Genomic DNA, 115,343 nt, shown 5'->3' on the forward strand with positions numbered 1-115,343 from the left:
TGGTGCTGGTCGGCGATCCCGAGCAGCTCCAGGCGATCGAGGCGGGGGCGGCGTTCCGCTCGGTTGCCGAGCGACATGGCGGCGTCGAGATCACCGACATCCGCCGCCAGCGCGAGGACTGGCAGCGCGATGCCACGCGGTATCTCGCTACGGAGCGTACCGGCGAGGCGATCAGCCTGTATGAGCGCCACGACCGCATCCACAGTGTCGAGACGCGCGATGAGGCCCGCGCCGGACTGATCGAGCGTTGGGATCGCGACCGCGGCGATGCGCCAGGCGCGTCGCGCATCATCCTGACGCACACCAATGATGAGGTGCGCGCGCTGAACGTTGCCGCGCGTGAACGGCTGCGCGCCGGCGGCGAACTGGGTATCGACGTGACGGTCGCCACCGAGCGCGGCGAACGGGCGTTCGCCAGCGGCGACCGCGTCATGTTCCTGCGCAACGAGCGCAGCCTGGGGGCAAAGAACGGCACGCTCGGCCAAGTGCAGTCGGTCACGCCGACCAGCATCGCGGTGCTGCTCGACGACGGTCGCGCGGTTGCATTCGACGTGAAGGATTATGCCAGCATCGACCACGGCTATGCCGCGACGATCCACAAGGCGCAGGGGGTGACGGTCGACCGCGTGCATGTGCTGGCGACACCGGGGCTCGATCGGCACGCCGCCTATGTCGCGCTGTCGCGTCATCGCGACAGCGTTGACCTCCACTACGGTCGCGATGACTTCGCCGATCAGCAGGCGCTGACGCGCGTGCTGTCGCGCGAGCGCGGCAAGGACATGGCGTCGGACTATCCGCGCGTGTTCGCCGATCGCCGGCAGATCGAGCTGCCCCAACCGCCGCGCAATCGGTTTGCGAGCCTCAAGCTCAGGTCAGTAATTCCTCCGGAGCGGCAACCCGCGACCGTCGAACGCACCAATGCCCCAAGGCGCGATCCAATCCCGGCGCTGGCGCGTGAACCACAGCCAGACCTTTCGTCAGCGGTGACCCGGCATGGGCGCCTTGTGCGAGCGATGCTGTTCGCGCAGTCTCTGGGCGACAAACCCACTGCGGAGCAACGCGCCGAGCTCGTCGAGAGTCGCGCCCAGCTCGATAATGCCCAACCCGACGGCGCACGAAATTTGGAAGCAGCATTTGCGAACGATCGCGAGCTGATCACCGAAGCGTCCAAGGGGCAGACCCGCAACGCCATCCAGGCGATGCAGCTCGAAGCCGAGATGCAGACCAATCCCACCCTCCGCGCCGACGTGTTCGTTCGGCGCTGGCAGACGCTCGAGCGGCAACGACGGCTGCTATTGCGCGACCACGAAACCAATGCCGCCAACACGCTTGGCGACCGGATGATCGGCATGGCCAAAGGCCTCGAGCGCGATCCGCAGGTGGAGTCGCTGCTGCGTAACCGCCGCGTACAGCTGGGGTTGTCGGCCCACCCGGCCGAGAGCGTCGGCCGGGCGCTTGGCGAGATGATTGGTCGTGGGCGAAGCAGGGGGCTTGGGATTGGGATGTGAGGGGCGGAGGCTTGGCTTCCGCAACCTGCCGAATGTCTGGTCTTGGGACACTCCGGAACGTCTCCTTTCAGGGGGGTAGATTAGGATAGCAGACGGTGCGCACGCCAGAATGAAAGCGCCGGCATCACGCTGATCAGGACCGATACCGCCGAACAGAAATAGACGTTGTGCCCATCGTGGCTGGCCTTGTGCTAGGCCGTGGCAGGATCGACAGTCATACTGCAGGCCGAATAGGCTAATCCGCCGAGGCCTGATGATCCGAGCCATGTTGATGATTGTGCCCGTGCTCGGCCATTGGTCGTTTCCCTCGATCGTCCCACCTTGGACCGTTACGCCCGTGGCTCGCCGCCATCGCGCTCAATCGCTGCCGCGACTGGCGGCGTCCCCGGCGGGTCCGGGCGCCGTTGGCCTGCGGCGATGCTGCGACGACGACCGTCCCCGATGATAGGTCCGGTCCGGAGACGGTCGCCGGTGATCGTGCGGCGCTCGATGCGCTGCGGCGCGAGATCGCGCACCTGCCGGCAAAGCTGCGCGACGTGCTGGTGCTGCGGGCCACCGAAGGGCTCAGCCAGGCCGAGACCGCCGACGCGCTGGACATCACGGCCAAGGCGGTCGAGACCCGTTTGGCACGGGCACGGGCGCGGCTGACGCAAAAGTTCACGCCGGAATGAGGGATCACTCGATCGCCCGCGTATCTCCTGGTAGCAAGCTGCCATGCGCGGCCATCGACCGGGAGTTTCCATGAACCAGCCAATCGACCGTCGGCAGATGCTGCGCGGTGCCGCGCTCACGGCCAGCGGCGCTCCCTTGACGAGCTGGACGCCCGCCTGGCGCGCGCGATGTCGACCGGGATCGCGGCACCACTGCCGTCGATTTCTGGAGAGGTCATCGCGCTCGATCTTGCTTGGCGGATGGCGGCGATCGACGGGCGTCCGTTCCGCGTGATCGGCATCAACGGCACCACGCCGGGGCCGCTGATCCGGCTGCGCGAGGGACAGGACGTGCGGCTGCACGTGCACAACGCGCTCGATACGTCGAGCTCGATCCACTGGCGCGGGCTGCTGGTGTCGCCTCAATATGACGGCGTCCCTGGAGTCTCCTTTCCCGGCATCGATGCCGGGGCGACCTTTCTCTACGAATTCCCGATCCGACCGGCCGGCACCTAAAACTATTTCTTGCTGCGATCTCGAGCGGCAGGTCGAGGAGTAAATTATAACCTCTATCACGAAAGCCCCGACAATGTGACGCTGGCCGATGCATCAGGTGAGGCCGCCCGCATCGATCTCGAATCCCATTGCTTCTTCGCACGCCGCCCGAACCTCGGCAGGCTGGCCGGCGTGGAGGATGAACTTGGCGGTCACTGCGTTTGCGCCCAGCGACAGGCGGTTGGCGACGGGGAGCGTGACGCGATGGTTCATCGCCTCATCGGTAATCAGGCCCTTTGGCCGCTCCCCGGCGGCGACCGCGTCGAGTTCACGGAGGAATCGGTTGCGAACCATGACGATCCCTTTGTCACTTTGTCCAAGATTCTCGCGGCCGCGATCGGTGATGCGGCCTTGGCCGACCCAGCCGACGATATCCTGGTTAATGACGTGCGTGGTGATCCAACGCCCGGTTTCGGGATCGACGATCGGGCTTTTCCAACTCGGGATGTGATTTTGCCGATAGGGACGCCGATTCTCGGGCACTGCGGCATAGATCCAGCTGACGCTCAGCGTGTTTTCATTGTCGACCGGCACGCGCCATTCGAAGTGATTGCCGAGGAAGAAGCCGTTCGGCCACAGCAGCACGCGGCCCACCGTCCACAGCGGATCGCTCTCGTCGGTATCGTTGCGGATGCGCTTGTAAATGAACCCGTGCTCGAACTCGTCGAAGCCGAGCTTGATGTGCTGCGGGCCGAACGCTCCATTGGGATCGCGCATCCGTGCGCTCCAGTTCGAGTGCATCCACTCGAAATGGACGGGGTCGATCGAATTCTCCTGACACTGGAACCAGTTGCATGGCACGTCGGCGGTGACGACCTGAACGAAGCCGTCGGAACGTGAAAACGGCTCCCAGTCGGGCAGGCACGGCGGCTCACCCTCGCCGAGATAGGCGAACAGCAGGCCTGCCTTCTCTCGCACCGGATAGGATTTCAGCCGGATCTTGTCGCGATACTTGCTGTTTGGCAGCACGGTCTGCTCGTAGGGTTGTTCGAGGCAGCGGCCGCCCTGATCGTAAAGCCAGCCATGATAATTGCAGCGGATGCCGCATTTCTCGACGAAGCCATAAGCGAGATCGGCGCTACGATGCGCGCATTGCCGCTCAACCAGTCCGAAGGTGCCGCTCAGATCCTTGTAGAGCACGAGGTTTTCGCCGAACAGCCGGATCGGCTTGATCGACACCTGATCGAAATCGGCGGCGCCGGCAATCGGATGCCAATAGCGGCGCAGGTAATCGCCCATCGCCGAGCCGGGCTCGACGTCGGTCAGCAGGCGGTTTTTGGCTTTGTCTAGCATCACTGGCTCCCTGAAAGGCACGGCGTTGTCATCGGGCGGGATCGGCGCGAGACTGGAAACGATCGAGAAAGGCCATGTGCGGCTGCCGCCAACCCGCCCGCACGCGAATTTCGTTGCCGAATTCGACCATGGTCCCGGCGTCGTCATATTTAGGCCAGGGGAGTCCGGCGACGATCGGCTTGCCTGACTTCGCAAAGCTTGCCCAGGCGGCATGCATGGCGCCGGCCAACGCGACGTCGACCTGATCGTAACGATGATTGTCGTCGCCGCGCGGCGCCAGGTCGGCACGGTCGAATACATAGCCGACGTCCTCGCTATGGCGCGGGTCCGGCTTGCCGGGGCGCCGCCGGGTGAAGACATAGCGGAAGACGGGCAGGCCGGCGGCGGCGAACGCCCGGGCGAGCGCGGCGGTGCCGTAGGTGAACTGCGTGTCGCCGAACAACTGGCCGAGCGCGGGCCGGGCGTCGTTGTCATTCTCGACAGGGTAGAGCGCGGCGGCGTCGGGACCGGCATCGCCGAAGGTCGTTTCCAGCAATTCGGCAAAGGCGTCTTGCGTATCGATCGGCCATTTCGCGACCGCGGCGGAGCCTTCGTCGGTCATGCTGCCGACGATCAGCGGGACATGCGCGAAGCGGCCCGACAGGAAGGCGTCGCGATCGTCTTCGACGATAACATGGCCGTCGCGGATCGGGCGCAGCACGCGCGCACCGGTCAGGCTTCGCATCGCCGGTTCGAGCAGCTTCTGGCGATCAAGCAGGTCATCGACCGACAATTCGCGCAGGGCGGCGATGTCGTCGCCGAGCCGGCCGCCGGCCGCTTCGGCGTCCTGCAACGTCGCCAGCGGGCGGAAGGCGCCGGGGCTCTGCAAGATCGCCTGCGAGAACAGCCCTCGGGCGATCGGCGAGGTGAGCAGCAGGCTGATCGACGCAGCACCTGCCGAGACGCCGAACGCGGTGACGCGATCGGGATCGCCGCCGAACCGGGCGATATTATCCTGCACCCAGCGCAGCCCGGCAATCTGATCGAGCAGGCCGTAATTGCCCGAAAAATCATCCGGCGATTCGGCAGTGAGGCCGGGATGGGCGAGGAAGCCGAACAGGCCGACGCGATAGTTGAGCGTGACATGGATCACCCCGTCGCGCGCGAAACTGGTGCCGTCCGCGCGGTCCTCGGCGGCGCTGCCATAGACGAAGCTGCCGCCGAAGATCCACACCATCACCGGCAACGGCGCGTCGGGTTCGCCAACCGGGCGCCAGATGTTGAGCGTCAGGCAATCCTCGCTCTGCCCCGGCGCGCGCGAGCCGAGCTGGATGACCGAACGCTGCGGGCAATCGTCGCCGAACCTGGTGCAGTCGCGGATGCCCTCCCACGGCGCGACGGGCTGCGGCGGCCGCCAGCGCAACGGCCCGACCGGCGGCGCGGCGAACGGGATACCACGAAATACCTCGATCTCGCCGGCGCGTTCGCCGCGCACCGCGCCGCTCAGCGTTTCGATGATGGGGGCGGTTCGATCGGTCACGCGGCGGCTCCTGTGGCGCGGGGGGCGTAATCGGCGTCGCGGCAGAACAGCGCCATCACCAGCGCGGCGGTGATCGGCCCGGCGGCCATCACGACGAAGGCGAGCGCGAATGAGCCGGTCGCGGCGAACGTGCCGCCGATCGCCAGCGGCACCACCACGCCGCCCATCTGCTGCAACGCGTTGGTGGCGCCGGTGGCGGTGCCGGCGCCGCTGCGGCCGCCCGCCTCGGCGATCAGCGTCGCTAGCAGCGGCCCCCAGCTGAAGCCGAAAAAGCCCAGAAACGCCGCGACGATCTGATAGCCGAGCGGCGCAGTTAACTGGCCGAACAGCAGCAGGCCGGCGGCGTAGATGGCCAGCACGGCGACTATCAGCGGCTTGCGGCGGCTGATGCGATCGCTGAGCCATCCGGTCGCCGGTTTGGCGATGATCGCGGCAGCGCCGAACAGGGTCGTCGCGAGCCCCGCCTCGATCGGGCTCAACCCGCGGCCTCTGGTCATCAGCGCGGTCGCCCAGAAAGCGAAACCCCAGGTGCCCCAGGCGGCGCCGAAGCCGACCAGCGCCAGTCGCGCCAGCTCGCCCTGGCGCAGCACGATCAGCAGGTCGCCGGGGCGGCTGCGTGGCGGCGGCATCGCGTCGGGCGCCTCACGCAGCCCGATCAGGGCGAGGAGCCCCAGCGCGATCGTCGCCGCGCCAAGCAGTACGAACAGCGCCTGCCAGCTCATCGCGCCGAGCGCGCGCGGCAGCACCGCGTTGGCGACGATCACCCCGACCGGCAGCGCGGTCATCAACAGGCCGATCGCCTTCGCGCGCGAGGCGGGGCCGAACCAGACGGTCATCAGCTTGATCGTGGCGGCATAATCGGCGCCCGCCGCCAGCCCCATCAGCGCCTGGAGCGCGATGCCGCTCGCCACCCCGGCGGCAAGGCTGAACCCGGCGGTGAACACGCCAAGCATCGCCAGCGACGCCGCCAGCGCGAGACGCGCGCCGAAGCGATCGGCGGCCAGCCCGCCAATCACGTTCGACATGACATAGCCGGCGAAGAACGCGCTCGCGAAGCTGCCGAGCGACGACAGGGGAATGCCCGTCGGCGCATGGCCGCCCGCCGCGACGCTGGACCAGGCGAGCCGGTCGATGAACGACAGCAACAGCGCCAGCCATGCGATCGCGAGGATCGTCCAGCGGCTGGTGGCGGGGCGGTCGCTCATCGGTTCATCCCCACAACGCGAAGCCGAGCCCGGTGCCGGTGCCTGCGGGCGTCCGCACACCGGGCACATAGCCCGTCCAACTTACGTCGAGCGCCTCGAGCGCTCCGGCGACGCAGATCCAGTTGCGGATCTCCGAGCTGCCCGAATTGAGCTTGGCGCGCGGGATCGCGGTCAGCGCCGCTTTGTCCTTCGCGCGGATCGCGCGGAAGATTTCCTGATCGAACGCCTCGTCAACCAGGAAATGGCTCAGGCCGCCCGAGGCGACGATGCCGATGCGCATCTCTCCCGGCAGCGCCGTGACGGCTTCCGCAATCGCCTGCCCGACCGCGTAGCAGCGCGCCGGCGTCGGCTGGTTGGGCGGAAAATAGGCATTGAGGAAGACCGGCACGATCGGCACCGGCGCGTTGCGCAGCAACTGCGTGTGGATGAAGGCGATCGAGTGGCTCTCTCCCTTGCCCACGGACAGCTGCCGTGCGGCGGAGACGTCGAATTCGCGGTCGATCAGCGTCGCGATGATCTGCTCGGCGAGATCGCGCGCGACCGGGAAATCACGCGGTTCCACCGAATATTGGCGCTCCGACGCGCGCACCAGCCAGTCGGCGCGGCCCGGTGCCGCCTTGTAAGGTAGCGCGGCGATCGTCTCGCCGTGATAGACCAGCAGCGCCGGGTGGTTGTCGGGCAGATAGAGCTCGTTCTGATCGTCGCCAACGATGATCAGCGCATCAAGCTTCGCCGCCAGGATCGCGTCGGCAAGGTGTTCGACATGCTCGCGCGCCTCGGCATGCGCGGCGGCGAGCCGGGCGGGGGTGATGCGCGGCTCGAGCGCATCGCCATGCCGCGCGAGCTCGGCCTCATATGTTGTCGGCGCGCCGTCGAAATCGAGCAGCGGAATGCGCGGATCCCATTCGCGATAGCGCGGCAGGTCCGCGGGATCGACCAGTAGCATCGAGGTGTGCGACGTCGCCGCGCCGAGGACGAGTTGGGCCATGTTCAGGTGCTCGCTTTCGAACTGTGGGGGAGATTTTCGGAGGGGGCCGCGCCGTAGCCGCCACCGCCGGGTGTTTCGATCACGATCATGTCGCCGGGCGCCATGTCGATTTGCGCACGGCCTTCGAGGATCTGGACGGTCCCGTCGGCGCGCTCGACCCATTGCCGGCCCGGTGCCCCGTCGCCGCCGCCATCGAGCCCGAACGGCGCGTGCGTGCGGCGCGATGCGACGATCGTCGCAGTGACGGGCGCGAGCATGCGGACCTTGCGCACCACGCCGTCGCCACCGCGATGCGCGCCGTCTCCGCCCGATCCGTGCCGGACCGAGAATTGCTCGAGCCGCACCGGATAGCGCGCCTCCAGCACCTCGGGATCGGTGATCCGGGTGTTCGTCATGTGGCTGTGCACCGCCGAGGCGCCGTCGAAATCAGGGCCGGCGCCGGTGCCGCCGCAGATCGTCTCGTAATATTGGCAGTCGGCATTGCCGAACAGGAAATTGTTCATCGTGCCCTGCGCGGCGGCGCTGGCGCCGAGCGCGCCGAGCAGCGCGTTGGCGACCGCCTGGCTGATCTCGGTATTGCCCGCGACCACCGCGCTGCCCGGCGTCGGCGCCAGGAAGCTGCCGTCCGGAATGCGGATGTCGAGCGGCGCCAGGCACCCCTCGTTGAGCGGCAGGTCGCTGCCGACCAAGCAGCGGAAGACGTAGAGCACGACGGCTCGAGTGACGGCGGGCGGCGCATTGAAATTGCCGGGGCGCTGTTCGCTGGTGCCGACGAAATCGATCACCGCCCGGCGTGCTGCACGATCGACCGTCACCGCGACGCGAAGCACCGCGCCATCATCCATCACATACTCGAAGCTGCCGCCGCCGATCCGGTCGATCACGCCGCGGATGCTCTCCTCGGCATTGGCGAGGACATGGCCCATATAGCGCGAAACGAGCGGCCAGCCCTGCTCGGCGATCGTCGCCTTCAGTTCGGCGATGCCGGCTTCGTTGGCGGCGACCTGCGCCTTGATGTCGGCGACGTTGATGTCGGGGCTGCGCGCCGGATAGGCGGCGCCTGCCAGCAGCGCGCGGAACGCCTCCTCGCGGAATTCCTGCGCATCGAGCAGCAGGAAATCGTCGATGACGACGCCTTCCTCCTCCAGCGTGGTCGATCCCGGCGGGGTCGATCCCGGCGTGGTGCCGCCGATATCGGCATGATGGCCGCGATTGCCGACGAAGAAGCGGATCGTCTCGCCGGCCTCGTCGAACACCGGCGCGATCACCGTCACGTCGGGCAGGTGCGTCCCGCCGTTATAGGGATTGTTGAGCGCGACCATGTCGCCGGGACGCAGCGTCTTGCCGCGGCTGCGGATCACCGCGCGGACGCTTTCGCCCATCGCGCCGAGATGCACCGGCACGTGCGGCGCGTTGGCGATCAGCCGGCCCTCTGCATCGAACAGCGCGCAGGAGAAATCCAGCCGTTCCTTGATGTTGACGCTGGTCGAGGTGTGGCGCAGCACGGTGCCCATCTGCTCGGCGATCGCCATGAAGCGGTTGTTGAACAGCTCGAGCAGCACCGGGTCGGGGCGCGCGCCATCGTCCCCGCGCCGCGTGCCGCGCGGCGCGGTGCGGCGCAGGACGAGCTGGCCGCCGTCATCCATCGTCGCGCGCCAGCCGGGCTCGACCACGGTGGTCGCGGTCGCTTCGCGAATGATCGCCGGGCCGCTGACCGAATCACGGACGATCATCACGTCGCGATCATAGACGGGCGCGTCGTGGCGCTTGCTCCCGCTCCACAACGCCACGTCCTCGACCGGCGCCAGCGAGGCGCGGCGCGCGGCGGCGGTGCGCGGCGCGATCGGCTCGCCGGGGCGGATCGCTTCGGCAGCGACGCTCTCGACGATGATCGCGCGTCCGGGGGTTGCGAAACCGAAACGCTGGCGATGCTGCGCGTCGAACGCCGCGCGCATATCCGCGATCGTGCCGAGCGGTACGGTGAGGGCGGTATCGGTGCCGGCATAGCGCAGGTCGACCGTGGCGCGCACGACGACATCGCCGGCACCGATGACGGCGGCGCGCGCCGCGTCTGACAAGCCGGCGATCACACGCCCTGCTTCGACCAGCGTGTCGGCATCGAGCGGCCGTTCGATCGCCTGCTGGCGGATCGCGCTCTGATCGGCGAGCCCCATGCCGAAGGCGGACAGCACGCCGGCGAACGGGTGGATCAGGATCGTCTCCATGCCCAGCGCGTCGGCGACCTGACAGGCATGCTGCCCGCCGGCACCGCCGAAGCAGACCAGCGCGAAATCGGCCGCGTCATGCCCCTTTTCGAGGCTGACCTGCTTGATCGCTGCCGCCATGTTGGCGACGCCGACGCGCAGGAACCCCTCCGCGACGCCCTCGGCAGTCTGCGGCTGGCCGGTCGCGGCGGCGATCTCCCCGGCCAGCGCGGTGAAGCGGGTGCGAACGATGTCGCGATCGAGCGGCTGATCGCCGTCGGGGCCGAAGATCGCCGGAAAATGCTGCGGGTTGATCTTGCCGAGCAGCAAATTGGCATCGGTGATCGTCAGCGGGCCGCCGCGCCGGTAGCACGCCGGGCCGGGATTGGCGCCGGCGCTGTCCGGCCCGACGCGGAACCGCGCGCCGTCGAAATGCAGGATCGAGCCGCCGCCCGCCGCGACGGTGTTGATCGCCATCATCGGCACGCGCACGTCGACCCCGGCGATCGCCGCGTCGGCGGTGCGCTCGAACGCGCCGGCGTAGAGCGCGACGTCGGTCGACGTGCCGCCCATGTCGAAACCGATGATCCTGTCGAAACCGGCCGCTGCGGCGGTGCGCGCGGCGCCGACCACGCCACCCGCCGGACCCGACAGGATCGCGTCGCGCCCCTGAAACAGCGCGGCATCGGTGAGGCCGCCATTCGATTGCATGAAATAGAGCGGTGCGCCGTCGAGCTCGCCGGCGACCTGATCGACATAGCGGCGCAGGACGGGCGACAGATAGGCATCGAGCACCGTCGTCCCTGCGCGCGACACCAGGCCCATCAGCGCGCTCGCGTCATGGCTGGCGGTGACCTGCGCGAAGCCGGTCTCGCGCGCCAGCCGGGCCAGTGTCGCTTCCGCCCGCTTGTGTCGCCAGGCGTGTGCGAGTGCGATCGCCACCGCCTCGTATCCGTCGCGTCGATAGCGGGCGAGCATCGCGGCGACGGCGGCCTTGTCGATCGGCGACAATGTTGCGCCATCGACATCGACGCGGCCGCCCACCTCTTCGACCGCGGCATAGAGCGGTTCGGGCTTTTCGATCGCGAGGTCGAACAGCCGCGGCCGCGCCTGATGGCCGATCGTGAGCACATCGGTGAACCCCCGATCGACCAGCAGCAACGTTCGCGCGCCCCTCCGTTCGAGCAATGCGTTCGTCGCGACGGTGGTGCCCATCTTGATCGCATCGATCTCGGCGACCGGAATCGCGTCGTCAGCAGCGATGCCAAGCGCATGGCGGATGCCCGCCACTGCGGCATCGCGATACCGCTCTGGATTTTCGCTCAACAGTTTGTGCGTCGCGAAGGCCCCGCCGGGATCGCGCGCGACGATATCAGTGAACGTGCCGCCGCGATCGATCCAGAATTGCCAGCCCATATCGCCTCCGCGAAATGATTGAAGACGATTCGTCGATAAATTGTAATCGAAAAGTTGACAATACACTGATTTGTCTTTTTGTATGGCTTCAGGAGAATGCCCATGCCGGAACCCGTCGTTTCGTCCGCCCATCTCGCCGCCGGGGAATCGCCGGCTTTGAGCGAGTTCGAATTCGCGCTGACGCTGGCGGCCAACGCCTATCAGCGCTGGATCGTGCGCTGCGCCGCGGCGGCGGGCTCCTCGCTCTCTCCTCTTGAGGTGCTGGTGCTCCACACCGTGCGCCATCGGGATCGCGCGAAGCGGCTCGCCGATATCATGCTGGTGCTCGATATCGAGGATACGCATCTCGCGACCTACGCCGTGCGCAAGCTGACCGCCGCAGGGCTGGTCGACGCGACGCGAGCGGGCAAGGAGAAGCTGATCGGCGCAACCGCGGCGGGGCGCGCCTTCTGCGACCGTTATGCCGAAATCCGCGAGCGGTTGCTGGTCCATCCGCTGGTGAGCGACGGACCGGGTGACGACGGCATCTCGCAAGTCGCCGAACGCATGCGCTCGCTGTCGGGACAGTACAATCAGGCCGCGCGCGCGGCCGCCACGCTTTAGGGAATGCCGATGGCCGAGCCTCAGCAATCTTTCGATATCGTGATCGTCGGCGCCGGGCACGGCGGCGCGCAGGCGGCGATCGCACTGCGCCAGCGCGGCTTCGCCGGCAGCGTCGCGATGATCGGCGACGAACCCGACCTGCCTTACGAACGCCCGCCTCTGTCGAAGGATTATCTGGCCGGCGAGCGGCCCGTCGAGCGCCTGCTGATCCGCCAGCCGCATTTCTGGGAAGAGCGTAGCGTGACGCTGCTGCTCGGCCGACAGGTCGTGGCGGTTGCGGCGGACAAGCACGTTCTGACGCTCGCCGACGGCGGCATGGTCAGCTACGGCCAACTGATCTGGGCGACCGGCGGCGCGCCGCGACGGCTGGCCTGCGATGGTGGCGATCTGAGCGGGATGCACACGATCCGCGCCCGCGCCGATGTCGATCGACTGATGCGCGAGCTGAGGGAAGCCCACCGCGTCGTCGTGATCGGCGGCGGCTATATCGGCCTTGAGGCCGCGGCGGTGCTGAGCAAGACCGGCCGCGACGTGACGGTGATCGAGGCACAGGACCGCGTGCTCGCGCGCGTCGCCGGCGAACCGCTGTCGCGCTTCTACGAGGCCGAACATCGCGCGCGCGGCGTCGATCTGCGGCTGGGCTCCACGGTCGCCTGCACCGAGGGCTACGAGGGCCGCGTAACTGGCGTGCGGCTGGGCGACGGCAGCGTCGTCGCGGCCGACATCGTCATCGTCGGCATCGGCATCGTCCCCGCCGTCGAGCCGCTGATCGCGGCGGGGGCGGTCGGCGGCAACGGCGTCGCGGTCGACGATCATTGCCACACGTCGCTGCCCAACGTCTTCGCGATCGGCGATTGCGCGCTGCACGTCAATGCGTTCGCCGACGGCGCCGCGATCAGGCTCGAATCGGTGCAGAACGCGAACGACATGGCCGGCACCGTCGCCAGGGCGATCACCGGCGCGCCCGAGCCGTATCGCGCGGTGCCATGGTTCTGGTCCAACCAATATGATCTCAAGCTGCAGACGGTCGGCCTGTCGGCAGGCCATGACGCCGCCGTATTGCGCGGCGATCCGGCGCAGCGGTCGTTCAGCCTGATCTATCTGCGCGCCGGCAAGGTGATCGCGATCGACTGCGTCAACGCGGTCAAGGATTATGTCGCCGGCCGGGCGCTGGTCGAGCGCGGCATCGTCGCCACGGCGGCGCAACTCGCTGATACAGCGATCCCGCTCAAAACGCTGTCGGCCTGACGGAAAACCACCGTCGGCCCCGATATCGGGCCGACGGTGGAAGGCGGTGACGACATTCATGCGAGGGTTCGTCGTCACCGGTAGGTTCAGAACCGGAAACTCGCCTGCAACCCGATCGTGCGGGGGCGATAGGTCTGATAGATATATTGCGGCTCGTCGATCGCGTAGGACGTGCATTCGGTGTTGCGGCATGTGCCGCGCCCACCGGTGATCTTCGATAGCGTGTCCGTCGAATCGAACAGGTTCTGCACGTACAGCGCGAGATCGATCGGCCCGGTCATCGCCCCTAAGCGCAACGATGCGTAATGCGTGGCGTCCGCCCAGTATTTTTCGGGCGCATAGGATACCGTGCCCGGCCCGTTCGTCTCCTTATAGGCGCTGGCATATTGATAATCGCCGCGCAGGTAGATCTTCCAGTGATCGTCGATCGGCATCTCGTAGCGCGCCGAAACCGAGACGTTCCAGGGTGCGATCGGCATCGTATCGCCCTTGTTGGCGTACACGGCCTGGGTCGAGCCTGGCAGCGGCGTTGGGCCCAGCACCGTTTCGGTGAAATGCGCGTCGGTATAGCTTGCCGCCCCAGTCAGCGTCAGGCCGGCTGCCGGGCGCAGTTGAACCTGCAGATCGCCGCCGCGGCTGACCGCATGGCCGGCGTTGGTGATGAACTGCGCCGAGCAGCCCGGGAACGTCTGGAACAATTGCGGCCGATCCCAGTCGATATAGAAGGCGCTCGCCTGGATATGAGCCAGCCCGCCGAGCAGCCCCAGCTTGGCGCCGGCTTCATAGCTCCAGACCGAATCGGGATTGTAGGTCGTCGGCGCATCACCGCCGAGCGCGGCCAGCCCCGCAGCGCAGCTGTTCTGCGAAATCGTGGGATTGACGCCGCCGGCGCGGAAGCCCTTCGCCGCGTTGATATAGAGCAGATCGTCGGGCGTCAGCTGATAGGAAACGCCGAATTTGGGGGTGATGGGGGTGTTCTTCTGCTTGCCCGAGGTGAGGCCGCCATTTTCTTCTGTCGGCACGGCGAAACGGGCGAGCGCGCCGTACAGCGTCTGGTCGTATTCGAACGTCGTGCGGGAGACGCGCAAACCGGCGGTCAGCTTCAATCGCTCGGTCGGCTTGATGTAGAGTTCGCCGAATCCGGCGATTTCCTTGTCCGTCAGCTTCTGCGACCGATATTGTGCGAGATTGCCCTCCATCAGCGGCGCGCCATAGACCCCTTGCGTATCGGTGCCGCGCAGCACTTCCGACAGGGCATCGAGATCTTCGTAGATTCTCGACAGCGTACGAATCGTCGAATGACTGTAGTAGGCGCCGCCAGTGAAGCTGAACAACGAATCGGCGTCGCCCAGCGTCAGGCGCAGTTCTTCGGAATAGGCGTTACGGCGGTTGCCGAAATAGAACTGCCGGCGGAAATCGGGAAGTTCGGCAACGAATCCGATACCGCCTTGCAGGTTGCGCGCCTCGCCGCTGAAACCCGCTTCGTCGACCACGCCGTTGGTCGTGTCGTGGACGTAGGAGCTGATCGACTTCACCGATCCCCAGCCGAAATCGTAATCAACGATGACGCTGGGCACGTACAGTTTGGACGTCCTGGGCGAAAGATAGGGGTCGCCGGATTTATATAGCCCGAATTGATCGTAAGGACCGTAGGTATGCGACGGGTAGGTGAAGCTGCCTTTGGTATAGGCCGTGGTCGTCGACTGATCGACCTTCGCCCAATAGGTGTCGACGTCGTCCGAATGATCGTAGGAATAATAGAACGACGGCGTGATCGACAGCGAGTCGGTCAATTGCCCCTTCAGCGCCAGATGGAATTGGCCCTGCTTTCCCGAATTGGCGTTGGACTTGTATTTCTTGCTGGAATCCCAGACGTCGACATGGTCGATATAGCCGCCGATCGTCGTGATATAGGCGCTGGCACGGAATCCTAGCTTACCCTTGATGATCGGACCACCGACCGCGATCCCGGCCTCGGCGCTGGGATCGCCGTCCTTGGTGAACGACATGCCGAACCGGCCATAGCCACTATAATTGTACAGTCCCGGGGCAGGCGTGATTAAGCGTACCGTGCCGCCTTCCGACGAGCCACCATATAGCGTGCCCTGAGGCCCGCGCAGCACCTCGACGCGTTCGAGGTCGAATAATTGCGGGATCGGGCTGCCATTGCCCGAATAGGACAGCGCGTTGCGCTTTTGCAGCGCGACGTCGTCGAGATAGATGCCCGTCGTCGGCGATCCGGCAGCCGAATAGATGCCGCGGATGGTGATGTTGGGCGTCATGTCCGCGCCCGACGAGGTCAGTGTGAGAGCCGGCACGGTGCGCGCCAGATCGCCGATATCGGTGACACCCTGTTCGTCGAGCGACCGCTGCGTGACGGCGGTGAGACTGATCGGTACGCGATTGGCGATGTCACTGCGCTTGCTGGCGGTGACGACGATGTCCGACTGGCTATCGGCATCCGTTTCCTGTTGCTGCGTCTGCATCGGGGCGCCGGCCGCGGGGGCCTGCTGGGCGGTTGCAGCCGTCGCGGTGCCCAGCGCGCCGATCGCGACACCGAGAGATAGAGCGGTCTTGAGATGGGTCATCGGGTCTCCCCCTTCCAAAGGTCGATGGTTGGTCCTCGCTGCATGTCTGCCGCGTCACGTGCGCTGCGCGCGGTCTCATTGAATTGTGTTTGGAATGTTGCTCGCGAACAGCGCCTCCAGTGTCGGCGGCTGGTCGACGATGTGCTGCCGCGCGATCTGATCGAGCAACTGCGAAAGAATGTCTCGATTGCGCTCGACGCCATAGGGAAGCGGATCGCCGAGTTCGGCCATGGCCAGGCGGCTGATCCGGTCGGAAGGCGTCAAATCCGCTTCGTCTGCGTCTCGCAGCCAGTGGAGATAGGCCCGCTTCGCGGCCGCGAACATCGCGATCAGTTCCGGCACCAGCTCGGGTCGTTCGGCCACTAACGCCCCGCGTGTCACGATGACATGATTGATCGGGAAAAAGCCGTCACCGCGCAGCCGCGTGAGTGCCGCCCCGATCGGATCAGGGATCAACGGCACCAGTGGCGCTGCCGCGCCAAGTCCGACGGCGGCGTCGAGCAGGCCCGACGAAACGAGCGCGGCGAGATCGCCGCCGGGTGGCGCCGACACGACGTTCGCCGGCGGCTCATATTCTGCGACATGCTCATCGCCGGTCGTGACCCAGGTAATCCGATCGAGACCGACGCCATGCTCCTGTTGCAGAATGGCTCGTGCCCATACGCCCGTGGTCACGGTATAGCCGCGATTGACGCCGACGCGGCGCCGCTCGAGCGCGCGGGGATCGCCGACCGGTCCATCGGGACGGACCAGGATCGCACCGTGATGGAAGCCGCGAACCGGAAAAACCGGCAGCGCGATCAGATCCTTGCCGTGTGCGCGCGCGCAGACGAAGGTGGTCAATGCCATTTCGCACACGTCGAATGCGGCTTCCCGCACCATGCGGCGGAAAACCGGGGGAAGACGCGCGGCGGACGCGACGTCGATCTCCACGCCCGGCATCGCAACCGATCCATCGACGATGGCGCGCGTCGCCCCGCCAGTGCCCAGCGCGATGGACAGCGGGCGCTCGGGCATGGCGCTACACATAGCGCAGCCCTCGTTCACGCAACGCGGTCCGCATGCCATAAATGTCGAGACCGAGTTCGCCGGCGGCAAGGCGCGCGCGTTTCTCCTCCTCGGCCGCGAGGCGGTCGTTCGCCCTGTCGAGCACTACGGCCGCCATTTCCCGTGGCACTACGCAGACGCCGTCATCGTCGGCGATGATTGCGTCGCCAGGTCGTACCAGAGTACCGGCACACACGATCGGCACGTTGACCGAGCCAGGCGTCGCCTTGACGGTGCCTTGTGCGCTGATCGTCCGTGACCAGACGGGGAAATTCATCCGCGTGAGATCGCGAACATCGCGGACGCCCGCATCGATCACCAGCCCGGCACAGCCCCGCGCCTGCGCCGACGTCGCCAGCAAATCACCGAAATAACCGTCTTCGCAGGCGCTGGTCGGCGCCAGTACCAGTACATCACCGGCGGCCAACTGCTCGATCGCGACATGCGCCATCCAGTTATCGCCGGGGGGCGCGGAGATGGTGATCGCGGAGCCCGCGATTGCCGCACCGGAAAATACCGGCCGCAGATGGCGCGCCATCAGGCCGCTGCGTCCCTGCGCCTCATGGACCGTCGCGACTCCGGCCGCCGCCAAGGATGCCAACACGGCCATGGGAACGCGCTCGATATTGGTAACGACGGTGGGGCCAGCCACGGACAACTCCTCGCTCGATCGAGGAAAGCTGCAGCGATCCGCGACGGCATACCAGTTCGATTTGCGCTACGGCCATAAGCTGATGCTATAAGTCGACCAGATGACGCAGGTATTCGCCTTCAACCTCCGGCACCTCGACGCGGTTCTCGCGATCCGAAAACGCGGCAGCATCAGCGCCGCCTCCGATGACGCCAATCTTTCGCAGCCGGCGCTAACGCAGGCCCTCGCCAAGCTGGAGCGCCAGCTTGGCCATCGACTGTTCGATCGTCAGACGACAGGCGCGGTGCCGACGCCGGCGGGCACCCGCTTTCTCGAACGCGTGCAGCGGGCCATCGAATATCTGATCGACGGCGGCGGCCAGGTACGCCGTTCGATCAAGGCGCCAGCGCTGCCTCATTTCGAGCGCATGGTCTCGCTCGGCCAGCTTCGCGCGATCTCGACCGTGGCGCACGCCGGCAGCTACGTCGCCGCCGCCCGCGAGATCGGCGCGGCGCAGCCTTCGCTGCACCGTGCGGTGAAGGAACTCGAACTGGTACTCGGCGTGCCGCTGCTGGTACGGGCCGGCAGGACGATGCGCGCGACGACCGCCGCGCATCGGCTGGTGCGATCGATCCGGCTGGCGATCGCCGAACTCCAGGCCGGGCTGGATGCGCTCGCGGAGCTGTCGCAAGCCGGCGCGGGCACGGTGACGATCGGCACGCTGCCTTTGGCCCGCGCGGTCTTGCTGCCGCAGGCGCTCGCCAGATTCATGGCAAATCATCAGCACGCAACCGTGCGCATCGTCGAGGCGCCGTATGAGCAACTGCTCGTCGATGTGCTTGAAGGCAATATCGACCTGCTGATCGGCGCGCTGCGCGAAGACCAGCCGATCGATGGCGTTATCCAGCAGCGCCTGTTCGCCGAAGGCGTATCGATCGTCGCCGGGCGTCATCATCCGCTGGCGGGCGGTGGCACGCCGACGCTTGACGAACTGGCACGCCATCCCTGGGTGGTGGGCGCGCGGGGCGCGCCGACGCGCCGGCACTGGGAACACCTGTTTCCCGGCAATGATGGCCCGCGGCCGGTGACCCGAGTCGAATCGGCCTCGGCGATGCTGACGCGCGGGCTACTGCTGGCCGGCGACTGGCTGGCGATGATGTCGTCCGATCAATTCCATATCGAGCGGGAGGCCGGGCTGATCGTCGCGCTTGGCGATACGTTGCCGGGGACCAGTCGCTGGATCGGGATCACAACCCGGAGCGACTGGTGGCCTACCGACACGCAGGCGGCGTTTCTCGAAACACTGTCCGCCAGCGCTGCCGCCCGGTCTTCCGGAAACTGAATGGCCTCCCGGTACTTTTGATGCCTGCGGCTGGAGGATGCGTGGCTAGCACCGCCTGACCGTCGGCGATCCTTTGTTGATGCCGGCTTCGAAGGGGGCGGGCACGCATGATCATCGATTGCCACGGGCATTTCACCACCGCGCCCGATCTTCATGTCCTGTGGCGCGAAACGCAGAAGGCCGCGTCTGCGAGGGGCGGCGATACCGATCCGCCCTACCCGCAGATTTCCGACGACCTGATCCGCGAGGCGATCGAGCCCAACCAGCTTCGTCTTATCCAGGAGCGGGGCATCGACCTGACGTTGTTCAGTCCGCGCGCCTCGGCGATGGCACCGCATGTTGGCGATCTGGCCGTCAACATCGCGTGGAGCCGGCGCTGCAATGATCTGATCCGGCGCGTCGTCGCTCTTTATCCCGCTCATTTCGCCGGCATCTGCCAATTGCCGCAATCGACCGGCGCATCACTGGATGCCGCGATCACCGAACTGGATCGCTGCGTCAACGAACTCGGGTTCGTCGGCTGCAACCTCAACCCCGATCCGTCGGGAGGGCGCTACGATTCGCCGCCTCTGCACGATCGCTACTGGTATCCGCTTTACGAAAAGATGGTCGATCTCGACGTGCCGGCGATGATCCATGTTTCGGGATCATGCAACCCGGGCGTTCACGCGACCGGTGCCTATTACCTGTCGGCCGATACGATTGCATTTATGCAACTGTTGCAGGGAGACGTGTTTCGCGACTTCCCGGCGCTACGCCTGATCATCCCCCATGGCGGCGGCGCCGTTCCCTATCATTGGGGCCGTTTTCGTGGTCTGGCAGACATGCTCAACCGTCCACCGCTCGCGCAACACCTGATGCGCAACGTCTATTTCGACACCTGCGTCTACCACCAGGAAGGCGTGGATTTGCTGCTGGCGGTGATCGACACCAGCAACATACTCTTCGGTTCCGAGATGATAGGGGCCGTCCGGGGCATCGATCCAACGACGGGCCGCTATTTCGACGACACACGACATTATATCGAGCAATCTCGGCTGTCCGATGCAGCCAAGCAGGACATATTCGAAGGTAACGCGAGGAGGGTATTTCCAAGGTTAAGATTGGTTTCCTAGGGCTGTAACCATGTTACATATAGTTGCGACAGGTTTTTAACAGGCCGCCAGAAATGCGCCATGGCCCGCTGACGAAGGTAGTTTCGTCACCATTATGACAGGTGATTCCGCCGTCAAGACATGCTTTGATCCGGTGTAAGACAAGCAAATGCCTGCCGCACAGTGAACCCTTCCGAGATCAACATCGCTGCCAAGCGACAAGAAGTAGCTTTCTCACTTTGTGCACTACAATGGTCCGCCCCGGCCCGGTTGCGGTCCTTTTGACTGGTGAACGAACGGCAGTTTTTGAGGGTACGGGAATGGGCCGGGAACGGCCGCTTTGTTGGCGGCTGCGGTCGTGGCGTTGATGCTTTCTGAAGCCGGCGACTTTCGACCAGCTCATGATATTCAGTGTCGGTGATGCGAACGTCGGCTTTTTCTGAAACCCGCCATTCGAGTAGCGCAAATTGGCCGGTCGGCTTTGCGCCCCAACAGTGGTCATCCGCCGACCCGATCTCTGAACGCAAAAGCTGTCCATCGCCTCTGCCCCGGCTCGCGTTCAGCTTAACGACAGTAGATGCGTCATCAGCAACACAGTCGAGGAAACGACGAACGACGCCACCCCAATCCTGATCATCGAGGGCTGCTTCATTCGCTAAACCGCCGATCTGGGCAGGCGATGCCGTAATGCAGGAAGGCTCGGCAATATTGGTCGCGCATCACCTCATGCGCAGCTGACGCCGTCGGATTCGGCGCGGCGATCGCTAAAACGGCTTCCTGTTCGGCGCGACGGGCAAAATAAACGAAATCAGGGAAAAGCTGCACCATGGTTCATCTCCGGCGCCCTGTCGCCGACCAGAATAGACAGCGATGTTTCCCTGATATTTCGCGACGTCCGTCAGCGCTGTGCAGCACACGCTCTGCTGGAATTGCTGAAATTCAGGAGAAACATATGCGCTGTTTGCTGACATCAGTATAACAGCGGATGATTGGCGATGCCTGATCCCCATGCCCATGCCCACGGCCTTTCTTACGATCTCGAGGCGATGCGCTCGCTGATCGCGCGGCGGCGGGTGCTACGCCTGTTCGCCGGCACCGGCGCGGTGGCATTGCTTGGCGGATGCGGCGGCGATTCGGGTGCGAGCAGCGACGGCGACATCAGCGTCGTCGACACGTCGCCGACGCCCGCGCCGACCCCCACCGCGACAGCAACGCCCACGCCCACGCCGACTTCGTCGACGACGACGTGCATCGCCGATCCCGAGGAGACCGCCGGGCCTTATCCCGCCGACGGCACCAACACCGCGAGCGGATCGACCTCGAACGTGCTCACCATCAGCGGCATCGAGCGATCGGATATCCGCTCGAGCTTCATCAGCTCGACCACCGTCGCGTCGGGCACCAAGCTGACGATCACCCTCACGCTGGTCGATTCGAACGCGTCCTGCGCACCGTTGGCGGGCTATGCGCTCTACCTGTGGCATTGCGACAACGAAGGGCATTATTCGCTCTATTCGGCGCCGAGCGAAAGCTATCTGCGCGGTATTCAGGTGACCGACAGCAACGGCCAGGCGACCTTCGTCACCAACTTCCCCGCCTGTTATTCGGGGCGCTGGCCGCACATCCATTTCGAAGTCTATTCGAGCCTGTCGAATGCAACCAGCGGCCGCTATGCGCTGCTGACTTCGCAATTGTGCATGCCCGAGGCGATATGCGACACGGTCTATGCCGACAGCAGTCTCTATCCATCGAGCGCAACGAGGCTGGCGAGCATCACCCTTTCCAGCGACAACGTCTTCGGCGACAATACCGCCGCCCAGATCGCGCAGCAGACGCCGGCGGTCGGCGGCAGCGTGTCGAGCGGGCTGACGGCGAGCGCAACGATCGGCCTCGCTACCTGACGACGCGCCGGCGGGCGGCGCGAGGGGGACGACGGCAATGACGGCGAGTGATCGGGATCAACGGGAGGAAGCGGCGACGGCGCGACTGTTGATCGTCGACGACGATGCCTCGATCCGCCAGTTGCTGGCGCGCAGTCTCTCCGATCAGGGCTATCGCGTCGATACCGCGGCCGACGTGCCGGCGATGGAAGCGGCGCTGGCGGCGGGCACCGTCGATCTCGTCGTTCTCGACATCATGATGCCGGGCGAGGACGGGCTGTCGGCGTGTCGCCGCCTGGCGCGGCAGGACGGGCCGGCGATCGTCTTCCTGAGCGCGCTTGGCGAGGAGGGCGATCGCATCGCCGGGCTCGACAGCGGCGCTATCCACTATCTGCCCAAGCCGTGCAGCGCGCGCGAGATCGCGGCGACGGTGCAGGCGGCGCTGCGCCACCGGCATCTGGCGGCGCCGGTCGGGCGGCGCGCCTTCACCTTCGACGGCTGGACGATCGATCTCAGCGCGCATGAGCTGCGCGATCCCGAAGGCGTGCTGATCGACCTGACCGATGGCGAATTCGCGGTGCTGCGCGCGTTCGTCGAGCGGCCGCGCCGGGTGCTCGCTCGCGAGGCGCTGCTCGAGGCGGCGCGCGGGCCCGACAGCGACTCGTTTGATCGCGCGATAGACGTTCAGGTCAGCCGATTGCGCCGCAAGCTGCGCGCGCCGGGCAACGAGGTGATCCGCACCGTGCGCAACGAAGGCTATCTGTTCGTCCCCCGGGTCGAGCGACTGTGATCGGCCGGGTTCGCCGCTGGCGGTCGCGGCTGTTCGTGCGCGTGTTCGCGCTGATGCTGCTGACGTTGCTGGTCGTCCAGTTGCTCAACGGCGCGATCCTGTGGTTTCTGCCGCCGCCCGCGCCCCACCTCACGCCGCTGACGACGGTCGCCGCCGCGCTCGCCGGCAACGCGCCGGCATCGTTGCGCGTAGTGACGGGCAGCGCGATCGACGATCGCCGCGGCGATCCGCACGACGAGCGTGTGCGCGCGGCGCTGGCGCGATTGCTGTCGGTGCCCGAAGCCGCGGTGCGGCTGCGCAAATCGTCGCCGTCGCTGTTCGGCCCGGCCGAGGGCGGCGGCGGCCCTGGCGGCGCGTCGATGTTTCATCGCGGCCCGCCGCCCGACTTCAACGACGACGCGTTTTTGACCGGCGACTTCGCGGTGTCGGCGCGCATTGGCGGCGTGTGGCGGACGGTGACGCCCGCCGTCAGCAGCGCGGCGCCGTGGCGATCTCGCACGCTGATCTGGCTGCTCGTCGCGTTGCTGGTGGTCGCGCCGGTCGCCTGGCTGCTCGCGCGGCTGGTGACGCGGCCGATCGGCGCATTCGCGGCCGCCGCCGAGCGCCTCGGCCGCGATCCGCGCGCGCCGCCGCTGACGCTGACTGGCCCGTCCGAGATCGGCGACGCCGCCGCGGCGTTCAATGAGATGCAGGCGCGGCTCAACCGCTATGTCGAGGATCGCACGATGCTGATGGCCGCGATCGCGCATGACCTGCGCACGCCGCTGATGCGGCTCGGCCTGCGGCTCGAACAGGCGCCCGACGATCTGCGCGACGCCTGCGAGGGCGACGTGCGCGATATGGAGGCGATGATCGCCGCAGTGATGAGCTTCGTGCGCGACATGACGCGCTCCTCGCGCCACCAACGGCTCGATCTGCGCGCGCTCGCCGAGAGCGTGGTCGATAGCTTTGCCGATATGGGCGATTCCGTCGCGCTGGCGCCCGGCGATGCGGTAGTGCTCGACGGCGACCCGCCCGCGCTGAAGGCGATGCTCGCCAATCTGATCGGCAATGCGGTGAAATACGCCGGCAGCGCCGAGGTGACGCTCGGCCGGAAGGACGGCATGGCGCTGATCGATGTCGCCGATCGCGGGCCCGGCATCGCTCCACCCGATCTCGATCGCGCGTTCGAGCCGTTCTTCCGCGCCGAACGCTCGCGTAACCGCGACACCGGCGGGATCGGGCTTGGTCTCGCCAGCGTGCGGGCGGTGGCCCGCGCGCATGGCGGCGAGGCGACGCTCGTCAATCGCGCGGGCGGCGGCCTGCTGGCCACGGTGACGTTGCCGCTCGGCGCGACGGAAATCTCCGGGCAATAATCGGCCGGGACCAATGCCCCTCGATCATCCGAGGGAGTTTCGATGAAAAAAGTGCTGATCCCCTGTCTGCTGCTGGCGACCACCGGCTGCGCGGGCAACCATCCGCGGGGTTTCGACGGACCACCGCCGCCCGGCGGCAATGGCGGCCGACCGCTTGACGCGCGACTGTTCGTCAGCCCGATGGGAGAGCCTTTTCGTGGCGACGAAGACGGCCTTCGCCCGCAGGACGTCTGGTTTCGCGCCGCCGACCGCAACGGCGACGGCGCGATCACCGTCGATGAAATGGCCGCCGACGCCGATCGCTTCTTCGCGATACTCGATCGCAACCGGGACGGCGGGATCGATCCTGACGAGGTGGCCTATTACGAAAAGGTCCTGCTCCCCCAATCGGGCGGTGGAGATGGTCCGCCACGCGGCGGCCGCCCCGACGGCGAAGATCACGGTCATGGTCCGGGCCGGCGGCGGCCGCCGGGTGGCGGATTTGGTGGCGGAGGATCGCCGCCTGGCGGCGGCCAGCCACCCCGCGGAGGTGATGATCACGCATCGAAAGATGATCGCCCCGACTACAGCGCGATGGGTGCGTCGCGGTTCGGCTACCTAAGGCTGCCCGAGCCGGTCAGTGCCGCGGATACCGATTTCAATCGCACCATTACACAGCTGGAGTTCGAGGCGGCGGCGAGACAGCGTTTTGCGCTGCTCGATCGCAATCACGATGGCCGGATCGTGCCAGGCGAATTGCCGCATCTCCGATAGGCCGGACGCAACGAGGCCCGCGCACGAAGCGCGGGCCTCTCCCCCGATGTGGGGCTGAGCCTTGGGAGAGCTCGAGCTCAGCCGTGTTGAGGGGGCGGGGGCGCGCCTTCCGGCCCGTCGCCGGGCCCATCGGGGGCCGGACCGCGCTGCGCGCGCGGACCGGGGCCGAACATCGGATCGTGCGACAGCCGGAGGTAGGCTCCGAACCGATCCTTCTGCTCGGGATTCAAGCTGGCATAGAACGCCTTGAGCGCATCCACGCGCCCGTTCTCGTCGCCGGCGTGGCGCTGCATATCGGCCAGTCGCTCGTCGAAACTCTTTTCCGGCGGCGGCCCATCGATGTCGCCGCCCGGTCCGCCTTGCGGGTGACGCGGCAGGCCCTGCTGATCGGCATGATCCCCGGCCGGCGAGGGGGGCGATTCCGGCGTACGGTTCGCCGTCAGCCACGCCGCAAGCGATTGGCGTTGTCCGGCGTCAAGCGACAGCAGCATGGCCAGATCGTCGGCGCGACGCGCGATCGGGTCTTCATGCTGAGCCGTCGCGGGCGGGCGCGGCGGCTGCGCCGCAACTGCGGGAGCGGCGATGCCCAGTGCGAGGGCAATCGGCAATACGGATAATCTCATTGAAGGTTTCTCCTGGTCGGTTGACCAGAACAGGCTCGATCCCGCGGAAAGCCCAGCATCCCGGTCATGCGCCAGCGCCCGGTTTGCGGTGATTTCACCAGCAACTGGCCGCAGCTTCGACACCGGGCGTAGCGCTGGCCCGTCCTTGGGGACGCAAGCTCTATGTCGCGTCCCGGCACGTGTCGTCCGCGCTGACAATCGGCGATCCGTCGGGTCATGATCTGCTCCTTGCAGGCCATGCTACCGCGCCATGTTTCCGTGAGATTTCCCGAAAAGCCCTTTTGCGCTTTGCAATCGCTTTTCGAGCCCTGGCTTCAATTTTGGACGAGGGCTGGCGAGGGCGGCGCGGATCCCGAACCTGCTGTTCAGATCTCGCCCTGTTTCCTTTTCCCTGTCGAATTGGCCGTCGCGGGAATGATTCGGAAACAGATTGTCGCAACGGGAGCCCGCCGGTTGCAGTCACCCTTTGGTAAGGGCGGCCATCCGTGCCGTATTGCGTTCGATCGCGGACGACAGCCTCGACCGCGGCTCCAAGTCGCTCAGTGATGCTGGTCGGTTATCGCGCCGTCAAGCACACGGTAATAGAAGCCGATTTCGGTCCCTCCCCAGTGCCTCTCATGATTCCGTAATGGGGGTGCTTACAGACTTCGCTGAGTTACATTGTGATGTCTGCTTTGTTGGGTCTTTTCCTCCAAACCGGACAGGCAGCAACCGGCCCAGTTGCAGCCGATGTACGAAGGCGACCTAGCAGACGTGGGTTGTCTGCTTATGTCATGATCTGACGTTCAGCTCGGAAATCGGGGACCGCAGCTTCGTCCCAACGTCGGTCATTTTTTTGGGGCAGGCTATTGCCTGATCGAAGGCCCAATAAAGCCACCCCGGCTTTTCCGTACATTTTCCGTACGCAGCGAAGATATGCTCGCTAAGTGATTGATAAATGGTCGGGGAGAGAGGATTCGAACCTCCGGCCCCTGCCTCCCGAAGGCAGTGCTCTACCAGGCTGAGCTACTCCCCGACGGAGTATGACGGTGTCGGCAGCGGTCGCCGTTCCGTCAGCTTGGAGGCGCGCCTATACCCAGCCCGCGGGGGCCGCGCAAGCGTTGTGATGCGCCTGGCTCAACTTCCCTCGCGTGCGCCGAGCAGCGTTTCCACCGAGGTGAATTTCTCGCGCGGTGCGCCGGCGCGGGCGCGGCCGATCTCCGCTTTGTCGATCGCCTGCCAGTCGCGAAAGGTGACGACATCGACGTCGCGTGCCGCCAGCAGTGCGTCGAGCCCGGGCCGGCCCTGCTTCGCGCTTGCGGCGGGCAGATCTTCGGCCAGGTGCTCGGCGATCAGGAAGCCGTCGGGGCGGTTGGTGCCGATCGTGCCCGTCGGCCCGCGCCGCGCCCAGCCGACCGCATACAGGCCCGGCGCGATGCGGCCGTCGTCATTGGCGAAGCGCCCGGCGCGAGTGTCGAACGGCACGCCAGGGATCGGGGAGGTGCGATAGCCGATGCAACTGACCACCAGCCCGGCGGGCACGGCATAGGTGTCGCCGGTGCCTTCGGCGCGGCCGTCGGGGGTAAGGCGGGTGCGTTCGACGATCACCCGTTCGGCCCGCTCCGCGCCCTCGATCGCCACTGGCCGCGCGAAGAAATCGAACACGATTTCGATCGGTTTGTCCGCTGGCTGCTTGATGAAATCGCGCAGCAGCGAAACCGATTTGCGCTGCCCCGGTTCGAGCTCTGCATCGGCCTCGATCGGCGGAAAGTCGGCCGCGTCGACCAGCGGCACGGCGCGCGCCAGATGGCCGAGCTCGCCCAGTTCCTTGGGCGTCATCGCGATCTGGTGCGGTCCGCGCCGGCCGAGGAGGGTGACGCGGTTGATGGCGTGGCCGCGCAAGCCTTCCAGCGCATGCGCGACGATGTCCGAGCCGGCGAACTCGGCTTCGGTCTTGGCCAGAATCCGCGCGACGTCCAGCGCGACATTGCCGTTGCCGATGACGACCGCGCCGGGGCCGTCGAGCACCGGGGCCAGCGCTTCATGATCGGGATGGCCGTTATACCACCCGACGAACGCCGCCGAGCCGACCACGCCGGGCAGGTCCGCGCCGGGAATGTCGAGCGGCCGGTCGGCCGGCGCGCCGGTCGCCAGCACGACGGCGTCGTAAAGCGCGCGCAGTTCGTCGATCGACACCTGCTCGCCGATCGTGACATTGCCGACGAAGCGCACATTGTCGGTCAGCGCGACCGCCTCGTAGCGGCGCGAGACGTTCTTGATCGACTGGTGATCGGGCGCGACGCCGGATCGAATCAGCCCGAACGGCACCGGCAGCCGATCGATGATATCGACGCGGACATCCTCGCCGAACGTCTTCTGGCAGGCCTCCGCCGTGTAATAGCCGGCCGGCCCCGAGCCGACGATCGCCACGTGCCGCATATACCGGGCTCCTTGGTCAGGAGCCCGGTGTATCCGTCTGAAACCGCGGAGGGAAGGGGCGCTTTAGTGCGCTTCTGGTGCCGCCGCCGCCGCATCGGCCGGCAAGCCGCCGAGCTGAGTCACCAGCTTGGTGTAGGCATCGAGATAGGCGAGCACGATCACCTGGCCGATCTCGGTATTCTGATAGCCGCCGCCACCTGCCGCGGCGAGGCCGCCCCACCATCCCGAGCCGGCGCCACCGCCGAAGCCGATATCGGTCTTGCGGGCATAGCCTTCGGTCAGCGCCTGTTCCTCGGTTGTGCGGGCGTTGACGAGCGACAGCGTGACGTTGGCTTCCTTCTTCTTCAGGTTGATGCCGCCGGCCAGCGCGCCGATCACGCCGTGGCCGATCACACCGCCAAGCAGCCCGCCGAAGCCGCCGCCACCCGAATTGCGGTTGGCTGTAACGATGTCGGGCTGGATGAAATAATCAGCGGCACGGACTTGGCCGCGCCCGAGGTTGGAGCCGGCCTGCAGTTCACCCTGATCGGCGAGCGCGCGTTCCATGGCCCGGCTCTGCATCGAGCGGCCGCGATTGACGAGTGTGAAGCAGCCGGATTGCATGATGAAGACCTTGAGCACCGCTTCCGGGCTGCCGAGGTTGAGTTCGCGCCACCATTGGTTGTCGGGCTCGACGATCGCGATCGTGCCGAGGTTGCGCGTGCAATGCGGAATTTGCTGCTCGCCCTTTTCCTGCGCCTGATGGCCGGAAGATCCCCGGTCCTGGTGCTGAGCCGTGGCCGGCGTGGTAGCGAACGCAACACTTGCGGCGGCAACGGCGCCGACGATCAACTTACGCATTTCCCAATGATCCCCCGTTTATCTGCGGATGGTATACTCCACGTACTCGCCGGCAGAATTACACCGGCAACCTTCGGTTGCGAGCCGAAACTCAAATCCTCTTGGTCCCCGAATTTCGCTAACACAAGTTGGGATTTTGGCCTAGCCTCAAGTAGTCGGCGCATGGCTTTTGGCTTTGGCTGCGAACGCTGCTATCGGCCGCATTCGACCCTTCGGCAGACTGTATCGATCGTGACGACATCCCAGAAAAATATCCGTAATTTCAGCATTATTGCCCATATCGACCATGGCAAGTCGACGCTCGCCGATCGGCTGATTCAGGTGACCGGTGGGCTGACCGAGCGCGAGATGCAGGCGCAAGTGCTTGATAATATGGAGATCGAGCGCGAGCGGGGGATTACGATCAAGGCCCAGACCGTCCGCCTCAACTATATTGCGAGCGACGGGGAGACCTATGAGCTCAACCTGATGGATACGCCGGGCCATGTCGACTTCGCTTATGAGGTGTCACGCAGCCTGGCCGCGTGCGAGGGCGCGCTGCTGGTGGTCGATGCCGCACAGGGTGTGGAGGCGCAGACGCTCGCCAACGTCTATCAGTCGATCGAGCATGACCATGAGATCGTCCCCGTCATCAACAAGATCGATCTGCCGGCCGCCGATGTCGACAAGGTGAAGGCGGAGATCGAGGACATCATCGGCCTCGATGCGTCGGACGCGGTGCAGACCAGCGCCAAATCGGGGATCGGCATCGAGGACGTGCTGGAAGCGATCGTCAAGCGCATCCCCGCGCCGAAGGGCGACCGCGACGCGCCGCTGAAGGCGATGCTGGTCGACAGCTGGTACGACCCGTATCTGGGCGTCGTCATCCTGGTGCGGGTGATGGAAGGCACGCTGAAGAAGGGCCAGCAGATCAAGTTCATGCAGGCGGGCACCACCCATCTGATCGACCGTGTCGGCTGCTTCCGCCCCAAGATCGAGCAGTTGAGCGAATTGAGCGCCGGCGAGATCGGCTTCATCACCGCGCAGATCAAGGAAGTCGCGCAGACCGCGGTCGGCGACACGATCACCGACGCCAGGCGCCCCACCGACACGCCTTTGCCGGGCTTCAAGGAAGTCCAGCCGGTGGTGTTCTGCGGGCTGTTCCCGGTCGACGCCAACGACTTCGAGAAACTCCGCGAGAGCATTTCCAAGCTGCGGCTCAACGATGCGTCGTTCAGCTTCGAGATGGAAACCTCGGCAGCGCTCGGCTTCGGCTTCCGCTGCGGGTTCCTGGGGCTGCTCCACCTCGAGATCATTCAGGAGCGGCTGACGCGCGAATATGATCTCGACATCATCACCACCGCGCCGAGCGTGGTCTATCAGATCGAGCTGACCCATGGCGGCGGTCACATCGAGCTGCACAATCCAGCCGACATGCCCGATCCCAACAGGATCGAGTCGATCGCCGAGCCGTGGATCGAGGCGGTGATCTATTGCCCCGACGAATATCTCGGCTCGATTCTCAAGCTCTGCCAGGACCGGCGCGGCATCCAGAAGAACCTGACCTATGTCGCGGGCCGCGCGCAGGTGACGTACGAGCTGCCGCTGAACGAAGTGGTGTTCGATTTCTACGACCGGCTGAAGAGCATTTCGCGCGGCTATGCGAGCTTCGACTATCACCAGATCGGCTATCGCGAGGGCGATCTCGTCAAGATGTCGATCCTGGTGAATGGCGAGGCCGTGGATGCGCTGTCGATGATCGTCCACCGCTCGACCGCCGAGGCGCGGGGCAGGGGCATGTGCGAGCGGCTGAAGGACCTGATCCCGCGCCACCTGTTCAAGATCCCGATCCAGGCGGCGATCGGCGGCAAGGTGATTGCTCGCGAGACGATCGCGGCGCTGCGCAAGGACGTTACCGCGAAATGCTATGGCGGCGACGCGACGCGCAAGCGCAAGCTCTTGGAAAAGCAGAAAGAGGGCAAGAAGCGGATGCGCGAATATGGCAGCGTCAGCATCCCGCAGGAGGCGTTTATCGCGGCGTTGCGGATGGGGGATGAGGGCTGATGCGCAGGTTAGCAAAAGGGCGGCGATGATCGACAGACGGGGTGCATTGGGGCTTGGCGCGGCGGCGGCGGTTGCCGCGACGGGCAAGGCGGTTGCCGCCGAGGACGATCCGATCGCGGTCGTCTCGACCTGGAATTTCGGCAAGGCAGCGAATGCGGCGGCACTCGCCACGTTCAAGGCGGGGGGCAGCCCGCTCGACGCGGTAGAAGCCGGCGCGCGGGTGCCCGAGGCGGACCCAGATAATCACTCGGTCGGGCTGGGCGGTTATCCCGACCGCGACGGGCATGTGACGTGTGACGCGATCATCATGGACGATGCCGGCGGCTGCGGCGCGGTGGCGGCGATCGAGGACGTGGTGCACGCGATCACCGCCGCGCGGCTGGTGATGGAGAAGACGCCGCACACGATGCTGGTCGGCGAGGGCGCGACGCGGTTCGCGCATGAACAGGGGTTGCCCAAGGCCAATCTGCTGACACCGGCGGCCGAGAAGGCGTGGAAGGAGTGGCTCAAGACCGCGAAATACCAGCCGGTCGCGAATATCGAGAACGCGCTGCCCTCGCCGCCGGGATCGGTGCGCAATCACGATACGATCGGGATCATGGCGCGAGCGCGCGACGGGCGGATGGCGGCGGCGTGCACCACATCGGGCATGGCGTTCAAGATGCGCGGCCGGGTAGGCGATTCACCGCAGGCCGGGTGCGGGCTGTTCATCGAGAAGGGCGTCGGCGCGGCGGCTTCGACCGGGGTGGGCGAAGAGGTGATCCGCATCGCGGGCACGGCGCGGGTGGTCGCCTCGATGCGTGCCGGCATGTCACCGATGGCGGCGTGTCGCGAGGCGTGCGAGCATATCGCGCACCTGCGTGGCGACGCGATCAAGGAGCTTCAGGTCGGTTTCCTGGCGCTGTCCGCGACGGGCGAGGTTGGCGCGTTCGCGCTGATGCCGGGTTTCACCTATGCGGTGACACGGCATTCCGGCGCCACCGAAGTGTCCCCATCTGGGAGCCTGTTCGGCTGATTACCCCGGGAAAGATAACTTCACTTTAACGATGAATCCGGTAGCCGAAGGGTATGCCGGGTGCTTCTCACGAACCCGCGACGGGCTTCGCGCCCGCCGTCGATGCGCTGATCGCACGCGCGGCGGTGGCCGATGCGCGTGCGCCGCATTTCGCGGCCAGCATCGCGGCCGATCTCGCGACCCCGGCGCCGTGGCGGCTCGACGATGAGACGCGTGCGCTGATCCTTGCCGATCTCGATCGGCTGGTGGGGGCGATCGCTGCCGATCTGCGGCTCGCCGGGGGGCGCAACGCTGTCGAGGTGCCGGCGATGGAGACCGGCCGGCCGCTTACCGAACGGCTGATCTCGGGCGGATTGTTCGACAATCCCGATTTTGCCCGCGAAATGGCGGCACGCGCCTGGATCAACGTGATCGGCGCCCATCTGCCCGCCGGCGATGCCGATCCCGATCAGCCCAGCCTGTTGCCGCGGCTCGCCAATGCGCACGATCGACTGATCGCGAGCGCGGCGAGCGCCTTGATGGCGGCGCAAGGACGGCGGCGCACCGGCGGCCTCGATGCCGGCCGGGACGATCTGCCTGCCGAACTGCAGCATTATCTCGTCTGGTGGGTCGCCGCCGCGCTGGGCGCGGCGCGCGCGCAGGACGCCGGTGTCGTGGAGGGGGCGCGGCGGGCGCTCGCCGCGCATGACGAGGGCGGCCGTCTCGAAGCAGTCGCCGAGCGGCTCGTTGCCGCGCTCGATCCAGACGAGGAGGCGCTGCCAGGGCTGATCGGAGATGCGCTCGATGATCGCAACCTCACTCTGCTCGCCGCGCTGATCGCGCATGGCCTGGCGCTCGATGTCGCCGCCGCGCGGACGATCCTGATCGATCCGGCGGGGGACCGGCTCTGGCTCGCCATGCGCGCGCTCGATTTGCCGCGCGATCTCGTCGTCCGGCTCGGCATGGCCCTGGCGACCGCCGATCGCCGGCGCGACGAGCATGGCTTTCTTGATCTCCTCGATCCGATGATGGCGCTGGCGCCGGCCGAAGCTGCTGTGGCGCTGGCTCCCATCCGCCTGCCGCAAACCTATCGCGTGGCTCGTGCCGCGCTGGCGCGGCCATGACCGTGATCGAGCCGACGCTGCCCGTGGTGCGGGGTCTGGTCGATCGTGACGGCCGGCTGGTCGAGGCCGATGCGCCGCTCGAGGAAGTCAACGCGCGCGCCGGGGGCCGTCTCGGCGGGGCGCTGACCATACCGGCAATCGCGCATCTCGTGCGCCTCGCCGGCCAGCTCCGCACGACCATCTCGCGGTCGGCGCGGATGGCGGATGGCGATCAGGATGTCGAAGCCTGGGTGCGTGCCATGCCGGAAGACGGAAGCGTGCGCATCGAGATTACCAATTGGCGCTCGCGGCCCGCCGGGGGAGCTTTGGGCGATGCGGTCGAAGCGTGGCAATGCCCCGCCGCGGCCGAAGCCGAATGGCGCTGGGAAACCGATGCGGCGCTCCATCTCACCTATGTCGCGGTGGCGCCTGACGTGCACGACGGCCGCGATCTCGCTGCGCTGCTCGGGCAACCGCTGACCCGGCTGTTCGCAATTGACATGGCCGATCCGGAACCGCCGATCCTGCGCGCCTTGTCGCTTCATCAGCGCTTCGACGGCCAGGCGGCGGTGGTGCGCGCGAGCGGTCGCGCGGTGCAGCTGGAGGGTATGCCGCGCCGCGACGGCGCCGGACGTTTCGCCGGGTTCGCCGGGGCTGCCCGCTACGATCGTGGTGGCGATGCCGCGCCGGCATTCGGCGACGGCGCGTTCAACACCCGGCTCGACAGCGCGCTGCGGGGGCCGCTGGGCGCGATCATCGCCAATGCCGATGCGATCCAGGCACAGAATGACGGTGCGCTTGCCGGCACGTATGCCGAATATGCCGGCGACATCGCCACGGCGGGGCGGCATCTGCTGGGGCTGGTCGACGATCTCGTCGATCTTCAGGCGATCGAGCGCAGCGATTTTCACGTCGCCGCCGAAGCGATCGACCTCGCCGATCTCGCGCGCCGCGCCGCCGGCCTGTTGCAGGTCAGGGCGAGCGCCAAGCAGGTGCGCATCGATCGCCCGGCGGCGGGCGAAAACCTGCCGGCGAGCGGAGAGTTCCGGCGCGTGCTGCAAATCCTGGTCAATCTGATCGGCAATGCAGTGCGCTATTCGCCCGAAGGCAGCGTCGTATGGGTGCGCGCCGAGCGTATCGCCGGAGAGGCCGCGGTGATCGTCGCCGATCAGGGCAAGGGAATCGCGCCCGAAGACCAGGCGCGGATCTTCGAAAAATTCGCGCGCGTCGATCCCAATGAGCCGGGCGGCAGCGGCCTTGGCCTTTATATTTCCAGGAGGCTCGCGCGCGCGATGGCGGGCGATATCGCGGTCGATAGCGCGCCGGGGCAGGGCGCGCGCTTCACCTTGACGCTCCCGTCGCGCGGGTAGCGCCGCGCCGACCTATCGGCGCCGGGTGCGCAGCAGGACGACCACGCCGACCACGACCAGCGCAGCGCCGCGGATCGCCCATTCCTGCTGGCCGAGCATGAAGCTCGAGCTCGGCCAATTGATGAAGCCCAGCCCCTGGCCGATCCACAACAGCCCGATCAGCAGCGCGATCGCGCCGACGATGGTCAGGATCGGCCGCAGCCAGCGCATCTTTTAGCGCTTGTCGATCGCGACGTAGTCGCGCTGCGTCGGGCCGGTGTACAACTGCCGGGGACGCCCGATCTTCTGCGCCGGGTCCGAGATCATCTCGTTCCACTGCGCGACCCAGCCGACGGTGCGGGCGAGCGCGAACAGCACGGTGAACATCGAGGTGGGGAAGCCGATCGCCGAGAGGATCACGCCCGAATAGAAATCGACGTTGGGGAACAGCTTCTTCTCGACGAAATAATCGTCCTTCAATGCCATTTCCTCGAGCTGCAAGGCAACGTCGAACACCGGATCGGTAACCTTCATCGCCTTGAACACTTCGCGCACGGTCTTCTGCATCACCGTCGCGCGGGGGTCGTAATTCTTGTAGACGCGGTGGCCGAAGCCCATCAGGCGGAAGGGATCGTCCTTGTCCTTCGCGCGCTCGATATAGTGCGGGATTTTGTCGGGCGTGCCGATCTCGCGCAGCATGTTGAGCGCCGCTTCGTTGGCGCCGCCATGCGCCGGGCCCCACAGACAGGCGATGCCCGCCGCGATGCACGCGAACGGATTGGCGCCCGACGAACCGGCGAGCCGCACGGTCGAGGTCGAGGCGTTCTGCTCGTGATCGGCATGGAGGATGAAGATGCGGTCCATCGCCTTCTCGACCGCGGGATCGACCACATATTCCTCGGCCGGAACGCCGAAGGTCATGCGCAGGAAATTGGCGGTGTAGCTGAGGTCGTTCTGCGGATAGAGGAACGGCTGGCCCACTGAATATTTATACGCCATCGCCGCGATCGTCGGCATCTTGGCGATCAGGCGGTGGCTGGCGATCGTGCGCTGCTCAGGGTCCGATATGTCGGTCGAATCGTGGTAGAAGGCGCTGAGCGCGCCCACCACGCCGCACATGATCGCCATCGGGTGCGCGTCGCGCCGGAAGCCGCGGAAGAAGGTCGCGAGCTGCTCATGCACCATCGTGTGGCGGGTGATGGTGTTCTTGAAGGTGCTGAGATCGTCCTTCGACGGCAGCTCGCCATTCAACAGCAGATAGGCGACTTCCATGAAGCTCGATTGCTCGGCGAGCTGGCCGATCGGGTAGCCGCGATGGAGCAGCACGCCCTCTTCGCCATCGATATAGGTCAGGCCCGATTCGCAGCTCGCGGTCGAGGTAAAGCCGGGGTCGTAGGTGAACTCGCCGGTCTGGGCGTAGAGCTTGCGGATGTCGATCACGTCGGGGCCGACGCTGCCGTGCAGCACCGGAAAGTCGGTATCCTTGCCGCCCACGGCCAGTTTAGCGGTGTCACTCATCCAATTCTTCCCTTCTTCTTCAACGCGTCAGGCCTGAACGGCCATGCGGTCGGCGATCCGCCCCAGACTTTCCTCGCGCCCGAGCAACTCGAGCACGTCAAAGATGCCGGGCGACGTCTTGCGCCCGGTGAGTGCGGCGCGAAGCGGCTGCGCGACCGCGCCCAGCTTCACGCCCGCCGCCTCGGCAACCTGCCGAACCGCAGCTTCGAGAGCGCCGCTCTCCCAGTCGTTCACGCTCGCGAGTGCGGCATGGACTCGGGCCAGCAGCGCCGGTGCGTCGCCCCCTAGCAGATCGGAAGCCGCGTCGTCCATTTCCAGTGGGCGCGTGCGAAAAAGGAACATCGCATTTTCGGCGAGCTCAATGAGATTGGCGGCGCGCGGCTTGAGCACGGGCATGGTGCGCTGCAGCAGATTACGCTGCGATGCGCTGAGTTCGAACGGCAAGCGCGGCGCGACGAGATCGGTCAGCCGGGCGTCGTCGGCCTCGCGAATATAATGGCCGTTCAGGTTCTCGAGTTTCTTGAAATCGAACCGAGATGGTGATTTTCCGACGCCGTCGAGATCAAACCATTCGATGGCTTGCTCGCGGCTGATGATCTCATCGTCGCCATGGCCCCAGCCGAGCCGCAGCAGGTAATTGTCGACCGCTTCGGGCAGCAGCCCCATCTCGTCGCGATAGGCATCGACGCCGAGCGCGCCGTGGCGCTTCGAGAGCTTGGCGCCATCCGCGCCGTGGATCAGCGGGATATGGGCATAGACCGGCTCGGCCCAGCCCATCGCCTTCATGAGCGGCAACTGGCGGAAGGCATTGTTGAGATGGTCGTCGCCGCGAATGACGTGGGTGACGCCCATATCGTGGTCGTCGACCACCACGGCGAGCATATAGGTCGGCGTGCCGTCCGAGCGGAGCAGGACGAAATCGTCGATCTCGCCATTCTGCACGGTGACGTCGCCCTGGACGCGATCGTGAATCGTCGTCGCGCCTTCGCGCGGCGCCTTGAGGCGAACGACGAACGGCGCGCGTTCCGGCGCCTCGGCGGGATCGCGGTCGCGCCAACGGCCATCGTAACGGATCGGCTTGCCCGCCGCTCGTTGTTCCTCACGAAGCGCCGCTAGTTCTTCCGGGGTGGCATAGCATTTGTAGGCGTGGCCGGCGGCGAGCATCTGCTGCGCGACCTCGGCGTGGCGTGCGGCGCGGGCAAACTGATGCACCGCCTCGCCGTCCCAATCGAGTCCGAGCCAGCGCATCCCGTCGAGAATCGCGTCGATCGCCGGCTGCGTCGAGCGCGCGCGATCGGTATCCTCGATGCGCAGCAGGAATTTCCCGCCGTGATGTCGGGCGAACAGCCAGTTGAACAAGGCGGTGCGGGCACCGCCGATGTGCAGGAAACCCGTCGGCGACGGGGCGAAGCGCGTGACCACGCCCGATTCGGTTGTTGCGCCCAAGCGCGCATGCTCCCAAGCTGTGAAATCGATGGCCAGTTCAGCCGCGCCCGCCCCTAGCACGGCACCCCGGCCGCTTCAAATCGCCGGCGGGTGGCTGGCGCGCGGCGGCGATGCGATCGAGGCATGGCTCGAGGCTGAGCGCGACCAGCTCGCGCTATGGCTGCCGGTGGCGATCGGAGCGGGGATAGCGGCGTGGTATCTGCTCGACGATTCGCGACAGTGGCTCGCGGTCGGGCTGGCATTGGCAGCGCTGGGAATCGCGGCCTTGGCGGTCGGCCGGCATGGGCGGGCGCTGCGCGTGGTGGCGATCGGCGCGCTGGCAGCAGTGATGGGCGTGGCGCTGATATGGTGGCGGGCCGAGCGTGTTGCGGCACCGGTGCTGGATCGGGCGGTGATCGCGCGATTCGTTGCGCGCGTCGACAGGGTCGACCCGCTGCCGGCGCGAGAACTGGTGCGGATCGAGGTCACGCCGATTTCGTCGCAGCCGACGGCATGCGCCGGGCGAACCTGCCCGCCGGCGACGCTGCCGCCCCATTTTCGCGTCAATCTGCAGGACAAGGACGTGCCGGTCGGGCTGGGGAGGGGCGCCGTGATCCGGCTGCGCGCGCGATTGATGCCGCCGCCGCAACCAGGCGTGCCGGGCGCTTATGATTATGCCCAGACCGCGTGGTTTCATCAGATCGGGGCGACCGGGCGCGGGTTCGCGCCGGTCGAGGTCATCGCGCCTGGGCGCGCCGGCGGCGACGGCATCCGGCCGCGGCTGACGCGGCATATCGAAGCGATGTTGCCGGGAAGCGCGGGCGGCATCGCGAGCGCGCTAGTCACCGGTGACACCGGGGCGATCGGCGAGAGTGACGCCGATGCCATGCGCCGCGCAGGACTGGCGCATTTGTTGTCGATCAGCGGGCTGCACGTCACCGCGGTAGTGGGGATCACGATGTGGCTGGTGCTGCGGTTGCTCGCATGGAGCCCGTGGCTGGCGCTCCGCTTCCGCTTGCCGATGGTCGCGGCCGGGGCCGGGGCGGTGGCGGCAGTCGGCTATACTTTGCTCGCGGGCGCCGAAGTGCCGACGGTGCGATCGTGCGTCGCGGCGCTGCTCGTGCTCGCGGCGATGATGCTCGGACGCGAGGCGATCACGCTGCGGCTGGTCGCCGCGGGCGCGGTGATCGTGCTCGCCTTGTGGCCCGAGTCGCTGGCTGGGCCGAGCTTCCAGCTGTCGTTCGCGGCCGTCACCGCGATCGTCGCGCTGCACGAACACCCGGCGGTGCGGCGGTGGGTGACCAAACGCGACGAACCGCTGTGGCGCCGGCTGTTGCGCGAGGCGGGCGGCCTGCTGCTGACCGGTCTGCTGGTCGAGGCGGCGCTGGCGCCGATAGCTTTCTACCATTTTCATCGCGAGGGGATGTATGGTGCGATCGCCAATATCGTCGCGATTCCGCTGACGACCTTCGTCGTCATGCCGTTCGAGGCGCTGGCATTGCTCTGCGACACGGTTGGGCTCGGCGCGCCGGTGTGGTGGCTGGTGGGCGTAGCGATGCGCGGGCTGCTGTGGATCGCGCATACTACCGCGGATGCGCCGGGCTCGGTCCAGATGCTGCCGTTGATGCCCGCAGGCGCGTTCGCGCTGATCGTGTTCGGCGGGCTGTGGCTGGCGCTATGGCGGACGCGCGTGCGGCGCTTGGGATTGGTGCCGCTCGCCATCGGCGCGGCGTGGGCACTGGCGACGCCTGCTCCCGATCTGCTGGTGACCGGCGATGGGCAGCATGTCGCGCTGCGGACGGCGAGCGGGATCGCCATTCTGCGCGAGCGTTCGGGCGATTATACCAAGGCGATGCTGAGCGAGAGCGGCGGCGTCGACAGCGACGAGGAGCCCGCCACGATCGCCGCGCTGCCCAACGCGCAATGCAGCCGCGATGCCTGTATCGTCGATCATCACGCCGGCGGGCGGGTCTGGCGGATCATGGCGACGCGGAGCGGCTATCTGATTCCGATCGACGATCTGGCCGCGGTCTGCCGGAACGCCGACATCGTCATTTCCGAGCGCTGGCTGCCGTCCCGATGCCGGCCCCGCTGGCTCAAGCTCGACAGCCACCTGTTGCGTCAGACCGGCGGGCTGGCGATCAGCCTGGCGAGGGGCCGGATCGCCTCCGTGACCACGCCGGGAGACCATCATCCATGGCGCGATCCGCCGTTGCTCAAACAACCGCCGCCGCCGTGGAAGCGTCAGTCGTAGCGGCGCAGCAGGCCAGCAAGACGACCCTGAACACGGACCTGATTGGGCGCATAACGCTGTGGATCGTATGAGCGATTGGCCGGATCGAGCCGGACCATTGCCCCTTCGCGGCGGAAATATTTGAGCGTCGCTTCATTGTCTTCGATCAAGGCGACCACGATCTCGCCGTCGCGCGCGGTTTCGGTGCGCCGGATCAGGGCATAATCACCATCGAGAATACCGGCATCGACCATCGAATCGCCCGACACCTCAAGCGCATAATGTTCGCCGCCACCAAGCAGCGCGGCCGGGACCGACAGCGACGATTGCCCCTCCAGCGCCTCGATCGGCGCGCCCGCCGCGATGCGGCCATGAAGCGGAATCTCGATCGTGTCGTTGGCCGGTTGCGGTGCAGGCTTCACGCTGGCTGGCGGCGCGACCCGTGCCGCGCCCTTGGGCCTGGCGTCCGACCGTTCGGGCATGCGCAGCACCTCCAGCGCGCGGGCGCGGTTGGGCAGACGGCGAAGATACTGGCGTTCCTCGAGCGCGCTGATCAGGCGGTGAACACCCGATTTCGATTTGAGATCGAGCGCTTCCTTCATCTCCTCGAACGAAGGCGAAATCCCCGTCTCGGCGAGACGATCATGAATGAAGCAGATCAACTCGTGCTGCTTGGCGGTGAGCATGCGCGGTCCTCCAAAGGAACAGACACGGAACGTTTATGAAATGTTCGTGTTCCTGTCAAGCGAGCGGCAGGATCTCCACCATTTCGCCGGCGGGCGCGGGCGGCGCATGGGGCGCGCGAACGATGAGGCAGCCGGCGCGCGCCAGCGTGAGGAGCATCGAACTGTCCTGGATGGTCGAGGCGTAGGCACGCCCGTCGACAAGCTCAGCGCGCAGATAATCGGTGCGCTCACCATTGGCGGAGATCGGCTCGCCAAGCGGAGCGGCCCAGCCGCGGGGCAGGGGATCGGCGGCGCCGGCCATCGCGGCAACCAGCGGCTTCAGGAACAAAGTGGCGGTGACGAAGGCGGAGACGGGGTTGCCGGGCAATCCGAGAACGACGGCGCCGCCGAGCCGGCCGGCGAGCATCGGCTTGCCGGGGCGCAACGCGATGCGCCAGAAATCGAGCGTTCCGCCCGCCGCCTCGAGCGCGGGGCGAACGAGATCGTGATCGCCGACCGATGCACCGCCGGTGGTGACGAGGATGTCGGCATCCATGCCGCGGAAAGCGTCGGCCAGTGCGTCCAGCCGGTCCGGCACGATCCCCAGATTGATCGTCTCGACCGGCAGATCGGCTAGCAGCGCGGCGATCATCGCACCGTTCGATTCGGGCAGCGCCAGCCCGGAAGCGGCGGAACCCGGCGGCGCCAGTTCGTCGCCGGTCGCCAGCGTCGCGACCCGGATGCGGCGGTTGACAGGAAGCGTGCCATGGCCGGCCGTCGCGGCGAGCCCGATGCGCGCCGGCGTCAACCGGTGCCCGGCGGCGATCAGGAGATCGCTCTCCTGAAAATCCAGACCTTTGCGACGGACATTTCGGCCGGCATGGGAGGGGCCTTCGCCGGTGAGAAGGAGCGCTTCCCCTTCGCGGCGCGCCTCTTCCTGGACGAGGACCGTATCGGCGCCGTCGGGCAGCGCGGCGCCGGTGAAGATGCGGACCGCCTCGCCGGGGGCGATCGAGCCGGCGAAGGGGCGTCCCGCGGCGCTTTCGCCAGCGACCCGCCAGGGGCCGGGCAGATCGGTGAAGCGTAGCGCGTAGCCATCCATCGCCGAGAGCGGGGCGGCGGGCTGGGTGCGGCGGGCGACGATATCGGCCGCGGCCCACCGGCCGGCGGCATCGCGCAACGTCACGGTTTCCGTGTCGACGCGCGGCGCAAGCGCGAACAGACGCGACTGCGCCTCGGCGACGGGCATCAGAGGCAAGCGTGGCATCACGCTGCGCCGGCGCCAGGGCGGTCGCGCGCAGGGCCATCCTCGCGCGAAGTTGACCAAATTGACGCCAACGAGCACTCCCGCATCATGGCTGTTCCGCGCCGCGCGAAAATCGGGTCTGCGGGCAGGGTGCGAAACTGGGTCAAAGCAGGAACGACATGGCACAACAGCGGGGCTGTAGGAAAGTCGTTTGTGTGGCCGCCGGCACCGTCAAACGGGCTCAAGCGGTGAAATCGCCCGATTTCCCGCCGGTCTTGCGGAGCAGACGAACCTCGCCGATGACCATCCGCTTGTCGAGCGCCTTGGCCATGTCATAGAGCGTCAGGAGCGCGACCGACGTTGCCGTCAACGCTTCCATTTCGACCCCGGTCCTGGCGTCGGTGGCGCAGGTCGCGGTGACGGTGACGCCGCTATCGTCCGGCGCGAGATCGAGCGTCACCCGCGACAGCGGCAACGGATGGCACAGCGGAATCAGATCGGCGGTCTTCTTCGCCGCCATGATGCCGGCGACGCGCGCCACGGCGAGGACATCTCCCTTGGCCACGGCACCGTCGCGGATCGCGCGCGCCGCCTCGGCCGTCATACTGATGCGCCCCGAAGCGACCGCTTCCCGCGCCGTTTCCGCCTTGCTGCCGACATCGACCATGCGCGCGGCGCCGTGATCGTCGAGATGAGTGAGCGCGCTCATCCGACCAGCGCGCGGGTCGCCGCTTCGATATCGGGCTGGCGCATCAGCGCCTCGCCGATCAGGAAGCAGTGAACGCCGCGTTCGGCCATGGCATCGAGATCGGCGCGCGTCATCAGGCCGCTTTCGGCGACGAAGGTGCAACCTTCAGGCGCCCGATCGACAAGCTCGTACGTCCTCGCAAAATCGACGGTGAAATCCTTGAGATTGCGATTGTTGACGCCGATCAGGCGCGATTGCAGCTTGAGCGCGCGATCGAGCTCCTCCTCGTCATGAACCTCGACCAGCACATCCATGCCGCATTCGATCGCCGCCGCCTCGATCTCGGCCAGCGACGCATCGTCGAGCGCGGCCATGATGAGCAGGATCGCGTCGGCGCCCATCGCGCGCGCCTCGGCCACTTGCCACGGATCGACCATGAAATCCTTGCGCAGCACAGGCAGTCGGCAGGCGGCGCGAGCGGCGATCAACGCCTCGGCCGAGCCTTCGAACCAACGCTCGTCGGTAAGCACAGAAAGGCAGGCGGCACCGCCGGCCTGGTAGGCGCGGGCATGGGCCGGGGGATCGAAGTTGGCGCGGATGAGGCCCTTGGACGGGCTGGCCTTCTTGACCTCGGCGATCAGCGCGTGGCCGGTCCTGGCCCTGGCGTCGAGCGCGATGCGGAAGCCGCGCGGCATGGATTGCGCCCTGGCCGCGGCCTCGATCGTGCTGAACGGCGTCGAGGCCTTGTGCGCGGCGACTTCCGCACGTTTGGTTTCCAGGATGCGGTCGAGCATCGTCGTCATGTATAGGCGATCCAGCGGTCGAGAAGCGTATCGGCAGCGCCCGAATCGATCGTCTCGGCGGCGAGCGCAGCACCATCAGTCAGCCTAGGCACTCGCCCGGCGACGATCAATGCGGCCGCGGCGTTGAGCAGCACCGCGTCGCGATAGGCGCCGGGCTCGCCGCGCAACAAGCGGCGCAGGGCAGCGGCGTTATAGGCCGGATCGCCGCCGGTGATCGCGCGGATCGGATGACGCGGCAGCCCGGCATCCTCCGGCGCGATACGATCGGCGAGACCGATCGAGCCGACCGCGACGGCGATCGTCGGGCCGGCGCCGGAGACTTCGTCGAGCCCTTCCTCGCCGGAAACGACCAGCGCGGCCTCGGTGCCGAGCTGTTCGAGCGCGGTGGCATAGATCGGCGCATAATCGGGGCGCGCGATGCCGATCAGCTGACGCGTGACGTGCGCCGGATTGGCGAGCGGCCCCATCAGGTTGAAGATCGTGCGGCGGCCGATCGCGCGGCGGATCGGGGTGATGCGCTTCATCGCGGGATGATGATTGGCGGCGAACAGGAAGCAGATGCCGAGATCGGTGAGCGTCCCTTCGGCCAGCGCGCCGGCGCGTTCCATGTCTAGCCCGAGTGCCTCCAGCGTGTCGGCGGCGCCCGCCTTGGACGAGGCGGCGCGGTTGCCGTGCTTGGCGACCGGCACGCCCGCCGCCGCGACGACCAGGCTGACGGCGGTCGAGACGTTGAGCGTGTGATGGCCATCGCCGCCGGTGCCGCAGACGTCGATCGCGCCGGGCGGCGCGGCGATCGGGATCAGGCGGTCACGCAGGGCAAGCGCGGCCTCGGCGATCTCGATCGCGGTTTCGCCGCGTTCGGAAAGCCCGATCAGGAAAGCGGCGATCGCTTGTTCCGAAGCCTTGGCGTCGAGGATGTCGGCGAACGCCTGCGCCGCCGTTTCGCGGGCAAGCGGGCTCGATGGATCGGGAAGGAGAGCGAGCGTGGTCACGCCGCGCGCTTCGCCTCGATCCCGGCGATGCCCAGGAAATTCGCGATCAGCGCATGGCCATGCTCGGTAGCGATGCTTTCGGGATGGAACTGCACGCCGTGGATCGGGAGCTTGACGTGGCGGAACCCCATGATCGCCGCATCGCTCGCGGTGGCATTGATCGCGAGCACCTCGGGCACGTCCTCGACGATCAGCGAATGGTAACGCGTCGCCTGGAACGGCGAGGGCAGGCCGGCGAACACGCCGGTGCCATCATGGCTGACCGGCGAGGTCTTGCCGTGCATCAGCCCGCCGCGCACCACCTTGCCGCCGAAATGCTGGCCGATTGCCTGATGGCCGAGGCACACGCCGAGCAGCGGCTTGCCGGCGTCAGCGCAGGCCGCGACGAGATCGAGCGAGATGCCGGCTTCATTGGGCGTGCAGGGGCCGGGCGAAATCAGAAAGCCTTGCGCGCCGCTCGCCAGCGCTTCGGCCGCGGTCAGCGCATCGTTGCGCTCGACGCGCACCTCGGCGCCCAGCGCCATCAGGTAATGGACCAGGTTCCAGGTGAAACTGTCGTAATTGTCGACGACCAGGATCATGCGCGCCGCCATAGCCGATGCACGGGCAATCGCAACCACGCGCACGAATTGCGCCCGAGCGCCTTGGATTTGCCGTGTTTGATCCCGACATCGGCGTTCAGCCCGGAGCAATCGGCGCTGGTTGACGTTGGTCGCCCAAGGAGACTCCTTCATGTTTCGTAGCCTGACCGCGATTGCCCTGTTGACGCTGCCTGCGGTCGCGTCGGCCCAGACCACGCCTGCCGCCAAGCCCGCGCCATCGAGCAACACGCGCACGCTGGCGCAGGCCGAGGCCACCGCGCCCGATGGCGAGAAGAAGCCCGACGAGGGCACGCTGGCGGCTTCGAACAGCTTGCCGCAAAAGGTGCGCAGCGTGACGGTGACGGGGGACAAGCCGTGCCCCAAATCGACCGGGGACGAGATCGTCGTCTGCTCGCGTGCCGACGCCGACGAGCAATATCGCATCCCGCCCAAATTCCGCGAGCTGCCGCATCCGGCCGCGAACAACTCATGGACCAATCGCGCGGCGGTGATCGATCAGGTTAGCCGCGAGGCGGGCAACCTGCCCAACACCTGCTCGGTCAACGGGTCGGGCGGGCAGACGGGGTGCTCGTGGCAGGCGCTGCAGCAATGGCAAGCCGAGATGCGCGCGAAGAAGCGCGCCGAGGAATCGGTTCCCTGAATCGTGCGATCGGCCGCTGCCGCGGCTTGCCCTTTGCGCCGGACGAGCGCGGCATCGTCAATCGTCCGTACTATCCCGTAGAGAAGACCCGGCTCAGCTCGATTAGGCGGAGGCCGGAGGGCCTTGATGGAAGCCGCTTGTCGAGCGACGCAGACGACGTGGAGTCCGAATCGGCACGGCCTCACCGCCGATGAAGCCGCGACGCGGCTGCGCGACGAAGGGCCCAACCTACTGCCGGCGCCCGCCAGCCGGTCGCAGCTCAGGATCGTTCTGGAGGTGCTGCGCGAACCGATGCTGGCGCTGCTGCTCGCCGGCGGTGTCGCCTATATGCTGCTCGGCTCGCTTGCCGAGGCGCTGGTGCTGATCTGCTTCGCCGGCTTCTCGATCGTCGTCACCGTCGTTCAGGAAAGCCGCACCGAGCATGTGCTGCAATCGCTGCGCGACCTTGCCGCGCCGCGCGCGCTGGTCGTGCGCGATGGTGAACCGTTACGTATCCCCGGCCGGGACGTCGTGCGCGGGGACCTGCTGGTGATCGAGCGCGGCGACCGCATCGCCGCCGACGCCACCGTCATCGAGGCGACCGACCTCGCCGCTGACGAATCGCTGCTGACCGGAGAATCGGTGCCCGTCACCAAGCGCCCGCTGGCGTCTTCCGAGGATGTCACCGCGCTGGTGCCCGGCGGCGACGGCCAGCCGCTGGTCTATTCGGGGACGATGGTGACGCGCGGCCAGGGGCTCGCCCACGTCATCGCCACCGGGCCGCACAGCCAGATCGGCCGGATCGGCCAGTCGCTGACGATGCTCGAGATGGAAGCGCCCGGCCTGCGCCGGCAAACGCTTCGGATCGTGCAATTCTCGGCGCTCGGCGCGGCGATCATCACGCTGGCGGTCGTCATCCTGTTCGGGCTGCTGCGCGGCGGCTGGCTGGAAGCGGTGCTGGCCGGCATCGCCATCGGCATGTCGCTGCTGCCCGAGGAATTTCCCGTCGTGCTGACGGTGTTCCTGGCAATGGGCGCGTGGCGGATCTCGCGGGTCGGCGTGCTGACGCGGCGCGCGGCGGCGATCGAGACGCTGGGCTCGGCCACCGTGCTGTGCGCCGACAAGACCGGCACGCTGACCGCCAACCGCATGACCGTCACCGAATTGTGGCGGCCGGAGAGCGGCACGCTCTCCTTGTCCGACGCGGTGGCGATCGACGGATATGAAGCGCTGCTGCTGACGGGCGCGCTTGCCAGCGCGACGGTGCCGACCGATCCGATGGAGACGGCGCTGCACGACGTTACCGCGGCGCGCGTCGGCACCGATCATCGCGACTGGACGCTCGAACGCAGCTTCGGCCTGACGCCCGAACTGCTGGCGATGTCGAACGCCTGGGATCGCGGTGATGGCGACGGCCTCGTGGTGGCGGCGAAGGGCGCGCCCGAGGCGATTGCCGAGCTGTGCAGGCTGTCTCCCGCCGATCGCGATGCACTGGCAGCAGCGGCGCGCGAGATGGCGGCGCGCGGCATTCGCGTTCTGGGTGTCGCCCAGGCGCGGGTGGCGCAGGGCCAGCTCGGCGAGCGGCAGCAGGATCATCCCTTCGCGCTTTCGGGTCTGATCGGTCTCGCCGATCCGCTGCGCGCCGATGTGCCTGCGGCGATCGCGCAATGCCGATCGGCGGGCATCCGGGTGATGATGATCACCGGCGATCATGCCGCCACGGCGCGCGCGATCGCCACCGAGGCAGGCATCCTTGGCGGCGACGTGCTCACCGGCCCGGACATCGAGGCAATGAGCGATGACGATCTCGTCCGACGACTGCCGGGCGTCAGCGTCTGCGCGCGGACCATGCCGGCGCAGAAGCTCAGGATCGTCAATGCGCTCAAAGCCGCCGGCGAGGTGGTGGCGATGACCGGCGACGGCGTCAACGACGCGCCCGCGCTCAAATCGGCCAATATCGGTATCGCGATGGGCAAGCGTGGCACCGATGTCGCGCGCGAGGCCGCCTCGATCGTGCTGGTCGAGGACGATTTCGGTGCGATCGTCGCGGCGATCCGACTCGGGCGGCGCATCTACGACAATATCCGCAAGGCGATGGGGTTCATCTTCGCCGTCCACGTGCCGATCGCCGGCCTCGCGCTGCTGCCGCTGGTGACCGGCCTGCCGGTGCTGTTCGGGCCGATCCAGATCGCCCTGCTCGAGATGATTATCGATCCGGTTTGCGCGCTGTTCTTCGAAGCCGAACCGGAGGAGCAGGGCATCATGGATCGCCGCCCGCGCCGGCCCAATGAGCCGCTGTTCTCGATGCCGATGATCGTCCGCAGCGTGGCGCAGGGCGCGATCGCCTTTCTGATGCTCGCCGCGCTGTTGTTCGCCGCCGCGTGTCGCGGCATGCCGGCACCCGAAATCCGCGCGCTGGTCTTCTTCGCGCTGGTCTCGGCGGTGATCGCGCTGGTGCTGGTCAACCGCGCGTTCAGCCGGTCGATCGCCGACGCGCTGATCCGCGGAAATGCGGTGTTCCGCTACATCGTCGGCGGGGTCGTCATCATCGGCGCGATCATCATCGCCTCGCCCTTCGTTCAGGATCTGTTGCAGTTCGCGTCGCTCAGCGCGGCCGAGCTGGCGTTGGCGCTGGCGATCGGCGCGCTGCTGCTAGTGACGCTGGAATGGACCAAGCTGGGCGCCCGCCATGCGCGGTGATCGGGCCGGCGCGATCGGGCTGCTCGCGCTGGCGACGCTCGGCTTTCTCTGGATCATCGCACCGTTTCGCAGCGCGATCGTCTGGGCGATCGCGGCGAGCGTGCTGTTCGCGCCGCTCCATCAGGTGCTCGCGCGCCGGCTTGGCGGCCACCGGAACCTTGCTGCGACGCTGACCATGCTGGCGATGGTCCTGGCACTGATCGTGCCGACAATAGCCGCGGGCGCCGCGCTGGTCCACGAAGTCGGCGCGCTGATCGCGGCGAAGGGAGGTGCTACCCGATTGCCGACGTCGCTCGATCAGGTGCGCGCAATGCTTCCCGACTGGCTGCACCATGTCATGCGGCTCGCCGGTGCCGACGATCCTGCGGCGTTCCAACGCTATGTCGCCCGCCTGCTCGAAAGCGGCGTGACATCGCTGTTCGGCGGTGCGATCGGCATCGGTCAGGGCGCGTTCGGCTTCGCCGTGTCGCTCGGCGTGATGATCTACGCATCGTTCTTCTTCATTCGCGACGGCCGCGCGATCTACGCGATCGTGACCGACCACCTCCCGCTCCCGGCGGCGATCCGCGACCGGCTGACCGCCGAGATCGGCGACGTCTTCCGGGCGACGCTGCGCGGCAGCCTGATCGTCGCGATGGCGCAAGGCGGAGTCGGCGGGCTGATCTTCTGGTTGCTCGGCATCGAAGCCCCGGCGATCTGGGCCTTTGCGATGGCGTTCATGTCGCTGCTGCCGCCGTTCGGCGCGGGCGCGGTGTGGGTGCCGATGGCGGCTTTCCTGCTGCTCACCGGATCGATCTGGCAGGGGATCGTGCTGATCCTGTGCGGCCTGTTTATTATCGGGCTGGTCGACAATCTGCTGCGCCCGCTGCTTGTCGGCCGGGAAGCGCGGCTGCCCGAATATCTCGTGCTGCTGTCGACGCTCGGCGGGCTGACTCTGATCGGACTCGACGGGATTATCATCGGGCCAATGATCGTCGCGATCTTTCTCGTTTCTTGGCAGACGGTTACTCTTGATCAACACACTGACCCCAGGGGTCGCGACCGTCACCGGGCCTAGCGAGAGTTCTGCCCGTCAGCGCGACGAAGCCATACGAACATTCCGGACGCGGGCGGTCGAGCTGACAGCGGAATAAGGGAAATTGCTGATCGACCGTGATGCGCCGCCGAGCGAAGCTGCAACCGCGACCCGAGGGCTCCTGATGAGCCCCGTCTGGCCCGGCGGCTCCGGCTGCCGGGCCTATTTTTCCTGACGCCGGGCAGGCGGCGGCCGGTTGACGGCTTCGTCTTGATCGAGTTCGGCAAGCTCCTGCCGTGCCTTGGCCAAGAGGCCCGCGATCACCGTGCGCTCGATGGGGTCGGACTCGTCCCTTAGCGCCCGTTCGAAGCGCTCGATATTTCGCTCCACGATGAACCGCTGCATGATGCACATCCGAGGCCAGGGGCCATCGGTAATGATTAACACGAAAGCGGCGATTATGCCATTGTTCAGGCGGCGTCGCTTCCGACATGGGCCGGGCGATAGAGTCGGTCGACATCGCTTGCCCGTACCAACTGCGTGCCCGGCGCCAGCAGTGCGGCCGCCCCGGCGGCAGCGGCGTAGTATATCGCTTGGGACAGCGGCCGCTCCCGATCGAGCGCGAGCACCAGGGCGCCGACCATCGCATCGCCGGCCCCGACCGCGCTGCGCGCGGCAACGGTGATCGCGGGAATGCGCCGGTGCCCTTCGTCCGACACCAGCAGCGCGCCGCGTTCACCCAGCGACACGAGCACGTTGCGGGCATAGCCCATCGACCGCACGGCGCGCGCGGCGGCCAGTTCTGCCGCCTCGCCCTCGATATCATGGCCGACCAGGCCGGCCAGCTCGCTCAGGCTGGGCTTGACGAGATACAGGTTCGCCCCCCGGCACGCGGCGAGCGCCGGCCCCGAGGTGTCGAGCACCATTTGCACGCCATTGGCTCCGCAGAAATGCGCCAGGCCGGCGTAGAAATCATCCCCGACGCCTGGCGGCAGACTGCCGCTCGCCACCAGCCAGCGCGGCCGCGGGTCGAGCGCGACTATGACGGCAAGGCAGGCCTGGCGCTCGGCCGTGCTCAGCGCCGGGCCGGGCAAGATGAAGCGATAGTGCTCGCCTGAGCGGCGATCGGCGACGGTGATGCTCTCGCGCGTGGCGCCGGCGATCGGCAATGCGTGATGCGGCACGCGCTGCGCCGCGAGCAGCTGCTCGATCCGCTCTCCCGCGGCGCCGCCAGACGGAAAGATCGCCAGGGTGTCACCGCCAAGTGCGGTGATCGTGCGGGCAACGTTGATGCCGCCGCCACCGGGATCGAAACGCGGCGCCGCACAGCGCAATTTGTGCCCCGGCCGCACCGACGCGGCCGAGGTCGCGACATCGAGCGCCGGGTTCATCGTCAGCGTGACGACGACGCTCACGCGCGGGCCTTTTCCGCCGCGGCGACGCTCGCCAGCGTCGCGACGAAGCTGTCGGGATTGAGCGAGATCGAGTCGATGCCGTGCTCGACCAGGAAGCGCGCGAAATCGGGATGGTTGCTCGGCGCCTGGCCGCAGATGCCGATTTTCGCGCCACAGGCGTGGGCACGCGCGATGACGTCGGCGATCATGCCCGTCACCGCCGGATCGCGCTCGTCGAACAACGGCGCCAGCGTCGGTGAATCGCGATCGACGCCGAGTACCAGCTGGGTGAGATCGTTCGAGCCGATCGAAAAGCCGTCGAACCGCGCGGCGAACTCCTCGGCGCGCAGCACGTTGGCGGGGATTTCGCACATCACATAAATTTCGAGCGCCGCCTTGCCGCGCTCGAGGCCGTTTGCTGCCAGCTCGGCGAGCACCTTGTCGGCCTCGCCAGGTGTGCGGCAGAACGGCACCATCACCACGACATTGGTGAATCCCATCTCCTCGCGGACGCGCTTCAACGCGCGGCATTCGAGCGCGAAGCCCTCGCGATAAGCGGGATGATAATAACGCGAGGCGCCGCGCAGCCCGAGCATCGGATTTTCCTCGACCGGCTCAAACGCCGCGCCGCCGAGCAGATGAGCATATTCGTTGGTCTTGAAGTCGCTGAGGCGCACGATCGCCGGATGTGGGTGGAAGGTCGCCGCGATCCGCGCGATGCCGCGCGCCAGGCGGTCGACGAAATAGTCGGTCGGATCGGCGAAGCCACGCGTCAGCCGGGCGATCTCGCGAGCGTCGGCGACGTCGGCGACGCGCTCGGGGTGGACAAGCGCCATCGGGTGGATGCGCACGATCGAGCTGATGATGAACTCGATCCGCGCCAGCCCGACGCCCTTGGCCGGCAGCCGCCACCAGCCGAACGCCGAACCGGGATTGGCGAGGTTGACCATCAGTGCGGTGCGCGTGTCGGGGATGGTGTCGAGCTTCACCTCCTCGCTCGTGAACGGCAGCGTGCCGCGATAGACCTGGCCGGCCTCGCCGCCCGCGCACGACAGGGTGATCGCCTCGCCATCGGCCAGCATCTGCGTCGCCGTGCCGGTGCCGACCACCGCCGGCACGCCAAGCTCGCGGCTGACGATCGCGGCATGGCTGGTCGGCCCGCCATGATCGGTGACGATGCCGGCCGCGCGGCGCATCAGCGGCACCCAATCGGGATCGGTCATTTCGGTGACAAGGATCGCGCCGTCGGGAAAATGCTCAAGGTCGCGGGGATCGAGGATGCGCGACACGGTGCCGGTCGCGATCGCCTGGCCGACCGCCGATCCGGTCAGCACCGGTGTCGCCTTCGTGTCGAGCTGCCACGTCCGGAAGGTCGTCGCGCTACGTGCCGACTGCACCGTCTCCGGGCGCGCCTGGACGACGTAGAGCGTGCCGCTGTCGCCGTCCTTGGCCCATTCCATGTCCATCGGCCGGCGGTAATGCGCCTCGATCGCCACCGCCCAGCGCGCCAACGTCAGCACCTCCTCGTCGTCGAGCAGGAGCGCGCGGCGCTCCGACGCGGGCGTATCGACCAGCCGCGTGCGCGAACTGCCGCCATGGGCATAGACCAGCTTGCGCGCCTTGGCGCCGCAGCGCCGCTCGATGATCGGCCTGAGCGTGGTATCGGCGAGCAACGGTTTAAAGACGAGATAGCTGTCGGGATCGACGCTGCCCTGCACCACCGTTTCGCCGAGGCCCCAGGCGGCACTGATCTCGACGACGCGGGGGAAGCCCGTCTCGGTATCGAGCGTGAACATCACCCCCGATCCTGCCTTGTCTGATCGCACCATCAGCTGCACGCCGATCGACAGCGCAACCTTGAGGTGATCGAACCCCTTGGCCTGGCGATAGGCGATCGCGCGATCGGTGAAGAGCGAGGCGTAGCAGCGCCGGCAGGCGTCGATCAGCGCGGTCTCACCGACCACGTTGAGGAAGGTTTCCTGCTGGCCGGCGAAGCTGGCGTCGGGCAGGTCCTCGGCGGTCGCACTCGAACGCACGGCCACTGCCGGATCGTGCTTGGCGACGCGGCGGCCAAGGTCGCGATACGCCGCGCGCAGATCGCGAACGAACCCGTCCGGCAGCTCGGCCTCGACCAGCAGCGCGCGGATCGCCTCGCCCGCCTCGCCCAGCGGCGTGGTGCCATCCTTGAGCGCCGCCAGGATCGTGTAGATCTCCCCGAACAGGCCGCTGCTGCTTACCAGCGCGCGATAGGCATCGGCGGTGACGGCGAAGCCCGGTGGCACGGCGATGCCTGCGGTCGACAGATGCCGGATCATCTCGCCGAGCGAGGCATTCTTGCCGCCGACCAGGCCGATATCGTCGATGCCGACCGTCTCCAGCCAGCGGATCCAGCCGGTTTCGGTCTCCGCCGGCGCATCGAGCAGGGTCGCTTCGTTCATGGCACGCGATGATGACGCCACGCCAAACCCCCGCCGATACGCAATCCTCCGGAGCCGGACGATCCTAGGTACTCTCCCGAATTGGTTCGTCGGGAAGCGCTGCATACATCGGTAAAGCGGATGCAGGAGGCAGGCATGAAACCGCGCGTCGACATCATAGCGCACCCCAGCTGGCGGTCGCTTTCAGCCAGTGCCGAACAGCTCTGGTTGGCGCCGCTGATCGTCGGCGCGGCCTGGTGGAATGCCGTGCTGGAAACGTGGCTGGATCTCAGCCGCGATATACCGCGTCGTCACGATGACACTCACGATCACCCGCAGGCTCACAACCCCCTGGAGCCGGCCCCCGACATCGCGTTGTTCGCCTGACGACGGTCCTGCTTCCGCACCCCTCTTTGGCAAGGAGTATCGAAGCGTGAACGACCTGACCCCCGCCCCGATGAAATCGCAGCCCGCTGCCTTCGACCAGCCGCTCGGCTGGCTACGCAGCGAGATCGATCGATTGTTCGATGACTTCCGCCGCCCGGTGCGCAGCGTGTTCAATTTCGGCTCGACCGACTTCGGCCCGATGCCCGCGGTCGAGATGACCGAGCACGACAAGGACTATCGCCTGACCGCCGAGCTGCCCGGCATGAAGGAAGACGACATAGAGATCGCCGTCGCCGATGGCGAAATCACCATCTCCGGCGAGAAGCGCGAAGAGGAGCAGCGCAAAGACAAGGGCTTCATGCTCTCCGAACGCCGCTACGGCGCGTTCGAGCGGCGGCTCGCGTTGCCCGCCGACGTCGATCCCGACCGGATTTCGGCTGAATTCCGCAAGGGCGTGCTGGAAGTGACGCTGCCCAAGGACGCCGAGATCGCTGGCCGCACCCGCCGCATTGAGATCAAGAAGGGCTGACCGCGACGATGGACGCCGTCGCGCACGCCGCATCGGCCGGCGCGACGGCTCCTGACGACGCACTTGCACATTTCTGGGCTGGCTCCGCAGACGCGCTCCTCGACGCGCTCGACACCCGGCGATTGGGGCTGACCGGCGCCGACGCCGCCACGCGGCTGGCGCGATACGGCGCCAATCGGCTCGACGACCACGAACAGGCTTCGCCGCTCAAGCTGTTCGCGCGGCAGTTCACGTCGCCGCTGGTGCTGATCCTGGTGTTCGGGGCGATCGTTTCGGCTGGCCTGCGCGACTGGCTCGACGCCGGGATCATCTTTTCGATCGTCGTCGGCAGCGCGCTGATGACCTTCCTGCAGGAATATCGCGCCGCGACTGCGGTGGCCGCCTTGCGGGCGCGGCTCGCGTTGCGCGCGCGGGTCCGGCGCGACGGCGCGACCATCGACCTGCCGGTTAGCGATCTGGTGCCCGGCGACGTTATCTGCCTCGCCGCCGGCAATCTGATCCCGGCCGACGGGCGCATCCTCGCCGCGCGCGACTTTCTGGTGACCGAGGCGAGTCTGACCGGCGAATCGATGCCGGTGGAGAAGCATCCCGGCGCTCTTCCCGTCGATGCCGTCCTCGCCGCGCGCACCAATTGCGCGTTCATGGGCGCGGCGGTGCGTAGCGGGACGGCCGAGATGCTGGTCGTGCACACCGGCCGCGCGACGGCATTTGGCGCGATCGCCGATCGCCTGCGTCGCGCCGAGCCGGAGACCGCGTTCGCGCGTGGCATCGCCCGGTTCGGCACCATGCTGCTGCGCGTGATGCTGGTGATGGTGATCGTGGTGCTCGCCGCCAATCAATTGCTCGGCCGGCCGTTCACCGAGTCGCTGCTGTTCGCGGTGGCGCTGGCGGTCGGTCTGTCGCCCGAGCTGTTGCCGGCGATCATCAGCCTCACGCTGTCGGCGGGCGCGCGCGATCTCGCGCGCGGCGGGGTGATCGTGCGGCGGCTCGATTCGATCGAGAATCTCGGCAGTGTCGACGTCTTGTGCACCGACAAGACCGGCACGCTGACCGAGGGTGAAGTGTCGCTGGCCGGCGCGATCGACGCCGCCGGGCGGCCGTCGGCGATCGTGCGCGAGGCGGGGTTCCTCAACGCCCATTTCGAATCGGGCATCGCGAACCCGCTCGATGCCGCCCTGTGTGCCGCCGCAGCGCACGAGAACTGGTCTCCCGGCGGCGTGACTAAAAGCGACGAAATCCCCTATGATTTCACCCGCCGTCGGCTGAGCATCATTGTCGCGACGGGCGGCGCGCGGCGCCTGGTCACCAAGGGCGCCTATGACGACGTGCTTGCCGTATGCAGCCGCCTGCGCGTCAGCGAAGCGGACGAGCCGCTGACCGAGGCATGGCGGATAAAACTCGACGCGCTGTTCCAGGCCCAAGGCGAAGCCGGGATGCGGGCGCTGGCCGTGGCCGAGCGACGCGTCGAGGCGGCGAAACGCTGGACCCACGACGACGAGCGCGACCTCGTCTTTCTCGGCCTGCTGCTGTTCCTCGATCCGCCTAAGGCCGATGCTGCGGCAACGATCCGCGACCTCGGCTCGCTGGGCATCGCGGTGAAAGTGATCAGCGGCGATAATCGCTACATCACCCGACACATCGCCGAGGCGGTCGGGATCGGCGGCGCGGCGATGCTTACCGGCGGCGAGATCGCGGCGATGAGCGGCCCCGCGCTCGCCCAACGCGTCGTTTCCACCGAGCTGTTCGTCGAGATCGATCCTCAGCAGAAGGAGCGGATAGTCGCTGCGCTTCAGCACGCCGGTCGCGTCGTCGCATTTCTCGGCGACGGCATCAATGACGCGCCGGCGCTTCATGCCGCGGATGTCGGCATCTCGGTCGACCAGGCGACCGATGTCGCACGCGCCAGCGCGGACATCGTGCTGTTGCGGCGCGATCTCGCGATCCTGCATCGCGGCGTGATCGACGGTCGACGGACCTTCGCCAACACGATGAAATATATCTCGATCGCCGTCAGCAGCACTTTCGGCAACATGATCAGCATGGCAATTGTGACACCGCTGCTGCCGTTCCTGCCGCTCCTGCCCAAGCAGATCCTGCTCAACAACTTCCTGTCCGACATCGCCGCGTTGACCATCGCCACCGACCGTGTCGACGCCGAGCGGATCGCAACCCCGCACCGCTGGGACGTCCGCGACATTCGCCATTTCATGATCGTTTTCGGCCTGCTCAGCTCGTGCTTCGACTTCGCGACCTTCGCGGTGCTGATGCTGATCGTGCGCGCCGGCGAGACAATGTTCCAGACCAGCTGGTTCGTCGTCTCGCTGATGACCGAGGTGCTCGTCGTGCTGGTGCTCCGCACGCAGCGGCGCGCGTTCGAAAGCCGGCCGGGTTCGCGCCTGCTGCTCAGCAGCGTGACGATGCTGGTCGCGGCGCCGCTGCTCCCGTTCGTGCCACTGGCGGCCGAAGCGTTCGGCTTCGTCCCGATCGGCGCATCGCTGCTCGCCATCACGATCGCGATCGCCGCGGGATATGTCCTGGCGACCGAGCTCGCGAAACGGATCTATTACCGTGCGGCGGGCGGTGGACGCGCGGGTCGTATCGTGCGTTGAGATCAAGCCAGCGAGGTTTTCTGAGGTGCCGTTATCGGGGGGCAGGCCGGCCACCCTCAAGAGGGTGACCGACCGGCCGTTCTTTCAGGGCTCGAAGTTTACCGCCGATATTTTTCTAGAACTTAACGCTCACCCCCGCCGTGATACGACGATCCGTTAGGCCCTGGAAACACAATACGGCGTTGTCATTTACACAATATAGCTTCTGATCGCCGCGAAGAAGATTTATCCCCTCGACGCCGATGTTGAAGTTGGGGGTGATATCGTAGTTGATGCTAGCGTTAAGCTGCCCACGGGCATGGGCAATAACCGGCAGATTCCAGCGGAATTGGTCGTTAGTCACGTAGCTTGAGCGCCACGTATATCGAAACCGCACGTTGAGTCCGTATTTGTCGTAAAACAACGTGGTATTGTAGGAAAATTTCGAGAGGTCGGTCAGTGTAACCTTGCTTTGTATCGACCCGGCGGGGAAGCCCAGCCCGGTGTCGATATTCCTGGTGGTCAGGCCGGTGTAATAGGTGTGTGCCGAGCCGCCTGCCTTCTGGTAGGTGAAATTGCCAATAAAGCCGAAGCCGGAAGCGAAGCCGAGCGTGCTTTCATATGCCGAGAGATCGTGTTGGAACGCGATCTCGATACCTGTCTGGGTCGTTGTTCCGGCTACGTTGAACGTCGAGCCGAGCGGTGCGCAAATTCCGTTGCCCGGTACCTGGCTGTTGATATTGCGGTTGGCCAGCGGGTTGTAGACGCCGCCGCCGGGGCATGTCGGGTCGATCGAATATTGCGGATTGCCGTCCACGAATCCGATCGGCGTAGGATAATCCACGATGGGAGAAAATAGATTGGTGCGAATCTTGTGGAAGAACCCCAAGCTTATCAGGCTCGAACGGGCGAAATAATATTCGCTGGAAAGATCGAACGACCAAACGACTTCCGGAACAAGGTCTGGGTTTCCGCCCTGCACGACTGCTTCGGCAGAAGTTCCGAAGGAACGGGACGTCGAAAGATCATCGAAATTCGGGCGCCGAATATCGCGCGATATACCCGTGCGGACGAGAACATTGTGCGCAGGCGTCAACACCATGTTGAAGCGTGGCAGCAGGAATGTATAGTGACTTCTCTGCGTAGACGTTCCCGTGACCTCACCATTTGCGACATTGTTTCCGGTCGAGGACAGATTTGTCTGGAGCCACCGAACGCCGATATTACCGCGCGACGGCATGCCGAAGATATCCATATCCAGATTGGCCTGGAAATAGGCAGCGTGCGTCGTTTCCTTGACGCTGAAGTACCCGACGGCCGATTCGGTGGGGCCGGCAAGTAAGGGAACTTCCGGATATTGCGGGTTGGCCGCGTTGCTCGCAGTGATCGCGTCATTGAGCGAAGACAGGACGTTCGAGGGATCCTGGAACGCCTCACCGCCGTCGATTATCAGGAAATCAGGAAAGTATAAACGACGTCCATCCGCTGCATTAAAGTTGTTGGGAGCTGCGGTAAGGATATCCGAAAAGAGATCGCCACTGGGTCGATTGAATCGACCCTTCGGACCTGTAGAATTGTTAGTGAAGCTGATGTTGTTCGAAACGATATTATTGACGGCCGTCGTTTGATTCCAGCGATAACCGAATTCGACCGAAGGAACGAGCGAGTTCAAATTCGATGTGTCGTAGCGGAAATCGAGTCGCGCCGCCTTCTCCTTGTTGTTGGCGGAGTTCGCACCTTGGGCCACCTGGTTCAGCCTGTAGTTGGCCGGATCGAGCAATTCGTCACGGGTCGGCGCATCGGGGCTGGCCTGATCTATGCCGAAGGTCAGACCATGGCGCAGATCGAATTCCAGCGGCACGCCATTATCCAGGCTGCCCGTTCCGAATACCGGCTGGGGACCGTGTGGATTGATGAAATCCAAGGTGGTCGAAAAGTTCGGGTTTGTCGTCTTGGACGTTGAAAGCGATGCCTCCGCGCGGACTTGCAAATTCCCGCGTTGCCATTCCGTACCGGCATCGAACACGCGGCTATGGGTAATCCGTGACCCGGTGTCGCTAGACGTACGAAGGTTGCTGTCGATGTTGCCATTGGCATCTACACCGATGCCCATCGTGCCGGCGACGACGACCTTGGCGGTGCCGAGATCGATCGGGCCATTGGGCCCCTGAAGAGTTCCTAGGTCGACTGTCTCGAACGCGGTGTTATCGGTCGAATCGATAACCCCCTTGTTCGACACGCCCGACAATTGCGCGCGGTTGCTTTGCTGGGCGCGCTGCTGATTGTTGAGGGTGGAGTCGAAATAGAGCTTCAGATTGTGGGCGGGCTTCCATTCAACCGAAGCGGTGCCGTTATAGGTTTTGTATTGATATCTGGTCGTGCCCTGGTTGAAATATTGGATCTGAAAGAAGGGGAAGTCCTGGGAACTTGGTCCGGTGCCGGGCAGGTTGAGATTGTCGCGGTCGACCCGCGGGCTGAATTCGGCAACATCCTGACGCGCATAGCTGCCGCTTATCGCGATGCCGATTTCGCCGATGCCGGTATCCCACTTATCGCCGATCGTTCCGGAAATTCTGGGCAACGTCGATCGTGCAAGATCACTGTGCTCGAATTGCACACGGCCGGCGATCAGCGATTTGTTGAGATCAAGCGGACGAATCGTGCGCAGATTGATCGTGCCACCCACGGAGCCTTCGATCGTCTTCGCCTCGGGCACCTTGATGACCTCGACCGACGAGATCAGCGAGGCCGGCAGATCCTCGAAACTGATGCCCGAGCGACCTGAGCCGGCACCCACCGTTGAAACGCCATTGATTTCCGTGCGGTTGGCATTGGTCCCGCGGATCTGAACCGCCGTACCGACGCCCGCTGACCGGGTGATCTGGACGCCGGTGACGTTTTCGAGCACCTCGGCGAGATTCTGGTCGGGCAGCTTGCCAATATCCTCGGCCTTGATGACCTCGATCAGATTGTCGGCCTTGCGCTTTTCATTGAGCGCGCTTTGCAGCGACGCCCGAATGCCGGTCACGATAATCTCGTTGGAGTTCTGCGACTCCTGTCCGTCGCGGCTCGCACTGCTCGTGCCCTGGACAGTGGAACTCCGAACATTCTGCGCGTAGGCCGGGCCGGCCACTATCGCCAGGGCGGAACTGCCCAACAAGGCGGCGGCAAGACCGCTATTGCGAACCCCGGGCGCGCGATTGAAGCTGCCTCGAATCATCCCCTCTCTCTCCCATTTGACTATTATTCGTTCGCAGAGGTCGATCACCGATCTCTGTCTATCGGTGTCATTGCAGTTGAGGAAGTAGCCGCTGGAGCGGAAGCACTGGGTCTGCTCGAAGCGGATTGTCGGCCGCAACGCGGTTCTGCGCTGTTGCCGTCCGACGCTCGTTGACCGGCGCCCCGTCCTTTGGTTGCTGCCTCCCTGTTTTTGGTTGTATGACAACCATGGCGGTATCGTTTGGTGTCACCGGTGTCAATACTCAATTGGGTGATAGCGGATCTGCTGGCCGGATACGGTCGTCCTTTATGCCTCGGTGGGGCCGGCGCCACAGGCTGGCCGAACCACAGGTGCCGTTCAAGCCTTCCTTACCGCCGCATCCTCCTGTTCCTCTCATTTTCAGTGGTAAGACAGAGTCCAGCCAATGGTGAGCGGTGCGTCCAGCTCGACGGCGCCGCGGTGGCAGCTGACCCGGCTGTGCAGTGCACCGCTCGGCGCGCGAAAGGGGGGAACGTCTACTGGCTCTGCGGTACATCGGCCCAGGCCTGTCGCACGAAACCGTGAGACTTCGCCCTTGGCGAACGCAACTTCGGTCGGGCTGACCGCATGCGGCGCGGTTGAAAAGCCGACGAAATCCAGATCGATCGCGGCGATATCGATCTGTGCGCCACCGCTGGAATAGCGATCCTCGCGGGTTATGGAGCCCGGCGAGAAGACATAGCTGGTAGTGACGCGGATGCGTGGATCGCGCTGCGGCGCGTCCTGCCCCATCCGGTCCATCGCATCCATGTGATAGGTAACGATCGTTCGGTCGCCCTGATGACTGATCTCGATCTGCTTGAACCACGCCAGCGGCATCAGTACCGAGCCGTCGGCGAGCGTAAAACGTGGGACGAGCAGCGGATAATCGGCATCCGCTGCGCCCGAAAGCATGCCCGTCGAGGCGGGGATTGGGAAATAGGGGTTGTGCATGTGCTGCCCCTTGGCGCCGTTCACCAGTGGCAGCCCGATCACGTGACCGCGGTCGCGGATCGTCAGCAGGCCTCGATCATAATCGTCGCGCGCGAAATAAGTGAAGGTCGAGCGCGACAATGACTTGAGCCAGGCGGCGTAATCGGGCGCTGGTGCACGATCCTTGAAGCCGAGCTCGTTCCATTCCTCGTTGGTGTACAGATATTGTCGATCGAGGCTGAGATTCTCGCCGAAAATGCGGTGCTTTCCGCGATAGGCATCGGTGCGGCGGCCCTTATCCCACATGTTTACCGATCCAGTTTCGGGATCGACCCAGAAATCCATGTAGCGGGCTGCGACGCGCGATGAATAGGCGTAGGCCATTCGCTCTTCGGTCGGCGACAACACGCCGAACTTTGCGGCGGCCGTCAGCACTTCCAGGAAGCAGGTCTCGCCATAGGGGCCGATGCTGCGGCCATATTCCCAGCCCTCGCCGGTCATGTTCAACCGCAGCAGCATCAATTCGGCCGATTTGCGCAGCCAGATCTTGAGCTCGGGCGGCGGCGCCATTCCCGTCTCGATCAGCCGCTGGGCGATCTCGCCAGCCAGCAACACCGAATACCGATCGAAGCGCCCTTGGCCGTCGGTTTCGTCGGCGAAACCATATCGGCCCGAATATTGGCGATAATGATCGATCATGCGCTTGAGCAGCGCATCGCTCGCCGAGGCGTCTTCCCAGCCCATCAGCATCCGCAGCCGGGCGATCGAGAAAGCCACGCCGGTATAGTTGTTGGGCAGGTTGATCGGCTGCATCGTTTTGGCATCGACGAATGTACGCCAGTCGAGCTTTCGCCGCAGCTTGGCCAGGGTTGGCGCACTCACCGCGCTATCGAGCAAGCCGGCTTTTTTCAGCTTATAGAGCGCTGAAATATAGTAATAGATTCCCCAGCTCTCGTTGTCGTCGTCGACGGTCATGTCGGCTATCGCACGATAATCGCGTAGATAGGCGTCGAACTTGGGGCTGCTGCGCGACGTATCGAGCAGCAGGTACGTCATCCCCGCGGCGATCTTGCCGGGCAAGAATTTGTCATGCGCGTCGAATACGCGAACGCCATCGAGCGTGGTATCGCGGCGCTGGTCGATCAGCTTGTGCAGCAGGCGGTCGAGCTGCGGCATGATCCGCCGCTCGACCGTCTGGTTCATCGGCGCCACCGTGGTGTAATAGGTGCCGTGCGGATCCTCGAGATTGGGGTGAGCGACCGGCGCGGCACCGATCGACACCAGGGCAAGCAGCGCAGCCGAAGCGCGGATCGTGCGGGCGAGATTCATGCGAACACTCCGATTGCCGGTTTGAAGATGCGGCCGAAAGCCTGGCTGCCGACGCAAGCCATGGCCTGATCGAGAGGACGCACGGGAATGGCAGTCGCGCATTCGTCGTCGCCGATCCTGGTCACCCGGGAGATGCGCTCTGCAAGCTGATCGACGGTCGGTTTGGCACCGGGATGATCGCCACGCGACGGCGCTTCACGACCCGCCTGAAACGTTCGAGCCATATTTGCGATGTTGGCAACGCTCATGACAAAGCCCCTCTCCTCGGGCCAGCGTTATCCCGCTGTTGCCCCATGATAAACAACCGGTGTCATCGTCATCGAGCGTTCGCTGAAGAGCGCCCTGTGTTTTTCCTACGGGAATGGCCGGCTTCTTCCCTTGGTTGTCATACAACCTCAGTTCGACTTAAGTTGCGCTGCTACCGGTGTCAACACCGGAGTAGCCTGAATTGGAAAGCGACTTAAAAGCTCAGTTCTTGTTGAACGTATCGCGCATCAATTCATGGCGATCGTGGCTGTTGCGCATGTGCTGTGCGGCGGCCTCGCGTGCCGCCGGCGCATCCCCGCGGCTGATTGCATCGAAGATCGCCTGGTGATCGCGGGCGATTTCGCCGACGAAATTTTGGCGTGAAACAGCGCCCGGAATGTTGAGATATTGCGTCCGTGGCGGAACAAGCCTGACGCCGAGAAACTCGGTGAATCGCGTGAAATAATCGTTGCGCGTGGCCCGGCCGATTGCGGTATGGAATGCGGTGTCGGCGTTGACGGCGGCATCGACGTCGCTCGATTGCACCATCGCATCGATCGACGCTGCCATCGCCTTCAGGTCGGTCTCGTTGCGTCTCTCGGCTGCCAGCGCGGCCATCTCGATTTCCAGCGGTGTGCGCATTTCGAACAGCCGGTGGATGTCGTCGATCTCCCGCAATTCCTCGGCGGTTATCTGGAAGGCGCGATAGCGGGCGCCGTCGGCGACATAAGCGCCCGAGCCTCGACGCGATTCAAGCAGTCCGCGGGCGGCGAGTCGCGCGAATGCCTCGCGCACAACCGTGCGGCTCACTCCCGCGCTGGCGACCACCGCGGCTTCTGTCGGAAAACGGGCTCCCGGCGGCAGCTCGCCCGACATGACGCGCCGTTCGAAATGGTCAACCAATTCATCAGCAAGCGCGGTCGCTTTCGTTATCGGGCCGGTCTTGGTCACGGACGGGTATCTCGCTCCAAATCGTGGGACGAGCAAGCCTTAAGCCCGAGGCGGCGACAAGGATGCCGCTGCGACCGGCGTGGCCGCAGCGGCGTAGGGGGCAAGGCCGGGGAGGATGTCCGCCTTGCCTGGACCTGATGATGGAGCATCCGGCATCACCCAGGCGCTGGACCCGATCGAAGCCGGAATTGCCGGGAACGGCCGCTTCAATGCCTCCGATCCTCCCGGGCGAGCGAATAGACTGCGCTACCAGCGAGCAACAACGCGCCCGAACCATAGAATTGGGTAGCCGACGCAGATGCCGTGTCGGGGCGGTCGCCCACTTGCTGCACCCAGCCGAGCATGCCGTTCGGCTGGACGGCGCGTTCGAGCGCCTGCCATCCGCGAACGACTATGGGCTGGTAAGTCGCGCGATCGAGCACGCCGAGTGAGATGCCGCTCGCCAGGGCGTAGGTGAACAGCGCCGTGCCGCTGCTCTCGGGTTGCTTGGCTTCGGTGTCGAGCAGTGAGGCGGACCAATAACCGTCCGGCTTTTGCAGCGCGGCGATCCGGCCGGCCATCGTGCGGAACAGGGTGCGATAATAGACGCGGCTTGGATCATCTGCCGGCAACGTATGGAGAATGCGGGCGAGCCCCGCCAACACCCACCCGTTACCGCGCGACCAGAACAGCTTACGCCCGGCATCGTCGCGGCGGTCGAAAAAGCGGCTGTCGCGGAAAAACAGGCGTTCGCGCGGATCGAAAAGATATTGCGCGGTCGCGCGAAATTCCTGATCCGCGAAAGCCCCGTAGCGTGGATCGCCGGTCAGCTTGCTCAAGGCGAACAGCGTTGGCGGCGCCATGAACAGCGCATCGCACCAGCACCAGCGGGTGGTGCAGGGCGGGTCACCATGGCCGCTCGGGTCAGGTATGAAGGCCAGGTCGTTGGTCGGCCGGTGCGCCAGCAGATAGTCGTAATAACGCTGCATCGGCGCCAGCGCCGCCTTGCCGGCGCCATGCACCGCTGCCCATGCCCAAATCTGGCCGATCAATTGATCGTCGGCATGGAACGGTCGACTGCCGAGCTGCCAGCGCTGTTGCCTGCCGAGCGCGAGAATTGGCGTGCGGTAGCGTGGGTCCCGATCAGCCAACGCGGTCATGCCGAGCCAGAATGTCGCTTGCTGCCAATCGAGCGGGTTAAGCGCGCCGGCATTGGCTGCGGGCATATGCGCGATAGAATCGCGATGCGCGAGCTGCCAGTTCGCCACGCGCTCGGTGGTGTGGAGGATCGAGCCGGGCGCGGGCAGCGTCGGTGCCGCCGCCACGGCGACTGTGATCAGCGCGGTCAGCACGAGCGTGCAGCCGCAACGCGCTCACCGTCACCCGCTGCGTCCATGCGGGTTGCAAATCGGCTTGTGGTCATTTCTCTCCCCCGGGACATATTTCAAAATTTCCACCGGTGTCACTGGTATTGTCGAGCAAAAGTTGTATGTCAACTTTGCGGGCGACGGAGCATTGCCGCTGAACAGGAGGGAACGTGCCGCGTATCATCGGATCCCGGGTCATCGTCACTTGCCCCGGGCGCAATTTCGTGACGTTGAAGATCGAGACCGACGAGGGCGTCTACGGGCTGGGTGATGCCACGTTGAACGGGCGCGAGCTCGCCGTGGCTTCATACCTTGCCGAACATGTCGTGCCGTGCCTGATCGGGCGCGATGCCCATCGCATAGAGGACGTGTGGCAATTCCTGTATCGTGGCGCCTATTGGCGGCGCGGGCCCGTGACGATGGCGGCGATCGCGGCGGTGGACACCGCATTGTGGGACATCAAGGGCAAGCTGGCCGGCCTGCCCGTCTATCAGTTGCTCGGCGGGGCCAGCCGTGACGGCGTGATGGTCTATGGCCATGCCAATGGCAGGGACATCGCCGACACGGTAGCCGCGGCGCAGCACTATAAGGAATTGGGATACAAGGCGATTCGGCTGCAATCGGGGGTGCCGGGGCTGGCCTCGACCTATGGCGTGTCGAAGGACCGCTATTTCTACGAGCCCGCCGATGCCGATCTGCCGACCGAGAATGTGTGGTCGACAGAGAAATACATGCGTTCGGTGCCCCCGCTGTTCGAGGCGGCGCGCGAGGCGCTGGGATGGGATGTCCACCTGCTTCATGACATCCATCATCGGCTGACGCCGATCGAGGCGGGCCGCCTTGGCAAGGACCTGGAGGTCTATCGTCCGTTCTGGCTGGAGGATGCGACGCCGGCGGAGAACCAGGCGAACTTCCGGCTGATCCGCCAGCATACGACCACGCCGCTCGCGGTAGGCGAAATTTTCAACTCGATCTGGGACGCCAAGCAGCTGATTGAGGAGCAATTGATCGATTATGTCCGCGCAACGGTCGTCCATGCCGGCGGTATCAGCCATTTGAAGAAACTGGCGAGCTTTGCCGAGCTGCACAATGTCCGCACCGGCTGCCACGGCGCGACCGATCTGTCGCCGGTCTGCATGGCCGCCGCGCTGCACTTCGACCTGGCGATCCCGAACTTCGGCGTACAGGAATATATGCGCCACACCGAGGAAACCGACGCGGTATTCCCGCACGCATATCGCTTCGAAGACGGCATGATGCATCCCGGCGACGCGCCGGGGCTTGGCGTCGACATCAATGAAAAGCTCGCTGCGAAATATGAATACAAGCGCGCGTTCCTGCCGGTGAACCGGCTGGAAGACGGGACGATGTTCAACTGGTGAAACGGATCGGGAGAGGGCGATGATCGGACGTCTGGTCGCAATGGCGACGCTGTTGGCGCTTACGGCGGGTGCTGCGCCGCGGCCTTCCCCGATGCCGATTTCGGCCAAATCGACATTGCCGCCACCGAGCCCGCAAGAGCGCAAGAAACGCGCGGAAGTCGTTTTCGCGCCTTATCGCTATGGCGATATCCTGTGGGAAAACGATCGCACCGCACACCGCATCTACGGCCGTCCGCTCGAGGCGATCGAGCCGCCCTCGAGCTCCGGCATCGATGCGTGGGGCAAGAGCGTCCCGTGGCCGTTTGCCGATCGCCAGCTGCGCACGGGCGATCAGCATGAAAATCACGGCGAGGGACTCGATTTCTATAACGTCGACACGTCACGCGGCGCCGGCGGTCTCGGCATCTGGCAGGACCACAAGCTGTGGGTGTCACGCAACTATGCGCATTATCGCATTCTCCAGAATGGTCCCGACGTCGCTTCGTTCGAGGTCAGCTACGATCCATGGCCCGTGGGCGTCGACCGCAAGGTATGGGAAACGCGTCGCTTCACGCTACCAGCGGGAACCAATTTCACCCGCATGGTTTCGACAATATCGAGCGATAAGCCGGATCCGCTGGTGGTCGGCATCGGCATTGCCAAGCGTCCCACCGACCCGGTGAAGCTGGGCAATTTCGATGCCGATGCAAAGACCGGGCGGTTCGTATGGTGGGGGCCGACCAACCCTGGCAAAGGCGCAATGGGCGTCGCAATCATGGTCGACCCGCAGCAAGTAGTCGGCGTTACCGCTGACTTCGATAACTATCTCGTTCTGGTGACAGTGCAGCCGGGGAAGCCATTCGTCTATTATTCGGGTGCGGCCTGGTCTCGAGGGGGTGACATCCAGACCATGAAGCAATGGAAAGACTACGTCTATCGCCAACGGCCCAATTTCGCGCCGGGAGATCGATAGCGGCTCACCAAATCTTTGTAAGATCGCCCCAAAAAACGATTGGTGCCTTGAACCAGCTCCGTGGAAGGACTCCCTACCGCGTTGCGGAGCTATTTGCTTTGTGGCAAGCCACCTTGCCGTCGGCCATGGGCCTGCCGATACGACGCGCACGCACGCCCTTGCCGCCCGCGTTTTGCCTGCGTCGATGAGATCGAAAATGCGTCGTCATTGGTAACGGCGAGAATGCAGGCCGCCGAGACCGATGTACGAGCGAGGGTCGCGAAATCCGGTTGGCCATTGCGCAAGCTGGTTCCGGCCGGAAGGGTGAGGAGCCGAAGGCCGCAAACCAGTTCTACGCCGGAGACCGGCGATGGTCAGCCGAGTTGCGCGCTCATCAGAAAGCGCGCGCGGCTGGCGGCGGCGCGGTTCTGGATCTCCTCGATCGCGCGCTGTTCGGTCGCATCCAGCATGGCGGCGAGCAGCCGGTTGAAATGCTGGCGCATCGCCAGGCGCGCCGCGGCTGAATCGTGCGCGACAAGCGCATCGACGATCGCGGCATGCTCGCGCTGACGGGTTGCGCCGTCATGGTGACAGATCGCGGCATGCGTATCGCGCACGCCGGGCAGCTCCGTGCGAAATCGCCACAACGTCTTGATAACGTGGATGATCGCCTTGTTGCCCGAAGCCGCCGCGATCGTCAGGTGAAAGTTGCGGTCGATCTCGGTGGCGCGCTCATCATCGTCGATGTCGGCCGCCATTTCGTCGAGCAACTGGCGTAGCAGCGCCAGATCATCCTCGCCGATGATCGGGGCGGCGAGCGCAGCGGCTTCGGATTCGAACAGCGAACGGGCCTCGGTCAATTCGAAGGCGCTGATCTCCGGCAAACGGTCGTCATCGGGCTGCTCTTCCGAAACATAGACTCCCGAGCCGGTCTTGATGCGGATACGGCCCGTCGCCTGGAGCGCGATCTCGGCTTCGCGAATGGTAACCCGGCTGACGTCGAACCGCTCGGCCAGCTCGCGCTCACCGGGAAGTCGCGAACCGGGGGGGAACACGCCATCGTCAATCAGCGCAATGATGCGATCGGCAATGTCCTGGAAAAGTCGTCGTCCCGCCATCGGTTCGTTCTCATCGTTCCTACCCGATTGTCTTACCGCTCATGCGCTCAAGCGCAAGCCTCAGGCCACATGCGCGCATCAGAATCGGACCCGCGCACCGATGAAGAATTTCGACCCGTAATAATAATATTGCCGGACGCTGCCGTAGACGGGCATGTAATCGATGCGGTTCTCGTTGAACAGGTTGAGCGCCTGGAATTCGAGGCGGAGATTGCGGTTGACGTCGTACGAGGCACGCAGGTCGAACGTCCCGACCGGGCTGACATAACGCAGCTGTGCATTGCCGCCGACGAAGTCCTGAAAGTAATGTGATCGGTAATTGTAGATGCCCTGCACCGACAGCCCGCCAATCTCGTAGTAAAGCTGCGCCGACAGCACGTCCTTCGAATAGCCGGTGATGTTGGCGGGCGGGATGATCCCCGGTGTTACCGTACCGGTGGTGGGATCGACCACGTCGCCGAGCCGGATATCGTAATTCCTGAAGTTCGACAAAGCGTGGCTGTAGCTGATCTTGCCGCCGAACCCGTCGAGCGGGTGGGGCAGCCAGGAAAAGCGGTTGGCCAGCGTCAGCTCGATGCCGTAGATGTGGCTCTTCTGCGTGCTGTTCTGCCGCTGCGTCACCGGCACGGTGACGGTTTCGCCGCCTATCACGAAATCCTCGTCGCGCACGACGGGAATGAAGCCGCCGGCGAATTGCTTGTAATAGAGCGTGCCGGCGACGATCGTGTCCTTGTTGGGATACCATTCGAGCGCGAGATCGCCGTTCCATGACATGATCGGCTGCAACTTCGGGCTGCCGCTCGCGGTGATCTGATCGATGGCGTCGGCGACCGAGGTGAAGTCGGTGCCGTCCGCAAGGCGGATGTCGCGACCGGCGCTGAGATCGGTCGGTGCCGGCCGCGACATCGCGCGATAGGCGGCGGCGCGGAAGATGACGTCGCGGCGCAGCTCGAAATTGGCGTTGATGCTGGGCAGGACGCGGAAATAATGGTTCTTGATCGAAACGCCCGTGAAATCGCCAGTCGGTTCGAGCCGGATCGAGCCGTCGGGGTTGGTCACCACCTCAAGATCGCTGCGTAGCCCGCGTGAGACGAGGCTCGTATCGACCACGCGGACGCCGAAATTGCCGCGGATCGGGGTCGCGCCGAGCATGCTGTCATAGGTGCCCATGACATAGCCGGCCCACACCTTCTCGGTCACGTCGGTGCTGTCGATCCCGCGCGTGTCGGCGGGCGGGCCGGGATCCTCGGTGCCGAGATAATGCTGGAACTGGCACAGCGTGTCGAAGGTCGCCCACGATGTGACCGACCGGTCCGGCGCGTCGGCCATATATCCCTGTTGCGGGAAATAGGTGCGGCAGGCCTCATTGACCTCGGCGTCCAGCGAGCGGTCGTTCTGGGTGATCTCGTTGCGGCTCGAATTGGCGGTGGTGTGGCGCCATGAATAGCGCGCGCCGGCCTTGAGCTGTTTGAGGAATCCGCCGACGTCGTAGGCGACATCGCCACGAGCGGCGTAGATCGTGTCGCGATTCTCGTCGTCGTCGCGGCGGAAGCGCGCATCGTCGCTGAACAGCGTCCAGTCATTGGGATCGAAGCGCGGATCGAACGTGACGGTCGGCAACGCGCCGGTCGCGTCGTAGACATAGGGGATGCGCTGATTGTTGATCGGCGTCTTGTCGTTGTAGATGTCCTTGGCGTCGGTCCTCAGCCGCGTCTGGCGCTGGATGGTGCTGCGCTTGGTGTGCGAATAGGACAGATCGGCATCGACCGTCAGGCGATCGACCGGACGCCACGAGACGTCGCCGCCGATGCCGGTATAGGTCTCGAACCGCTCGTAATAATTGCCGTTGGCTTCGACCGAGCTGGTCCCTTCGTCGTGCAGCAACCGATGCTGGTCGTCATATTGGACGTTCTGGAGATTGTAGGTCGGCTCGGACAGGTTCAGGTCGTGCCGATCCTCGATATAGTGGCGCTTCGAATATTGCGTGTCGATGTTGATATCGAGCGTGTCGGTCGGTTTCCACTGCAGGCCGCCGATGAAGGCGTCGAGCTTGTCGGTCTGGCTGATCTGGCGGAACGCGAGCGAGTTCGGCGCGAGATAGAAGGGCGCGCCGGCGGCGGCGTCCTCACGCGAGACCTCGTTGCACTTCTTGGCCGAAGGATTTTCCGGATCGCAGGCGAACCAGGTGCTGCTGCCCGCCACCGTCTCTTCGGGTTCGTTGATGTCGCGATGCTGATAGCCGAGCGAGATGCCGACATCGCCGAGCGCGCCGAGATGGAACTGGTCGATATAGCTCGCGGTGCCGCGCCAGCCCCAGCCGCTCGCGCCGCGGATGCGGTTCTCATAGGGGTTGTAATTGGCCTTCACGTCGGCCGAGATCAGTCGCTTGCCGTAATCGAGCGGGTGGATCGTGCCGAGCTCGATCGTGCCCGCCACGCCGCCCTCGATCAGATCGGCTTGCTGCGACTTGTAGATTTCGATCTTGTTGATCAGCTCGGACGGGAACTGGCTGAAGTTGACCGAGCGATCGCCGCTGCCGTTGGTCGCCTCGCGGCCGTTGAAGGTGGCGTTGCTGAGGAACGGGCCGAGGCCGCGCAGCGCGATCTCTGTGGCCTCGCCGTGATCGCGATGGCTGGTCGCGCCGGTGATCGATTCGATCGCGTCGCCGATCGACAGCGCCGGCAGGTCGCCGATCTGCTGCGAATCGAGCGCATCGACGATCGCATTCTCGTTGCGCTTGACCGCGATCGAGGTCTGCAGCGTCTGGCGGATGCCGGTGACGGTGATTTCCGGGGGCGCGGCATCGGGGGTGGTCGCCTGTGCCTGATCGGCGGGCGCGGCCTGGCCCTGGGCGAGCGAGGCGGCGCCGAGGTACCATAAGGCGACGCCGCCCTTGAAACCGATGTGCCCCATGCGGCGAACGCACGTCGAGCGACGATCACGATGTGTCACGATTATCCCCTCCCTTGTTATGTGCCGGTCGACCGATCCGTGTTTACGATTTCGTCGACGCAGATTTGCTGATTTTTGCAGACCAAATTTGAGAGATTTCTATACCAATTGTTGGCTGGACCGCTTCACGGCACCAATTGGCTGCGCAGCGCCGGCACCGCCTTGGCGAGATCGTCGGCGACGATACGGGCGACCGTCCGGGCGCCGGTATCGCCGAGATGCGTGTAATCGAACTTGCGCATGATCTGGCCGTGCGGGCCGTCCGGCGTGGTCGGCACGTCGGGCAGTCGCGCCTCGTCCTTCGGGCGCGGCGGCAACGTGGTGCCCGTTTTGGCGGCGGCGCGTTCCGCGGGCAGCGGCGCGGTCATCGCCAGGCTCATCGCCTCGACCGGCCCCATCCGCTGGACGAGCGCGGCGCTATCGGCGTTGAGGTCGACCAGCGGGGTATCGGTCGCCTTGGCGACAGCGCGCACCTCGTCCGCCCAGGGAGCGAGCGTGTTCTGCAGCTTGCCCGCCTTGAAGTCGCGGCGGCTGAGCGGGGTGATCAGCACCGGAATCGCGCCGGCGGCGCGCACCTCGACGACATAGCGGCGCAGATTGGCGGGGAACTCGGTGGTGCGGTCGGTCCAGCGCTCGGGCGCCGAGGACTGGTCGTTATGGCCGAACTGGATGAGGACGTAGGTCCTGGCATAACCCGGCACGCGCGCCTCGGCCAAGGCGATGGCCCATGAGCCTTCCTGGCGATAGCTGCGCGTGCTGCGACCGCCGCGCCCGAGGTTGAGGCAGGCGGCCGACGACTTGACGTGTTCGGCGCAGAACATCGACGCCCAGCCGCTGCCCGGCGCCATCGTCGAATCGCCGACCAGGATGATCTTCTCCGCGCGGATCGGCGGCGCGTCGGTGCGCGGGCGCTGTGCGGCTGGCGCGGCGGTGGCGCCGACCAGCGCAAGCCCGGCGGCGACGGCGAGCGCGACGCGCCTCATGAGAAGGCGAGCCCGCCGTTGATGTCGACATTGGTGCCGGTGAGGAACGCCGCGTCGTCCGAGGCGAGGAACGCGACCGCGGCGGCGACCTCGTCGGGCGTGCCTTCGCGGCGCAGGGGGGTGTTGCCGGCGACCGCCGCGCGGCCTTCAGGCTTGGAGAAGATATCGTGGAAGCTGGTGCCGATCAGCCCGGGACACAAAGCGTTGACGCGAATGCCCTGCGGCCCGAGCTCCTTGGCGAGGCCGCGCGTGAAGGTCATCACCGCGCCCTTCGAGGTGGCGTAGATGGTCGCGCCGGGGCCGCCGCCGTCGCGCCCGGCGAGCGAGGCGAGGTTCACGATCGCGCTCCCCTTCGCCATGTGCGGAACGGCGGCCTTGGTGACGAGGAAGGTCGATTTCAGGTTGAGGTCCATCACCGCGTCGAAGAACGCCTCGTCCATCTCGGCGAGCGTCTTGCGCGCGATCATCCCGCCGGCGACGTTGACGAGCACGTCGATGCGGTCGCCGAACGCGGCGCAGGTCGCCTCGATCAGCCCGAAAACCTCGTCGCGTCGCGTCACGTCGGCGCGATAGAGCAGCGCGGTGCCGCCTGCGGCCTCGATCGCGGCCACCGTCTCCTTCGCCGACGCCTCGTCGTTGCGGTAGTTGACGACAACCCTGGCGCCTTCGCGCGCCAGCCGCTCCGACACCGACCGGCCGATATCGCGCCCGCCACCGGTGACCAACGCGACCTTGTTTTCGAGTCTCATCAATTGCTTCCTTCTTCGGGTGTTGGAGTGGTCGCAGCGATCGGTGCCTCGCGCCCGGCAAGCAGCCACACCGCGGCGACGCCGAGCGGCACGATCGCCGCGGCGAGAATGAAGATCGGCGCGTAGCCGTGGCGGGTCATCGCCGGCACCAGCCAGGTGGTGATCAGCGTGCCGGCGACCGCGGCGGTGCCCCCGATCCCGGTCAGCGTGGCGACCGCGCCGCCGGCGAAATAGTCGCCCGGCAGCGTCTGGATGTTGTTGATCGAGACCTGGAAGCCGAACAGGATCGCCGCGATCAGCAGCACCGCGACGAGCGGGCTGGCGGCGGTCGCGGTGAGCAGCAGCGCCGGCAGCATGATCGCGCCGCCAAGCGTGATCACCGTCTTGCGCGCCAGCGGCACACGCCAGCCGCGGCGGATCAGCGCCCCCGACAGCCAGCCGCCCCCAAGGCTGCCGAGCATCGCCCCGACATAGGGGACCCAGGCGAACAGCCCGATCTGCGCGACATCGAACTTGAAGGTCTCGGCAAGGTAGATCGGCAGCCAGGAGACGAACAGCCACCAGATCGGATCGAGGAAGAAGCGCGCGGCGATCACCGCCCAGCTTTCGCGGTGGCGCAGCAGCGCGGCGACGCGCATCGTGCCGGCGGATTTCGCCTCAGCGCCGCCGTCGGCGATATAGGCGCGCTCTTCCGCGCTCAGCCACGGATGGCGATCGGGATCGCCGCGATAGAGCCACAGCCAGGGAACCAGCCACAGCAAGCCGAGCAGGCCGACCACGGCAAAGGTCGCGCGCCATCCGAACGTGCCGAACAGCAATGCGATCAGAGGCGCCGAGATGATCGCGCCGATCGAGGCGCCCGAATTGAAGATGCCGAGCGCCAGTGCGCGCTCGCGCGACGGGAACCATTGCGAACTGGCCTTGACGGCGCCGGGCCAGTTGCCGGCCTCGCTGACGCCCAGGGTAATGCGGAGCAGCGAGATCAGCCCGAGCGAGCGGACCAGCGCATGCGCGGCGATCGACAGCGACCAGATCAGGATCGAGACGACGAAGCCCAGCCGCGTGCCGATCACGTCGATGATCCGTCCGAACAGCGACTGCCCGGCGGCGTAGGCGAGCATGAACAGGGTGACGAGCAGCGCGTAGTCCGCCTTGCTGGCGCCGATGTCCTTCGACACGGCGGGCCACATCACCGCCAGCGCGTTGCGATCGATGTAGTTGATGACCGTCGCCAGCCCGATCAGCGCGATGATCGCCCAGCGCAGCCGCCCGCCCACGGTGCCGCTCATGGTGTCACTCCCGTGTCGAAGCGGGCGAAATGGCCCGTCCAATCGAGCGCGCGGCCGTCCAGGCTGGCGTGGTGCCCGGCATCGGCATCCGCCGAATCCGCGATCGCCAGCGTGACGCTGCCGCCGCTCACGAAGTCGATCGTGACGAGATCGGCGTCGGCGGTGCGGACGTGGCGGATCGCGGCGAGGTTGCTCTTGTCGCCGACCACCGTCTCGGCCGAGGGATCGTAGGCGCCGTGCGGCTCGAGCACGGCGACGAAGGTGGCGTCCTTCGCGCCGGTGACGCGCTCGATCAGCAGCGGCTCGCGACGCAGGTTGAAGTTGGCGTCGTTGGCGCCGATCTGGCCGAGGATCACCTCGGCGCCGGCGGGCGGCAACATCCGATAGGTGTAGAAGCGGCCGTCGGTCAGCCAGGTCATCCGCGCATTGCCGGCATCGAGCGGGGCGGTGCCGTCGACCCAGATATGCTGATAGCCGTTCGCCTTGCCGAGCACCGGACGATTGGTGACGTGCGACTGCAGCTTGAAGCCCAGATCGACGATGTGGCCGCTATAATGGAGCGGCAGGTCGTAGGTCGCCGGCTTGTCGCCATGGACGCGCAGCAGGTCGACGATCAGCGGGCGGGCGTTGCCGGCGACGGGCAGCTGGACGAGGGTGCGGCGGAAGGTGACGCCGGGCCAGGCACCCGCCATCTCGGCGGTCGAGACCTTGGTCGGCCGATCGCCCGAAAAGTAAATCTGCGTCGGCGCGACCTTCTGGCCGGCGTGCCAGTCGGCGTCGAAATCGCTGGTTTCGTTGACGACCAGCGTGTTGTGCGCGACCGTCTGCTTCGCCCAGGTCTCGTTTTCCTCGAGATAGCGGCCGCCTTCCTTGCTCTCGACGTTGAGGAAGCGTGCGGCGCCGTAGTCGGTGACGATCGGGTGGCCGTCGTCGTAGAGGATCCACGACAGCTTGTCGAAATGGCCGTGGCCCATGCCCATCGCCGTGTTCTTGGCGACCAGCACCTCGCCGGTGTCGCCGGCGTCGGAGCGCATCACCGCGATGCCGCCCTGCTTGCCCTCGGGGCCATCGCGGAACAGCGCGGAGGCATAAGGGAACGGCTTCGCCTTGCCCGCGGCGAGATCGCGCGCAACCTCCAGCCCGTCCGGGGTCAGCGCGGTGCGGCCCTGCCACTTGGCGATCGACAGCAGCGCGGGATCGTGCGTCTCCGCATAGCCGGTCGCCACCGCCTGATACAGCTCGGCGGTGCGCAGGCTCTTGTCGAGCAGTGCGTCGTTCAGCGGGAAGAAATAACCGTCATAGGTGAGCTGGATCGTCGTGCGGATCGCCTTCAGCAGCACCCCGTCGCGATACTGGAAGATGTGCCGGCCGGGATCGTTTTCGTCGATCGCGCGCGCGAACACCAGGAACGGCTGGATCGCATAGCGCTCGTAATAAGGGCCCTCGGTGTAATAGCCGTCAGGGGAGAACAGCAGGTCGATCTGGCGCAGGAAGCCCGATTTGCCGCTCTTGTCGGTGCCCTTGAGCGCCATGTCGACGAAGTTCTGGTCATGCAGCACGTAGCCGGTCATGCCGACGCCGGCACACGCCCAGGTGGCGTGGTTGTGGATCAGGTTGAAGACCTCGGGCCGGCCGGTCGACAGGAAGGTCGCCATGCGGCGGAAGACGTTGTCGTCGATATTCTTGCGGTCCTGCGGCGACAGCGTGTCGCGGATCGCGTCATAGCCCTGGATGCCGTAGACCAGCCACACGCTGTCGTTGAGGCTCTGCCAGAACAGCCGCCCCGCAGCCTCCTCCCTGTTGGCGGCGGGGTGGGGGCCGAGCGTCGGGTAGAGCTTGGCATATTGCAGCAGCATGTCGCGCGCGAAATGCGCGTATTTGACGTCGCCGGTGATGCGGTAGAGCATCCCCGCGCCATAGAGCGCCATGTAGTTGCGCTTGTGCTGCTCATGGGTGAAGCCGCCGCCGGGGTCCTTGGGGACGGGCACGTCGATCCCCGCCTTGATCGCGGCGTCGACCATCTTTCGGGTGCGCGCCACTTCCTCGGCGAAGAGCGGATAGCGCGCCGCGTCGGCCGCCATCGCCTTCAGGCCGGCGGGATCGAACAGCACCGGTCCGGCGGACGTAGTCGGTGCGGCCAGCGCGGGCTGAGCGAGGCCGATCGCCAGCGCCGTCAGCGGCGCGAGCCAGAGGGTGGCGTGGCGCATCATGCTCCTTTCACGAGATTGTCGGTGACGACCGTGCGCGGCGGGCCCTTATAGTAGAGCTCGTCGATCACCGGCGCCGGGGTATCGTCGAAGATGTTGCGCGTGATGACAGTATGCGGGGTCCCGACAGTGTGGGTTTCGCGAATGCCGCCGCTGGCGCGGAAGCTGTTGTCCGCGATGTGTGTCGCCTGAACGCCCCAAAGCACGATCGACCCGCCCGCGCGGCCACTGTCCGCGACCGTCGAGCCGGTCATCGCGAAGCGCGGGCCGAGGCTGCTCTCGTCCTTGCCGCCGCGCGACAGGACGGCGATGCGGCCGACGTCACGGAAGCTGGAACCGGTGATCGTCGCATCGCCGACCATGTAGAACCCGTCGTCATCGGGCTTTTCGTTCTCATCGGGCTTTTCGTTGCCGGCGAGGACGGTCCCTGAGACGCCATCGAAGTGGCTGTCCTTGATGGCAATGGTGCCGGCGAAGGTGTTGGCGGTGGTGCGCACGACATCGAAGCCCGGCGCCCCAGTCATGTCGGCGAACGAGCAATCATCGATGGTCAGCGCATAGGCGCCGGTCATCGGCGCGCTGCTCGAGCGGATCACGGCGTTGCCGGGCTGGCGCGGCGCCTCGGCGCCGGTGATCGCAAGCCCTTTCAAGGTCAGCTTCCCGCCATTCTCGATGCGGAACAGCGTGGCGCCCGAGAAAGCGAGCGTTGCGTTGCCGTCGACCGCCGCTGTCAGCGTCAGCGTGCGGTCGACGACAATCGGCGCGGCGACGTGATAGCGCCCCGCCGCAAGCTGCAGAACATCGCCGCTGCGCGCCGCGGCAACGGCGTCGCCGAGCGACCGGGCAGGGGGGACCTTGCGGATCGCACCGCTGCCGAAGGCGACGGGGACCGAGGCGCCCTTGGGATACCAGGGCACGCCCACCTCATCGCGGGTGACCGGCTTCAGGTCGCGCGGCGCGCCGACCTTCGCCAGCGCCGGATCGGCGGGGTAAAGCAGGCCGTTGGCGCCGCGCGCCAGCGCCACGGCGCGCCGTTCGATTCCCGCCGCGGCGGGCTTGCCCGCAGGCGACTGGACGACCCGATCGAAGCTGATGCCGGCGATCGACGCGCCGACATGGATCGGATCGGCGCCTTTGTCCTTGACGATCAGATCGGCGACGAAGCGCGTGCTTTCGGGCGGGGCGGAGCGCTCGGCGTCAGCGCCGCCGCCGAGATTGATCTCGGCCGGATCGATCACGCTGTTGTTGGCGATCAGCGCGTTCTTGACCGGCAGATAGCGGTTGATCGGCGAATTGGGGACGCCGTTCATCACCGTGATCGCGCTGCGAAAATCCTCGCCGGCCAGCCCCTCGAGGTAATTGTCGCGGACCGTCTGCCGCTCGTTGATCACGCGGATGCCGCCGGTGTGCGGGATGTCGTGGCCGAAGAAGACGTTGCGTTCGACCGTGTTGCCGTTGCCGTGACGCAGCGTGAGCGTGCCCTGCGAATCGACGAACAGATTGTCGCGGATCACGTTCGCGCCCGACTTGACCGAAATGATCTCGACCTCGCCGTCGCAGCGATCGAACAGATTGTCCTCGACGATCGAATGCGAATCGCTGCCCGATTCGGTGCTGGTGCCGATGCGGATCGTCTCGCCGCCATTGCTGCCGAGCGGTGGGCGCGGCCCGAAATAATTGTGATCGATGCGCGCGCGGTTATCGAGCGGATAAGGCTTGTCCCGGATCACGACCAAGGTCGCGCCGTCGTTGCCCTTGCCCTCGAACTGCGAGTGATCGACGCGGTTGTCGGCGCCGTAGATCGAGACCCAATGGTCCTCCTTGTGGCGATCGGGCTGGTTGAAACGGTCGATAACGATGCCGGTGATGCGGCTGTGGTCGGCCCAGTGATGCGTATCGGTGCGGAATGAGACGACATCGTCGTCGGGCGTGTAGCCGTCGCGAAACACGAGGTTCGACACGACCAGATAGGATCCCGCGAGCTTCAGGTTCGATCTGCCGGTCAGGATTACCTTGCCGGGATGTTCGGCGGTGAGGGTAATTGGTTTGTCCGCAGTGCCTCGTCCTACCAATTGGATGGTAACGTCACGCCACTCGCCATCTGCGAGCGCGATCGTGTCGTCCGCTTTGAGCTGGCGACTTGCCGAGACGTAGGCCGCGTTATCGTGGACCAGCCAAGTCTTTGCAGAGGCGGGGCCGGCCAACGACACCAGCAAAATTACCACATGATTGAGTCCTTTAGGCACGCCCGCTCCCCATCATCTTTTAATCTTTTATCGTTGGGCTAGCCGATCAGTAAATAATATGCAACCCAATTATTAAAACCAAGTGGTAAAAATGGAATAGTAAATTGGTATGAATCATGATTTGCCGAACTGTTTGGGCTGTCGATGTCGCGGGATGCTGCATTGGTCGCGCAACCGTCTCCCACGTCGGGGTTTTCAGTCCAAGCATGACTGGTTGAGCGGGCGGAGTCGGTGACAGGCTACGCGGAGAGAGACGCGCCTCAACGGGGATGGAGGGCTTCGCCAAGGGGCGCCGCAGCCCGCATATAGACATCCGAACGCCTGCATGCTGAGAGGGCGATGCAGCGGGAAGTTGTTTCCAGGTTGACCCGGGCGTGGGCGGCGCAAACCACGGACGGAACAACAGAGCCCTGTTTGTGGCAGATTTTATACGCCGAGCAGTGCTAATTTTTCGAGAAAGTTTGGAGCGGGTGAAGGGAATCGAACCCTCGTCGTAAGCTTGGGAAGCTTCTGCTCTACCATTGAGCTACACCCGCATTTCAAGCGCCTGGCCGTGAGCCAGCGGCACGTTCTTGTCCTTAGCCTGATAGCGGGCTGCAATTTGCACGACTCGGTTCGTCCGTCAACGTGGATCGTTTGCCCAGCGCTGCGCCGCCTCAGCGTCCCCAGAAGCCTTCGGGAACGGTGAAGGTGCCATCGGTGTATAGCTTGGCGGCATCTGGATCCTCGGTGAGGAACCAGGCGCCGTCGAGATCGACGATATCGCAGCATTGGCCGATCACATAGGCCGGGGCCATCGCCAGGCTCGATCCTGCCATATTGCCGACCATCACGGTCAGTCCCATCCGTCGCGCCATCGCCACCATGCGCAGGGCCTCCGTAAGGCCACCGCATTTGTCGAGCTTGATGTTGACGACGTCGAAACGGTGGCGATGCGCCTCAAGTTCGGTGCCATCGAGGATACTCTCGTCGGCGGCGACCGGGATCGGCGAGCGCCAGCCGTCGAGCAGATGCTCGCTGCCGCGCGGTATCGGCTGTTCGAGCAGCGCGACGCCGGCATCGGCGAGCATTGCCGCCAGCGCGTCGAGCTGGTCACCGTCATACCCCTGATTGGCATCGACACCGAGCCAGATGTCGGGGCGTGCGCCGCGCACCGTGCGCACCCGATCGGTATCGGCGGCGAGATCGCCGTCGAGCTTGAGTTTCAGCGCCTTGACCGGGGGGAAAGTGGCGAGCCGCTCCAAAATGACGGCGGGCCTGTCAGCCGGCAAGGTGAACGTCGTCACCAGCGGGCGGGGGGCGGAAACGCCGGCGAGGCGCCAGACCGGCTGGCCGGTGCGCCGCGATTCGAGTTCCCATAACGCGCAATCGAGCGCGTTTCGGGCGCCGCCAGCCGGCAGCAGCGCCTGCAGCACGTCGAGATCGGCGCCGGTTTCGATCGCGTCGCGCACGCGCTCGATCTCGGCGGTCATGTGGTCGGGATCATCGCCCAGATAATAGACGCCGGCGGCTTCGCCGCGCCCGACGAGATCGCCTTCGGTGATCGTCGCGACGAGCGAGGGCATCGAATTGAACAGATAGCCGGAAATCCGGAACGGCTCGCGCATCCGGTTCTCGATGCGGCGATAGCCGAGCGCGCGGCGCGTCACAGCGCGCCGCCCTGCGAAACGACGTGGGGATGGGCGAAGCGGATGAGCGCGGTCTGCATGACCGCGTTATCACACGCCTTGTTTCAAGTTTCAATATCAGAAACATCGTGTGGGTGCGCGGGCGGTTTGGTGCCGTCCGGCGACACCAGGTCCCAGCTCTGCCCAGCCGATTCGGCAACACGCTGCATGCCCGGGCCGGCGCAGACCGAAAGCACTTCGCAGGTCTCCGCGCTGGTCTTGATGTAGCCGTGAGCCATGCCGCTATCGAAATAGACCGAATCGCCTGCCTTGAGCGGCAGCGGCGCGTAGAGATCCGAATGCAGCTCCATCGCGCCGCGCAGCACGTAGAGATACTCCTCGCCGGTATGACGAACGAGACCGCCCAGCGCGTCGACATCGTCGGCAATAACCTCAATGATGATCGGCACCATCATCTTGCCCAGCAGTTCGGCGGCCGGATAGTGATGTCGATGCCGCTCAGAGCTGGCATTCAGCCATCTCCCGGCGCGCGCGACGCTGCGCCGGCCGACTGCAGGCGGCGCCTGATCGGCGGCCGGTGCGCCGTTGACGAGGCTGCCCAGATCGACCCCAAGACCCTGCGCCAGGCGCACGAGCTTGTCGTAGGTCATCGCCATCTTGCCGTTCTCGAGCTTCGAAAGAGTCGAATAGGGCAGGCCGGTGCGCGCGGCGAGGTCGCGCAGCGTCAGCCCCTGATCGATGCGCGCGGCGCGCAGCGCCTGGCCGGGATGTGATGCAGTGTCGATCGTCATGGTCTCTCCCGCGCGGACGCTATCGCAATTCGTCCGACAAGGGAATGGATGTGCGGATTCAAGAAAAAAGTTGCCAAATCGGAAACAACGTGCACAATCACCGAGTCAGGGAGGCATAGACAATGGCTGTTCGACCCAAGACGAGCTGGCTGATCGCCACCGCGCTGATCGCCTGGGCGTCGCCCGCATTCGCCCGAGCGACAGCCGATGCTGCGGGCGCCACGCCAGCGCCCGCACCGGCCGCGCAGCAAAGTGATCAGATCGATACGTCGCAGGATATCGTCGTCACCGCGCAGAAACGCGACCAGACCTTGATCCAGGTGCCGCAGGCGATGTCGGTGGTGAGCGGCGCGACGCTCGAATCGCATCAGGCGACCAGCCTGGTCGACTACGCCGCTCTGGTGCCGGGGCTGACGTTGCAACAGGAAAGCCCGGGCGAGAGCCGCGTCATCCTGCGCGGCATCAACACCGGCGGCAGCAGCCCGACGGTGGCGATCTATGTCGATGACGTGCCGTTCGGATCGAGCACCGGTCAGACCAATGCCGCGCACCTCGCCGGCGACATCGATCCGTTCGACATGCAGCAGATCGAGGTGCTGAAAGGGCCGCAGGGGACGCTCTACGGCGCCAATTCGCTGGGCGGGCTGCTGAAATACGTCACCAACCCGCCGCGGTTCGACAAGGTCGAGCTGCGCGGCCAGGCCGGGGTCGAGACGATCGACGGTGGGGGAACCGGCTGGTCGGGCAACGGTGTCGTCAACGTGCCGCTCGGCAGCACGCTCGCGGTCCGCGCCAGCGGTTTCTATCGCAAGACGCCGGGCTATATCGATGCGATCGGCCGGCCGGCCAGGAACGTCAACGACGCCGAAAGCTATGGCGGCCGCGCGGCATTGCTGTTCAAACCGAGCGACAATTTCTCGATCAAGCTGAGCGCGCTGGTGCAGAACGTCCGCGGCAACGCGCGCAACAGCTACGACGCCGATCCGCAGACGCTGAAGCCGATCAGCGCCGATCCGATCACCGGCGACCCGGTGTCGGGCTTCAACCGCTACCAATTATTCCCCGATCAGAACAACGCCGACTACCGGCTGTTCGCGGGCACGCTCAACTGGGATCTCGGGTTCGCGACGCTGACCTCGGTCACCAGCTACGGCAAGCTGACCCAGCACGAATATATCGATTCGACCTTCGTCGATGCCGGCGGCATCTCGATCGGCGATCTCGTCACCGCCTATGTCTACGGCTCGCCGAACCCGCTCGGCGTGACCGAAAGCTCGCACATCACCCAGAAGAAGTTCACTCAGGAAGTGCGGCTCGCCTCGCCATCATCGGATACGATCGAGTGGCTGATCGGCGGCTATTACACGCGCGAGCCGGGGCAGATCTACCAGACCTATGTGCCGTTCGACCGCGCCACCGCGGTGCCGCAGAGCCCCGCCAACGATTTCGGCGGCACCCATTACGACCAGTTGGTCGTTGCCGAACTAGACTCGGTCTACAAGGAATATGCCGGCTTCGGCAGCGTCACCTGGCATGTCGGTCCGCGCTTGGATCTGACCGGCGGCGTGCGCTACAGCCACAATAACCAGACCGCGACGCAGATCCTTGCCGGCGCGCTGGCGGGGGGCAGCAGCACGCAGGACGGCAAATCGTCCGAAGGCGTGTTCACCTGGTCGATCGCGCCGCGCTTCCAGATCAACGACCGCGTCGCCGTCTATGCCCGCGTCGCCAAGGGCTATCGGCCGGGCGGGCCGAACGTCGCGCCGCCCGGCGCGGGGCCGGATTATCCCTATACCTACAAGGCCGACACGCTGGTCAGCTACGAAGCCGGCGTGCGCGGCGAGACGCGCGATCACAGCTTCGCGCTCGATGCGTCGGTCTATTATCTCGACTGGAGCAAGATCCAGGTCCTCGCCACCTTCCAGACCGCGCTCGGCCCGATCACCGCCGACGGCAACGGCAAGGGCGCGAGCGCCTACGGCACAGAGATCACCGCGACGGTGCGGCCGATCCACGGGCTCAGCATCGTCAGCAGCCTTGCCTATAACGACGCCCGGCTGCGCGGCGATACTGGCTCGGGCGGCTATGACGGCGATCAATTGCCCTATGCGCCGAAATGGACGGTCAACACCTCGGCCGACTACGAATGGGCGCTATCGGGCGATACCAAGGCGTTCGTCGGCGCGACGCTGCGCATGGTCAGCGATCAGCCGGCCGATTTCGATCTCGGCTATCAGACGACCTATGGCCACCGGCTGATCCTCGACGGCTACGACACCGTCGATCTGCGCGCGGGCGTCGATTTCAAGCCCTTCACTCTTACGGTGTTCGCCAAGAACGTCGCCAACTCACGCGGGTTGATCTACGCCGGTACCTACGGGCTGCGTGCGCCGGGAAATATCGCCGTCGCCCCGGTCCAGCCGCGCACGATCGGCGCGACCATCGGGTTCGCTTTCTGATGCCGGCGCAGAGGCTGGCCATGTATAACGACATTCGGGGGTGACGATGCTGTTCAAACGCCTGATCCCGGCGATCGCTGCGCTGGCCGCGCTGGCAACGCCGATTGCCGCCCAAGTGCCACGCGCGCTCAACCCTGCGCAGCCGGCGCCCACCGCCGTGGCGCCGCTGCCGGCCAACCCGCCGACCACGCCCGCGCTGACCAAGACCGATGTCGACGCCTGGCTCGACGGCTTCGTGCCCTATGCGCTGAAGAACGGCGACATCGCCGGCGCGGTGGTCGTCGTCGTCAAGGACGGTCAGGTGCTCACCGAGCGCAGCTTCGGCTATGCCGACGTCAAGAAGCAGACGCCGATCGATCCCAAGACGACACTGTTCCGTCCCGGCTCGATCTCTAAGCTGTTCACCTGGACGGCGGTGATGCAGCTCGTCCAGGCGGGCAAGATCAACCTCGACGCCGACATCAACACCTATCTCGATTTCAAAATCCCCCCCGCTTTCGGCAAGCCGATCACGATGCGCGACCTGATGACCCACCGCCCCGGGTTCGAGGAATCGGTCAAGTACCTGATCAGCGAAGATCAAAAGCATGTCACGCCGCTGGACAAGGCGCTCAAGCGTTGGGTGCCGGCGCGCGTCTATGCGCCGGGGACGATTCCCGCTTATTCCAATTACGGGGCGTCGCTCGCGGGCTATATCGTCCAGCGCGTCTCCGGCCAGCCGTTCGACGATTATATCGAACAGCACATCTTCCAGCCGCTCGGCATGGCGCATTCGAGCTTCCGCCAGCCGCTGCCGCCCACCCTCGCGCCGCATCTCTCCGACGGCTACCAGCTCGCGTCGCAGGACCCGCACCCCTATGAGATCATTCCGCTGTCGCCCGCCGGCGCGCTGGCGGCGACCGGCGACGACATGGCGAAGTTCATGATCGCGCAGCTCAACCAGGGCGGCCCGCTGCTCGCGCCGCAGACGGCGCAATATATGCACAAGGTCAACGACACGCCGATTCCGGGCATGCCCGGCATGGCGCTCGGCTTCTATCATGAGGATCGCAACGGGCTGAACATCATCGGCCATGGCGGCGACACCGACTGGTTCCACTCCGACCTGCATCTCTATCTCGACAAGCACGTCGGCTTCTTCATCTCGCTCAACAGCCTGGGGAAGGACGGCAACGCGCACGTCGTGCTTGATCGCACCTTCGCCGGCTTTACCGATCGTTATTTCCCGCACCCGACGCCGCCGCTGCCGACCGCGCCGACGGCGCACGAGCATGGCCTGGCGATGGCCGGCAATTACATCAGCAGCCGCGGCTCCTACACCGATTGGGTGCGGGCGATCGCGTTTCTCAGCAACATCAAGGTGACGCTCAATTCGGACGACACGATCAGCGTGTCGGGGCTGACCACCCCCGCCGGCGTGATCAAGAAATGGCGCGAGGTGGCGCCGTGGCAGTGGCAGGAGGTCGGCGGCGACGACCGGCTGGGCGCGGCGGTGAAGGACGGCAAGGTAACGGCGATCGCGCCGGCCGGTTTCGCGCCGATCTTCGTCTTCCTGCCGGCGCCGTGGAACCTCAACGCCGCGTGGATGATGCCGCTGATGATCCTCGCACTGGCGATCATGCTGCTGACCGCGCTGACCTGGCCGATCCGGGCGATCGTCCGCCGGCGCTATGGCTATCAGTCGAGCGTGGCGGGACGGCGGCTGTGGCTCAACCGGGCGACGCAGGCGACCGCGTGGATCATGCTCGCCGTGCCGTTCGGCTGGATGATGATGATCCAGCTGCTCGGCGCCGATGTCGGCAATCTCGACGGGCGGCTCGATGGGTGGATGCGCATCCTCCAGTTGCTGTCGCTGGTCGGCATCGCCGGCACCGCGGCGACGTTGTGGAACCTCTATGAGAGCACGCGTCAGCCGCGCCGGCCGATCCTGTCGATCGTCTGGCTGGTGCTGGTGGCGCTGGCGGCCGTGTATCTGGTGTGGCTGATGCTCACGCTCAGGACGATCACGCCGTCGCTCAATTATTGATGGCGGAAGGGGCCGCCGCCTCGCTGGCCCCCGAGGCCGGGTCCCGGCGGACGCTGTTCGGGCATCCGCCGGGGCTGACAATCCTGTTCCTGACGCAAATGTGGGCCGAATTCTCCTATTACGGCCTGCAGGCGTTGCTGGTCTATTACATGACCGAGCGGCTCGGCTTCAGCCAGATGCGCTCGTCGCTGATCTACGGCACCTACGGCGCCGCCGCGTTCTTCACGCCGTTCTTCGGCGGCATCATCGCCGACCGCTGGCTCGGTCGCACCAGGAGCGTGGTGATCGGCGGGGCAATGATGATGGCCGGCCATTTCGCGATGGCGTTCGAGCCTTTGCTGTTTCCCGCGCTGGCGCTGGTGGCGCTGGGCAACGGGCTGTTCATTCCGCCGCTGGCGGTGCAGGTCGGCAGCCTCTACGCCGATGACGATCCCCGCCAGGCGCAGGCGTTCAGCGCTTACTATATGGGGATCAACCTGGGCGGGCTGCTCGCGCCGCTGGTGTGCGGGACGCTGGGCGAGGAATTCGGCTGGCATTGGGGCTTCGCCGCTGCCGGGATCGGCATGGGTGTCGGCCTGATGGTCTATCTTCGCTACCTGCGGCTGTTGCCCGGCGATCCGCCGGTCGCGCGGCGCGGCGCGGAGGCCGGGCCGCTTCCCGCACTGACCGCCGAGGACTGGCGCCACCTGCGCCTGTTGGTGGCGATGATCGCGGCGATCGTGCTGTTTCGCATCGCCTATGAACAGAGCGGCAATGTCATCGCCTTGTGGGTCGCGCACCAGACCGACCGGCATATCGGCGGGGGCCTCGAGATTCCGGCGACCTGGTTCCAGTCGATCAACCCGCTGCTGATCATCCTGCTCACGCCGGTGGTGATCCGCTGGTGGCGCCGCCGCGACCGGGGCAGTTCGCCGGCCGTGCTGTTCGCGCGGATGAGCCTCGGCTGCCTGATTGCGGCGCTGGCGATGGTGGTGATGGTCGCGGCCGGCGCGGTCAACGCCGCCACCGGCAAGCCGGTCGGCCCCGGCTGGGTGGTTGGCTATTTCGTGCTGCTGACGGTGGGCGAGCTCTATGCGATCCCCGTCGGCCTCAGCCTGATCGGCAAGCTCTCGCCGAAGCGGATCGCGGCGATGCTGATGGGATCGTGGTATATCGCCAAGTTCCTCGGCAGCCTGCTCGCCGGCGTGATGGGCGCCTATTGGGGCGTGCTGCCGGCGACCGGCTTCTTCGGGCTCGGCGCGGCATCGGTGTTCGCCGCCGCGATCGTCCTGCTGCTGATGAGCCGCGCCGAGGCTGCCCGCGATCAGGCCGGTGCCAGCGCGGCCGGCGCCAGATAGGCGAGCGGCACGCCATCGATCGTCACCGCTGCGACGCCGATGCAGCGCGCCATCTTTTCGGCGAGTTGCGATGCCGCCCGGGCATCGACGCTGGCGAGGTCGAGCGTGACGGTCATCTGCCGGCCGGCGATCGCCACGGCCATGCCGGGAGCCGCGAGATCACGCTGCGCGAACAGGCCGATCATCCGGCACAGCAGATCGGCACTTGAATCGGCCTCCACCGTCATGGAGTGACGCTCGCTCATGCCGCCTCGCACGCCCGGCCCGGCGCCGGCGCGACGAGCCGTTCGCGGGCCAGCGCATCGGCGCCGCGATGAGGGGCGAGGCCGTGGCGCTCGGCATGATCGAGCACGGCTGCCAGTCGCTGCCCGGTCGCTTCGACCCGCGCGGCGGCCTCGCTCGCGCTCCAGCCGAGATATTCGGCGGCGACGTTGATGATGCCGCCGGCGTTGACGACGTAGTCGGGCGCATAGAGCACGCCGCGATCGGCCAGCCGGTCGCCGTCCTGTGCGGTTGCCAGCACGTTGTTGGCACCGCCGCAGACCAGCTTTGCCTGAAGCCGGCGCGTTGCGCGTGCATCGATCACGCCGCCCAGCGCGCACGGCGCGAACACGTCGCAGCGCGCATCGAGAATGGCGTCGCGGCTCATGATCTCGGCGCCGTATCGGCAGGCAATCGCGGCAGCGACGCCGGGTCGCGGCTCGGCGACGATCAGCCGGGCGCCGGCTTCGTGCAGCAATGCGCACAATGCCGAGCCGACATTGCCGAGGCCCTGCACCGCGACCGTCAGGTCGTCCAGCCCGGTGCCGAACCGCCGCCGCGCCGCTTCGCGCATCGACAGGAACACGCCACGCGCCGTCCATGGCGACGGATCGCCGCCGGGGCGCCCCGCCACCGGCGCGAGCCCCGCGACGTGACGTGTTTCCTCGCGTGCCGCGGCCATGTCGGCGATGGTGGTGCCGACATCCTCGGCGGTGACATAGCTGCCGTCGAGTTCGGCAACGGCGCGGCCGAAGGCGCGGAACAGCGCGCGCCGATCGACGTCGCCTTCGGGAAGGTTGATGACCGCCTTGCCGCCGCCCAGCGGCAGATCGGCGAGCGCGTTCTTGTAAGCCATGCCTTCGGCCAGCCGCAACGCATCGTCGGTCATCGTCGCGCGGCTTTCATAGCGCCACAGCCGGCATCCGCCCGCCGCGGGGCCGCGCCGTGTCGAGTGCAGCACGATGACCCCCTCGAGTCCGCTCGTCGGATCGCTGATGACATGCACGGCCTCGGGCGTGCCGGCGGAGCCGTGGGGAATGTCGACCATCGTAATGCCTCCTTTTTGTCGAGGTCGTTCTGTCACGATCGAGGCGGCAAGAGTGATCGATCTTCCTTGATATGCGCTCAGGGATCGGTCAAATATTCCCAGCATTCGTCCATGAGGGGTTAAATCTTGTCGGTCGAACTCGATGGCTATGAGCGCAAGATTCTGCGCGCGCTTCAGGATGATGCCGGCGTATCGACCGCGCGCTTGAGCGAAATCGTCGGCCTGTCGCCCTCGCCGTGCTGGCGCCGGGTTGACCGGCTCGAGAAGGAGGGGGTCATCACCCGCCGCGTGGCATTGGTCGATCGCCAGAAGGTCGGCCTCAATGCCCAGATCTTCGCCCAGGTGAAACTCAACGCCCATGGCCGCGCCAATCTCGACGAGTTCGCTGCGGCGATCCGATCGTTCCCGGAAGTGCTGGAAGCCTATGTGCTGATGGGCGTATTCGATTTCATGCTGCGCATCGTCGCCGCCGATATCGACGCCTACGAGCGCTTCTTCTTCACGAAACTATCGAAATTGCCCGGCGTGCAGGAGATCAACTCGACCGTCGCGCTTTCCGAAGTGAAGGCGACGACGGCGCTGCCGATCGCTTGATCGCTTCGTCGTTGCCCACCCCTGACGGGATGCGTCAGAACTCGAAACGCGGCCCCGTTCGGCGCTCGGCGACGAGGAAGGCGTCTGCGACAAGCTGGAGCGGGCGAACGTCAACATCGCTCTCGCCCGTCGCGATCAGTTCGGCAAACCGCGCATAAAGCCGCGGATATTCGCGATCGTCGGCTTCTTCAGGCGCGCTGCCCGGCAGCGTCAGGATGCTGCCGCCCATCGACAGCGTCAGCGTGCCAGCATCGGTGTCGACCGCGATGTCCCAGGTCTGCGGGCCGGTCTGCAGGAAGTCGAAGGTCGCAACCACCGGCGCGGCGCCACTTTTCATCTCGAGCGCGGCGCGCAGTGGCGAGGCGCGGCCTTCGGGCACCTCCATCGTCGCCGCGTCGAGTACCAGCCCGTCCGGGAGGATGCGCGTTGCGATCGACAGTGCGTTGATGCCGGGATCGAATACGCCGAAACCGCCGGCCTCGAGGATCCACTCCTGTCCGGGGTGCCAGCGGCGGATATCTTCCTTCCAGTCGATCCGCACCGCCTGGATAGTCTTGCCGGCGAGCCAGTCGCGGGCCCGATCGATGCACGCCGCCTCGCGCGAATGCCAGGTTGCGAACAGCACCACGCCGCGCGCCTTCGCGCGCTCGGCAAGCGCCAGGATTTCCGGAACGGTCGCCGCCGGCGGCTTTTCGAGCATGACGTGAAGGCCAGCGTCGATTGCCGCCGCTGCCTGGCTGAAACGACCGCTGGGCGGCGTGCAGAGCGATACTGCGTCGAGATCGTGGCCACCGGCGATCATCGCGGCGATGTCGCCATGCCCCGGCACGCCGTCGAGCGTGGCGTTGCGGCTCGCGGTAGCGGCGAGCGTGAAACGGTCATTGGCGGCGATCGCGGGCAGATGCTGGTCGCGGGCAATCTTGCCAATGCCAACCAGGCCGAGGCGGATCGGGGGCGTGCTAGTCATGTCTTGATACCTCGAGCGGATCAGGGGTGGATCGCGGCGACGAACGCCGCGGCGGCCGCGGCCACCTCGGCGGCACTGCGCCCCGGTTTATAAAGCGCGGAACCGAGCCCGAAGCCAGCCGCGCCCGCCTTGCGCCAAGGTGTCATGTTGTCGGGCGTAATGCCGCCGACCACCAATATCGGCGTATCGCGGGGCAGCACGGCGCGTTGCGCCTTGAGCACCGCGGGCGTCGCGGCCTCGGCCGGGAACAGCTTCAGGCCGGTCGCGCCGGCCTTGAGCGCGGCGAAGCCCTCGCTTGGCGTGAAATAGCCGGGCAGCGTCACCATCTCGGCCTCGGCCGCCGCGGTGATGACCTGCGGATCGGTGTTGGGTGAGACGATCAAGGTGCCGCCGACCTCATGGACGGCACGGACCTGCGCGGTGTCGAGCACGGTGCCCGCGCCGATGATTGCGTCGCCGCCGAAGCGCCGCGCGATCGCCTCGATACTGGCAAGCGGGTCGGGCGAATTGAGCGGCACCTCGATCATCGAGAAGCCGGCGTCGATCATTGCGCCGGCGATCGCTTCGGCCTCGTGCGGTTCGATCCCGCGCAGGATAGCGACCAGCGGGCAGCGCGCCATCGCGGCGCCGAGCGTTTGACGGGCAGTCATCGAACAAGTCTCCACAATCGGGTGATGCCGGCGACGAAGGCATCGTGACTGTCGACCAGCACCGCAGTGCCGCCCGACGCCTCGATCGCCGCCGAATAGAGGGTGCCGAGCGCGGGATCGGCGAGCAGGTAAACCTCGGTGCCGGCACCGACCGCCTGCTCGCGAACGTCGCTGCCGATCAGCAACCCGCTGACATAAGCGGCAATCTCGCCACGGTCGCGCCGCCCGGTCAGCACGCTCGCCCGTGCGCCGAACAAGTCGCCGAGCAACGTGCGATTGGCAGCGGTGGCAACGCCATCGCGAAACGCGGCGCCATCGGCAACCTCGCCGGTCATGAAGTCGGCAAGCAGGCTGTGCTTCTTGAGATGCGAGAACAGCTCGCCGGTCATCGTGGTGCGGAAGCTGGCGATCCGGCCACCCGCCATCTGCGCCCATTTGCAATGCGTGCCGGGCTGGCAGAGCAGCGCATCACCCGGCGCGATGCCCGCCGCGACCGCGCCGAGCAATTGCACTTCCTCGCCGCGCATCACGTCGGCACGGGTCGCGTCGACGAAGCAGACGCCGGGGACGATCGCGGTGCGCTCCGGCTCGATCCATGTCAGCGCGTCGGCGAGATCGTCGAGGCCGGTGGGGCAGGGGCGATAGGCCGCCTCGACCCAGCCGCCGACCGAGCCGACCATGCCCGCGCACAGCATCGGCAGCTCGCCGAACCGCGCGCGGATCGCAGCCGCTTCGTCGGCGAACTGCCCGCGGCCGATCGCCATGATGCCGCGATCGTCGCGCTCGGTCGCGAGGACGCGCCCGTCCGCGGCGATCGCATAGACCCGCCGGTTGGTCGTGCCCCAATCGACCGCGAGAAATTCGGCGCCGCTCATCGGCTCACCACCATGTCGCGTAGAGGGCGACGAGGATCATCACCACCGCCGCGGCGGCGGCGTTGAATCCGGTCGAGGTCTTGTAATTGACGTTGGCCGTATCGATGCGATTGCGATTGGCGGCGTTGGGCCAGACCAGCGACATGACGACGGCGAGCGCCAGGGTGACGAAGAACGTGACCAGCATCCGGTTCATGAACGGGAAGTCTGGCGTGGCGAACTTCATCACCAGCGACAGGATGAACGAGCCGACCGCCGCGGTGATGGCGCCGGCTTCGCTCGCGCGCTTCCAGAACAGGCCGAGCAGGAAGATCACGGTGATGCCCGGCGTGAAGAAGCCGGTATATTCCTGGATGTACTGGAACGCCTGGTCCGAATGGCCGAGCAGCGGCCGGGCGGTGATCAGCGCCAGCGCCAGCGCGAGGCATGCGGTGATGCGCCCGACGAGCACGAGGTGGCGTTCGCCGGGCGTGGTTGCTTCGCTGCCGCCCATATCCTCGACGTTGCTCTTCTGGCCCTTGAACTTGGCATAGAGATCAAGCGTGAAGATCGTCGAGATCGAGTTGATCTTCGACGCCGTCGACGCGACGATCGCGGCGATCAGCGCGGCGAAGACGAGGCCCAGGATACCGGTCGGCAGCAGTCGCATCATCGTCGGATAAGCGTCGTCGGGCTTGGCGAGGTCCGGCGCCAGCAGCACCGCGGCGATGCCGGGAACGACGATCACCAGCGGCGTGATGAGCTTGAGGAAAGCGGCGAACACCACGCCCTTCTGCGCCTCGGGCAGGCTCTTCGCAGCCAATGCGCGCTGGATGATATACTGGTTGAAGCCCCAATAGCTGAGATTGGCGATCCACATGCCGCCGACCAACACCGAAATGCCCGGCAGATCGTTGAAATGCGGGTCCGACGGCGACAGGATCATGTTGAAGTGATCGGGCACACGCCGCGTCAGCTCGTGGAAGCCGCCGATCACGCTGCCATGGCCGATCGTCGTCAGCGTGATCCATGAAACCATCAGCCCGCCGAGCACGAGCAGGGTCACCTGAACGATATCGGTCAGCGCCACCGCCTTGAGGCCGCCGCGCAACTGGTAAAACAGCGCGAACAGGCCGAGGATCAGCAGCGCGACATTCTGGTCGATCCCTGCCACCTGCGTCACCGCGATCGAACCGAGCCAGATGATCGACGTCAGGTTCACGAACACGTACAGGCCGAGCCAGAAGATCGCCAGGATCGTCCGCGTCGTCGGCCCGTACCGCTGCTCGAGGAACTGCGGCATCGTGTAGATTTCGTTCTTGAGGAAGATCGGCAGGAAGAACTTGCCGACGATCAGGATGGTCAGCGCGGCCATCCATTCGTAGGACGAGATGGCAAGGCCGATCGCATAGCCCGATCCCGACATGCCGACGATCTGCTCGGCCGAGATATTGGCCGCGATCAGCGAGGCGCCGATCGCCCACCACGGCAGGTTCTTCGAGGCAAGGAAATAGTCGGTGGAGTTTTTCTCGTGCCCCGCCTTCTCGCGCGAGACGAACTGGGCCAGCCCGAATATCGCCACGAAATAGACGAGCACCACAACGATATCGAGCGTCGCCAATTGCATCCCGGGTTCCTTCCTGTCTCGACCGCTCTTGCCTCGGCTGCGCGGCGGCCCGTTATATCATTGGTCCGATTACACTAGTTCTCGAACGGGGACATCGTGGTCTCGATGCTGTCGGTATCGGACCAATCGCCGCCATGCCCGCCGTGATCAATGCGCACAAGTATCGTTTCGTCGCCCTCGCTCTCGTTAATGGCTGTCGCGTGGCAGGCCTCTGGTCTGCGCGATGCGCTGATATTTGACGGCAGGCTCTAGGATGGCGCCAGTATCGAACTGGCCGGTAATTCCGCGTTGGATTTCCTGCCAAGGCGTTTGCGACTGCGGTGTAACGGCTACTTCGACATCGGCAAGCCCGGCGCGGCGGCGATCGAGTTCGGCGTCGTCGACCAGCATGTCAGCGGTGCGGGTGTTGAGATCGATGCGGATGCGGTCGCCCGTCCTCAGCAGCGCGAGCCCGCCGCCGACGGCCGCCTCTGGTGCCGCGTTCAGGATCGACGGGCTGCCGCTGGTGCCTGATTGCCGTCCATCGCCGATGCAGGGCAGGGCATGAACGCCGGCACGGATGAGGGCAGCCGGAGGCACCATATTCACGACCTCGGCACCGCCCGGATAGCCGACCGGCCCGGCGCCGCGGATCACCAGCGTCGTCGTCTCGTCGATGCCGAGCGCGGGATCGTTGATGCGGGCGTGGTAATCCTCCGGCCCGTCGAACACCACCGCGCGCGATTCGAACGCATTGGCGTCGTCCGGGTTGGAGAGGAACCGCTGGCGGAATTCGTCGGAGATGACGCTGGTTTTCATTACAGCCGCATCGAATAGATTGCCCGAGAGAACCAGCAATCCGGCACGGGGTTTGAGCGGATCGGCCAGCGGGCGGATCACCCGCGCGTCGACGATCTGCGCCTCGCCGCAATTCTCCGCTGCGGTGGAGCCGTTGACCGATAGCGCGCTGCCATCGATCAGGTTGGCACGAAGGAGCTCACCCATCACCGCCGGCACGCCGCCAGCGCGATAATAATCTTCGCCCAGATACTCGCCCGCCGGCTGCAGGTTGACCAGCAGCGGCACGTCCGCGCCGTGCTCCTCCCAATCGGCAAGAGTCAGCTCGACGCCGATATGCCGCGCGATCGCGTTCAGGTGAATCGGCGCGTTGGTCGAGCCGCCGATCGCCGAATTGACCCGGATCGCGTTGAGGAAAGCGGCCCGCGTCAGGATATCCGACGGCTTACGATCGGCATGGACCATTTCGACGATCTGCTTGCCGGTGCGCCAGGCGCATTCCTGGCGGTCGCGATAGGGCGCGGGGATCGCCGCCGAGCCGGGCAGCGACATGCCGAGCGCCTCAGTCAGCGAGTTCATCGTCGTCGCGGTGCCCATCGTGTTGCAAAAACCCGTCGAGGGTGCCGACGACGCCACCAGCTCGATGAAGCCCTTATAGTCGATCTCACCGGCGGCGAGCATTTCGCGCGCTTTCCAGATAATCGTTCCGGAACCGGTGCGCTCGCCCTTGTGCCACCCGTTCAACATCGGGCCCACGGACAAGGCGATCGCCGGAATGTTGACCGTGGCGGCGGCCATCAGACAGGCCGGCGTGGTCTTGTCGCAGCCGATCGTCAGCACCACGCCGTCAAGCGGATAGCCGTAGAGCACCTCGACCAGGCTGAGATAGGCGAGGTTGCGGTCGAGCCCCGCGGTCGGGCGCTTGCCGGTTTCCTGGATCGGATGGATGGGAAATTCGATCGGGATGCCGCCCGCCTCGCGGATGCCGGCTTTCACTCGCTCGGCAAGCACGACGTGATGGCGGTTGCACGGGGCGAGGTCGCTGCCCGTCTGCGCGATCCCGATGATCGGCTTGCCGGACTGCAATTCCTCGATCGACAGGCCGTAATTGAGATATCTTTCAAGATACAATGCCGTCATGTCGGGGTTCGACGGATTGTCGAACCATGCCCGCGATCGTAATTTCGGCAAGCCGTCGCTCACAGCGCCCCCAATCTACCAGAAGGCACCCGACCGTCCTCGCGGCTGATCGGCAATGCCCAAACTGAACCACCCTTTAAACCCAACGGCCGGCTAGGACAATATATATACGATAAAAGAGCTTTGCGAGGCCGAGCACAGCCGCCAACCCTGAGAGAGCGGACGATTTCAGGTCGGATCGGCGGCGTGAGACGAGGCTATATGATCGCAGTCCGGCCCAATCATGGAGCCTTGGCATCGGGCAGATCGGCATCGGTGAGGCCGTAGCGTGCCATCATCGCCACGACCACGCCGTTGGTCCAGCCGAAGCCGTCCTGCACCGCATATTCGCCGCCGCCGCCGAGGCCGGGCTGCTCGATATCGTATTTCTCGATCACGCGGCCGGTGTGCCGATAGACGGCATCGACCGTGGCCAGCCAGCGTGTCGAAATCTTTTTCGCGAGATCCTTGGCGCCATAGCGATCGAGGCTGGCGGCGGCGATCCATTGCAGCGGCGCCCAGCCGTTGGGCGCATCCCATTGCTGGCCGGTGCGGTTGAGCGTCGTGCGCACGCCGCCCGGCGCGAGCAGCTTCGCCTGCGTGGTCGCGGCGACGGCATCGGCCTGGGCCTGAGTCGCGAGGCCGACGAACAGCGGATAGAGCGTCGCGGCGGACAGCACGGAGGTCGGCTTGCCGGTGGTACGGTCCCAATCGGCGAAGCGGCCTTGATCCTGCACCCATAGATATTTGGTGATCGCCGCCTTCCGGCGATCGGCGCGGGCGGCGAAGTCGCTCGCGCACGCCGTGTCGCCCGCGGCCTGGCAGCGGCGGGCAATCGTCTTTTCCATCGCCCAGAGCAGACTGTTGAGATCGGCCGGCACGATATCGGTCGTGTCGATCGTCGTCAGCGTCTTGCCATCGCGAAGGAAGCGCGAGCCGAAATCCCAGCCGCTCTCCGCGCTGGCGCGCAGGTCGCGATTGACCTCGGCCGCCGGGCGGGGCGCCGCAGCGGCGGCCGTGGCGATATCGGCGGCGTAGGATTCGTCGCGCGGGGTGTCGCGCGCGTCCCAATAGCGGTTGAGCAGGCTGCCGTCGGGCATTCGCACGACGTGCTGGCAGGCGCCCGAAGCGTCTAGGCAAGTGGTGCCCGCCATCCAATAATCATATTCGCTGCGCAGCGCCGCAAGACGGCGCTTGGCGACGGCGGGATCATGATTGTCCGAGAGATCGAGCATCAGCGCGTAGAACGGCGGTTGCGAGCGCGAGAGATAATAAGTGCGCGTGCCATTGGGGATATGCCCGTAGCGCTCGATCAGCGACGTGAAATCGTCGAGCATCGATTCGAGCAGCGGCTGCTGGCCGTCGAGCTTGAGGCCGAGCATCGTGAAATAGCTGTCCCAGTAATAGATTTCCTGGAACCGCCCGCCGGGTACGACATAGGCCGATGGCAGCTGAATAGCGGACGAGCCCGGCGTCACCGCCAGCGGCGCGCGCGCCAGCGCCGGCCACAAGGCGCGGATGTGCGCATGAAGGCCGATATCCTTCGGCGGCGGCGCATCCTGCGCGACGAAATGGCGGGCGACGAACGCGGCGAGCGCGTCTTTGCCCCGGGGATTCTCCTGGCGATACGCCGCGATGATCGCGTCTGGCGATTGCAGCGGGACCGTGTCGGCGAAGGTCTTGTTGTCGGGGAAGACGTGGGCCAGTTCGACGGCGCGATAGAGCGGGCCGAAGATATCTTCCGGTGTCCTGGCGTCGGCCGAGACCTGCAGGACGCGCTGTGCAGGGGTTTGCTGCGGCCGCGCAGCGGCGGGCGACAGTGGCATGGCAAGCGCAGCGAACGCCAGCAATCGTGCCTTGCGCGCAATCGGAATCATCGTGTCGGGCCCCTGTTGAATTCGACAAAAAAGGCCGGGGCGGGAAGGTGCCCCGGCCGAGAGGGAGGGTATCAGAATTTGACCGCCGCGGTGATCGTCGCGTGCCGCCCGAAGATCGGCCGGCCGAGGAAATAGCCGTTGGTATTGGCCGAGCCGACGGTGCGGATATTGCCTTCGGTCAGCGCCAGCGTGTTGGTCACGTTCTCCACCGTCGCCTGGATCGAGAAGCTGTCGTTGATGTCGATCGACGCGCCGAGATCGAGCGTGTCGTAGCTGCCGAGCTTCTGCTGGTTCTCACGATCGGCATAGCGATCGCCGACATGCGTATAGGTGCCGAACAACCGCGCACGGCCCCAGTCGGTGTCGAAGGTGTAGGACGGCGTCACCGCGGCCAGGAAACGCGGCTGGCGGTTGACGTCGTTGCCGGTATTGTCGCCGAAATCCTTGAACTTGCCGTTCTGGATGACGCCGTGGGCGGCGACCTGGAACCCGCGCACCGGCCGCACCGCGCCATCGAACTCGAGGCCATAAGCGCGCGAGCCGCCGAACGCGGTGACGTTCTGCTCGACACCGTCGATCACCTGGATGTCCTGGAAGAACAGGTTGTGGAAGCGGTTGTAGAAGCCGGTGAGATAGAGATCGTAGAGCCCTGTCGAGGTCTTCACGCCCACCTCATACTGCTTCACCTTCTGCGGCTTGATGTCCTCGAGCGAGCCCAAATTGCCGCGCAGATCGTCGAACTGCGGCAGCAATGCGCCGCTGTTGGCGCGCACGAACACGTTGAGGTTCGGCGTGATCGAATAGAGCGCGCCGGCCGTCCACGAAACCTGCGTCTTGTGATAGCTCGCGGTGGTGTAGGTGCCGTTCAGATAGGTGGCGTTGTTGTTGTACGCGGTCAGCGGATTGCCATCGAGGTCGCCGGTCGAGCTGTTCTCGAACACCGTGTGCAGCTTGGTGCGCTCGACGCGAACGCCGCCATCGAGGCGGAAAGCGCCGATTTTCCATTCGTCGGTCACGTAACCGGCGATATTGTTGCTGCGATAGCGCGCGTTGACGTCATAGCTGTTGCCGGACGTGAAGCCGTCGCGGGTCAGGATCGTGCCGTTGTCGAGGCTGGCGTTGAGCACACGCGCCTGCGGCTCGAGCGCGAGCAGGATGTTGTTGCCGAGGTTCCACTGGTCGTGGTCGTGGACGTTGGCATAATAGCCGCCGAGTGTCAGCGTGTTGCCTTCGAAGATTTCCTTCGACAGCTTGAGCTCGTCGGTGAAGCTGCGAATATGCTTCCTGACCGCCCAGATGCCGCCCTGGATCGTTTCCTGGTCGGGTGACAGCGCGGCGCCGCTATCCGCATAGGTAACGGTGCCCGGCCCGCCCGCGGCATCGAGATATTCCGATACGGTCTGCGGGTTGCTGCCGGTGAACAGCGCGAAGGTGTTGGCGTCGCCCTTCGAGAAGTTCATGTTGTTCTGCACCTGGAAGGCGCCGAAATCGTAATTGAAGGTGCTGCCGAACGTATAGATCTTGGCGCCGCGGCCGTTGGATAGGTCTACGCTCGACTTCTGCGTCGGGCCGCCGGCAACGCTCGGGCCGACCTCGATCTGGGTATGCTCGATCTCCTTGCCGACCAGCGTGTCGTCACGCGCGTCGAAGCCGGGGAAGGTGTGGAACTTGCCCTTGGCATCCTCGACCAGCGGCATCGGCGTGTAGAAAGCGTTCTTGTCGTCGAGATAACGGCCATAGACGCTGACCTCGCCGTCGGCGAACTTGTGCGTCAGGTTGGCGGTGATCTGCCCGCCGAGATCGCCGGTGAAGCCGGTGTGGCGCAGCCCCTTGCTGTAGCGATAGAAGCCGCCGATCATGTAGGTGGTGTTCTCGTCGATCGGGCCCTGCGCCACGAAGTCGCCGCGATACTGGCCCTCGGTGCCATAGGTCGCGCGCAGGCTGAGGTGCGGCGTCTGGGTGCCCTTCTTCAGGATGAAGTTGACGGTCGCGCCGGGCTGGCCGTTGGCGAAGATCGGGCTGGGACCGCCGCGCAGCACCTCGACGCGCTCGACGGTGTCGTCGATGCGGAACACCGAGCTGTCCTCCAGGAACGACAGCGACGACGGCGCGATGATCGGCGAGCCGTTCATCTCGACCGTCAGGAACGGCGCGTCGCCGGTCGACGGGAATCCGCGGATGAAGACGTTGGCGCCGGTGACACCGCCCGAGGATTCGGTCCAGACACCGGGAACGATCTTGAGCAGGTCCGCGGTCGAGGTCGGCTGCACCTGGCGGATCTGCTCGGCATTCGCCGAGGAGATCGAGAAGCTGGCGTCGAGCTTGCGGATGCCGGCGCGATCTGCGGTGCCGGTGACGATGATGTCCGGCGCCGTTGTCTGGGCCGGCGGCGCGGCTTCGGCGGCTGGCGCGGGTTGGGTCTGCGCCGGTGTCGTGGCGGCATCCTGCGCGAAAGCCGGCGTCGCGAGCGCGGTACCCGACAATAGCGCTATCAGCGCCGTGGCGGTTTTGGCGTGGGTCATGTCAATTCCTTCCTGTGAATTTTGTATTCATTGGGCGTGCGTCGAGCCGTTCGGCGAAGCAGGGGCTTCGTCGACGGGTGAGGATCAGCGGTGCGTGCGGCCGGGGCCGGTCAGGGCGGGCTGCGAGGCGAAGCCTGGCGAAAGGTCATCGTCTAGAATCCATAACTCGCACTCAGCTGCAGCGAGCGACCGAGGATCGGACGGCCGAAGATTGCGCCATTGCCCTGCGGGCCGAGCATGCGCGGATTACCTTCAGTCAGACCGATCGTGTTGGTGAGGTTGGTGGCATTGGCCTGGATGCGCAGGCGCGATGTCAGCTCGATCGAAGCGACCGCGTCGAGCGTGTAGAAATGCGGCAGCACCTGCTGGTTCTGCACATCGGAGAAGCGGGCGCCCATATAAGCCAGCGTCAACGAGGCGCGGGCCTTGCGGCCGGCGATCTCGGTTTCGTAAGCCGGTGTGAGCCGCCATTGCCATTCGGGCTGGCGCTGGACGCGGTTGCCGCTGAGATCGGTGGTGCCGCGGTCGGTGAAGAAGTCGTGATAGCGCGCGTCGAGCCAGCTGCCCGAGAAGGCGATCGAGACATGTGCAGCGGGATGCGCCTCGCCCTCGAGCTCGATGCCGGTCGCCCGCGCGCCGCCGACCGAGGCGAGCGGAGCGCCATTGGTAATGACGGTCGTGGCCAGCCCGTGAAAGCGGTTGTGGAACAGGGTGGCGTAGAGGCTGATCGGACGGCTGGTGAGCTTCGCCCCGCCCTCATAGGTGTCGATGCGGGGAGCAACGTCGAGGCCGTCGCGCAGATTATCGAAGAACGGAAAGCTGTGGCCGCGGCTATAGCGGGCGAAGACCGATAGATGGCGGCCCAGGTCGTCGTTGATGCCGGCGGTCCACGACCATGCGTGATGGCGATAGCGCAATTTCGACCACTGCCCGTCGAGCACCATATCGCCATTGTCGTAAAGCGTCGCGGGATCGCCATCGAGGCCGCCGGACCCCGCCGGTGCGCTGTCCTCGATCGTGCCGTCGGCGCGGTGATCCTGATAGCGCACGCCGCCATCGATGCGGATCTGGTCGTTCACCTGCCATTCGTCGACCGCGTAGAAGGCGGTGTCGCGGCCGACATAATCGGCATTGACCCGGAAGCTGGCGCCGCTGGAAAAGCCGTCGCGCGTCACCACGCGGCCGTCGGCGAGGGTCATGTTCAGGCGATGCGCGTGCGGCGTGGCGGTGAGCAGCAGGTCGTTGCCCGTGTTCCAGTGATCGCGCGAGGAAAAGCGCGTGGTGTAAAGGCCGATGGTCGCCTTGTGACGCCCGGTCTTCCATTCGATCGTCGCGTCGTTGACATAAGCCGCTATGCGCTTGCGCACTTTCCACACGCCGGCTTCGACCACTTGCTGATTGGGCGAAACGGCGTCTCCGTTCGCTGCGTTGGTCAAAGATCCGATCGAGCCGCCGAGCGCGGCGGCATAGGCGGCGGCACTCTTGGGCGGCACGTCGCTCGAGACCAGCCCGGTGGTATCGGCATGGCCGCCGAGCCAGCTCAGCTTGTCACGTACCGTGACGCCGTCACTGACGTGAAGCTCCAGATTGCCGCCGATATTGCCGATCCGCGCGCCGCGGCCGTCGTCGAGGTCATAGGCCTCGCCGTCGTTGAGCACGCCGCGCCGCGTATCGGGGCCGGCAAGCGTTCCGCTACCGGCGTCGAAACCGGGATATGCGCCGATGTGCGTGCCGTGTTGCTCGACCGGGATCGGCAGCAGCCATTGGCTGCGATCGTCGAGGTAGCGGGCGAAGACGAAAGCGGTGCCATCGGCGAAATCGTGTCGCAGGTTGGCGGTGATCTGCCCGCCGCGATCGGCGGCATAGCCGGGGGAGCGGATGCCGCGCCCGCGCGAATAATAGCCGCCGGCCAGGAATTGGGTGTCGGGGCCGAGCGGGCCCGAAACATAGCCGTCGCCGCGCACCTCGCCATCATCGATCACGCTCGCCTTGGCGAGCCCCTGCAGCGTCCGTCCGCCCTCGCGCTGCACGAGGTTGATCGTGACGCCGGGCTGGCCGGAAGCGAACAGCGAACCGGTGCCGCCGCGTACGGCTTCCACCTGCGCGATCGTCTCGTCGATGCGATAGAGTTGCGAATTTTCCAGGAACGACAGGGTCGCCGGCGGGAAAAACGGCACGCCATCAGTCTGGAACGTGACATATTCGGCGTCGCCGCCCGACGGATAGCCACGCACGAAGATGTTGGCGCCGTTCTTCCCGCCCGAGGTCTCGACGGTAAGGCCGGGCACCAGCTTGAGCACGTCGGCGGTGCTCGCCGGCGCCAGCCGTTCGATCTGATCGGCATCGATCGTCGTCACAGCGAACGCCGCTTCCTGGCGCAAGCTGCCGCCGCCGGCGGTGCCGACCACGACGATATCGGGCGGCGGCGACGCGGGTTGCAGCGACGGCGCCGGCGCGGGAGAGGGGAGGGCGGGTTCAGCCACGCGATCCTCGACCAACAGATATGCGCCGCCCGGTGCCCGGCGCGAATGAAAGCCGGTGCCCGCGAGCAACTGCCGCAAGGCGTCGTCCGGATCGATCAGGCCATGCACCGGCGACGCGCGCCGGCCCCGCACGTCGAACGGCGAAAAGAGCAATTGCCGCTTGCTCTGCCGCGCAAACAGGGCGAGCGCGTCGGCGAGCGATGCTTTCGGGATATCGAACCGCACGGCGGGCGCCGCGCGGACGGGTGTTCCCAGGGCGAGGGCGACCAGCATCATGCCGCGCAGCGTGCGCCGATATCGACATGATCCTTCCCTTCTCCCGTTGTACGCCGTCATCCGCGGCGCTTCCAACAGGACAAGACGCACTGATTTCGGTAACCCGAACCTGGCGGGCGAAATTTTTTCCGACGTCGGCGCGCGATCATCGCGAGGCGATGACGACGCCCGCCAGATCGTCCCGTTTTACTCGAACCGGGAAGCCGGTCTTCAGGGCATCGACAAAAGCCGGGCTTTCCGTCGGCTTGAACGCGCCGCTGATCCGCAAATCGGCGATCGTGCCGTCGGCGATCCGGATCGGCCGGTGCCGATATCGGTTGAGCTCCTTCGCCGCCGCCATGACGGGCACGTTATCGAATTGCAGCATGCCGTTGTGCCACCCGATGAAGGTCGCCGGGTTCGCGAGCTTGCGGATCGCCACTTCGTTGGATTGCACGGCGAGCAGGTGACCGGCCGGTGCGGCGATCGCGCCGCCCTGCGCCGCGCGGCCGGCAAGCGCGATGGTGCCGTCGACGGCAAAGGCGCGGACGAGGCCGCGATCGGCACGCACATCGAACGTGCCGGAGCGGGCCGTCATTTCCAGCCCGTTGGCGGCGATCACGAACGGCGCCGCCGACGGCGCGAGATCGAACCAGGCTTGCCCCGTCAGCTTCACCTTGCGCTCGCCGCGATCGAACAGCAGGGTGAGCGCGCTGGCGGTGTCGAGCGTCACGCGCGAGCCATCGGGCAGGGTAACGTCGGCGCGCTGGCCGACATCGGTCTTGAATGTCTCGCCGGCCGGCCGTTCGATCGACGGAGCCGCGGCCAGCTCCTTGATGCCCAAGGCAGCCAGCGGTGCGCCGATGCAGAGCAACGCGCCTGCCGCGATCGTCTTGCCGCCGATACGGAAGCGCGGTTTGCGATAAAGCGTCGCGCGCGCCAGCGTTTCGTGGCGCAACGCAAGCAGATCGGGATCGTCCGCCAGCGCCGCGGCAGCCTCGCGCGCCGCGCTTACCCGGCGATAGGCATCGTCATGGGCTGGATTGCTGGCGCGCCATTCCTCGAAGCCGCGCGCATCGGGGGCGTCGCGCAGCCGTTCATGCCAGCGGGCGGCTTCGGCAAGGATCGCGGAATCAGTAATTGCGCCAATCCTCCAGCGCGGCGGTGACATGCGCCAGCGCCTTCGCCTGTTGCTTTTCCGCCGCCCTTGTCGAGATCGACAATGCGCGCGCGACATCGGCCATCTTCATTCCCTCCAGCACGCGCAGCACGAAAACATCCCTCTGGCGCTCGGGCATTTCGCTGAGCACCGCACGCAGCCGCATCGCCGCCTGCCTACCTGCCAAGACGCGATCGGCGGGAATCTCCGAACTTGCAAGCAGATCTTCCTCGGGCAGGGGATCATGCAAACCGGCACTGCGCACCGCCGCGCGCCGCGCGCGATCGCGAAGCACATTGGCGGCCGTGACGAACAGGAAATGCTCGGGCTTCTCGACCGCGGCCGGATTGGGCATCCGGCTCAAGCGGAGGAACACTTCCTGGACGAGATCGGGCACGTCGGCGGGTTCGCGCACGCGCCGCGCGAAGTATCGGCCGAGCGCGTCGCGATAGCTGGTCGCCATGCGCGTCAGCGCCGCGTCGCGCGAGACCGCCATTGCCGACACCGTTCGAGATCGCGCCTTCCCCATCATCTCCCGTCGTTCAATCTTATCGTTCACGTTTTGCCGGCGGGCCGGCACGCGTGGAATAGTCTACGATAGCGGGATCGCGACTACGAACCTAGTCCCCCGGATACACTGGGCACGGGCTATCGGGTCAGGAAATCGGCGAAAGAGAACAGGAAGAGGAACGACGCCCAGATCACGCCGACCAGCGCCGCCAGCCGCACGATCGCTTCGGCTTTTCGCAACTGCATGAAAAACAGCACGATCAGCGCGCCCTTGGCGGCGGCGATCAGCAAGCTGATAATGGGCTTGATCGGGACGTGGGGCAGATAGGCATAGGTCGCGGTAAGGCCGAGCAGGATGCACAGCCCCAGCCAGATACGCAGCGGTGCGTAGATCAGGTGGCGGCGTTGCTCGGGCGTCATGGCCGGCCGACCAGATATAGCAGCGGGTAGAGGATCACCCAGACGATGTCGACGAGGTGCCAATAAAGCGCCGTACCTTCCGCGGTCGTCGCATGAGGCGCCAGATCGCCGCGGCGATCGATCCACAGCAGTCGCCCGACGACGCCGAGGCCGATGGTGAGGTGAATCGCGTGCGTCACCGTGACCGTCCAGTAAAAGGCCCAGAATTGCGCGGCGGGGCCTTGTTCGAGCTTGAAGTGCGGGCCGGGGATCAGATGCTCGCTGATATCCTTGCGATATTCGAAGCCCTTCACCACCAGGAAGGCGAGGCCGAAGCCGATCGTCGCCCACAGCATCCAGCGCGCCAGCCGCACCAGCCCTTCTTTGGTTGCGCGCTCGGCGATGGCCATCGTCAGGCTGGAGGTCATCAGGATGAAGGTGTTGGCTGACCCGAACCAGATGTCGGTTTCCTTCGCGCCCGCGCTAAACGCTTCGCCGCCGTGCCAGCGCGCATAGGCATAGAAGAGGAAGATGCCGCCGAAGAACAGGCATTCGGTCGCCAGGAATGACCACACGCCGAACGGCACCGCGACCTTCTGTCGTGCTGCCGTTTCGAACGGTTCGTGAATGATGATATCGCTCGACATCACGGCACCTGCGGTGCTTGCGCCTGCTCGACCTCATGCGGCGTGCTATCTTGTGGGTGATATTTGTAGGGGCCGTCGGTGACCACCGGCGTCCGATCGAAATTCTCCTTGGGCGGTGGCGAACGCGTCTGCCATTCGAGCCCCGTCGCATCCCACGGATTGTCGGGCGCGCGCTGACCTTTGAACAGCGACCAGCCGAGATAGAAGACCGGCCAGGCGTAGCCGAACGCCAGCACCACCGCGCCCATCGACGACATCACATGCCACGGCTGAAACTCGGGCGCGTAGAGATGATAGCGGCGCGGCATCCCCATCCAGCCCATGATGAACTGCGGGAAGAAGGTGAAGTTGAACCCGAAGAACATCGAGATCGCGGCGAATTGTGCCAGCCGCTCGGAATACATGCGGCCGGTGATCTTGGGCCACCAGAAGTGCAGCCCGCCGAAGAATGCCGAAACCGAACCGCCGACCATGATGTAGTGGAAATGCGCGACGACGAAATAGGTGTCGGTGAGGTCGACGTCGATCGGGATCGATGCGAGGAACAGGCCGGTCAACCCGCCGATCGTGAACAAGCCGATGAAGCCCAGCGCGTAGAGCATCGGCGCCGAGAAGCGGATCTGGCCGCGGTAGAGCGTGCCCGTCCAGTTGAATACCTTGATCGCGCTCGGCACCGCGATGACAAAGGAGAGGAACGAGAAAACCAGGCTGGCGAACGCCGACTGGCCCGAGACGAACATATGGTGGCCCCAGACCATGAAGCCGATCACCGCGATCACCACCATCGCATAAACCATGAACTGATATCCGAAGATGCGGCGCCGCGCCTCGCAAGTGATGATTTCCGAAACCACACCGAACGCCGGCAGCACCATGATGTAGACGGCGGGGTGGCTGTAGAACCAGAACAGATGCTGGAACAGCAGGGGGTCGCCGCCCGAACGGGGATCGAAGATCGGCAGACCGAACGCGCGCTCCGCCACCACCAGCAGCAACGACATCGCCAATACCGGCGTGGCCAGCACCATCACTAGGCTGGTGGTATACATTGCCCAGCCGAACAGCGGCAGCCGCATCCAGGTCATGCCCTTGGCGCGCAGCAGGTGGACGGTGGCGATGAAATTCACCCCCGTCGCGATCGACGAAAAGCCGACCACGAACACCCCCATCGCTGCAAGCAGCACATGGCTGTTCGAATAGAGCGTCGAGAACGGCGTGTAGAAGGTCCAGCCGGTATCGACGCCGCCGGCGATGAGCGCCAGCACGGTCAGCAGCCCGCCGGCGATGAACAGATACCAGCTCATCAGGTTGAGCCGCGGGAAGGCGACGTCCTTCGCGCCGATCATCATCGGCAACAGGAAGTTGCCGAGCGTGGTGGGGATCGACGGCACCAGGAAGAACCACACCATGACGATGCCGTGCAGTGTGAAGGCGCGGTTATATTCGTCATTGGTCAGGAACAGCCCGGTCGGCGAGATCAGCTCGAGCCGGATCAGCGTTGCCGCAATGCCGCCCAGGAAGAAGAAGAAGGTGATCGACATCGCATAGAGGATGCCGATCCGCTTGTGATCGGTGGTCAGCAGCCATGATCGTATGGTGGTGCCGTTCTGGAGATAGCTGGGCGACCGAAGCTCGCGATCGACGATGCCCTCCTGCGTGTTTGGGCTCATTCGACCGACCCTCCGTTCGGCGTCTTCAGATAGGCGATCAGGCGAACGACATCGTCTTCGCTGGCGATCCCCTGATAGCTCGGCATGACCGGCGTATAGCCGGCAACCACGTCCTTCTGCGGCTGCAGGATCGAATCGTGGATATATTCCTCGTCGGCGACCTTGAAGCCGCCGCCTTCCATCGGCTGCCGCCGCCCGAAGATGCCGGCAAGCGAGGGCGCGCGGACTCGCGCCGATTGGCCATGGCAGCCGGTGCAGCCGAGTTGTCGAAACAACTGCGCGCCCTGCTGGGCAAGGGTGCCGTGTTCGTCGACGCCGCGGCTCCAGCGGGCATAGGCCGCGCGCGGCATGACGACGATGCCGCCGGTCATCTTGGAATGATCGGTACCGCAATATTCGGCGCAGAACAGGTGATAGGTGCCGACCTCCTTCGCCTCGAACCATGCCTCGGTGTAACGGCCGGGCAGCACGTCCTGCTTGATGCGGAAAGCGGGGACGAAGAAACTGTGGATGACATCCTGCGAGGTCATCACAAGCCGGACCGGGACGCCGACCGGCACATGCAGCGCATTGATTTCACGCCGGCCGTTGGGATGCTCGAGCTTCCACATCCACTGCTTGGCGACGACATGCACCTCCATCGCGTTCTTGGGCATCTTGTATTGCGCCCCTTGCAGCGCGGCGGCGAACCAGAAGATGAACAGCGCGACGAAGAACGTCGCCGCCGTCCAGCCGATTTCGATCTCGCGAGACACCCATTCGGGAAGCCTCCCGCGCTTCGCGGTCGAGCCGCGCCGGTAGCGGATCGAGAACACGATCAGCAGCGCGCTCACCAGGCTGACGATCAGCACCGACATGCCGACGAGGATCAGCATCAGATGGTCGATGCGCGGCGCAAGGGTCGAGGCTTCAGGCGGCATTGCGGCGCCTCCTCCTGAGCAGCAGCAGAAAGAAAACCATGCCGGCGAGCAGGATCAGCACGCCGCCCGTTTTCAGCCCGACGACGATAGCCTTGCCATACAGTCCGTGCGCGGCGGCGAAGCCGTAGCAGACGGTGGTGATATGCGCGAGAAAACCCTGGTTCTGATCGCTGCCGCCAGCGGCGTAGAGCTCCTTCTTGAGCACCGGCGCGACCAGCGCTGTTTCGGGCAGCAGCTTGGTAAGCCTTCCCTTCGCGTTGAAGATATAGGCCGAGGCATCGTGCGCATATTGGTTGGTGGTCGAATCGTAGACCGCCTTGAAACCGAGCGCTTTTTCGGCCTTGTCGATCGTGTCGGGATCGGCGCTGAGCAGGTGCACGGCACTCTGGATGTCGGGCAGCGCGGAAAGCTGCTTGTCGGCCATCGCGCGTGCCTCGGCGGGGCCGTCGCCGGGATTGAAGCCCAGGATGACGAACGACACGTCCTTGCCGACCTTGAGCCCGCTGTCATGCAGCGCGCCGGCGGTTAGGGTCAGGCCGGGGCCGCAGATGTGGCGACAGGTATAGTCGATGAACAATAGCACCGTAGGCTTGCCCTTCACCAGATCGCCGAGCAGGACCGGCTTGCCATTCCGATCGACCCAGTGGGTATCGTAGGGGATGCGCGCGTCGGCATCGGGGTGGGCGCCAACGCTGGCGATCTGGTTGGGGCTCAACCGGCCGTTGGCATGCGCTGCCAGCGGCGCAAGGCAAAGACCGAGCAAGAGGCATAGGCGGCGGATCATTTGGATGCCTCCGGCCAGCCGGGAAGGCCGCTGCGCAGGATTTGTGCCTTGGCGCGGGCGATCGCAGGATCTTCGGCAACAGGCGGCGCGGGGGTCTCGGCATCGTCCGTCGCCGGCGTGATCGCGGTCTTGAGTCCGGGCGCCGGAAAGGTCTGCGGCTTGATGAACATGGCCGGCCGCAGCGTCGCGTTGAACCACAAGCCGAATCCAAGCACGATGACGAACAGCCCGGACGGGACCGCGAGGCCGATCAGCGCCGGCTTTCGGAAGGGCAACGCCCAGCTTTCCCGCGGATCGTCGTCAGCCGGCTCGGCCATGGCTGTCCTCCCTTGTCTGTCTCCTCGAAAACGCGATCGACCAGCTCACGATCGCGATCGTCACCAGCCCGGCGGCCAGCGCCGCCAGCCATTCGCCGCCGACCAGCCACAGGTTGGCGAGCCACAGTCCCGCCAGGCCGCAGGCGCCGGCAATCCGCCGCCCGCGATCGTCGCGCCACACCGTCAGGCTGACGATCGGCGCAAACAGCCACAGGATCAGCGCGGCGCCCGCCACCAGCGCCATCGGCCCGCCGCGGGCGACGTACCAATCGACCTCGCTTGGCAGATCGGCGTACCATTTTATGAGATAATCCATGAAAATCATGTAGCTGAGCGCCAGACCCATGGCGATCTGCATATAGCTCATGTCGCGCCGGAACCCGGTGGAACCGAGGCCCAGCACGAGCAGTGCGGCACAAGCGCCGCCGACCTGCTCGGCGGTCAGCATCATGCCGATCGATGAGATCGGATGGCCGAGGTCGCCGCCCAGCATCCAGTCGTAGGCGATCAGGCTCACCAGCACCGCATAGAGCGCCAGCGCGATCGCGGCGAAGCTCACCGACACGCCGCGGATCAGCCGATTGGCCACGACTATCAGCGCGCCGACCGCCAGCAGCGCGCGGATCGCGATTAGCCACGGACTGCCCCAGAAGCTCAGGTTGGCCGGCACGTCGACCGCGAATTGCGCGGGCAGGATCGCCAGCGCGACCAGCAGCATCAGCGGCGCGGCGGCTGCCATCGGGCCGAAGGCGTGCCAGTCGGCGCCGACCACGCGGGCGATCAGCAGCATCAACACCGCGCCGAGCACCGGGGCGCTCGCGGTCAGGAAGGCGATCCGCCAGCCGCTCGCCACCGCGGCCGGATCGAGCAGCAGCAGCAGCGCCGCGGCGACCAGCGCGATCGCGCCGATGATCCACGATCGCCTCATCTCGCCCCCTTGCCGGGGCCGGCGACCTGGAGCGTCTTCACATAAGCGGCGATCGCCCAGCGGTCGGCGGGCGCGACGCGGTCGGCATAGCTGTACATCACGCCATAGCCATGGGTGATGACGTCGACGATGTAGCGGGGCGGGGCCGCCTTGAGCCGGGCGGTGTGATAGGAGGGCGGGGCGGGAAAACCGTGCTGGACGACGACGCCGTCGCCGTCGCCGCGGTCGCCGTGGCATACCGCGCAATAGATCTGGTACCGTTGCTGGCCGCGGTCGAGCAGCGCCGCGGTGAGCGGCGGCGGATGCGCGAGCGCCTGCGCGTCGGCGACGTCTGCCTCGCTGATCGTGCCGGCGGGCGGCGGCTGCCGCGCGGGCCCGTGGGGCCACAGGGTCGCGCTGCCCATCCGGTCGTCGCGCGGCTGGTTCTTCATCGACAGGTCGCACCCGCCGAGCAGCGCCAACAGCAGCAGAGGCGCCGCGCCCCTCATGAGTCGACCAGTCGCGTGTGGACCGCACCCGTCTCGGCAAGCAGCGCGATGGCGGCGTTGGCATTGTCTTCGGTGTCGCAGGCCAGCGCGAGGACGAAGCTGTCGAGCGAGGCGTGGAGCATTTCCTCGAAATCGAAGGCGGGATGGTTGAGCCGCGTGAGACGCGCCATCCGGAACAGGGCGACGACGCCGCCGATCGCGCCGGCGAGCGCGAGGAACTCGGTCGCCGGAATCAGGAAGGTCTGCCAGCTGAACAATGGCCGCCCGCCGCTGTCGAAGGGATAGGCGTAGGTGGTGGCGCAGGCGAGCGCGAACAGGCCGATCGCGCCGATGATGCCGGTGATCGCGACGGTCCAGACGATGCGGCCGGTGCCGGGCAGGGCGGGAATGCCCTTGGGCGGGTAGGGGCACCATTCGCCGAGGATCGCGAAGTCGTGCGCCACCGCGCGGGTGCGTGCCCGCACATAGGGGCCTTCGTCGTCGAAGCGGGCGATGGCGACGGCGATGTGGCTCATCGGCGCTCCTCCGCCAGCAATTCACGCGTCTCGTACATCGAGCAGACCGGCAGCAGCCGCGCGAAGATCAGGAACAGCAGCACGAACGCCGCGAGCGTGCCGGCGAGGATCGCGAAATCGACGAAGGTCGCGGAATAAAGCCGCCAGAAGCTCGGCTCGTAGCCGGTCGACAGCGTCTCCATGATGATCAGGATGCGCTCGAGCCACATGCCGACCAGCACCGCCAGGCTGATGCCGGTCAGCGCCCAGGCATTGGTGCGCAGCTTCGGCACCCAGAACAGCTGCGGGATCGCGACGTTGCAGGCGAGCATCGCATAATAAAGCGGCCAATAGGGGCCGGTGAATTCGAAGCCGACGACGCGCAGCTCGTCCGGGTCGCCGCTCCAGAACGCGCTGAACCATTCCATCGCATAAGAGGCGCCCATGACGATCGCGGAGGCGACGATGATCCGCGCGATCGCATCGAAATGGCGGGGCACGATGATGCCTTCCAGCCCCATCGCCCAGCGCAGCGTCAGCGCGATCAGCACCACCATCGCAAAGCCCGAGAATAATGCGCCGACGACGAAATAAGGCGGGAACAGGCTTTCGATCCAGCCGGGCATCATGCTCGCGGCGAAATCGAACCCGACGATCGAATGGACCGAGCAGACCAAGGGCACCGCCAGCACCGCGAGCGCATGGTGCAGGCGATCCTGCAACTGCCACTGGCGCGGCGTGCCCTGCCAGCCCATCGCGAGAAAACCGTAGAAGAGCCGCCAGCCGCGCTTGCCCGGCCGATCGCGCAGCGCGGCGACATCGGGCAGCAGGCCGACATAGAAGAACAGGATCGAGAACAGCAGGTAGCAGACGATCGCCCAGAAATCCCACACCAGTGCCGATCGCCATTGCGGCCACACGCCCATCGTGTTCGGATAGGGCGCCATCCAGTAGAAGTAGATTTGCCGGCCGAGGTGGAGGATCGGGAAGATGCCCGCCATCGACACCGCGAACAGCGTCATCGCCTCGGCGAAGCGGTTGATCGAGGCACGCCATTTCTGGCGGGTCAGCAGTAGCAGCGAAGAGATCAAGGTGCCCGCGTTGCCGATGCCGATCCACCATACGTAATTGGCGATCGGAAAGCCCCAGACGACCGCAGTGTTGTTGCCCCACAGGCCGGGGCCGTAGACGAAGCTGAACCCCATCGCCGCAAAGCCGATAACGGTGATCACGAGGCTGACCGCGACCGCCAGCCAGTATTTTTTGCCCGCCCGCCGGTCCATCAGTGGCGCAAGCACCGTTTCGGTAACGTCGCCCAGCGCGTTGACCGAAGGCAGCGTCCAGCGCCGATCGGTATCTCGGACGTGTGCGGCTGTCATGCCTCGTCCTCGCCGTTGATCGTGCGCGCCAGATAGGTCGTGCGCGGCTTTGTGCCCAAATCCTCGAGCAGGCCATAGTGGCGCGGATCGGCCTTCTTGGCGCTGACGATGCTGTCTTCGTCGGCGATGCTGCCGAAGGTGATTGCCTGCGTGGGGCAGGCGGCCTGGCATGCCGTCACCACCTCGCCGACGGGTGTGTGGTTGGCGTCGGCGTCATGTTCGGCGGCGCTGATCCGCTGGATGCAATAGGTGCATTTCTCCATCACGCCGCGTCCGCGCACCGTGACATCCGGGTTGCGCTGCGCGGTGATCGAGGCGTCGTCGGCGTCGCCCCATACCGAGCGCTCCGAATAGTCGAAGAAGTTGAAGCGGCGGACCTTGTAGGGGCAGTTCGCCTGGCAGGTCCGCGTGCCGATGCAGCGGTTGTAGACCTGCAGGTTGAGCCCTTCGGAATTGTGCACCGACGCCTCGACGGGGCACACCGGCTCGCACGGCGCCTTCTCGCACTGCATGCAGGGCACCGGCTGAAAGCCGCTCGCATCCTTTTCCTCGACATCGTAGCGGTCGACGCGCAGCCAGTGCATGTCGCGGCCCATCGCCATCTCGTCCGGGCCGATCACCGGGACGTTGTTCTCCGCCTGACAGGCAACGACGCAGGCGTTGCAGCCGATGCAGACGTCGGTGTCGATCACCATCGCCCATTGCGGCGCGGCGGCGCCTTTCGCCGGCGGGTTGGGCAGCAGCGAAGGCTCGGGCTTTGGCTTCGGCATCGCCTCGCCGGGGGCGAGGATAGGGAAGATCTTGGCGAGATCGCCATCGAGCACGAACTGCTTCTCGGTGCTGATCGTGGGGCGCCGTTCTCCGGTCGCGGTGATCGCGATGTCGCCAGCTTTAGCAAGCGCCCAGGCGTTGGCGCCGACGCCGTCGGCGACTGCGCCGCTCCGGCTGCGGCCGTAGCCGGTCAGGACCGTGACGACGCCCTTTGCTTGCCCGGCGGTGATGCGAACCGGCAGGCGAATGCTACGGCCGCCGGCGTGGAGGTCAACGATGTCGCCGTCCTTGAGCCCGAGCGCGGCCATGTCGGCACCGTTGAGCCGCGCGCTCGATCCCCACACCTCCTTGGTGATCGGATCCGGGCATTCCTGCGCCCAGGCGTTGCTCGCGCGCCGGCCGTCCCATAAAGTCGGCGAGGGACGCAGTTCGAGTTCAAGGCCGCGGACAGGGGCGACGGTCGGCAGCGCGAGGCCGGCGGCGGGCATCGACCGCGGGGTGCCGGCGCTGTCTGGCACCACGGCCGAGGCGACGGCGGCCGACCATGCCTTGCCGTCGAGCGTGGCCCAGGTCTGGCGCACGCGGCGATGGCTGTCGGCGTCGGCCGCGGGATCGGCGAGCAGCGCCAGCACGTCGCTTGCCGCACGCGTGTCGTAGAAGCGGTCGACCAGCGGCTGGGCGATCGTCGCGGTGCCGTCGGGCGCGCGCCAGTCGTTCCATTCCTCCAGCGGATGGCTGAGCGGCAGAATCCAGTCGGCCGCCTGGCTGGTTTCGGTCGGCAGCATGCTGGCGGCGATCGTCATCGGCGTCCGCTTGATCGCGCCGGCGAAGTCGAGCTCGGCTGGCGCGGCATAGACCGGGTTGGAGTCGAGCACGACCAATGTGTCGATCTCCCCGGCATGGAGCGCCGCGCTGAGCTGGGTTAGGCCCTGGCCCATCGGCGCGTCGCCGCCGATCGGGGCAGCCCAGTCGATCGGCGCCGCAAGCCGGGCGTTGGCCCAGGCCGCGAAGGCATGCATGGCCGGCGGTTGCCGCGGCCCGACCAGGATCATCGCCCGGCCCCGCGCGACGAGTAGGTCGCGTGCTGCATGGGTGGCGAAGTCGTCCAGCGGGGGCGTCAGTCGTCCCGTAATGCCCTCGCCGCCGAGCAGCGTCGCCAGCCGATGACAGAGCCTGGCGAGGTCCGCCGATGTCGCCGGCGTGCGCCGGTCGGCCATCGTGCCCGTGTTGGTGAGCGAGGGCTCGGCGACGTAGAGCCGCGGCGGCGGCCCCGCGCGGCGGCGCGTCGCCCAAGCGCGCGCCAAAGCCACCTGGTCGGGGCCGGGGCCCAGCGGGTCCGCCCCAATCGCGACGACCACGTCGGCAGCCTCGAACCGTGGCCGTGCCAGCATCCGCTTGCCCGTCGCCTGTTCGGCCCCTGCTAGCGCATTGTCGTCGTTGATCGGCTCCCACGCCACATAGCGGAAGCCTGGATAGCGTGCGCGCAACGCCTCGATCATCGCCAGCATGGTCGGCGAGGTGACGCGCCCGGTCAGCAACGCCAGCCGGTTCGATTGCGGCGGCCGGGCGTGGATGGCGCCGGCCGCCGATTGCCAATCCGCGACACCAGGTGGGCCGGTTACAGTCTGCAATCGCTGAGGGTCGTAGAGATCGAGCAATGCTGTTTCGGTGAACAGATCGGTCGCGCCGAGGCTCGCCGGGTGCCCGGCCAACCCTTCGAGCTTGATCGGCCGGCCGTCTGTGACGAGGCCGGTGACGCCGCGGCCGTAGCCGGCAAAGGGAACCGCCGTCGCATAGCGGACGATCGAGCCGGGCAGGGCGTTCTCGGGCTGATTCACATAAGGGTAGATCTTGGCATTGGGCGCCTTGCACCCCGCGACGGAAGCCGCCGCGCCGGCCGCGATCATGCGCAGGATCGCGCGACGGTCAAGGGTCGCGCTCACCGATGACATGTCGAACAATCCGTCAGGTGGCGGCCGTGATGCGCGATTGCCGCCATCGTCTGTCGCGCGAAGGCGCGGTCCGACGCGGTGCGGTCGACATAGGGCGCGCCCTCGAACTCGCGCGCGGGCGAGACGATCCTGTCTTCTGGATCCTTGTGGCACGCCACGCACCAGCCCATGCTGAGCGGCGCCGCCTGCCGCATCAGCGGCATTCGCTTCACGTCACCATGGCATGCCGCACACGGCACCCCGTTGTTCACATGGGCGTGATGATCGAAATAAACGTAATCGGGCAGCCGGTTGACCCGGTTCCACACCAGCGGCTTGCCGCTGACCAGGCTTTCGCGCACCGGCGCCAGCATGTCGGCATCGGTGTAGAGCTGCGAGTGGCAGGTCATGCAGGTGTGCGTCGGCGGCACCACCGCATCGGCCTGCGTCTCGACGCCGGTGTGGCAATAGCGGCAATCGATGCCGAGCTCGCCGGCATGATGCTTGTGGCTGAAGGGAACAACCTGGTCGACGAACCGGCCCTGCCCGGTGACGAAGCCGGACCGGGCGACCGTCGCGCCGATCAGGAAGATCAGGACTGGAGACAGTATGAGCCCCGCCAGCGTTGCGCGCGCTAGCGTGTTCGACGCAGGCGAAAATAGCTGACTCAATGCCCCCCTCTCTTAAGTTGCCGACGCCGCTTTTCCCTTGGGTACCCGAGCAAAGAAACGAGACGGTCTTCAGCTTGTTCCGAAGAAGTTGGCGACGTGGCTGGGTTCGCCGCCTGCGAGGGGGCGACGACCAGCACGGTCGGCGAATCGCCCGCCAGGCCAGCTCAGACGGTCAAGCCGGCGCCATCAGTCACCAGCATCGCAGTGACGAGGCCGAGCGAGGTATGTATGGATTGCTTTGAAATACCCCATAGGGGTATATAACTGGTTCACCTCCAGAACCTTCGGAAACGGATGAGCCATGCGATTCGATAGACGCGACGTACTGGGCGGGATGGCACTTGCCGGATCGGCCTTGGCATTCCCCGCATGGGCGCGCGGCAAGGATTTGAACGGCAACGCGGTTCGCGCCGGCTTCGACCAGGTGAGCGGGACATCGATCGACCTTATTGTTGTACGCGGTCAGCGGACGGTGCAGGGCCGTGCGGGCCACGCCGTCGCGGTAAACGGCAGCGTGCCGGGGCCGCTCGTGCGGCTGCAGGAAGGCACGACAGCGCGCCTCAACATCAGGAACACGCTCGACACCGAAACCTCGATCCACTGGCACGGGTTGCTCGTGCCGTTCCAAATGGACGGCGTGCCGGGAGTGAGCTTTCCCGGTATTCCAGCCGGCGGCAGTTTCACGGCGACCTTCCCGGTGCGACAATCGGGAACCTATTGGTGGCACAGCCATACTGGCTTGCAGGAACAGGCAGGCCATTACGGCCCGATCGTTATTGATCCGGCGGGCGCCGATCCGGTTCGGGCAGATCGCGACTATGTGTTGCTGCTGAGCGAATTCTCGCCGCTTTCACCACACGAGATCTTCGAGAAGCTCAAAAAAGGCGAGGGCTATTTCAACTATCAGCAGACGAGCTGGACCGACGATTATCCCCTCACCAGTGAGCAGCGCCGCCATTGGGCCAGGATGCGGATGATGGCGACCGATATCCTCGATGTGACGGGATCGACCTATACCTATCTCGTCAATGGGCATGGGCCTGAGGAGGGAATGGAATTCGCCTTCAATCCCGGCGAGCGGGTGCGGCTGAGGATCATCAACGGCTCGGCGATGACCTTTTTCAACGTCCGTATCCCGGGCTTGCCGATGACGGTGGTCTCCGCCGACGGGCAGAATGTG

Annotated in this window: 91 protein-coding genes and 2 tRNA genes (1 of these 93 running past the window's edge); 29 read left to right on the forward strand and 64 right to left on the reverse strand. The window is 65.9% G+C overall.

From position 1 onward, the window contains the following. From K7G81_RS14770 to K7G81_RS14780, 3 genes are all read left to right on the forward strand, one after another. Positions 1-1,508, forward strand: a 1,508-nt coding sequence (locus tag K7G81_RS14770; RefSeq protein ID WP_223031595.1) for an AAA family ATPase, incomplete at its 5' end; no start/stop codon positions are given. A gap of 275 nt (positions 1,509-1,783) precedes the next feature. Next, positions 1,784-2,179, forward strand: coding sequence for an RNA polymerase sigma factor (locus K7G81_RS14775; RefSeq protein ID WP_223031596.1), 396 nt, complete (start codon positions 1,784-1,786; stop codon positions 2,177-2,179). Positions 2,180-2,347: 168 nt separating this feature from the next. After that, a complete protein-coding gene (locus K7G81_RS14780; RefSeq protein WP_255587113.1) occupies positions 2,348-2,674 on the forward strand; it encodes a multicopper oxidase domain-containing protein in 327 nt (108 codons plus the stop codon). Between the two features lie 93 nt (positions 2,675-2,767). On the opposite strand, the gene K7G81_RS14785 is transcribed toward K7G81_RS14780, so the two are convergent. From K7G81_RS14785 to K7G81_RS14805, 5 genes are read right to left on the reverse strand one after another with little or no spacing between them, the layout of a single operon-like run. After that, positions 2,768-4,006 (reverse strand): aromatic ring-hydroxylating oxygenase subunit alpha, encoded by a 1,239-nt coding sequence (locus tag K7G81_RS14785; RefSeq protein ID WP_223031597.1) that lies wholly within the window; start codon positions 4,004-4,006, stop codon positions 2,768-2,770. 28 nt (positions 4,007-4,034) lie between these two features. Continuing rightward, a complete protein-coding gene (locus tag K7G81_RS14790; RefSeq protein ID WP_223031598.1) occupies positions 4,035-5,525 on the reverse strand; it encodes a carboxylesterase/lipase family protein in 1,491 nt (496 codons plus the stop codon). Further along, complete coding sequence (locus K7G81_RS14795) at positions 5,522-6,730, reverse strand: MFS transporter (RefSeq protein ID WP_223031599.1); 1,209 nt, start codon at positions 6,728-6,730, stop codon at positions 5,522-5,524. Before K7G81_RS14795 ends, K7G81_RS14790 begins: the two co-directional genes overlap by 4 nt. Before the next feature lie 4 nt (positions 6,731-6,734). Further along, on the reverse strand, positions 6,735-7,718 hold the full coding sequence (locus tag K7G81_RS14800) for a DODA-type extradiol aromatic ring-opening family dioxygenase (protein ID WP_223031600.1): 984 nt from the start codon (positions 7,716-7,718) through the stop codon (positions 6,735-6,737). A gap of 2 nt (positions 7,719-7,720) precedes the next feature. Continuing rightward, positions 7,721-11,338 (reverse strand): hydantoinase B/oxoprolinase family protein, encoded by a 3,618-nt coding sequence (locus K7G81_RS14805; RefSeq protein WP_223031601.1) that lies wholly within the window; start codon positions 11,336-11,338, stop codon positions 7,721-7,723. A gap of 102 nt (positions 11,339-11,440) precedes the next feature. Between K7G81_RS14805 and K7G81_RS14810 the strand changes: the two genes are divergently transcribed. Both K7G81_RS14810 and K7G81_RS14815 read left to right on the forward strand, forming a co-directional pair. Beyond that, positions 11,441-11,941, forward strand: coding sequence for a winged helix DNA-binding protein (locus K7G81_RS14810; RefSeq protein WP_223031602.1), 501 nt, complete (start codon positions 11,441-11,443; stop codon positions 11,939-11,941). Positions 11,942-11,944: 3 nt separating this feature from the next. Then, the gene (locus K7G81_RS14815; protein ID WP_223031603.1) at positions 11,945-13,189 is read left to right on the forward strand and encodes an NAD(P)/FAD-dependent oxidoreductase; all 1,245 of its coding nucleotides are present in this window, start codon (positions 11,945-11,947) and stop codon (positions 13,187-13,189) included. Between the two features lie 86 nt (positions 13,190-13,275). On the opposite strand, the gene K7G81_RS14820 is transcribed toward K7G81_RS14815, so the two are convergent. The 3 genes from K7G81_RS14820 to K7G81_RS14830 all read right to left on the reverse strand — a co-directional run bounded on the left by K7G81_RS14820 (position 13,276) and on the right by K7G81_RS14830 (position 17,434). Further along, the gene (locus K7G81_RS14820; RefSeq protein ID WP_223031604.1) at positions 13,276-15,777 is read right to left on the reverse strand and encodes a TonB-dependent receptor; all 2,502 of its coding nucleotides are present in this window, start codon (positions 15,775-15,777) and stop codon (positions 13,276-13,278) included. A 75-nt stretch (positions 15,778-15,852) separates the two neighbouring features. Beyond that, entirely contained in the window at positions 15,853-16,806 is a 954-nt protein-coding gene (locus K7G81_RS14825) for a substrate-binding domain-containing protein (RefSeq protein ID WP_223031605.1), read from the reverse strand. Beyond that, positions 16,799-17,434, reverse strand: a complete 636-nt coding sequence (locus tag K7G81_RS14830; RefSeq protein WP_255587127.1) for a 4-carboxy-4-hydroxy-2-oxoadipate aldolase/oxaloacetate decarboxylase — start codon at positions 17,432-17,434, stop codon at positions 16,799-16,801. The genes K7G81_RS14825 and K7G81_RS14830 overlap by 8 nt, the downstream gene beginning before the upstream one ends. Before the next feature lie 142 nt (positions 17,435-17,576). Between K7G81_RS14830 and K7G81_RS14835 the strand changes: the two genes are divergently transcribed. Beyond that, on the forward strand, positions 17,577-18,797 hold the full coding sequence (locus K7G81_RS14835) for a LysR family transcriptional regulator (RefSeq protein WP_223031607.1): 1,221 nt from the start codon (positions 17,577-17,579) through the stop codon (positions 18,795-18,797). 107 nt (positions 18,798-18,904) lie between these two features. After that, a complete protein-coding gene (locus tag K7G81_RS14840) occupies positions 18,905-19,912 on the forward strand; it encodes an amidohydrolase family protein (RefSeq protein WP_223031608.1) in 1,008 nt (335 codons plus the stop codon). A gap of 627 nt (positions 19,913-20,539) precedes the next feature. On the opposite strand, the gene K7G81_RS14845 is transcribed toward K7G81_RS14840, so the two are convergent. Then, complete coding sequence (locus K7G81_RS14845; RefSeq protein ID WP_223031609.1) at positions 20,540-20,719, reverse strand: hypothetical protein; 180 nt, start codon at positions 20,717-20,719, stop codon at positions 20,540-20,542. A 167-nt stretch (positions 20,720-20,886) separates the two neighbouring features. Here K7G81_RS14845 and K7G81_RS14850 point away from each other — a divergent pair, with 167 nt between their 5' ends. The 4 genes from K7G81_RS14850 to K7G81_RS14865 are packed head-to-tail and all read left to right on the forward strand — an operon-like array spanning position 20,887 to position 24,669. Further along, a complete protein-coding gene (locus K7G81_RS14850; RefSeq protein ID WP_223031610.1) occupies positions 20,887-21,792 on the forward strand; it encodes an intradiol ring-cleavage dioxygenase in 906 nt (301 codons plus the stop codon). Positions 21,793-21,829: 37 nt separating this feature from the next. Then, positions 21,830-22,561 (forward strand): response regulator, encoded by a 732-nt coding sequence (locus K7G81_RS14855; protein ID WP_223031611.1) that lies wholly within the window; start codon positions 21,830-21,832, stop codon positions 22,559-22,561. After that, positions 22,558-23,916 (forward strand): ATP-binding protein, encoded by a 1,359-nt coding sequence (locus K7G81_RS14860; protein ID WP_369412122.1) that lies wholly within the window; start codon positions 22,558-22,560, stop codon positions 23,914-23,916. Before K7G81_RS14855 ends, K7G81_RS14860 begins: the two co-directional genes overlap by 4 nt. A 42-nt stretch (positions 23,917-23,958) precedes the next feature. Continuing rightward, entirely contained in the window at positions 23,959-24,669 is a 711-nt protein-coding gene (locus K7G81_RS14865; RefSeq protein WP_223031612.1) for an EF-hand domain-containing protein, read from the forward strand. Positions 24,670-24,746: 77 nt separating this feature from the next. On the opposite strand, the gene K7G81_RS14870 is transcribed toward K7G81_RS14865, so the two are convergent. From K7G81_RS14870 to K7G81_RS14885, 4 genes are all read right to left on the reverse strand, one after another. Continuing rightward, positions 24,747-25,415: a Spy/CpxP family protein refolding chaperone gene (locus K7G81_RS14870; protein ID WP_223031613.1), complete on the reverse strand. Its 669-nt coding sequence runs from the start codon at positions 25,413-25,415 to the stop codon at positions 24,747-24,749. Positions 25,416-26,230: 815 nt separating this feature from the next. Beyond that, positions 26,231-26,307: transfer RNA gene (locus tag K7G81_RS14875), tRNA-Pro, on the reverse strand. A 101-nt stretch (positions 26,308-26,408) separates the two neighbouring features. Beyond that, positions 26,409-27,710, reverse strand: a complete 1,302-nt coding sequence (locus K7G81_RS14880) for an FAD-dependent oxidoreductase (RefSeq protein WP_223031614.1) — start codon at positions 27,708-27,710, stop codon at positions 26,409-26,411. 63 nt (positions 27,711-27,773) lie between these two features. Continuing rightward, complete coding sequence (locus tag K7G81_RS14885; RefSeq protein WP_223031615.1) at positions 27,774-28,550, reverse strand: CsgG/HfaB family protein; 777 nt, start codon at positions 28,548-28,550, stop codon at positions 27,774-27,776. Positions 28,551-28,781: 231 nt separating this feature from the next. Between K7G81_RS14885 and lepA the strand changes: the two genes are divergently transcribed. Genes lepA through K7G81_RS14905 form a run of 4 tightly spaced genes read left to right on the forward strand, consistent with a single transcriptional unit; the run spans position 28,782 to position 34,060 of the window. Next, positions 28,782-30,593: a translation elongation factor 4 gene (gene lepA, locus K7G81_RS14890; RefSeq protein ID WP_223031616.1), complete on the forward strand. Its 1,812-nt coding sequence runs from the start codon at positions 28,782-28,784 to the stop codon at positions 30,591-30,593. Positions 30,594-30,618: 25 nt separating this feature from the next. Next, on the forward strand, positions 30,619-31,608 hold the full coding sequence (locus K7G81_RS14895; protein ID WP_223031617.1) for a glycosylasparaginase: 990 nt from the start codon (positions 30,619-30,621) through the stop codon (positions 31,606-31,608). Positions 31,609-31,661: 53 nt separating this feature from the next. Next, complete coding sequence (locus K7G81_RS14900) at positions 31,662-32,711, forward strand: DUF2336 domain-containing protein (protein WP_223031618.1); 1,050 nt, start codon at positions 31,662-31,664, stop codon at positions 32,709-32,711. Beyond that, on the forward strand, positions 32,708-34,060 hold the full coding sequence (locus K7G81_RS14905; protein WP_223031619.1) for a sensor histidine kinase: 1,353 nt from the start codon (positions 32,708-32,710) through the stop codon (positions 34,058-34,060). The genes K7G81_RS14900 and K7G81_RS14905 overlap by 4 nt, the downstream gene beginning before the upstream one ends. Before the next feature lie 12 nt (positions 34,061-34,072). On the opposite strand, the gene K7G81_RS14910 is transcribed toward K7G81_RS14905, so the two are convergent. From K7G81_RS14910 to gltX, 3 genes are read right to left on the reverse strand one after another with little or no spacing between them, the layout of a single operon-like run. Next, positions 34,073-34,270 (reverse strand): hypothetical protein, encoded by a 198-nt coding sequence (locus K7G81_RS14910; RefSeq protein WP_223031620.1) that lies wholly within the window; start codon positions 34,268-34,270, stop codon positions 34,073-34,075. 3 nt (positions 34,271-34,273) lie between these two features. Then, the gene (locus K7G81_RS14915; RefSeq protein ID WP_223031621.1) at positions 34,274-35,557 is read right to left on the reverse strand and encodes a citrate synthase; all 1,284 of its coding nucleotides are present in this window, start codon (positions 35,555-35,557) and stop codon (positions 34,274-34,276) included. Between the two features lie 27 nt (positions 35,558-35,584). After that, the gene (gene gltX, locus K7G81_RS14920; RefSeq protein WP_223031622.1) at positions 35,585-37,003 is read right to left on the reverse strand and encodes a glutamate--tRNA ligase; all 1,419 of its coding nucleotides are present in this window, start codon (positions 37,001-37,003) and stop codon (positions 35,585-35,587) included. A 28-nt stretch (positions 37,004-37,031) separates the two neighbouring features. Here gltX and K7G81_RS14925 point away from each other — a divergent pair, with 28 nt between their 5' ends. Then, entirely contained in the window at positions 37,032-39,236 is a 2,205-nt protein-coding gene (locus tag K7G81_RS14925) for a ComEC/Rec2 family competence protein (RefSeq protein WP_223031623.1), read from the forward strand. Here K7G81_RS14925 and lexA read toward each other — a convergent pair. The 6 genes from lexA to K7G81_RS14955 all read right to left on the reverse strand — a co-directional run bounded on the left by lexA (position 39,227) and on the right by K7G81_RS14955 (position 44,190). Next, entirely contained in the window at positions 39,227-39,901 is a 675-nt protein-coding gene (gene lexA, locus K7G81_RS14930; RefSeq protein WP_223031624.1) for a transcriptional repressor LexA, read from the reverse strand. The two genes, K7G81_RS14925 and lexA, sit on opposite strands and share 10 nt — an antisense overlap. Before the next feature lie 55 nt (positions 39,902-39,956). Beyond that, a complete protein-coding gene (locus tag K7G81_RS14935; protein ID WP_223031625.1) occupies positions 39,957-41,147 on the reverse strand; it encodes a molybdopterin molybdotransferase MoeA in 1,191 nt (396 codons plus the stop codon). 220 nt (positions 41,148-41,367) lie between these two features. After that, on the reverse strand, positions 41,368-41,835 hold the full coding sequence (gene moaC / locus K7G81_RS14940; RefSeq protein ID WP_223031626.1) for a cyclic pyranopterin monophosphate synthase MoaC: 468 nt from the start codon (positions 41,833-41,835) through the stop codon (positions 41,368-41,370). Continuing rightward, entirely contained in the window at positions 41,832-42,617 is a 786-nt protein-coding gene (trpC, locus tag K7G81_RS14945; protein ID WP_223031627.1) for an indole-3-glycerol phosphate synthase TrpC, read from the reverse strand. Before trpC ends, moaC begins: the two co-directional genes overlap by 4 nt. After that, the gene (gene trpD, locus K7G81_RS14950) at positions 42,614-43,609 is read right to left on the reverse strand and encodes an anthranilate phosphoribosyltransferase (RefSeq protein WP_223031628.1); all 996 of its coding nucleotides are present in this window, start codon (positions 43,607-43,609) and stop codon (positions 42,614-42,616) included. Before trpD ends, trpC begins: the two co-directional genes overlap by 4 nt. Continuing rightward, positions 43,606-44,190 (reverse strand): anthranilate synthase component II, encoded by a 585-nt coding sequence (locus tag K7G81_RS14955; protein ID WP_223031629.1) that lies wholly within the window; start codon positions 44,188-44,190, stop codon positions 43,606-43,608. The genes trpD and K7G81_RS14955 overlap by 4 nt, the downstream gene beginning before the upstream one ends. A 151-nt stretch (positions 44,191-44,341) precedes the next feature. Here K7G81_RS14955 and K7G81_RS14960 point away from each other — a divergent pair, with 151 nt between their 5' ends. The 3 genes from K7G81_RS14960 to K7G81_RS14970 all read left to right on the forward strand — a co-directional run bounded on the left by K7G81_RS14960 (position 44,342) and on the right by K7G81_RS14970 (position 48,587). Next, the gene (locus K7G81_RS14960) at positions 44,342-44,851 is read left to right on the forward strand and encodes a hypothetical protein (protein ID WP_223031630.1); all 510 of its coding nucleotides are present in this window, start codon (positions 44,342-44,344) and stop codon (positions 44,849-44,851) included. Positions 44,852-44,977: 126 nt separating this feature from the next. Continuing rightward, positions 44,978-47,530 carry a cation-translocating P-type ATPase gene (locus tag K7G81_RS14965; protein ID WP_223031631.1) on the forward strand — a complete coding sequence of 851 codons (2,553 nt, stop codon included), beginning with the start codon at positions 44,978-44,980 and terminating at the stop codon, positions 47,528-47,530. Then, positions 47,520-48,587, forward strand: a complete 1,068-nt coding sequence (locus K7G81_RS14970) for an AI-2E family transporter (protein ID WP_223031632.1) — start codon at positions 47,520-47,522, stop codon at positions 48,585-48,587. The genes K7G81_RS14965 and K7G81_RS14970 overlap by 11 nt, the downstream gene beginning before the upstream one ends. 180 nt (positions 48,588-48,767) lie before the next feature. On the opposite strand, the gene K7G81_RS14975 is transcribed toward K7G81_RS14970, so the two are convergent. The 3 genes from K7G81_RS14975 to ppsA all read right to left on the reverse strand — a co-directional run bounded on the left by K7G81_RS14975 (position 48,768) and on the right by ppsA (position 52,377). Further along, positions 48,768-48,950, reverse strand: a complete 183-nt coding sequence (locus K7G81_RS14975; protein WP_223031633.1) for a hypothetical protein — start codon at positions 48,948-48,950, stop codon at positions 48,768-48,770. A 65-nt stretch (positions 48,951-49,015) separates the two neighbouring features. Then, a complete protein-coding gene (locus tag K7G81_RS14980) occupies positions 49,016-49,960 on the reverse strand; it encodes a 1-phosphofructokinase family hexose kinase (protein WP_223031634.1) in 945 nt (314 codons plus the stop codon). Beyond that, positions 49,957-52,377 carry a phosphoenolpyruvate synthase gene (ppsA, locus tag K7G81_RS14985; protein ID WP_223031635.1) on the reverse strand — a complete coding sequence of 807 codons (2,421 nt, stop codon included), beginning with the start codon at positions 52,375-52,377 and terminating at the stop codon, positions 49,957-49,959. Before ppsA ends, K7G81_RS14980 begins: the two co-directional genes overlap by 4 nt. A 135-nt stretch (positions 52,378-52,512) precedes the next feature. Between ppsA and K7G81_RS14990 the strand changes: the two genes are divergently transcribed. Genes K7G81_RS14990 through mgtA form a run of 3 tightly spaced genes read left to right on the forward strand, consistent with a single transcriptional unit; the run spans position 52,513 to position 55,881 of the window. Continuing rightward, positions 52,513-52,743 (forward strand): hypothetical protein, encoded by a 231-nt coding sequence (locus K7G81_RS14990; RefSeq protein ID WP_223031636.1) that lies wholly within the window; start codon positions 52,513-52,515, stop codon positions 52,741-52,743. Between the two features lie 46 nt (positions 52,744-52,789). Beyond that, positions 52,790-53,272 (forward strand): Hsp20/alpha crystallin family protein, encoded by a 483-nt coding sequence (locus K7G81_RS14995; RefSeq protein WP_369412123.1) that lies wholly within the window; start codon positions 52,790-52,792, stop codon positions 53,270-53,272. Between the two features lie 8 nt (positions 53,273-53,280). Next, on the forward strand, positions 53,281-55,881 hold the full coding sequence (gene mgtA, locus K7G81_RS15000; protein ID WP_223031637.1) for a magnesium-translocating P-type ATPase: 2,601 nt from the start codon (positions 53,281-53,283) through the stop codon (positions 55,879-55,881). Between the two features lie 115 nt (positions 55,882-55,996). Here the strand turns inward: mgtA and K7G81_RS15005 are convergent, their stop codons facing one another. The 5 genes from K7G81_RS15005 to K7G81_RS15025 form a co-directional block, all read right to left on the reverse strand. Next, positions 55,997-59,080, reverse strand: a complete 3,084-nt coding sequence (locus tag K7G81_RS15005) for a TonB-dependent receptor (RefSeq protein ID WP_223031638.1) — start codon at positions 59,078-59,080, stop codon at positions 55,997-55,999. A 399-nt stretch (positions 59,081-59,479) separates the two neighbouring features. After that, positions 59,480-61,360: a hypothetical protein gene (locus tag K7G81_RS15010; protein ID WP_223031639.1), complete on the reverse strand. Its 1,881-nt coding sequence runs from the start codon at positions 61,358-61,360 to the stop codon at positions 59,480-59,482. Beyond that, on the reverse strand, positions 61,357-61,608 hold the full coding sequence (locus K7G81_RS15015; protein ID WP_223031640.1) for a hypothetical protein: 252 nt from the start codon (positions 61,606-61,608) through the stop codon (positions 61,357-61,359). The genes K7G81_RS15010 and K7G81_RS15015 overlap by 4 nt, the downstream gene beginning before the upstream one ends. Before the next feature lie 220 nt (positions 61,609-61,828). Continuing rightward, positions 61,829-62,557 carry a FadR/GntR family transcriptional regulator gene (locus tag K7G81_RS15020; RefSeq protein WP_369412124.1) on the reverse strand — a complete coding sequence of 243 codons (729 nt, stop codon included), beginning with the start codon at positions 62,555-62,557 and terminating at the stop codon, positions 61,829-61,831. Positions 62,558-62,763: 206 nt separating this feature from the next. After that, the gene (locus K7G81_RS15025; RefSeq protein ID WP_223031641.1) at positions 62,764-63,888 is read right to left on the reverse strand and encodes a glycoside hydrolase family 88/105 protein; all 1,125 of its coding nucleotides are present in this window, start codon (positions 63,886-63,888) and stop codon (positions 62,764-62,766) included. 185 nt (positions 63,889-64,073) lie between these two features. Between K7G81_RS15025 and manD the strand changes: the two genes are divergently transcribed. Both manD and K7G81_RS15035 read left to right on the forward strand, forming a co-directional pair. After that, positions 64,074-65,285, forward strand: coding sequence for a D-mannonate dehydratase ManD (gene manD / locus K7G81_RS15030; protein ID WP_223031642.1), 1,212 nt, complete (start codon positions 64,074-64,076; stop codon positions 65,283-65,285). Between the two features lie 19 nt (positions 65,286-65,304). Continuing rightward, positions 65,305-66,237, forward strand: a complete 933-nt coding sequence (locus tag K7G81_RS15035; protein WP_255587114.1) for a DUF4861 family protein — start codon at positions 65,305-65,307, stop codon at positions 66,235-66,237. A gap of 353 nt (positions 66,238-66,590) precedes the next feature. Here the strand turns inward: K7G81_RS15035 and K7G81_RS15040 are convergent, their stop codons facing one another. The 10 genes from K7G81_RS15040 to K7G81_RS15085 all read right to left on the reverse strand — a co-directional run bounded on the left by K7G81_RS15040 (position 66,591) and on the right by K7G81_RS15085 (position 80,179). Further along, positions 66,591-67,334: a FadR/GntR family transcriptional regulator gene (locus tag K7G81_RS15040; RefSeq protein ID WP_223031643.1), complete on the reverse strand. Its 744-nt coding sequence runs from the start codon at positions 67,332-67,334 to the stop codon at positions 66,591-66,593. A gap of 78 nt (positions 67,335-67,412) precedes the next feature. Beyond that, positions 67,413-70,286, reverse strand: a complete 2,874-nt coding sequence (locus K7G81_RS15045) for a TonB-dependent receptor (RefSeq protein WP_369412125.1) — start codon at positions 70,284-70,286, stop codon at positions 67,413-67,415. Positions 70,287-70,411: 125 nt separating this feature from the next. Next, positions 70,412-71,269: a rhamnogalacturonan acetylesterase gene (locus K7G81_RS15050; protein WP_223031644.1), complete on the reverse strand. Its 858-nt coding sequence runs from the start codon at positions 71,267-71,269 to the stop codon at positions 70,412-70,414. After that, the gene (locus K7G81_RS15055; RefSeq protein WP_223031645.1) at positions 71,266-72,018 is read right to left on the reverse strand and encodes an SDR family NAD(P)-dependent oxidoreductase; all 753 of its coding nucleotides are present in this window, start codon (positions 72,016-72,018) and stop codon (positions 71,266-71,268) included. Before K7G81_RS15055 ends, K7G81_RS15050 begins: the two co-directional genes overlap by 4 nt. Further along, the gene (locus K7G81_RS15060) at positions 72,018-73,307 is read right to left on the reverse strand and encodes an MFS transporter (protein ID WP_223031646.1); all 1,290 of its coding nucleotides are present in this window, start codon (positions 73,305-73,307) and stop codon (positions 72,018-72,020) included. Before K7G81_RS15060 ends, K7G81_RS15055 begins: the two co-directional genes overlap by 1 nt. Beyond that, a complete protein-coding gene (locus tag K7G81_RS15065; RefSeq protein ID WP_223031647.1) occupies positions 73,304-75,514 on the reverse strand; it encodes an alginate lyase family protein in 2,211 nt (736 codons plus the stop codon). Before K7G81_RS15065 ends, K7G81_RS15060 begins: the two co-directional genes overlap by 4 nt. Beyond that, positions 75,514-77,739, reverse strand: a complete 2,226-nt coding sequence (locus tag K7G81_RS15070) for a chondroitinase-B domain-containing protein (RefSeq protein WP_369412126.1) — start codon at positions 77,737-77,739, stop codon at positions 75,514-75,516. Before K7G81_RS15070 ends, K7G81_RS15065 begins: the two co-directional genes overlap by 1 nt. Before the next feature lie 483 nt (positions 77,740-78,222). Next, positions 78,223-78,296 (reverse strand) — tRNA-Gly (locus K7G81_RS15075). Between the two features lie 120 nt (positions 78,297-78,416). Next, positions 78,417-79,409, reverse strand: a complete 993-nt coding sequence (locus K7G81_RS15080; RefSeq protein WP_223031648.1) for a dipeptide epimerase — start codon at positions 79,407-79,409, stop codon at positions 78,417-78,419. Between the two features lie 83 nt (positions 79,410-79,492). Continuing rightward, entirely contained in the window at positions 79,493-80,179 is a 687-nt protein-coding gene (locus tag K7G81_RS15085; RefSeq protein WP_223031649.1) for a helix-turn-helix domain-containing protein, read from the reverse strand. A gap of 122 nt (positions 80,180-80,301) precedes the next feature. Here K7G81_RS15085 and K7G81_RS15090 point away from each other — a divergent pair, with 122 nt between their 5' ends. From K7G81_RS15090 to K7G81_RS15100, 3 genes are read left to right on the forward strand one after another with little or no spacing between them, the layout of a single operon-like run. Then, positions 80,302-82,638: a TonB-dependent receptor gene (locus tag K7G81_RS15090; RefSeq protein ID WP_223031650.1), complete on the forward strand. Its 2,337-nt coding sequence runs from the start codon at positions 80,302-80,304 to the stop codon at positions 82,636-82,638. 46 nt (positions 82,639-82,684) lie between these two features. Then, positions 82,685-84,664 carry a serine hydrolase domain-containing protein gene (locus tag K7G81_RS15095; RefSeq protein WP_223031651.1) on the forward strand — a complete coding sequence of 660 codons (1,980 nt, stop codon included), beginning with the start codon at positions 82,685-82,687 and terminating at the stop codon, positions 84,662-84,664. Next, complete coding sequence (locus K7G81_RS15100; RefSeq protein ID WP_223031652.1) at positions 84,664-86,001, forward strand: peptide MFS transporter; 1,338 nt, start codon at positions 84,664-84,666, stop codon at positions 85,999-86,001. The genes K7G81_RS15095 and K7G81_RS15100 overlap by 1 nt, the downstream gene beginning before the upstream one ends. On the opposite strand, the gene K7G81_RS15105 is transcribed toward K7G81_RS15100, so the two are convergent. Further along, on the reverse strand, positions 85,968-86,246 hold the full coding sequence (locus K7G81_RS15105; protein ID WP_223031653.1) for an ACT-like domain-containing protein: 279 nt from the start codon (positions 86,244-86,246) through the stop codon (positions 85,968-85,970). The genes K7G81_RS15100 and K7G81_RS15105 overlap by 34 nt on opposite strands. After that, a complete protein-coding gene (locus K7G81_RS15110) occupies positions 86,243-87,310 on the reverse strand; it encodes a Glu/Leu/Phe/Val family dehydrogenase (protein WP_223031654.1) in 1,068 nt (355 codons plus the stop codon). The genes K7G81_RS15105 and K7G81_RS15110 overlap by 4 nt, the downstream gene beginning before the upstream one ends. A 126-nt stretch (positions 87,311-87,436) precedes the next feature. Between K7G81_RS15110 and K7G81_RS15115 the strand changes: the two genes are divergently transcribed. Beyond that, entirely contained in the window at positions 87,437-87,904 is a 468-nt protein-coding gene (locus K7G81_RS15115) for an Lrp/AsnC family transcriptional regulator (RefSeq protein WP_223031655.1), read from the forward strand. A 34-nt stretch (positions 87,905-87,938) separates the two neighbouring features. Here K7G81_RS15115 and K7G81_RS15120 read toward each other — a convergent pair whose 3' ends face one another. From K7G81_RS15120 to K7G81_RS15225, 22 genes are all read right to left on the reverse strand, one after another. Beyond that, complete coding sequence (locus K7G81_RS15120) at positions 87,939-88,871, reverse strand: Gfo/Idh/MocA family protein (protein ID WP_223031656.1); 933 nt, start codon at positions 88,869-88,871, stop codon at positions 87,939-87,941. Between the two features lie 20 nt (positions 88,872-88,891). Next, positions 88,892-89,521, reverse strand: coding sequence for a 2-dehydro-3-deoxy-6-phosphogalactonate aldolase (locus tag K7G81_RS15125; RefSeq protein WP_223031657.1), 630 nt, complete (start codon positions 89,519-89,521; stop codon positions 88,892-88,894). After that, positions 89,518-90,396, reverse strand: coding sequence for a 2-dehydro-3-deoxygalactonokinase (locus tag K7G81_RS15130; RefSeq protein ID WP_223031658.1), 879 nt, complete (start codon positions 90,394-90,396; stop codon positions 89,518-89,520). Before K7G81_RS15130 ends, K7G81_RS15125 begins: the two co-directional genes overlap by 4 nt. 4 nt (positions 90,397-90,400) lie before the next feature. Further along, positions 90,401-92,002 (reverse strand): sodium/sugar symporter, encoded by a 1,602-nt coding sequence (locus K7G81_RS15135; protein ID WP_223031659.1) that lies wholly within the window; start codon positions 92,000-92,002, stop codon positions 90,401-90,403. A 186-nt stretch (positions 92,003-92,188) separates the two neighbouring features. Further along, entirely contained in the window at positions 92,189-93,919 is a 1,731-nt protein-coding gene (locus K7G81_RS15140; RefSeq protein ID WP_439649557.1) for an IlvD/Edd family dehydratase, read from the reverse strand. 281 nt (positions 93,920-94,200) lie between these two features. Beyond that, on the reverse strand, positions 94,201-95,835 hold the full coding sequence (treF, locus tag K7G81_RS15145) for an alpha,alpha-trehalase TreF (RefSeq protein ID WP_223031660.1): 1,635 nt from the start codon (positions 95,833-95,835) through the stop codon (positions 94,201-94,203). Between the two features lie 71 nt (positions 95,836-95,906). Further along, positions 95,907-98,357: a TonB-dependent receptor gene (locus K7G81_RS15150; protein WP_223031661.1), complete on the reverse strand. Its 2,451-nt coding sequence runs from the start codon at positions 98,355-98,357 to the stop codon at positions 95,907-95,909. Positions 98,358-98,509: 152 nt separating this feature from the next. Further along, positions 98,510-101,116 (reverse strand): TonB-dependent receptor, encoded by a 2,607-nt coding sequence (locus K7G81_RS15155; protein WP_255587117.1) that lies wholly within the window; start codon positions 101,114-101,116, stop codon positions 98,510-98,512. 145 nt (positions 101,117-101,261) lie between these two features. Continuing rightward, positions 101,262-102,266, reverse strand: coding sequence for a FecR family protein (locus tag K7G81_RS15160; protein WP_223031663.1), 1,005 nt, complete (start codon positions 102,264-102,266; stop codon positions 101,262-101,264). Beyond that, positions 102,229-102,750: an RNA polymerase sigma factor gene (locus K7G81_RS15165; RefSeq protein ID WP_255587118.1), complete on the reverse strand. Its 522-nt coding sequence runs from the start codon at positions 102,748-102,750 to the stop codon at positions 102,229-102,231. Before K7G81_RS15165 ends, K7G81_RS15160 begins: the two co-directional genes overlap by 38 nt. Before the next feature lie 152 nt (positions 102,751-102,902). Beyond that, complete coding sequence (locus K7G81_RS15170; RefSeq protein WP_223031664.1) at positions 102,903-103,184, reverse strand: cytochrome C oxidase subunit IV family protein; 282 nt, start codon at positions 103,182-103,184, stop codon at positions 102,903-102,905. Continuing rightward, positions 103,181-103,810, reverse strand: coding sequence for a cytochrome c oxidase subunit 3 (locus K7G81_RS15175; protein ID WP_223031665.1), 630 nt, complete (start codon positions 103,808-103,810; stop codon positions 103,181-103,183). Before K7G81_RS15175 ends, K7G81_RS15170 begins: the two co-directional genes overlap by 4 nt. After that, entirely contained in the window at positions 103,810-105,480 is a 1,671-nt protein-coding gene (ctaD, locus tag K7G81_RS15180) for a cytochrome c oxidase subunit I (RefSeq protein ID WP_223031666.1), read from the reverse strand. The genes K7G81_RS15175 and ctaD overlap by 1 nt, the downstream gene beginning before the upstream one ends. Next, entirely contained in the window at positions 105,477-106,400 is a 924-nt protein-coding gene (coxB, locus tag K7G81_RS15185; protein WP_223031667.1) for a cytochrome c oxidase subunit II, read from the reverse strand. The genes ctaD and coxB overlap by 4 nt, the downstream gene beginning before the upstream one ends. Beyond that, complete coding sequence (locus tag K7G81_RS15190; protein WP_223031668.1) at positions 106,390-107,184, reverse strand: SCO family protein; 795 nt, start codon at positions 107,182-107,184, stop codon at positions 106,390-106,392. The genes coxB and K7G81_RS15190 overlap by 11 nt, the downstream gene beginning before the upstream one ends. After that, on the reverse strand, positions 107,181-107,501 hold the full coding sequence (locus K7G81_RS15195; protein ID WP_223031669.1) for a hypothetical protein: 321 nt from the start codon (positions 107,499-107,501) through the stop codon (positions 107,181-107,183). The genes K7G81_RS15190 and K7G81_RS15195 overlap by 4 nt, the downstream gene beginning before the upstream one ends. After that, positions 107,485-108,429, reverse strand: a complete 945-nt coding sequence (locus K7G81_RS15200) for a hypothetical protein (protein ID WP_223031670.1) — start codon at positions 108,427-108,429, stop codon at positions 107,485-107,487. Before K7G81_RS15200 ends, K7G81_RS15195 begins: the two co-directional genes overlap by 17 nt. Then, positions 108,426-108,917, reverse strand: coding sequence for a c-type cytochrome (locus K7G81_RS15205; protein ID WP_223031671.1), 492 nt, complete (start codon positions 108,915-108,917; stop codon positions 108,426-108,428). Before K7G81_RS15205 ends, K7G81_RS15200 begins: the two co-directional genes overlap by 4 nt. Beyond that, on the reverse strand, positions 108,914-109,432 hold the full coding sequence (locus tag K7G81_RS15210; protein WP_223031672.1) for a quinol:electron acceptor oxidoreductase subunit ActD: 519 nt from the start codon (positions 109,430-109,432) through the stop codon (positions 108,914-108,916). The genes K7G81_RS15205 and K7G81_RS15210 overlap by 4 nt, the downstream gene beginning before the upstream one ends. Next, the gene (gene nrfD, locus K7G81_RS15215; RefSeq protein WP_223031673.1) at positions 109,429-110,790 is read right to left on the reverse strand and encodes an NrfD/PsrC family molybdoenzyme membrane anchor subunit; all 1,362 of its coding nucleotides are present in this window, start codon (positions 110,788-110,790) and stop codon (positions 109,429-109,431) included. Before nrfD ends, K7G81_RS15210 begins: the two co-directional genes overlap by 4 nt. Beyond that, positions 110,787-113,504: a molybdopterin dinucleotide binding domain-containing protein gene (locus K7G81_RS18075; RefSeq protein WP_223031674.1), complete on the reverse strand. Its 2,718-nt coding sequence runs from the start codon at positions 113,502-113,504 to the stop codon at positions 110,787-110,789. The genes nrfD and K7G81_RS18075 overlap by 4 nt, the downstream gene beginning before the upstream one ends. Continuing rightward, positions 113,501-114,163, reverse strand: coding sequence for a cytochrome c3 family protein (locus K7G81_RS15225; RefSeq protein WP_223031675.1), 663 nt, complete (start codon positions 114,161-114,163; stop codon positions 113,501-113,503). The genes K7G81_RS18075 and K7G81_RS15225 overlap by 4 nt, the downstream gene beginning before the upstream one ends. A 301-nt stretch (positions 114,164-114,464) precedes the next feature. On the opposite strand from K7G81_RS15225, the gene K7G81_RS15230 reads away from it, so the two are divergent. After that, positions 114,465-115,343, forward strand: partial view of a copper resistance system multicopper oxidase gene (locus K7G81_RS15230; protein ID WP_223031676.1) — the start only. 951 nt of this gene lie beyond the right edge of the window; 879 of the gene's 1,830 nt are visible here — the first part of the coding sequence; its start codon is at positions 114,465-114,467; the stop codon falls past the right edge of the window.

Origin of the sequence: Hephaestia mangrovi (genome assembly GCF_019880555.1) — a bacterium.
Classification (GTDB): Bacteria; Pseudomonadota; Alphaproteobacteria; order Sphingomonadales; family Sphingomonadaceae; genus Sphingomonas; species Sphingomonas mangrovi.

Bases quoted from the DNA above. Each gene is read 5' to 3' on its own strand.
- K7G81_RS15140 (WP_439649557.1), bottom strand. From the start codon at position 93,919: ATGACGGCATTGTATCTTGAAAGATATCTCAATTACGGCCTGTCGATC.
- K7G81_RS15105 (WP_223031653.1), bottom strand. From the start codon at position 86,246: ATGAGCGAGCGTCACTCCATGACGGTGGAGGCCGATTCAAGTGCCGAT.
- K7G81_RS14825 (WP_223031605.1), bottom strand. From the start codon at position 16,806: ATGTGTAGCGCCATGCCCGAGCGCCCGCTGTCCATCGCGCTGGGCACT.
- K7G81_RS15175 (WP_223031665.1), bottom strand. From the start codon at position 103,810: ATGTCGAGCGATATCATCATTCACGAACCGTTCGAAACGGCAGCACGA.
- mgtA (WP_223031637.1), top strand. From the start codon at position 53,281: ATGGACGCCGTCGCGCACGCCGCATCGGCCGGCGCGACGGCTCCTGAC.
- nrfD (WP_223031673.1), bottom strand. From the start codon at position 110,790: ATGACAGCCGCACACGTCCGAGATACCGATCGGCGCTGGACGCTGCCT.
- K7G81_RS14810 (WP_223031602.1), top strand. From the start codon at position 11,441: ATGCCGGAACCCGTCGTTTCGTCCGCCCATCTCGCCGCCGGGGAATCG.
- K7G81_RS14910 (WP_223031620.1), bottom strand. From the start codon at position 34,270: ATGCGCTGGCTGCGGCCGATCCTGACCATCGTCGGCGCGATCGCGCTG.
- K7G81_RS14955 (WP_223031629.1), bottom strand. From the start codon at position 44,190: ATGATCCTGGTCGTCGACAATTACGACAGTTTCACCTGGAACCTGGTC.
- K7G81_RS15150 (WP_223031661.1), bottom strand. From the start codon at position 98,357: ATGACCCACGCCAAAACCGCCACGGCGCTGATAGCGCTATTGTCGGGT.
- K7G81_RS14935 (WP_223031625.1), bottom strand. From the start codon at position 41,147: ATGCCACGCTTGCCTCTGATGCCCGTCGCCGAGGCGCAGTCGCGTCTG.
- K7G81_RS15095 (WP_223031651.1), top strand. From the start codon at position 82,685: ATGCTGTTCAAACGCCTGATCCCGGCGATCGCTGCGCTGGCCGCGCTG.
- ppsA (WP_223031635.1), bottom strand. From the start codon at position 52,377: ATGAACGAAGCGACCCTGCTCGATGCGCCGGCGGAGACCGAAACCGGC.
- K7G81_RS14855 (WP_223031611.1), top strand. From the start codon at position 21,830: ATGACGGCGAGTGATCGGGATCAACGGGAGGAAGCGGCGACGGCGCGA.
- K7G81_RS15050 (WP_223031644.1), bottom strand. From the start codon at position 71,269: ATGAGGCGCGTCGCGCTCGCCGTCGCCGCCGGGCTTGCGCTGGTCGGC.
- K7G81_RS15090 (WP_223031650.1), top strand. From the start codon at position 80,302: ATGGCTGTTCGACCCAAGACGAGCTGGCTGATCGCCACCGCGCTGATC.
- K7G81_RS15005 (WP_223031638.1), bottom strand. From the start codon at position 59,080: ATGATTCGAGGCAGCTTCAATCGCGCGCCCGGGGTTCGCAATAGCGGT.
- coxB (WP_223031667.1), bottom strand. From the start codon at position 106,400: ATGCCGCCTGAAGCCTCGACCCTTGCGCCGCGCATCGACCATCTGATG.
- K7G81_RS14850 (WP_223031610.1), top strand. From the start codon at position 20,887: ATGCCTGATCCCCATGCCCATGCCCACGGCCTTTCTTACGATCTCGAG.
- K7G81_RS14965 (WP_223031631.1), top strand. From the start codon at position 44,978: ATGGAAGCCGCTTGTCGAGCGACGCAGACGACGTGGAGTCCGAATCGG.
- treF (WP_223031660.1), bottom strand. From the start codon at position 95,835: ATGATTCCGATTGCGCGCAAGGCACGATTGCTGGCGTTCGCTGCGCTT.
- K7G81_RS14900 (WP_223031618.1), top strand. From the start codon at position 31,662: ATGCCGGGTGCTTCTCACGAACCCGCGACGGGCTTCGCGCCCGCCGTC.
- K7G81_RS14780 (WP_255587113.1), top strand. From the start codon at position 2,348: ATGTCGACCGGGATCGCGGCACCACTGCCGTCGATTTCTGGAGAGGTC.
- K7G81_RS15125 (WP_223031657.1), bottom strand. From the start codon at position 89,521: ATGACTGCCCGTCAAACGCTCGGCGCCGCGATGGCGCGCTGCCCGCTG.
- K7G81_RS14840 (WP_223031608.1), top strand. From the start codon at position 18,905: ATGATCATCGATTGCCACGGGCATTTCACCACCGCGCCCGATCTTCAT.
- K7G81_RS15155 (WP_255587117.1), bottom strand. From the start codon at position 101,116: ATGATGCTGGTCGCCCTCGCCCTGGGAACACCCGTCCGCGCGGCGCCC.
- K7G81_RS15130 (WP_223031658.1), bottom strand. From the start codon at position 90,396: ATGAGCGGCGCCGAATTTCTCGCGGTCGATTGGGGCACGACCAACCGG.
- K7G81_RS14970 (WP_223031632.1), top strand. From the start codon at position 47,520: ATGCGCGGTGATCGGGCCGGCGCGATCGGGCTGCTCGCGCTGGCGACG.
- K7G81_RS15200 (WP_223031670.1), bottom strand. From the start codon at position 108,429: ATGAGGCGATCGTGGATCATCGGCGCGATCGCGCTGGTCGCCGCGGCG.
- K7G81_RS15170 (WP_223031664.1), bottom strand. From the start codon at position 103,184: ATGACGCCCGAGCAACGCCGCCACCTGATCTACGCACCGCTGCGTATC.
- K7G81_RS15165 (WP_255587118.1), bottom strand. From the start codon at position 102,750: ATGGCGGTCTCGCGCGACGCGGCGCTGACGCGCATGGCGACCAGCTAT.
- K7G81_RS15015 (WP_223031640.1), bottom strand. From the start codon at position 61,608: ATGAGCGTTGCCAACATCGCAAATATGGCTCGAACGTTTCAGGCGGGT.
- K7G81_RS14990 (WP_223031636.1), top strand. From the start codon at position 52,513: ATGAAACCGCGCGTCGACATCATAGCGCACCCCAGCTGGCGGTCGCTT.
- K7G81_RS14785 (WP_223031597.1), bottom strand. From the start codon at position 4,006: ATGCTAGACAAAGCCAAAAACCGCCTGCTGACCGACGTCGAGCCCGGC.
- K7G81_RS15035 (WP_255587114.1), top strand. From the start codon at position 65,305: ATGATCGGACGTCTGGTCGCAATGGCGACGCTGTTGGCGCTTACGGCG.
- K7G81_RS14830 (WP_255587127.1), bottom strand. From the start codon at position 17,434: ATGGCCGTGTTGGCATCCTTGGCGGCGGCCGGAGTCGCGACGGTCCAT.
- K7G81_RS14835 (WP_223031607.1), top strand. From the start codon at position 17,577: ATGACGCAGGTATTCGCCTTCAACCTCCGGCACCTCGACGCGGTTCTC.
- trpC (WP_223031627.1), bottom strand. From the start codon at position 42,617: ATGACGACGATGCTCGACCGCATCCTGGAAACCAAACGTGCGGAAGTC.
- K7G81_RS14805 (WP_223031601.1), bottom strand. From the start codon at position 11,338: ATGGGCTGGCAATTCTGGATCGATCGCGGCGGCACGTTCACTGATATC.
- K7G81_RS15100 (WP_223031652.1), top strand. From the start codon at position 84,664: ATGGCGGAAGGGGCCGCCGCCTCGCTGGCCCCCGAGGCCGGGTCCCGG.
- K7G81_RS14880 (WP_223031614.1), bottom strand. From the start codon at position 27,710: ATGCGGCACGTGGCGATCGTCGGCTCGGGGCCGGCCGGCTATTACACG.
- K7G81_RS14885 (WP_223031615.1), bottom strand. From the start codon at position 28,550: ATGCGTAAGTTGATCGTCGGCGCCGTTGCCGCCGCAAGTGTTGCGTTC.
- K7G81_RS14925 (WP_223031623.1), top strand. From the start codon at position 37,032: ATGGCCAGTTCAGCCGCGCCCGCCCCTAGCACGGCACCCCGGCCGCTT.
- K7G81_RS14895 (WP_223031617.1), top strand. From the start codon at position 30,619: ATGATCGACAGACGGGGTGCATTGGGGCTTGGCGCGGCGGCGGCGGTT.
- moaC (WP_223031626.1), bottom strand. From the start codon at position 41,835: ATGAGCGCGCTCACTCATCTCGACGATCACGGCGCCGCGCGCATGGTC.
- K7G81_RS15060 (WP_223031646.1), bottom strand. From the start codon at position 73,307: ATGAGCGGCACCGTGGGCGGGCGGCTGCGCTGGGCGATCATCGCGCTG.
- K7G81_RS14905 (WP_223031619.1), top strand. From the start codon at position 32,708: ATGACCGTGATCGAGCCGACGCTGCCCGTGGTGCGGGGTCTGGTCGAT.
- ctaD (WP_223031666.1), bottom strand. From the start codon at position 105,480: ATGAGCCCAAACACGCAGGAGGGCATCGTCGATCGCGAGCTTCGGTCG.
- K7G81_RS15085 (WP_223031649.1), bottom strand. From the start codon at position 80,179: ATGACGATCGACACTGCATCACATCCCGGCCAGGCGCTGCGCGCCGCG.
- K7G81_RS15110 (WP_223031654.1), bottom strand. From the start codon at position 87,310: ATGGTCGACATTCCCCACGGCTCCGCCGGCACGCCCGAGGCCGTGCAT.
- K7G81_RS15065 (WP_223031647.1), bottom strand. From the start codon at position 75,514: ATGCGCCACGCCACCCTCTGGCTCGCGCCGCTGACGGCGCTGGCGATC.
- K7G81_RS14975 (WP_223031633.1), bottom strand. From the start codon at position 48,950: ATGCAGCGGTTCATCGTGGAGCGAAATATCGAGCGCTTCGAACGGGCG.
- lexA (WP_223031624.1), bottom strand. From the start codon at position 39,901: ATGCTCACCGCCAAGCAGCACGAGTTGATCTGCTTCATTCATGATCGT.
- K7G81_RS14915 (WP_223031621.1), bottom strand. From the start codon at position 35,557: ATGAGTGACACCGCTAAACTGGCCGTGGGCGGCAAGGATACCGACTTT.
- K7G81_RS15190 (WP_223031668.1), bottom strand. From the start codon at position 107,184: ATGATCCGCCGCCTATGCCTCTTGCTCGGTCTTTGCCTTGCGCCGCTG.
- K7G81_RS15205 (WP_223031671.1), bottom strand. From the start codon at position 108,917: ATGAGGGGCGCGGCGCCTCTGCTGCTGTTGGCGCTGCTCGGCGGGTGC.
- K7G81_RS15160 (WP_223031663.1), bottom strand. From the start codon at position 102,266: ATGTCACCGCCGCGCTGGAGGATTGGCGCAATTACTGATTCCGCGATC.
- K7G81_RS15010 (WP_223031639.1), bottom strand. From the start codon at position 61,360: ATGAATCTCGCCCGCACGATCCGCGCTTCGGCTGCGCTGCTTGCCCTG.
- K7G81_RS14845 (WP_223031609.1), bottom strand. From the start codon at position 20,719: ATGGTGCAGCTTTTCCCTGATTTCGTTTATTTTGCCCGTCGCGCCGAA.
- K7G81_RS14960 (WP_223031630.1), top strand. From the start codon at position 44,342: ATGTTTCGTAGCCTGACCGCGATTGCCCTGTTGACGCTGCCTGCGGTC.
- K7G81_RS14800 (WP_223031600.1), bottom strand. From the start codon at position 7,718: ATGGCCCAACTCGTCCTCGGCGCGGCGACGTCGCACACCTCGATGCTA.
- K7G81_RS15210 (WP_223031672.1), bottom strand. From the start codon at position 109,432: ATGAGCCACATCGCCGTCGCCATCGCCCGCTTCGACGACGAAGGCCCC.
- K7G81_RS14815 (WP_223031603.1), top strand. From the start codon at position 11,945: ATGCCGATGGCCGAGCCTCAGCAATCTTTCGATATCGTGATCGTCGGC.
- K7G81_RS14820 (WP_223031604.1), bottom strand. From the start codon at position 15,777: ATGACCCATCTCAAGACCGCTCTATCTCTCGGTGTCGCGATCGGCGCG.
- K7G81_RS15040 (WP_223031643.1), bottom strand. From the start codon at position 67,334: ATGGCGGGACGACGACTTTTCCAGGACATTGCCGATCGCATCATTGCG.
- K7G81_RS15120 (WP_223031656.1), bottom strand. From the start codon at position 88,871: ATGACTAGCACGCCCCCGATCCGCCTCGGCCTGGTTGGCATTGGCAAG.
- K7G81_RS14865 (WP_223031612.1), top strand. From the start codon at position 23,959: ATGAAAAAAGTGCTGATCCCCTGTCTGCTGCTGGCGACCACCGGCTGC.
- K7G81_RS15195 (WP_223031669.1), bottom strand. From the start codon at position 107,501: ATGGCCGAGCCGGCTGACGACGATCCGCGGGAAAGCTGGGCGTTGCCC.
- K7G81_RS15055 (WP_223031645.1), bottom strand. From the start codon at position 72,018: ATGAGACTCGAAAACAAGGTCGCGTTGGTCACCGGTGGCGGGCGCGAT.
- K7G81_RS14795 (WP_223031599.1), bottom strand. From the start codon at position 6,730: ATGAGCGACCGCCCCGCCACCAGCCGCTGGACGATCCTCGCGATCGCA.
- K7G81_RS15135 (WP_223031659.1), bottom strand. From the start codon at position 92,002: ATGCAATTGGCGACGCTCGATATCGTTGTGGTGCTCGTCTATTTCGTG.